At 61.8% G+C, this 111,579-nt stretch carries 115 protein-coding genes (2 of these 115 running past the window's edge); 59 read left to right on the top strand and 56 right to left on the bottom strand.

The annotated features are described in order from the left end of the window. A protein-coding gene (locus AC1Q80_RS05515) for a caspase family protein (protein WP_492359826.1) crosses the window boundary here: on the bottom strand, positions 1-973 show its beginning. 1,247 nt of this gene lie to the left of the window's left edge; 973 of the gene's 2,220 nt are visible here — the first part of the coding sequence; its start codon is at positions 971-973; its stop codon lies off the left edge, out of view. A gap of 317 nt (positions 974-1,290) precedes the next feature. Here AC1Q80_RS05515 and AC1Q80_RS05510 point away from each other — a divergent pair, with 317 nt between their 5' ends. From AC1Q80_RS05510 to AC1Q80_RS05500, 3 genes are all read left to right on the top strand, one after another. Further along, the gene (locus AC1Q80_RS05510) at positions 1,291-1,647 is read left to right on the top strand and encodes a hypothetical protein (RefSeq protein ID WP_173420979.1); all 357 of its coding nucleotides are present in this window, start codon (positions 1,291-1,293) and stop codon (positions 1,645-1,647) included. A gap of 201 nt (positions 1,648-1,848) precedes the next feature. Beyond that, the gene (locus tag AC1Q80_RS05505; RefSeq protein ID WP_176351898.1) at positions 1,849-2,223 is read left to right on the top strand and encodes a PilZ domain-containing protein; all 375 of its coding nucleotides are present in this window, start codon (positions 1,849-1,851) and stop codon (positions 2,221-2,223) included. Positions 2,224-2,459: 236 nt separating this feature from the next. Next, on the top strand, positions 2,460-3,584 hold the full coding sequence (locus AC1Q80_RS05500; RefSeq protein WP_492359825.1) for a pyridoxal phosphate-dependent aminotransferase: 1,125 nt from the start codon (positions 2,460-2,462) through the stop codon (positions 3,582-3,584). Positions 3,585-3,650: 66 nt separating this feature from the next. On the opposite strand, the gene AC1Q80_RS05495 is transcribed toward AC1Q80_RS05500, so the two are convergent. Then, positions 3,651-3,917: a sel1 repeat family protein gene (locus AC1Q80_RS05495; RefSeq protein WP_065787316.1), complete on the bottom strand. Its 267-nt coding sequence runs from the start codon at positions 3,915-3,917 to the stop codon at positions 3,651-3,653. Between the two features lie 594 nt (positions 3,918-4,511). On the opposite strand from AC1Q80_RS05495, the gene AC1Q80_RS05490 reads away from it, so the two are divergent. The 5 genes from AC1Q80_RS05490 (at position 4,512) to AC1Q80_RS05470 (ending at position 7,600) form a co-directional block, all read left to right on the top strand. Then, positions 4,512-4,853, top strand: coding sequence for a DUF2147 domain-containing protein (locus tag AC1Q80_RS05490; RefSeq protein WP_492359824.1), 342 nt, complete (start codon positions 4,512-4,514; stop codon positions 4,851-4,853). 390 nt (positions 4,854-5,243) lie between these two features. Next, entirely contained in the window at positions 5,244-5,417 is a 174-nt protein-coding gene (locus AC1Q80_RS05485) for a hypothetical protein (RefSeq protein WP_115420674.1), read from the top strand. 13 nt (positions 5,418-5,430) lie between these two features. Further along, positions 5,431-5,607 carry a hypothetical protein gene (locus AC1Q80_RS05480; protein ID WP_162174731.1) on the top strand — a complete coding sequence of 59 codons (177 nt, stop codon included), beginning with the start codon at positions 5,431-5,433 and terminating at the stop codon, positions 5,605-5,607. 93 nt (positions 5,608-5,700) lie between these two features. Beyond that, complete coding sequence (locus AC1Q80_RS05475) at positions 5,701-6,021, top strand: YnfA family protein (RefSeq protein WP_492359823.1); 321 nt, start codon at positions 5,701-5,703, stop codon at positions 6,019-6,021. Between the two features lie 76 nt (positions 6,022-6,097). After that, positions 6,098-7,600, top strand: coding sequence for an AMP nucleosidase (locus AC1Q80_RS05470; RefSeq protein WP_173419396.1), 1,503 nt, complete (start codon positions 6,098-6,100; stop codon positions 7,598-7,600). A gap of 204 nt (positions 7,601-7,804) precedes the next feature. Here AC1Q80_RS05470 and AC1Q80_RS05465 read toward each other — a convergent pair whose 3' ends face one another. Together AC1Q80_RS05465 and AC1Q80_RS05460 are read right to left on the bottom strand one after the other, a co-directional pair. Beyond that, entirely contained in the window at positions 7,805-8,716 is a 912-nt protein-coding gene (locus tag AC1Q80_RS05465) for a diacylglycerol/lipid kinase family protein (RefSeq protein ID WP_173419395.1), read from the bottom strand. A 153-nt stretch (positions 8,717-8,869) separates the two neighbouring features. Continuing rightward, a complete protein-coding gene (locus AC1Q80_RS05460) occupies positions 8,870-9,337 on the bottom strand; it encodes an Lrp/AsnC family transcriptional regulator (RefSeq protein WP_053246850.1) in 468 nt (155 codons plus the stop codon). Positions 9,338-9,487: 150 nt separating this feature from the next. Here AC1Q80_RS05460 and AC1Q80_RS05455 point away from each other — a divergent pair, with 150 nt between their 5' ends. Beyond that, positions 9,488-10,399 (top strand): DMT family transporter, encoded by a 912-nt coding sequence (locus AC1Q80_RS05455; protein WP_209787020.1) that lies wholly within the window; start codon positions 9,488-9,490, stop codon positions 10,397-10,399. 70 nt (positions 10,400-10,469) lie between these two features. Here the strand turns inward: AC1Q80_RS05455 and AC1Q80_RS05450 are convergent, their stop codons facing one another. The 3 genes from AC1Q80_RS05450 to AC1Q80_RS05440 form a co-directional block, all read right to left on the bottom strand. Beyond that, positions 10,470-11,357: an ABC transporter permease gene (locus tag AC1Q80_RS05450; RefSeq protein WP_492359822.1), complete on the bottom strand. Its 888-nt coding sequence runs from the start codon at positions 11,355-11,357 to the stop codon at positions 10,470-10,472. A 118-nt stretch (positions 11,358-11,475) separates the two neighbouring features. Continuing rightward, entirely contained in the window at positions 11,476-12,474 is a 999-nt protein-coding gene (locus tag AC1Q80_RS05445; RefSeq protein WP_492359821.1) for an ABC transporter substrate-binding protein, read from the bottom strand. A gap of 263 nt (positions 12,475-12,737) precedes the next feature. Further along, positions 12,738-13,310, bottom strand: a complete 573-nt coding sequence (locus tag AC1Q80_RS05440; protein WP_492359820.1) for a CGNR zinc finger domain-containing protein — start codon at positions 13,308-13,310, stop codon at positions 12,738-12,740. Between the two features lie 95 nt (positions 13,311-13,405). Here AC1Q80_RS05440 and AC1Q80_RS05435 point away from each other — a divergent pair, with 95 nt between their 5' ends. Next, complete coding sequence (locus AC1Q80_RS05435; RefSeq protein WP_492359819.1) at positions 13,406-14,305, top strand: alpha/beta fold hydrolase; 900 nt, start codon at positions 13,406-13,408, stop codon at positions 14,303-14,305. Positions 14,306-14,395: 90 nt separating this feature from the next. On the opposite strand, the gene AC1Q80_RS05430 is transcribed toward AC1Q80_RS05435, so the two are convergent. After that, entirely contained in the window at positions 14,396-16,060 is a 1,665-nt protein-coding gene (locus AC1Q80_RS05430; RefSeq protein WP_492359818.1) for an electron transfer flavoprotein-ubiquinone oxidoreductase, read from the bottom strand. 482 nt (positions 16,061-16,542) lie between these two features. On the opposite strand from AC1Q80_RS05430, the gene AC1Q80_RS05425 reads away from it, so the two are divergent. The 5 genes from AC1Q80_RS05425 to AC1Q80_RS05405 all read left to right on the top strand — a co-directional run bounded on the left by AC1Q80_RS05425 (position 16,543) and on the right by AC1Q80_RS05405 (position 20,818). Beyond that, entirely contained in the window at positions 16,543-17,841 is a 1,299-nt protein-coding gene (locus AC1Q80_RS05425) for an Hsp70 family protein (protein ID WP_173419388.1), read from the top strand. Positions 17,842-17,882: 41 nt separating this feature from the next. Continuing rightward, positions 17,883-18,776 (top strand): uracil-DNA glycosylase, encoded by an 894-nt coding sequence (locus AC1Q80_RS05420; protein ID WP_492359817.1) that lies wholly within the window; start codon positions 17,883-17,885, stop codon positions 18,774-18,776. Positions 18,777-18,918: 142 nt separating this feature from the next. After that, positions 18,919-19,095 (top strand): hypothetical protein, encoded by a 177-nt coding sequence (locus AC1Q80_RS05415; protein WP_112807130.1) that lies wholly within the window; start codon positions 18,919-18,921, stop codon positions 19,093-19,095. A gap of 64 nt (positions 19,096-19,159) precedes the next feature. Further along, positions 19,160-19,315 (top strand): hypothetical protein, encoded by a 156-nt coding sequence (locus tag AC1Q80_RS05410; protein ID WP_173419386.1) that lies wholly within the window; start codon positions 19,160-19,162, stop codon positions 19,313-19,315. Between the two features lie 210 nt (positions 19,316-19,525). Beyond that, on the top strand, positions 19,526-20,818 hold the full coding sequence (locus AC1Q80_RS05405) for an MFS transporter (protein ID WP_209787027.1): 1,293 nt from the start codon (positions 19,526-19,528) through the stop codon (positions 20,816-20,818). Between the two features lie 10 nt (positions 20,819-20,828). Here the strand turns inward: AC1Q80_RS05405 and AC1Q80_RS05400 are convergent, their stop codons facing one another. After that, the gene (locus AC1Q80_RS05400) at positions 20,829-21,767 is read right to left on the bottom strand and encodes a DMT family transporter (protein ID WP_492359816.1); all 939 of its coding nucleotides are present in this window, start codon (positions 21,765-21,767) and stop codon (positions 20,829-20,831) included. A 421-nt stretch (positions 21,768-22,188) separates the two neighbouring features. Here AC1Q80_RS05400 and pepN point away from each other — a divergent pair, with 421 nt between their 5' ends. Beyond that, on the top strand, positions 22,189-24,837 hold the full coding sequence (gene pepN / locus AC1Q80_RS05395; protein WP_492359815.1) for an aminopeptidase N: 2,649 nt from the start codon (positions 22,189-22,191) through the stop codon (positions 24,835-24,837). Positions 24,838-25,021: 184 nt separating this feature from the next. Next, a complete protein-coding gene (locus AC1Q80_RS05390) occupies positions 25,022-27,382 on the top strand; it encodes a PAS domain-containing sensor histidine kinase (RefSeq protein ID WP_173419382.1) in 2,361 nt (786 codons plus the stop codon). On the opposite strand, the gene AC1Q80_RS05385 is transcribed toward AC1Q80_RS05390, so the two are convergent. From AC1Q80_RS05385 to AC1Q80_RS05330, 12 genes are all read right to left on the bottom strand, one after another. Further along, complete coding sequence (locus tag AC1Q80_RS05385) at positions 27,361-30,318, bottom strand: bifunctional [glutamine synthetase] adenylyltransferase/[glutamine synthetase]-adenylyl-L-tyrosine phosphorylase (RefSeq protein WP_492359814.1); 2,958 nt, start codon at positions 30,316-30,318, stop codon at positions 27,361-27,363. The genes AC1Q80_RS05390 and AC1Q80_RS05385 overlap by 22 nt on opposite strands. Before the next feature lie 34 nt (positions 30,319-30,352). Continuing rightward, positions 30,353-31,759 carry a sensor histidine kinase gene (locus AC1Q80_RS05380; RefSeq protein ID WP_492359813.1) on the bottom strand — a complete coding sequence of 469 codons (1,407 nt, stop codon included), beginning with the start codon at positions 31,757-31,759 and terminating at the stop codon, positions 30,353-30,355. Then, on the bottom strand, positions 31,756-32,457 hold the full coding sequence (locus tag AC1Q80_RS05375; RefSeq protein ID WP_173419379.1) for a response regulator transcription factor: 702 nt from the start codon (positions 32,455-32,457) through the stop codon (positions 31,756-31,758). The genes AC1Q80_RS05380 and AC1Q80_RS05375 overlap by 4 nt, the downstream gene beginning before the upstream one ends. Before the next feature lie 134 nt (positions 32,458-32,591). After that, positions 32,592-34,151: a Do family serine endopeptidase gene (locus AC1Q80_RS05370; protein ID WP_173419378.1), complete on the bottom strand. Its 1,560-nt coding sequence runs from the start codon at positions 34,149-34,151 to the stop codon at positions 32,592-32,594. 218 nt (positions 34,152-34,369) lie between these two features. Beyond that, positions 34,370-34,825: a cytochrome c-type biogenesis protein gene (locus tag AC1Q80_RS05365; protein ID WP_492359812.1), complete on the bottom strand. Its 456-nt coding sequence runs from the start codon at positions 34,823-34,825 to the stop codon at positions 34,370-34,372. Continuing rightward, entirely contained in the window at positions 34,822-36,810 is a 1,989-nt protein-coding gene (locus tag AC1Q80_RS05360) for a heme lyase CcmF/NrfE family subunit (protein ID WP_492359811.1), read from the bottom strand. Before AC1Q80_RS05360 ends, AC1Q80_RS05365 begins: the two co-directional genes overlap by 4 nt. Continuing rightward, positions 36,807-37,259, bottom strand: a complete 453-nt coding sequence (gene ccmE / locus AC1Q80_RS05355) for a cytochrome c maturation protein CcmE (protein ID WP_173419375.1) — start codon at positions 37,257-37,259, stop codon at positions 36,807-36,809. The genes AC1Q80_RS05360 and ccmE overlap by 4 nt, the downstream gene beginning before the upstream one ends. Continuing rightward, a complete protein-coding gene (ccmI, locus tag AC1Q80_RS05350; protein WP_492359810.1) occupies positions 37,256-38,404 on the bottom strand; it encodes a c-type cytochrome biogenesis protein CcmI in 1,149 nt (382 codons plus the stop codon). Before ccmI ends, ccmE begins: the two co-directional genes overlap by 4 nt. A gap of 91 nt (positions 38,405-38,495) precedes the next feature. Beyond that, the gene (locus AC1Q80_RS05345; protein WP_173419373.1) at positions 38,496-38,939 is read right to left on the bottom strand and encodes an RT0821/Lpp0805 family surface protein; all 444 of its coding nucleotides are present in this window, start codon (positions 38,937-38,939) and stop codon (positions 38,496-38,498) included. Positions 38,940-39,114: 175 nt separating this feature from the next. Then, positions 39,115-40,500: an ATP-binding protein gene (locus AC1Q80_RS05340; protein WP_173419372.1), complete on the bottom strand. Its 1,386-nt coding sequence runs from the start codon at positions 40,498-40,500 to the stop codon at positions 39,115-39,117. After that, positions 40,490-41,161: a two-component system response regulator FeuP gene (feuP, locus tag AC1Q80_RS05335; protein ID WP_077504027.1), complete on the bottom strand. Its 672-nt coding sequence runs from the start codon at positions 41,159-41,161 to the stop codon at positions 40,490-40,492. Before feuP ends, AC1Q80_RS05340 begins: the two co-directional genes overlap by 11 nt. 42 nt (positions 41,162-41,203) lie before the next feature. Next, positions 41,204-41,458, bottom strand: a complete 255-nt coding sequence (locus tag AC1Q80_RS05330) for a hypothetical protein (protein ID WP_173419371.1) — start codon at positions 41,456-41,458, stop codon at positions 41,204-41,206. Positions 41,459-42,609: 1,151 nt separating this feature from the next. Between AC1Q80_RS05330 and AC1Q80_RS05325 the strand changes: the two genes are divergently transcribed. Both AC1Q80_RS05325 and AC1Q80_RS05320 read left to right on the top strand, forming a co-directional pair. Beyond that, on the top strand, positions 42,610-42,750 hold the full coding sequence (locus AC1Q80_RS05325) for a hypothetical protein (protein ID WP_171986894.1): 141 nt from the start codon (positions 42,610-42,612) through the stop codon (positions 42,748-42,750). 323 nt (positions 42,751-43,073) lie between these two features. Further along, positions 43,074-43,409 carry an MmcQ/YjbR family DNA-binding protein gene (locus AC1Q80_RS05320; RefSeq protein WP_077504029.1) on the top strand — a complete coding sequence of 112 codons (336 nt, stop codon included), beginning with the start codon at positions 43,074-43,076 and terminating at the stop codon, positions 43,407-43,409. Positions 43,410-43,453: 44 nt separating this feature from the next. Here the strand turns inward: AC1Q80_RS05320 and AC1Q80_RS05315 are convergent, their stop codons facing one another. Then, positions 43,454-43,963 carry a GNAT family N-acetyltransferase gene (locus tag AC1Q80_RS05315; protein ID WP_492359809.1) on the bottom strand — a complete coding sequence of 170 codons (510 nt, stop codon included), beginning with the start codon at positions 43,961-43,963 and terminating at the stop codon, positions 43,454-43,456. 108 nt (positions 43,964-44,071) lie between these two features. Then, positions 44,072-44,539 (bottom strand): YcgN family cysteine cluster protein, encoded by a 468-nt coding sequence (locus AC1Q80_RS05310; RefSeq protein WP_173420978.1) that lies wholly within the window; start codon positions 44,537-44,539, stop codon positions 44,072-44,074. 265 nt (positions 44,540-44,804) lie between these two features. Here AC1Q80_RS05310 and AC1Q80_RS05305 point away from each other — a divergent pair, with 265 nt between their 5' ends. The 3 genes from AC1Q80_RS05305 to AC1Q80_RS05295 all read left to right on the top strand — a co-directional run bounded on the left by AC1Q80_RS05305 (position 44,805) and on the right by AC1Q80_RS05295 (position 48,285). Beyond that, positions 44,805-47,009, top strand: a complete 2,205-nt coding sequence (locus AC1Q80_RS05305) for a transglycosylase domain-containing protein (RefSeq protein WP_492359808.1) — start codon at positions 44,805-44,807, stop codon at positions 47,007-47,009. 150 nt (positions 47,010-47,159) lie between these two features. Then, positions 47,160-47,747: a DUF1214 domain-containing protein gene (locus AC1Q80_RS05300; RefSeq protein WP_173419368.1), complete on the top strand. Its 588-nt coding sequence runs from the start codon at positions 47,160-47,162 to the stop codon at positions 47,745-47,747. Next, positions 47,740-48,285, top strand: a complete 546-nt coding sequence (locus tag AC1Q80_RS05295; protein WP_209787041.1) for a DUF1254 domain-containing protein — start codon at positions 47,740-47,742, stop codon at positions 48,283-48,285. Before AC1Q80_RS05300 ends, AC1Q80_RS05295 begins: the two co-directional genes overlap by 8 nt. 226 nt (positions 48,286-48,511) lie before the next feature. Here AC1Q80_RS05295 and AC1Q80_RS05290 read toward each other — a convergent pair whose 3' ends face one another. From AC1Q80_RS05290 to AC1Q80_RS05280, 3 genes are all read right to left on the bottom strand, one after another. Next, positions 48,512-48,685: a hypothetical protein gene (locus AC1Q80_RS05290; RefSeq protein ID WP_171986895.1), complete on the bottom strand. Its 174-nt coding sequence runs from the start codon at positions 48,683-48,685 to the stop codon at positions 48,512-48,514. A gap of 313 nt (positions 48,686-48,998) precedes the next feature. Further along, complete coding sequence (locus tag AC1Q80_RS05285; RefSeq protein WP_173419366.1) at positions 48,999-49,283, bottom strand: hypothetical protein; 285 nt, start codon at positions 49,281-49,283, stop codon at positions 48,999-49,001. A 156-nt stretch (positions 49,284-49,439) separates the two neighbouring features. After that, the gene (locus AC1Q80_RS05280; RefSeq protein ID WP_492359807.1) at positions 49,440-50,183 is read right to left on the bottom strand and encodes an SH3 domain-containing protein; all 744 of its coding nucleotides are present in this window, start codon (positions 50,181-50,183) and stop codon (positions 49,440-49,442) included. Between the two features lie 294 nt (positions 50,184-50,477). On the opposite strand from AC1Q80_RS05280, the gene AC1Q80_RS05275 reads away from it, so the two are divergent. Continuing rightward, complete coding sequence (locus AC1Q80_RS05275; RefSeq protein ID WP_492359869.1) at positions 50,478-51,548, top strand: DUF2336 domain-containing protein; 1,071 nt, start codon at positions 50,478-50,480, stop codon at positions 51,546-51,548. A 79-nt stretch (positions 51,549-51,627) separates the two neighbouring features. On the opposite strand, the gene AC1Q80_RS05270 is transcribed toward AC1Q80_RS05275, so the two are convergent. From AC1Q80_RS05270 to AC1Q80_RS05260, 3 genes are all read right to left on the bottom strand, one after another. Then, positions 51,628-51,987, bottom strand: coding sequence for a DUF1491 family protein (locus AC1Q80_RS05270; RefSeq protein ID WP_492359806.1), 360 nt, complete (start codon positions 51,985-51,987; stop codon positions 51,628-51,630). Positions 51,988-52,145: 158 nt separating this feature from the next. Beyond that, positions 52,146-53,111 carry a peptidoglycan-binding domain-containing protein gene (locus tag AC1Q80_RS05265; RefSeq protein WP_173419363.1) on the bottom strand — a complete coding sequence of 322 codons (966 nt, stop codon included), beginning with the start codon at positions 53,109-53,111 and terminating at the stop codon, positions 52,146-52,148. Continuing rightward, positions 53,083-54,654: a sensor histidine kinase gene (locus tag AC1Q80_RS05260; RefSeq protein ID WP_492359868.1), complete on the bottom strand. Its 1,572-nt coding sequence runs from the start codon at positions 54,652-54,654 to the stop codon at positions 53,083-53,085. The genes AC1Q80_RS05265 and AC1Q80_RS05260 overlap by 29 nt, the downstream gene beginning before the upstream one ends. A gap of 636 nt (positions 54,655-55,290) precedes the next feature. Between AC1Q80_RS05260 and AC1Q80_RS05255 the strand changes: the two genes are divergently transcribed. The 3 genes from AC1Q80_RS05255 to AC1Q80_RS05245 all read left to right on the top strand — a co-directional run bounded on the left by AC1Q80_RS05255 (position 55,291) and on the right by AC1Q80_RS05245 (position 57,310). Further along, entirely contained in the window at positions 55,291-55,746 is a 456-nt protein-coding gene (locus AC1Q80_RS05255) for a DUF5330 domain-containing protein (protein WP_209787047.1), read from the top strand. Positions 55,747-55,959: 213 nt separating this feature from the next. Next, positions 55,960-56,694, top strand: coding sequence for a hypothetical protein (locus AC1Q80_RS05250; RefSeq protein WP_492359805.1), 735 nt, complete (start codon positions 55,960-55,962; stop codon positions 56,692-56,694). A gap of 193 nt (positions 56,695-56,887) precedes the next feature. Continuing rightward, on the top strand, positions 56,888-57,310 hold the full coding sequence (locus tag AC1Q80_RS05245; protein WP_173419360.1) for a SufE family protein: 423 nt from the start codon (positions 56,888-56,890) through the stop codon (positions 57,308-57,310). A 168-nt stretch (positions 57,311-57,478) separates the two neighbouring features. On the opposite strand, the gene AC1Q80_RS05240 is transcribed toward AC1Q80_RS05245, so the two are convergent. From AC1Q80_RS05240 to AC1Q80_RS05205, 8 genes are all read right to left on the bottom strand, one after another. Then, positions 57,479-57,910: a Ros/MucR family transcriptional regulator gene (locus AC1Q80_RS05240; RefSeq protein ID WP_065782210.1), complete on the bottom strand. Its 432-nt coding sequence runs from the start codon at positions 57,908-57,910 to the stop codon at positions 57,479-57,481. A 404-nt stretch (positions 57,911-58,314) separates the two neighbouring features. Then, complete coding sequence (gene mnhG, locus AC1Q80_RS05235) at positions 58,315-58,674, bottom strand: monovalent cation/H(+) antiporter subunit G (RefSeq protein WP_173419359.1); 360 nt, start codon at positions 58,672-58,674, stop codon at positions 58,315-58,317. Next, positions 58,674-59,057, bottom strand: a complete 384-nt coding sequence (locus tag AC1Q80_RS05230; protein ID WP_492359804.1) for a cation:proton antiporter — start codon at positions 59,055-59,057, stop codon at positions 58,674-58,676. Before AC1Q80_RS05230 ends, mnhG begins: the two co-directional genes overlap by 1 nt. Then, complete coding sequence (locus tag AC1Q80_RS05225) at positions 59,054-59,527, bottom strand: Na+/H+ antiporter subunit E (protein ID WP_209788437.1); 474 nt, start codon at positions 59,525-59,527, stop codon at positions 59,054-59,056. The genes AC1Q80_RS05230 and AC1Q80_RS05225 overlap by 4 nt, the downstream gene beginning before the upstream one ends. Then, positions 59,527-61,089 carry a Na+/H+ antiporter subunit D gene (locus AC1Q80_RS05220; RefSeq protein ID WP_492359803.1) on the bottom strand — a complete coding sequence of 521 codons (1,563 nt, stop codon included), beginning with the start codon at positions 61,087-61,089 and terminating at the stop codon, positions 59,527-59,529. Before AC1Q80_RS05220 ends, AC1Q80_RS05225 begins: the two co-directional genes overlap by 1 nt. Before the next feature lie 7 nt (positions 61,090-61,096). Next, a complete protein-coding gene (locus tag AC1Q80_RS05215) occupies positions 61,097-61,474 on the bottom strand; it encodes a Na+/H+ antiporter subunit C (RefSeq protein WP_173419356.1) in 378 nt (125 codons plus the stop codon). Then, on the bottom strand, positions 61,474-61,893 hold the full coding sequence (locus AC1Q80_RS05210) for a Na(+)/H(+) antiporter subunit B (RefSeq protein ID WP_492359802.1): 420 nt from the start codon (positions 61,891-61,893) through the stop codon (positions 61,474-61,476). The genes AC1Q80_RS05215 and AC1Q80_RS05210 overlap by 1 nt, the downstream gene beginning before the upstream one ends. Then, entirely contained in the window at positions 61,890-64,250 is a 2,361-nt protein-coding gene (locus AC1Q80_RS05205) for a putative monovalent cation/H+ antiporter subunit A (RefSeq protein ID WP_492359801.1), read from the bottom strand. The genes AC1Q80_RS05210 and AC1Q80_RS05205 overlap by 4 nt, the downstream gene beginning before the upstream one ends. 527 nt (positions 64,251-64,777) lie before the next feature. On the opposite strand from AC1Q80_RS05205, the gene AC1Q80_RS05200 reads away from it, so the two are divergent. The 3 genes from AC1Q80_RS05200 (at position 64,778) to AC1Q80_RS05190 (ending at position 67,589) form a co-directional block, all read left to right on the top strand. Beyond that, entirely contained in the window at positions 64,778-66,394 is a 1,617-nt protein-coding gene (locus tag AC1Q80_RS05200; protein ID WP_492359800.1) for an EAL domain-containing protein, read from the top strand. A 148-nt stretch (positions 66,395-66,542) separates the two neighbouring features. Beyond that, positions 66,543-66,950 carry a peptide-methionine (R)-S-oxide reductase MsrB gene (gene msrB, locus AC1Q80_RS05195; RefSeq protein ID WP_492359799.1) on the top strand — a complete coding sequence of 136 codons (408 nt, stop codon included), beginning with the start codon at positions 66,543-66,545 and terminating at the stop codon, positions 66,948-66,950. Positions 66,951-67,064: 114 nt separating this feature from the next. Further along, positions 67,065-67,589, top strand: coding sequence for a hypothetical protein (locus AC1Q80_RS05190; RefSeq protein ID WP_173419353.1), 525 nt, complete (start codon positions 67,065-67,067; stop codon positions 67,587-67,589). Positions 67,590-67,707: 118 nt separating this feature from the next. Here AC1Q80_RS05190 and trhA read toward each other — a convergent pair whose 3' ends face one another. Continuing rightward, the gene (gene trhA, locus AC1Q80_RS05185) at positions 67,708-68,370 is read right to left on the bottom strand and encodes a PAQR family membrane homeostasis protein TrhA (RefSeq protein WP_173419352.1); all 663 of its coding nucleotides are present in this window, start codon (positions 68,368-68,370) and stop codon (positions 67,708-67,710) included. A gap of 241 nt (positions 68,371-68,611) precedes the next feature. Here trhA and AC1Q80_RS05180 point away from each other — a divergent pair, with 241 nt between their 5' ends. Beyond that, on the top strand, positions 68,612-69,082 hold the full coding sequence (locus AC1Q80_RS05180) for a GNAT family N-acetyltransferase (RefSeq protein WP_492359798.1): 471 nt from the start codon (positions 68,612-68,614) through the stop codon (positions 69,080-69,082). Positions 69,083-69,199: 117 nt separating this feature from the next. Here AC1Q80_RS05180 and AC1Q80_RS05175 read toward each other — a convergent pair whose 3' ends face one another. Together AC1Q80_RS05175 and AC1Q80_RS05170 are read right to left on the bottom strand one after the other, a co-directional pair. Next, a complete protein-coding gene (locus AC1Q80_RS05175) occupies positions 69,200-69,544 on the bottom strand; it encodes a TraR/DksA family transcriptional regulator (protein WP_209787065.1) in 345 nt (114 codons plus the stop codon). A gap of 65 nt (positions 69,545-69,609) precedes the next feature. Then, positions 69,610-70,032: a universal stress protein gene (locus AC1Q80_RS05170; protein ID WP_173419349.1), complete on the bottom strand. Its 423-nt coding sequence runs from the start codon at positions 70,030-70,032 to the stop codon at positions 69,610-69,612. A gap of 308 nt (positions 70,033-70,340) precedes the next feature. Here AC1Q80_RS05170 and AC1Q80_RS05165 point away from each other — a divergent pair, with 308 nt between their 5' ends. Further along, complete coding sequence (locus tag AC1Q80_RS05165) at positions 70,341-71,228, top strand: VOC family protein (RefSeq protein ID WP_492359797.1); 888 nt, start codon at positions 70,341-70,343, stop codon at positions 71,226-71,228. Positions 71,229-71,274: 46 nt separating this feature from the next. Here AC1Q80_RS05165 and AC1Q80_RS05160 read toward each other — a convergent pair whose 3' ends face one another. Continuing rightward, on the bottom strand, positions 71,275-71,634 hold the full coding sequence (locus tag AC1Q80_RS05160; protein ID WP_209787071.1) for a winged helix-turn-helix transcriptional regulator: 360 nt from the start codon (positions 71,632-71,634) through the stop codon (positions 71,275-71,277). Positions 71,635-71,769: 135 nt separating this feature from the next. Here AC1Q80_RS05160 and AC1Q80_RS05155 point away from each other — a divergent pair, with 135 nt between their 5' ends. Together AC1Q80_RS05155 and AC1Q80_RS05150 are read left to right on the top strand one after the other, a co-directional pair. Beyond that, positions 71,770-72,609, top strand: coding sequence for an SDR family oxidoreductase (locus tag AC1Q80_RS05155; RefSeq protein WP_492359796.1), 840 nt, complete (start codon positions 71,770-71,772; stop codon positions 72,607-72,609). Positions 72,610-72,885: 276 nt separating this feature from the next. Continuing rightward, on the top strand, positions 72,886-75,042 hold the full coding sequence (locus AC1Q80_RS05150; RefSeq protein ID WP_492359795.1) for a right-handed parallel beta-helix repeat-containing protein: 2,157 nt from the start codon (positions 72,886-72,888) through the stop codon (positions 75,040-75,042). A gap of 62 nt (positions 75,043-75,104) precedes the next feature. On the opposite strand, the gene AC1Q80_RS05145 is transcribed toward AC1Q80_RS05150, so the two are convergent. The 3 genes from AC1Q80_RS05145 to AC1Q80_RS05135 all read right to left on the bottom strand — a co-directional run bounded on the left by AC1Q80_RS05145 (position 75,105) and on the right by AC1Q80_RS05135 (position 76,817). After that, complete coding sequence (locus tag AC1Q80_RS05145; RefSeq protein WP_492359794.1) at positions 75,105-75,869, bottom strand: class I SAM-dependent methyltransferase; 765 nt, start codon at positions 75,867-75,869, stop codon at positions 75,105-75,107. A 165-nt stretch (positions 75,870-76,034) separates the two neighbouring features. Continuing rightward, positions 76,035-76,412: an SH3 domain-containing protein gene (locus AC1Q80_RS05140; protein WP_234902861.1), complete on the bottom strand. Its 378-nt coding sequence runs from the start codon at positions 76,410-76,412 to the stop codon at positions 76,035-76,037. A gap of 132 nt (positions 76,413-76,544) precedes the next feature. Further along, a complete protein-coding gene (locus tag AC1Q80_RS05135) occupies positions 76,545-76,817 on the bottom strand; it encodes a DUF2798 domain-containing protein (RefSeq protein WP_173419344.1) in 273 nt (90 codons plus the stop codon). 150 nt (positions 76,818-76,967) lie between these two features. Between AC1Q80_RS05135 and AC1Q80_RS05130 the strand changes: the two genes are divergently transcribed. Further along, positions 76,968-77,888 (top strand): LysR family transcriptional regulator, encoded by a 921-nt coding sequence (locus AC1Q80_RS05130; protein ID WP_209787077.1) that lies wholly within the window; start codon positions 76,968-76,970, stop codon positions 77,886-77,888. A gap of 27 nt (positions 77,889-77,915) precedes the next feature. Here AC1Q80_RS05130 and AC1Q80_RS05125 read toward each other — a convergent pair whose 3' ends face one another. Further along, the gene (locus tag AC1Q80_RS05125; RefSeq protein WP_173419342.1) at positions 77,916-78,317 is read right to left on the bottom strand and encodes a winged helix-turn-helix transcriptional regulator; all 402 of its coding nucleotides are present in this window, start codon (positions 78,315-78,317) and stop codon (positions 77,916-77,918) included. Between the two features lie 134 nt (positions 78,318-78,451). Here AC1Q80_RS05125 and gstA point away from each other — a divergent pair, with 134 nt between their 5' ends. The 5 genes from gstA to AC1Q80_RS05100 all read left to right on the top strand — a co-directional run bounded on the left by gstA (position 78,452) and on the right by AC1Q80_RS05100 (position 82,490). Further along, positions 78,452-79,066 carry a glutathione transferase GstA gene (gene gstA, locus AC1Q80_RS05120; RefSeq protein ID WP_209787079.1) on the top strand — a complete coding sequence of 205 codons (615 nt, stop codon included), beginning with the start codon at positions 78,452-78,454 and terminating at the stop codon, positions 79,064-79,066. Continuing rightward, positions 79,063-79,458, top strand: a complete 396-nt coding sequence (locus tag AC1Q80_RS05115) for a nuclear transport factor 2 family protein (protein WP_173419340.1) — start codon at positions 79,063-79,065, stop codon at positions 79,456-79,458. The genes gstA and AC1Q80_RS05115 overlap by 4 nt, the downstream gene beginning before the upstream one ends. A gap of 10 nt (positions 79,459-79,468) precedes the next feature. Then, on the top strand, positions 79,469-79,681 hold the full coding sequence (locus AC1Q80_RS05110) for a tautomerase family protein (RefSeq protein ID WP_173419339.1): 213 nt from the start codon (positions 79,469-79,471) through the stop codon (positions 79,679-79,681). A 156-nt stretch (positions 79,682-79,837) separates the two neighbouring features. Then, positions 79,838-81,952, top strand: a complete 2,115-nt coding sequence (locus AC1Q80_RS05105) for a S9 family peptidase (protein WP_492359793.1) — start codon at positions 79,838-79,840, stop codon at positions 81,950-81,952. 10 nt (positions 81,953-81,962) lie between these two features. Beyond that, positions 81,963-82,490, top strand: a complete 528-nt coding sequence (locus AC1Q80_RS05100) for a DUF1697 domain-containing protein (RefSeq protein WP_492359792.1) — start codon at positions 81,963-81,965, stop codon at positions 82,488-82,490. A gap of 3 nt (positions 82,491-82,493) precedes the next feature. On the opposite strand, the gene AC1Q80_RS05095 is transcribed toward AC1Q80_RS05100, so the two are convergent. Then, entirely contained in the window at positions 82,494-83,111 is a 618-nt protein-coding gene (locus tag AC1Q80_RS05095) for a TetR/AcrR family transcriptional regulator (protein ID WP_209787085.1), read from the bottom strand. 239 nt (positions 83,112-83,350) lie between these two features. On the opposite strand from AC1Q80_RS05095, the gene AC1Q80_RS05090 reads away from it, so the two are divergent. Beyond that, a complete protein-coding gene (locus AC1Q80_RS05090) occupies positions 83,351-84,307 on the top strand; it encodes a homocysteine S-methyltransferase family protein (protein WP_173419336.1) in 957 nt (318 codons plus the stop codon). Between the two features lie 163 nt (positions 84,308-84,470). Then, positions 84,471-85,976 carry a protein adenylyltransferase SelO gene (locus tag AC1Q80_RS05085; RefSeq protein ID WP_492359791.1) on the top strand — a complete coding sequence of 502 codons (1,506 nt, stop codon included), beginning with the start codon at positions 84,471-84,473 and terminating at the stop codon, positions 85,974-85,976. A gap of 45 nt (positions 85,977-86,021) precedes the next feature. Here AC1Q80_RS05085 and AC1Q80_RS05080 read toward each other — a convergent pair whose 3' ends face one another. Beyond that, positions 86,022-86,654 carry a TetR/AcrR family transcriptional regulator gene (locus AC1Q80_RS05080; RefSeq protein ID WP_492359790.1) on the bottom strand — a complete coding sequence of 211 codons (633 nt, stop codon included), beginning with the start codon at positions 86,652-86,654 and terminating at the stop codon, positions 86,022-86,024. Between the two features lie 109 nt (positions 86,655-86,763). On the opposite strand from AC1Q80_RS05080, the gene AC1Q80_RS05075 reads away from it, so the two are divergent. From AC1Q80_RS05075 to AC1Q80_RS05055, 5 genes are all read left to right on the top strand, one after another. Then, positions 86,764-87,324, top strand: a complete 561-nt coding sequence (locus tag AC1Q80_RS05075) for a GFA family protein (protein ID WP_492359789.1) — start codon at positions 86,764-86,766, stop codon at positions 87,322-87,324. Then, positions 87,308-87,607 (top strand): DUF6958 family protein, encoded by a 300-nt coding sequence (locus tag AC1Q80_RS05070; protein ID WP_209787091.1) that lies wholly within the window; start codon positions 87,308-87,310, stop codon positions 87,605-87,607. The genes AC1Q80_RS05075 and AC1Q80_RS05070 overlap by 17 nt, the downstream gene beginning before the upstream one ends. A gap of 366 nt (positions 87,608-87,973) precedes the next feature. Beyond that, entirely contained in the window at positions 87,974-90,307 is a 2,334-nt protein-coding gene (locus AC1Q80_RS05065; protein WP_492359788.1) for a glucose/quinate/shikimate family membrane-bound PQQ-dependent dehydrogenase, read from the top strand. Between the two features lie 105 nt (positions 90,308-90,412). Further along, positions 90,413-90,877 (top strand): hypothetical protein, encoded by a 465-nt coding sequence (locus tag AC1Q80_RS05060; protein WP_492359787.1) that lies wholly within the window; start codon positions 90,413-90,415, stop codon positions 90,875-90,877. A 93-nt stretch (positions 90,878-90,970) separates the two neighbouring features. Next, positions 90,971-92,671, top strand: coding sequence for an ABC transporter ATP-binding protein (locus tag AC1Q80_RS05055; RefSeq protein ID WP_492359786.1), 1,701 nt, complete (start codon positions 90,971-90,973; stop codon positions 92,669-92,671). Here AC1Q80_RS05055 and bla read toward each other — a convergent pair. After that, a complete protein-coding gene (bla, locus tag AC1Q80_RS05050) occupies positions 92,668-93,558 on the bottom strand; it encodes a class A beta-lactamase (RefSeq protein WP_492359785.1) in 891 nt (296 codons plus the stop codon). The genes AC1Q80_RS05055 and bla overlap by 4 nt on opposite strands. 393 nt (positions 93,559-93,951) lie before the next feature. On the opposite strand from bla, the gene AC1Q80_RS05045 reads away from it, so the two are divergent. From AC1Q80_RS05045 to AC1Q80_RS05030, 4 genes are all read left to right on the top strand, one after another. Continuing rightward, on the top strand, positions 93,952-94,818 hold the full coding sequence (locus AC1Q80_RS05045; RefSeq protein WP_492359784.1) for an alpha/beta fold hydrolase: 867 nt from the start codon (positions 93,952-93,954) through the stop codon (positions 94,816-94,818). Between the two features lie 105 nt (positions 94,819-94,923). Further along, on the top strand, positions 94,924-95,337 hold the full coding sequence (locus tag AC1Q80_RS05040; RefSeq protein ID WP_173419328.1) for a MerR family transcriptional regulator: 414 nt from the start codon (positions 94,924-94,926) through the stop codon (positions 95,335-95,337). A 260-nt stretch (positions 95,338-95,597) separates the two neighbouring features. Then, a complete protein-coding gene (locus AC1Q80_RS05035) occupies positions 95,598-96,101 on the top strand; it encodes a GNAT family N-acetyltransferase (RefSeq protein WP_173419327.1) in 504 nt (167 codons plus the stop codon). Positions 96,102-96,168: 67 nt separating this feature from the next. Next, complete coding sequence (locus AC1Q80_RS05030; RefSeq protein WP_412728329.1) at positions 96,169-96,693, top strand: DJ-1/PfpI family protein; 525 nt, start codon at positions 96,169-96,171, stop codon at positions 96,691-96,693. Between the two features lie 12 nt (positions 96,694-96,705). Here the strand turns inward: AC1Q80_RS05030 and AC1Q80_RS05025 are convergent, their stop codons facing one another. The 4 genes from AC1Q80_RS05025 to AC1Q80_RS05010 form a co-directional block, all read right to left on the bottom strand. Continuing rightward, positions 96,706-97,380, bottom strand: coding sequence for a nitroreductase family protein (locus AC1Q80_RS05025; protein WP_209787100.1), 675 nt, complete (start codon positions 97,378-97,380; stop codon positions 96,706-96,708). Between the two features lie 75 nt (positions 97,381-97,455). Continuing rightward, a complete protein-coding gene (locus AC1Q80_RS05020) occupies positions 97,456-98,370 on the bottom strand; it encodes a c-type cytochrome (protein WP_492359783.1) in 915 nt (304 codons plus the stop codon). 166 nt (positions 98,371-98,536) lie between these two features. Next, on the bottom strand, positions 98,537-98,983 hold the full coding sequence (locus AC1Q80_RS05015) for a c-type cytochrome (RefSeq protein ID WP_173419323.1): 447 nt from the start codon (positions 98,981-98,983) through the stop codon (positions 98,537-98,539). Between the two features lie 212 nt (positions 98,984-99,195). Next, entirely contained in the window at positions 99,196-99,831 is a 636-nt protein-coding gene (locus tag AC1Q80_RS05010) for a LysE family translocator (RefSeq protein ID WP_492359782.1), read from the bottom strand. A 132-nt stretch (positions 99,832-99,963) separates the two neighbouring features. On the opposite strand from AC1Q80_RS05010, the gene AC1Q80_RS05005 reads away from it, so the two are divergent. Next, the gene (locus AC1Q80_RS05005) at positions 99,964-100,659 is read left to right on the top strand and encodes a helix-turn-helix transcriptional regulator (protein ID WP_173419321.1); all 696 of its coding nucleotides are present in this window, start codon (positions 99,964-99,966) and stop codon (positions 100,657-100,659) included. On the opposite strand, the gene AC1Q80_RS05000 is transcribed toward AC1Q80_RS05005, so the two are convergent. Both AC1Q80_RS05000 and AC1Q80_RS04995 read right to left on the bottom strand, forming a co-directional pair. Then, complete coding sequence (locus AC1Q80_RS05000; protein ID WP_492359781.1) at positions 100,625-101,509, bottom strand: metallophosphoesterase; 885 nt, start codon at positions 101,507-101,509, stop codon at positions 100,625-100,627. The two genes, AC1Q80_RS05005 and AC1Q80_RS05000, sit on opposite strands and share 35 nt — an antisense overlap. A 121-nt stretch (positions 101,510-101,630) precedes the next feature. Then, positions 101,631-102,233, bottom strand: coding sequence for a superoxide dismutase (locus AC1Q80_RS04995; RefSeq protein WP_112808371.1), 603 nt, complete (start codon positions 102,231-102,233; stop codon positions 101,631-101,633). 221 nt (positions 102,234-102,454) lie between these two features. Between AC1Q80_RS04995 and AC1Q80_RS04990 the strand changes: the two genes are divergently transcribed. Next, positions 102,455-102,793 (top strand): hypothetical protein, encoded by a 339-nt coding sequence (locus AC1Q80_RS04990; RefSeq protein WP_492359780.1) that lies wholly within the window; start codon positions 102,455-102,457, stop codon positions 102,791-102,793. A 192-nt stretch (positions 102,794-102,985) separates the two neighbouring features. Here AC1Q80_RS04990 and AC1Q80_RS04985 read toward each other — a convergent pair whose 3' ends face one another. After that, entirely contained in the window at positions 102,986-103,867 is an 882-nt protein-coding gene (locus tag AC1Q80_RS04985) for a branched-chain amino acid aminotransferase (RefSeq protein WP_173419317.1), read from the bottom strand. A gap of 159 nt (positions 103,868-104,026) precedes the next feature. On the opposite strand from AC1Q80_RS04985, the gene AC1Q80_RS04980 reads away from it, so the two are divergent. The 4 genes from AC1Q80_RS04980 (at position 104,027) to tam (ending at position 107,368) form a co-directional block, all read left to right on the top strand. Continuing rightward, positions 104,027-105,067 (top strand): zinc-dependent alcohol dehydrogenase family protein, encoded by a 1,041-nt coding sequence (locus tag AC1Q80_RS04980; RefSeq protein WP_492359867.1) that lies wholly within the window; start codon positions 104,027-104,029, stop codon positions 105,065-105,067. A gap of 112 nt (positions 105,068-105,179) precedes the next feature. Continuing rightward, complete coding sequence (locus tag AC1Q80_RS04975; RefSeq protein ID WP_492359779.1) at positions 105,180-105,740, top strand: phosphatase; 561 nt, start codon at positions 105,180-105,182, stop codon at positions 105,738-105,740. Between the two features lie 179 nt (positions 105,741-105,919). After that, on the top strand, positions 105,920-106,582 hold the full coding sequence (locus AC1Q80_RS04970; protein WP_492359778.1) for a haloacid dehalogenase type II: 663 nt from the start codon (positions 105,920-105,922) through the stop codon (positions 106,580-106,582). Positions 106,583-106,594: 12 nt separating this feature from the next. Further along, positions 106,595-107,368: a trans-aconitate 2-methyltransferase gene (tam, locus tag AC1Q80_RS04965; RefSeq protein ID WP_492359777.1), complete on the top strand. Its 774-nt coding sequence runs from the start codon at positions 106,595-106,597 to the stop codon at positions 107,366-107,368. 53 nt (positions 107,369-107,421) lie between these two features. On the opposite strand, the gene AC1Q80_RS04960 is transcribed toward tam, so the two are convergent. Next, positions 107,422-108,315 carry a LysR family transcriptional regulator gene (locus tag AC1Q80_RS04960; protein ID WP_492359776.1) on the bottom strand — a complete coding sequence of 298 codons (894 nt, stop codon included), beginning with the start codon at positions 108,313-108,315 and terminating at the stop codon, positions 107,422-107,424. Between the two features lie 140 nt (positions 108,316-108,455). Here AC1Q80_RS04960 and AC1Q80_RS04955 point away from each other — a divergent pair, with 140 nt between their 5' ends. The 3 genes from AC1Q80_RS04955 to AC1Q80_RS04945 form a co-directional block, all read left to right on the top strand. Further along, complete coding sequence (locus tag AC1Q80_RS04955; protein WP_173419313.1) at positions 108,456-109,637, top strand: MFS transporter; 1,182 nt, start codon at positions 108,456-108,458, stop codon at positions 109,635-109,637. 88 nt (positions 109,638-109,725) lie between these two features. Further along, entirely contained in the window at positions 109,726-110,562 is an 837-nt protein-coding gene (locus AC1Q80_RS04950; protein ID WP_492359775.1) for an aldo/keto reductase, read from the top strand. A 117-nt stretch (positions 110,563-110,679) separates the two neighbouring features. Continuing rightward, positions 110,680-111,579, top strand: partial view of an MFS transporter gene (locus AC1Q80_RS04945; RefSeq protein ID WP_492359774.1) — the 5' portion only. It continues 261 nt past the right edge of the window; only the first 900 of its 1,161 coding nucleotides appear in the window; it begins with the start codon at positions 110,680-110,682; the stop codon falls past the right edge of the window.

The raw sequence follows: 111,579 nt of genomic DNA, 5'->3' as shown, positions 1-111,579 counted from the left end.
CGCTCAAAAGCTTCAGCTTCTTCTCCGCCAGCATCTTGTAGACCGGATCGGATCCATGCTTGGCGAGGAAGGCGGCGATCAGGTCCTTGTCGGCGAGATCGCGGATATTCTGCCAGTCGGCGGCAGCGGCCGACTGGCTGTTCGGCGAGAGCTGCTCGCCGTTGTTGGTGATGCTGATGTTGACTTCCTTTATGTTCAGGAAGATTTGCGCGCCACCGAGCGATCCATAGACAAAGGGCTCCTGGCCGCGGTTGGTGACAGAAACCACCTCGTCGCGCACCTTGCCCAAGGCGATCCGCACATCGACGCCCGGCTCTGTGAGATACTTGGCAAGCGCCGTGGCAAAGGGGCTGTTCTTCCCCTCGCCGTCAAGGGCCACTGTGCCGGCCTTGGACGCAAAGGCGACCAGCAGGTCGGCCGATTCCGGTTCAACCCGCGCGAGACCTCGCGAAACTGCCCGCGTCGAGATCGAGCGCGTCATGCTCTGCTCGAACGGATTGTTGCGACAGGCGTCAAGAATCACCAGCTTGAGCTTGGTCGCGCCCTCAAGCGAACGCTGAACCCGATCGAGCCCGACCGCCTCGTCCTCGATATCCTTGTCCGTCTGCAATTTTACGTCGGTCGGCAGAAGAAAATTCTGGCCGTTCATTTCCATGCCGTGGCCGGAATAGTAGACAATCGCCACATCGGCGCCCGTTGCCAGGTCTTCGAAATCCCGCAGCGCCTTGACCATAGCCTGGCGCCCGACATCGTGGACCGTGGTGACGGAATCGAAACCGGCCTCCTCGAATGAGGCCTTCATCAGCTCGACGTCATTGGCGGGGTTGTTGAGTTGCGAGGTCGCCACATACTTCTCGTTGCCAATCAACAGGGCGACGCGTTTTGCGGCCAGGACATCCGTCGGCGCAAAGGCCAGCACGGCCACGAAAAGAATGACGAATGACCGCCACCGCGGGAGTTGCCCCGTAATCATGCTCTTCCCTCCGGCGCCCCCTCACCTCCTGGCTCTTCGGGAGCAGGAGACAGGAGGCGCACAACCCCATTGCCGGCATTTCGGGACGATGCCACCGCCCCACAGTCATGCCCTGATGAAACTATTACGTATGAGCCAGGGGCTTTCAATGTCCCCGATCGCCATATTTTTTGAGCCTCGTCCTCCGGACTGCGCCGCAAGGTCGAAGCAAGTCGGCAACCTTAACTCAGACGCCGCATCTCTTGCGCCGGGTGATTCCGGGCGGGCGCGATGCGTCTCCTGCGCCAAGGAAAGGCTATGCGTTATCGGAGCTTGCCATGTCGATGAAAATGCATGTCGCGGAAGCGAAGCCAGGGCAGCTGGCAACCACGTATCAACATTACTTCATTGAGCGTCCCTGCCGAATCCTGATCATCGGCCAGCACCTCAAGGCAAAGACCAAATATCAATGCCTGCTGCGTCACATTTCGATCGCCGGCGCCATGCTCGACTTCAATGCCGCGCTGATGGTGCCAAAACACTTCTTCCTCCAGATCGACGGGTTCAAGGAGGAGATCGGCTGCTCTCAGGTCCATCGTAGCGGTGCTGAGCTCGGCGTCCGCTTCAACATGCTGCTCGCCCCGGACTTCGTCAGCCGGCTGATCCGCATGCAATTTTCTAGCGGTGGCTTTTGAGCCCCGCCGGCTTCGCCTCAAGGAAAACGACCGACGTTACATTTTTATCGATCTCCTTCAGGGGATTGCAAACTTCTGCACCGAAACTGCACTCGACTTACCTCGGCATTCACGCGAGGATTAAGCGTGGACAAATGAATTGCCCACGATCGAAGGCCGAATGATCGCATTTCGCGATCCGGCGCAGGCGGAGAATGACAGATGCAGCAGACGATGTATTCCTGCGTGCCCTCGCCGTTCTACGAGCGTCGATACGAACGCTTTTCCATCGGCCATGCCGCCACCCTGACGACGGTACAGCCCGGGCTTGGCAGCGTGTCGGTCCGCACCTGTCGGATGATAGACATCTCGCGTGGCGGCGCGAGCTTTGCCGTGCAGACCACGATCGGATTGCCGCAGCACTATTATCTCCACATCATCGGCACGTCGCTTCGCATCGGCTGCGCCGAGGTCTATCGCAACGGCGAGCGCATCGGCGTGCAGTTCATCAAGCCGATCGAACAGACCCTGCTGCGCGAGATCATCCGGCAGGAATTCTTTACCGGCCAGAACGCCAAAGCACCCAAGCGCCGCTAGGTCTTGCCCTGCTGGCTCTCGCCCGTCGAAGCGCTACAATCCGCGTCGCCATTTTCTCATCAAGGCTGTTCCGCATCACCAAAGCATTCGTTGCAGGGCTGCGTGTCCGCTTAGGCGGGCAAACGTTGCTGCAACACTTTGAATCGCGGCATCGTTTTGCCCTCAAATCGATTCCGATTTAGGGAATTATGCAGTAAGTTCCGCGAACTTTGTTCGAACGGGGCCCTATATCCAGCATGTCCGCCTTTACTCGTTTCACGCCACTCATCCAATCCCTGCCCTCCACCATTCCGTTTGTCGGACCCGAGGCCATCGAGCGCCAGCGCGGACGCGCTATCGCGGCCCGCATCGGTGCAAACGAAAGCGGCTTCGGGCCTGCCGAAAGCGTCGTGCAGGCGATGCGGGAGGCGGCGACCGGAACGTGGAAATATGCGGACCCGGAAAACCATGATCTGAAGCAGGCGCTGGCCACTCGAATTGGTGTCTCGGCCGCCAACATTGCGATCGGCGAAGGCATCGACGGGCTGCTTGGCCAGATCGTGCGGCTTGTGATCGAACCTGGCATGCCGGTCGTCACCTCGTTCGGCGCCTATCCGACGTTCAACTACCACGTCGTCGGGCATGGTGGACGGCTGGTGACGGTGCCCTATGTCGGCGATCGCGAGGATCTAGACGGCTTGCTTGCTGCGGTCAAAAAGGAGAACGCCCCGCTCGTCTACTTCGCCAACCCTGATAACCCGATGGGAAGCTGGTGGGGGGCCGAGCGTATCGTCGAATTCGCCAAGGCGTTGCCGGAAACCACGCTGTTCATTCTGGATGAGGCCTATTGCGAGACTGCGCCGGCGGAAGCCCTGCCGGCGACCGACGCGTTCATCGACATGCCCAATGTCGTGAGAACCCGGACTTTCTCGAAAGCCTATGGGCTTGCGGGCTCGCGGGTCGGTTACGTCATCACCACGCCCGGGACCGCCCAGGCGTTCGACAAGATCCGCAATCATTTCGGGATGAACAGGATCGGCGTCGCAGCAGCAGTCGCGGCACTCGCGGATCAGGATTATCTGGCAACGGTCACGGCGCGGATTGCGGGTTCGCGCGAACGCATCGCTGAGATCGCCAGACACAACGGCATGTCGCCGCTCGTATCGGCCACCAATTTCGTTGCGATCGATTGTGGGCGCGACGCGGTCTATGCGCGCGCGATCGTCGATACGCTGATGAGCGACCACGGCATCTTCATCCGCATGCCCGGCGTCGCTCCGCTCAACCGCTGCATTCGCGTCAGCACCGGCCCGCAAGCGGAGATGGATTTGCTGGAAGCAGCCTTGCCCAACGTTATGGCGAAACTGGCTGGCGGCCAGTAGGTCATATATCCGGCGCCTGCCCGCTCGCGGGCGCCGCTGGACGGGAGCGCGAGCCCCGCCTGTTTCTCAGTGAACCGTCATCCATTCGCGGGCGGCGCGAAGAGCGGCCGCCAGATCGGCCTTGCTCATGGTCATCGAAAGGTCAGCGCGCAAATCGACGGCGCGGTCGCAGCCCTTGATCGCGGCGATATTCAGCCATTTGTGGGCGGCCACCAGATCGACCGGACGACCGCGACCGGTGGCATAGGCCAGCCCCATCTCGCAGAAGACGTCCGCCTGGTTTTCACCACCCATCGCGGTATTCGAAGCAACCTGCATATCAAAGCGTGCCATTGTCTTGTCCCTGTTTTGCCTGGTTGGTTTTCCGAAGCGGCCCGCCCTTTAGAGGCGGACCATGCTACAGATCAGCATTTGTTTTTGGTCCCTGTTCGACCGAGCCTCTTTGCGGGCCTTTCCGAACCGCGCCGTCTTTTGCAGCGTCATCTTCGGTTGATTGGCGGGGTGAATTTCTCCGCTCGTCTTATGGGTCTTACTATGCGGCACCGCCTTCAATACGCGCTTAAAATGCATGATTAATTTGAGACAAACAAAGTTCAAACACTTGGTAAACTTGAGTTTTTGTTAAACATCGAAAGGCCGGAAATTCGGCGCTTTCGCATAAAAATTTACGAAATATTCAACCGCCGATTTCAACCAAATGGTAACCACGAAAAAAGGACCTAAACCGCAGATGCTGTGTTTCCTCGATTTTTCTCCGCCGGAAACCGGCAAAGAAAAAGCATAAACGGGTGCGTTCAAGCCAGTTTACCTTTACGTACGCGTAAGCTATCTTGCCCGCGGCGGTGAGGAGACTGCCTTTCAAACGAGGATATCTGCAGAGATGCCGGCGAAGCGGACCGCGCCGGCGACTTCTATCTGGAGGAATGAATGATACGTACCTTGATCATCACAGCGGCTCTCGCTGTCGGCGTTGCCGGAACGGCTGCTGCCGCCGAACCGATCGTCGGCAACTGGAAGACCGCAACCGGCGCGACGGCCGAAATCGCCCCTTGCGGCGGCGCCTACTGCGTCACGTTGAAGACCGGCAAATTCGTCGGCAAGCGGATCGGCAACCTGACCGGCACGGGCGGCAACTATTCCGGGGAAATCACCGATCCGGAAACCGACAAGACCTATAGCGGTTCCGGTGCGGTCGACGGCAACTCGCTAAAGATGAAGGGATGCGTGCTCAAGGTTCTCTGCAAAACGCAGACCTGGTCGCGCCTCTAGACCGCCGGGCCTTCAGAAGGGCGCACAAAGCACGCTCCGGTACTTGAATTCCAGAGCACCCGATCGGCCTTCGGTGTATCTATTGAAGGGCGGGATACTCCAGGAACGATCCTTCCAAAATGGGTGCCCCTCAGATGCCCTCCGATCATCGACAAGCCCGCCGAGATTTTCGGCGGGTTTTGTTTTTGCAAGGACGGGCCCATCGAGCCGTCAACCCAACACCACCCACTGCCTGATTACCGCGTTTGCCGCGCCCTACCCGCGAGAATGACGGCGACATCAATCGCAAGATGAACGCCAGATGAACGGCGATATCAGCAAGAGTTCAGTTTGGTTGTGCGAAAACCCACTCAATCGATTTGAACCGCCTCCAGACCAACGGACAGAACCATGGACATTCTTGCTCGGCGCCTCACCATTATCAGCCTTCTGATGGTTGTTTTCGCGATGACCCTTGCCGCCGCAGTCAGTGCAGACACCGAACGTCGCCGCACCAACACCTATCTCGGCTCGCTGACCGATTGCACCGCACATACGGCGCAATACTGCCAAGCCAAGCTCTAACGGAGAGACCGACATGCTGGCCGCCCTTTCCACCTCCGCCTTTCTCTCGCTGCGTGTTCTTGCACTTGCCAGCCTGCTGATGGCGCCGGTTGGGGCGCTCGCCTATAGCAAGGCCAACGGCCTCGGCATCGGCAAGCAGGGCGCCGGCCTCGTTCTCTTCGTGACGCTGCAGCGCCAATCCATGAGCTGACCGAAGGCGCCACCAGCGCCTTTTATTTTGCCTTCCTCTCTTGCATCGCCAAACGCCTTCCTGTCCTTTCACGCGTGAAAGGATCCGCCATCCATGCCAGCCTATGCCGTCTATTCGCTTGCTGCCCTTGCCGAGATTGCCGGATGCTTCGCCTTTTGGGCCTGGCTGAAACTCGACAGGCCGATCTGGTGGCTGATCCCGGGCGTGGCGTCGCTGGCGCTGTTTGCCTGGCTGCTGACCTTGATCGACAGCGAGGCGGCCGGCCGCGCCTATGCCGCCTATGGCGGGGTCTATATCGCCGCGTCGCTTCTATGGCTGTGGCTCGCCGAAGGCATCAAGCCCGATCGCTGGGATCTGGCCGGAATGACCGTCGCCCTCGTCGGCAGCGTCATCATTCTCGCCGGACCGCGCTAGAGTTGTTCTGGTCGGTGCGGTTGTGCATGCCGCATCTTGTCGTTTGCTTGTCAGAAGCCGCAGCCTATAATGCGACATGAACAAGCGAATCTCTTCACACTCCGTCCTTTCCGTCTCCACACCCGACCCGTTCGAGCCACAGTTCTTCGAAGATCCGGCGGCCGCGGTCGATTGCCTGGAGGCACTTTACGATCGCAATACCCGGTTCCTCACAGAGGCTTTCGAGGGGCTGGGCAAGAACGGCGTTCCGATGACGCGCTATCGCGCCTGCTACCCGCAGGTCAGCATCGAAACCAGCAGCTTCGGCCATGTCGATTCCCGCCTGTCATACGGATATGTCAGCGCACCGGGCGTTTACACCACGACGATCACGCGACCGAAACTGTTCCGGCACTATCTGAAGGAACAGTTGGGGCACCTGATGCGCAATCACGGCCTCGGCGTCACCGTGTCGGAATCCTCGACCCCGATCCCGCTGCATTTTGCGTTTGGGGAAGGCGCGCACGTCGAAGCATCGGCCGGCGATTCCATCGATATTCCGCTGCGCGACCTGTTCGACGCGCCGGACCTGACGACGACTGACGACGAGATCGCAAACGGCTCCTATGAACCGGGCCCGGGCGAACCCTCGCCGCTGGCACCGTTTACAGCCCAGCGCATCGACTATTCTCTGGCCCGCCTCAGCCACTACACGGCCACGAGCGCGACGCATTTCCAGAACTTCGTGCTGTTCACCAACTACCAGTTCTATATCGACGAGTTCTGCGCCTGGGCACGCCAGCAGATGGCGGAAGGCGGCAATGGCTACACGGCCTTCGTCGAACCCGGCAACATCATAACGCCCGCCGGCGCCGACAAGCCCGAAACGGATTATACGCTCGCCCGCCTGCCGCAGATGCCCGCCTACCATCTGAAGAAGAAGGGCCATGGCGGCATCACCATGGTCAATATCGGCGTCGGCCCGTCCAACGCCAAGACGATCACGGACCATATCGCCGTGCTGCGCCCGCACGTCTGGCTGATGCTCGGGCATTGCGCCGGTCTCAGGAACAGCCAGCGCCTCGGCGATTATGTGCTTGCCCATGCCTACATGCGCGAAGACCATGTGCTGGACGACGACCTGCCGGTCTGGATCCCACTGCCGGCACTTGCCGAGGTTCAGGTGGCGCTGCAGGACGCTGTCGCCGAAGTCACCGGCTACCGCGACTATGATCTCAAGCAGATCATGCGCACCGGCACCGTCGCCACCATCGACAATCGCAACTGGGAACTGCGCGACCAGCGCGGACCGGTCAAGCGCCTGTCGCAGGCGCGCGCCATCGCGCTCGACATGGAATCGGCGACGATCGCGGCCAACGGCTTCCGCTTCCGGGTACCCTATGGCACGCTGCTTTGCGTTTCCGACAAACCGCTGCACGGCGAGCTCAAGCTTCCGGGAATGGCCACGACCTTCTATCGGACGCAGGTCAGCCAACATCTGAAGATCGGTATTCTGGCTCTGCAGAAGCTGGCTTCGATGCCGCCCGAAAAGCTGCATTCCCGCAAGCTCAGAAGCTTTTACGAGACGTCGTTCCAATAATCGGTAACGACCCTTCCGGCTCTCTCCACAGTCGCACCGTGTCCGCGACAGCGGATGCGATGCATGGCAAATGGAAGTTGGCGCCAGCCAATTGGTCCTGCGCCATACGGCAAGGACGACCACGACGACAGCATCGGCTGCCTCAGGCGCGTGGCCGAGCCCCGGAGCGATCGATTGGCCCCGGGGTCACGGACCGCCCCGGGGTTAAGAACCAGGCCTATCGGCACCGACGAGCAATTTCAGTTCGCCCGGATGGATCCTTAGAGCGACGTCCCGCCCCATCGGCAGAAGTTCGCCATCGATCACGCAGTTGATCTTCCGATCAACCTTGGGGAAATGCAGGTCCAGCGCATGGCCGCTCATTTCCGTAATCACGGGATTGTCGCGAAACTTGCCACGCAGCACGTCGAGCGCCAGCTTGGCAACGCCGGGCGGGCTGAGCGGCGGCGCAGTGTAGAAACCGAGGTGGCCGGCCGTCACATCGTCCGCATACATCAGCGTATCGCGCCCGAACGGATTGTTCGACACGGACACCGCCGAGACATGGCGGCTTTCATGATGGCCATCCACGTCGAACTCGATCTCGAAATCCGGCGGATTGAGGATGACCCCGACGGCAGCGCGCGTGCTGGCCGTAATCTTGCCCAGCCGCGATCGAAAGCTGAACGACTCACGGTAGCGCACCATGCGCGCGTGCAGCCCCATCGAAAACTGGTGCACGAAGGCGCGGCCGTCGGCGCTGCCGATGTCGCCATCGATGATGGTGCCCTGCGCCAGAACCTCCGGCGCCTTCCAGATATCGAGCGGCAATTTCAGTGTCCGCGCAAAAAGGTTCATCGTCCCGGCCGGGACAACGCCAAGCGGCATGCCGGTTTTCCAGGCTACACCGGCGGCTGCCGAAATCGTGCCATCGCCGCCACCAGCGACGATCGCGTCGAGATCGTCGCGCCTGCAGGTCTTTTCGAGTGCCTGCTGCATCTCGGCACCCGAGACGGTCGCGATCTCGATCTGGTGGCCGGCGTCGCGAAAGATCGCCTCAACCTTACTGCCATAGGCCGTCATGTCCGTCGTTCGGAAGGTTCCACCGTCCCGATTGAAGATCGCTTTGATTTTCATGAAAGGCTTACTGGCTCCATTGCCGTGACACGAGGGCGGTCACCGCGATGAGATAAGCGCAATCGGCGCCGTTTCCAGTGCCTTACAAAAACTTAACCTGCCGCCTGCGGGAGATGGGAACCCGATTTCGCTATCGCCGACCTGCTTTCAGTCCTACTCCGGCAGCTTCAGCGGGCCGCCCGTCTTGATCGAGCGGATGGCGAAATTGGAGCGAATGTCCGTCACGCCGGGCATCGCCAGCAACGTCTCCGTCAGCAAGGTCTCATAGGCCGACAGGTCCTCGACGACGACTTCGGCCAGGAAATCGGCATTTCCTGAAATCAGGAAGCAGGACACGACCTCGGGAATGGCAAGCAGTGCCTCCTGCTGACGCTGGGCATTCTCGCGGCTGTGCTGGCCGACCTTGATCTCCACGAAAACGGTCAGCCCAAGCCCCACCTCCTTGCGGTCGATGTCAGCCCGATAGCCACGCAGGATGCCAGATTTCTCCAGATTTCGGATGCGCCGCAGGCAAGGAGACGGCGACAGATTGACACGTTCGGCAATCTCCACGTTCGTTGCCCGCGCATCCTCCTGTAGGATCTTGAGAATCGCGAGGTCGAATTTATCCAGATTTGGCATAGCTGACATTCCAATGAGGCCATTTTGGCACATGATTGCGCACCATAGGCTATTCCGAGCATAAATCGCAAGGACATGCCTTGCCCATTGGCAGTAATCTTCTTCCCAGCCCCGATAACGACGGGCATCCAATTCGGGAAGGAAAATCAGATGGTTGCGCTCACACTCGATCGCGGCACCACCGCACCCGTCGCCACCGGCTATGCCGGCGCCTTCATCACCGTGCTGATCTGGGCCGGGTGGATTCTTGCGACACGACACACCGCCGGCACCGCGCTCGGCACGATAGACCTTGGCCTTATCCGCTACGGCATTCCAGCACTGGTCCTCACACCGGTGTGGCTGAAGACCGGGTTGCTACCGGCCAAGCTGCCGGCGCTCCTGCTCATCCTGATGGTCGCGGGCTCCGGCGCGCTGTTCTTCCAGGTCGCAGCCTTTGCCATTCATGCCACACCCGCATCTTCGGTCGGCGTGCTGCTCGGGGGCTCGATGCCGCTGGCAACGGCACTGATCGGCATTACCGTTTTCGGTGAGCGGCCCGACCGCATGCGTATCGCCGGTTTTGCCGCGATCGTCGCCGGCGTCGCCCTCCTGCTTGCCCGCAGCCTTGCCGGCACCACCGGCACCGGCTGGGCCGGCTACGCGCTGCTTCCGGCGGCAGCCACGCTCTGGGCAATCTACACCCACGCCTTCCGGCGCTCCGGCCTCAGCCCGCTCGAAGGCAGCGCACTGATTGCGGTCTGGTCGTTCCTGATCCACCTGCTGCTTGCCGGCATCTTCGGCAGCACGCTTGTCAGCGTTCCATTGAAGGAGATCGCCTTGCAGATCACCAGCCAGGGCCTTCTCTCGGGCCTCGTCGCCATGGTTGCCTATGGTGTCGCGGTCCGCAGCCTCGGCGGAACCCAGGCCGCCGCGTTCACGGCACTGACGCCGGTGTTGGCGATGATCGGCGGTGCCGTCCTTCTCGGCGAAGAGATCGGCCCATTCGAGATCGTTGCCGCGATCATCACGGCAGCCGGCGTCGCGCTCTCGACCGGCATCCTTTCACCGCGCAAGCCGTAAAGGGTCGGAACGAAAAATGGCCCGGAAGCGACAGCTTCCGGGCCATTTTGTTTGTTGGCGCCGTCATTTTTCAGCCGTGAACGATCTCGCGATGCTTCTGAAGCCGGTGGCCGTAGGCCTGGCTGACGCGGTCGAAGATGATGGCGATGCCGACGATGGCCAGGCCATTGAAGATGCCGAGCGTGAAATACTGGTTGGCGATCGCCTTCAGCACCGGCTGCCCAAGCCCCTGAACCCCGATCATCGAAGCGATGACCACCATGGCCAGAGCCATCATGATCGTCTGGTTGATGCCGGCCATGATTGTCGGCAATGCCAGCGGCATCTGCACGTTCTTCAGTTTCTGCCAGCCGGAAGAGCCGAACGCGTCGGCCGCCTCCAGCACATCCTTGTCGACGAGGCGGATGCCGAGGTTGGTCAACCGGATCATCGGCGGGATCGCGTAGATCACAACGGCAATCAGCCCCGGCACCTTTCCGATGCCGAGCAGCATGACCACCGGGATCAGATAGACGAAGCTCGGCATGGTCTGCATCACGTCGAGGATCGGATTGACCACATTCTGGACGCGGTCAGAGCGCGACATGACGATGCCGAGCGGTATGCCGATGGCGATCGACAGCACGGTACAGACGAAGATCATCGAGATCGTCTTCATCGTATCGTCCCACATGTCGAAATAGCCGATGAGCAGCAGTGTGCCGATGCAGCCGGCGACGATCTTCCAGTTCCGGCTGGCAAACCAGGCGAGAGCAGCAATCAGCAGGATGATGATCGGCCAGGGCGTGCGCGTCATGAAGCGCTCCGACTGGATCAGAAAGAACTGTAACGGCTCGAAGAACGCTTCAATGCCGTCGCCATAGGCGCGCGTGAAGGTGCGAAACCCCTCGTCGATCGCCTTTTTCAATGCCCGCAGGCGGTCGTCATCCATATGTGGAAATTGGGTCAACCATTCCATTTCATTCCCCTTCACTCTTCCACGGTGGCGACCTTGTTTTTGTTTTGCGTCCACCAACCATCAACCAAAGGGCGGCGCACGGAACAGTGCGCCGCCCGATTTCATCAGTCGATGGCAATCAAAGCGCGGCCTTGACCTTCTCGGCAATGTCAGGGGAGACCCAGGTGGTCCAGATATCAGGGTTTTCCTGGAGGAAGTGCTTTGCACCTTCCTCGCCGCTTGCCTGGTTGTCGGTCATCCAGGCCATCAGCTTGTTGACGGTGTCGTTGGTCCAGGCGCGCTTGTTCAAGTAGTCCATGGCCGGACCGGCGCGATCGGCAAAGGTCTTGGTTACCAGCGTCTGGACCTTGTCCTTCGGCCAGTCGTTCTTCTTCGGATCCGGGCAATCGGCAACCGTGTTGCAGCGTTTCCATTCCGCAGCATCAGCCTCGACGCCGTGGCCGAGCTTCACCATCTCGTACTTGCCGAGAAGTGCCGTCGGTGCCCAGTAGTAACCGACCCAACCCTGCTTGCGCTCGTAGGCCTTGGCAATCGAGCCATCGAGGCCCGCAGCCGAGCCGGTATCGACCAGCGTGAAGCCGGCCGCCTCGCCGCCATAGGCCTTGTAGAGCTGGGTCGTGACAACCGTGCCGCCCCATCCTTGCGGGCCATTGAAGACGGCGCCCTTGCTGGCGTCTTCCGGATCCGGGAAGAGATCCTTGTGCTTCAACACATCGTCGATCGTCTTGATATCGGGGTTGGCGTCGACGACATATTTCGGCACCCACCAGCCCTGCACCGCGCCATCGGAAAGCGCCACGGCGGCACCGACCAGCTTGCCTTCTTCAAGGCCGCGATTGACAACATCAGGCAGCAGATCCACCCAGCCTTCCGGCGCAATGTCGGGCTGGCCCTTTTCGATCATCGAGGTGATCGTCGGCACGGTATCGCCGACGACAAGCTCGGCGTTGCAGCCATAGCCTTCCGTCAGAATGATCTTGTCGACACTCGCCAGAACCTCGGCGCTCTGCCAGTTCATGTTGGCGATCGTCACGTCGCCGCATTCGGCTGCCGAGGCCGTGCCGGCAAGGCCAAGAAGGCCGGCGGCCAGGCAAGTCGTTGTAAGAAGCTTGTTCATTTCTGTTCCCTCTGCTCTGGCGGTACGTCCCGTCGGACGACTGATCTCACCGCAGTGATCGGCCGCGTGTCAACAGGCTCCGGTCCAACGCAAAAACAACAGGGACCGAATGGCCTGCAGATCCGTCGACGCGCTTGGCACGACAACGACACCTCCAGGCTATAGGGTCTTTCCGGCAAGGACTTTCCCATTTGCGTCAACGATTGCCTTTCCTAATGTTCCCGCCGTTGCCGGCGCATGGGGGAAGGAAAGACCACGTCCGATCAGGGCGACTTGCTGCGCTTGTAGTAGCGCGACACGCGGACCCGGTTTCCGCAGCGGGCGGCCGAGCACCAGCGCCGACGGGCATTGTTGCCGACGAACAGCATGACGCAGTCATCGGCCTCGCATTTGCGGATGAGCCCGGCATCCGGCCCCGCCAGCAACAGGGCGGCATCCTCCGCCAGGAAACCTGCCAGCTGGACGCCTGATGTTCCCGCCCTTTCGCTTTTGACCGCAGGTGCATCCCTCCAATCCAGCCGCCGCGTCACCGGCGCTGCAGCCATAGCCGCATTGAGGCCGGCGACATCGCCTGCCGCCACATCCCGACCTTCCATCAGGCTCCTGACTGCCGAGGCCACGTGGTCGCGCACAGCATGCACCAAAGCCAGTTCTTCAACGGCAAGCCTGCCGGCAACCAAGAGAGAGGCGTCCTGCAACCGACCCGCCTGCTGCTCTACCCACGCGGCAAGCCCATCCGCATCGCCGATAAGGTCAACGGGCCCTTCCCCGGTCAACGGACGCGTGTTGATCAGGTCCAGCGCGAGGGGCTCTCCAACGAAAGGGATCAATTCCATGTCATGCTCATTTATATAATGCATATTTTTGATATTGACACATTAGATTCTCCAGCGCAATTCTAATGCATAAACATTGGAAACAGGAGTGTGACATGAGTGCGATCAGCGTCCCCGCCATTCGGCACCGCTTTGCGGTCGTTGACGGCGTCAAGATCTTCTACCGGGAAAGTGTGCCGGGCGATGCGGATGCGCCGACGCTGCTCCTACTGCACGGGTTTCCCTCATCCTCGCATCAATACCGCCGGCTGATGGACGCGATTGGCGGCCATTATCGCCTGATTGCACCTGATTATCCGGGCTTCGGCCACAGCGACGCGCCCACTTCGACGAACGAAGGAGGCGAGTTTCTCTACAGCTTCGATCGCCTCGCCGACCTGATCGAAGGTTTTGTCGAGGCCCTGTCGCTCAGGCACTTCTTTCTCTACGCCTTCGATTTCGGCGCCCCAGTCGGCTTCCGATTGGCAAGCCGCCGTCCCGAACTGATCGACGGGCTGATCGTCCAGAACGGCAATGCGTACCGGGAGGGTCTTTCAGACACAGCCCGTGACTTCATCGCGCTCGCGCCTGGAGACGAAGGCGCTACAGAACAGGTCCGGCAGTTGCTGACGCTGGAGATGACGCGGGCGCAATATGAAGGCGGCACATCCGACCCGGAACTGGTCGCCCCTGATGGCTGGACGATGGATCAGCATTTCCTTGACCGGCCGGATCGTCGCCAGCCGCAGATCGATCTCGCCTTCGACTACAAGAGCAATCTGACGCGCTATCCGGAATGGCAGCAATGGCTGCGCGACGCGCGTCCGCCTGTTCTCATCACTTGGGGGCGCAACGATCCGTTCTTCACCGAGGCCGGCGCTCGCGCCTTCCTGGCCGACGTTCCGGAAGCCGAGCTTCATCTGTTCGATACGGGCCATTTCGCCCTCGATGAACGCCTGCCCGAGATCGCACCGCTGATCGCCGAGTTCGTCGATCGGATATCGGCGCGCAATTGACATGAAAAAGGCGCCGGGCAAGTGCGCGGCGCCTTCCAGATGCTTGCTGTTCGGAGGTTGAGTTTTGCGCAGTCGCGCGAATACCCATCCTTACATGTTGGGATAGACAGGTCCTTCGCCACCCTGCGGCGGCACCCAGTTGATGTTCTGGTTCGGGTCCTTGATGTCGCAGGTCTTGCAGTGCACGCAGTTCTGCGCGTTGATGACGAAGACCGGCTTGCCGTCCTTCTCCACCCACTCATAGACCCCGGCGGGACAGTAGCGCGTCGACGGCCCGGCAAAGACGTCGAGCTCCGAGGTCTTCTGCAGTTCCGGGTTCTTCACCTGCAGGTGGATCGGCTGGTCTTCCTCATGGTTGGTGTTCGACAGGAACACCGAGGACAGCCGGTCGAAAGTCAGGACGCCGTCGGGCTTGGGATAGTCGATTTTCTGGTGCTGCGCTGCCGGCTCGAGCGCCTGTGCGTCGGTCTTGCCGTGTTTCAGCGTGCCGAAGAACGAGAAGCCGAACAGCTGGTTGGTCCACATGTCGAGACCGCCGAGCGCCACGCCGATCGCCGTGCCGAACTTCGACCACAGCGGCTTGACGTTCCTGACCCGCTTCAGATCCTTGCCGATGTCGGTCTGGCGCCATTCGTTCTCGATCTCGACCGGCTCGTCATTGGCCCTGCCCGACGCGATCGCTTCGGCCAGCTTGTCGGCCGCCAGCATGCCCGAGAGCACCGCATTGTGGCTGCCCTTGATGCGCGGCACGTTGACGAGGCCGGCCGAACAGCCGATCAGCGCGCCGCCGGGGAACGACAGCTTCGGCACCGACTGGTAGCCGCCCTCGGTGATGGCGCGAGCGCCGTACGACAGGCGCTTGCCGCCCTCGAAGGTGCCGCGGATGGCCGGATGGGTCTTGAACCGCTGGAACTCCTCGAACGGGAAGAGATAGGGGTTCTTGTAGTTGAGGTGCACGACGAAACCGACGGCGACCATGTTGTCTTCGAGATGGTAGAGGAACGAGCCGCCACCGGTCTTCATGCCGAGCGGCCAGCCGAACGAGTGCTGCACCAGGCCGGGCTTGTGGTTCTCGGGCTTGACCTGCCAGAGTTCCTTGAGGCCAATGCCGAATTTCGGCACGTCGCGGTCTTTGGAGAGATCGAATTTCGAAATCAGCTGCTTGGCCAGCGAACCGCGCACGCCCTCGCCGATCAGTGTGTACTTACCAAGGAGCGCCATGCCGCGGGCAAAGTTCGGGCCAGGCTCGCCATTCCTCTCGATGCCCATGTCACCGGTGGCAACGCCGATGACGGCGCCTTCGGCGTTATAGAGAACTTCGGTTGCTGCAAAGCCCGGATAGATCTCGACACCGAGCGCTTCGGCGTGACCGGCAAGCCAGCGACAGACATTGCCGAGCGAGACGATGTAGTTGCCGTGATTGTTCATCAGCGGCGGCATGGCGAAGTTCGGCAGGCGGATCGAGCCCGCGGGGCCGAGCAGCAGGAAGTGATCGTCCTTGACTTCAGTCTTGAACGGATGATCCGCCTCGTCGCGCCAACCCGGCAGCAGCCGGTCGATGCCGATGGGATCGACCACGGCGCCCGACAGGATATGCGCGCCGACTTCGGCGCCCTTTTCCAGAACCACCACGGAAAGCTCAGGATTGATCTGCTTCAGCCGGATCGCGGCTGAAAGACCCGCAGGCCCCGCGCCGACGATCACCACGTCGAACTCCATGCTCTCGCGCTCGGGTAGCTCTTGTCGCTCGCTCATTCCGTCTCTCCAGTCCCGCCGGTCTTCTGCCAGCTCAGTTCCCAGGCCATATCATCTCGTCATGGCAAATGCAGTTTGGCTTGTCGAGCCGGGATGCGACAGACGATGCCCGCTTTTGCGCATGAGGTCATGAGTTTAGCACAAATGTCTATATGACGTGAACGTAAACGTAAATATGTCATTTCGCCGCTGTCATTGTGGGCTGCCGGGCTTGCAGCCTTGCTTTTGCCGAATAGCCATGTCACGAGGCCGGTCATTCGACATTCCGGCGGAAGACGCCGGCAATCCCATCCGCAACCGGCATTTCGGCAAGGCGCCCACGGCGCCGGAACGGCATGCCTTTCGCTGCATTCCAGGTGTCGCCGACCTCCCCGGCACAGGCCTTGAAAGCAGCGTGCGGAACAAAGCCGTGTCGCCTTGCGCAGCCCTGGACAGGGCATGGCGCAACGACACCAAAGACACAGGACGTCAGGAGACATCACATGGCCAGAGCACTGGGCTTCGATTTCGGCACCACCAACTCGGTCCTCGCTGTTTCGGCAGGCGACACCACCCATTCGATGAATTTCGACAGCCTGGCGGGCAGCACCGACGCCATGCGCACGGCACTCTCCTTCATGAAGGATCCGAACCTCGGCGCGTCAGCGTTGAAGGTGGAAGCAGGACAGGCGGCCATCCGCTCGTTCATCGACAATCCCGGCGACTGTCGTTTCCTGCAGTCGATCAAGACCTTCGCCGCCAGCCCACTGTTCCAGGGCACGCAGATCTATGCCAAGCGCCACAGCTTCGAAGACCTGATGCGGGTGTTCCTGACCAAGCTGAAGGACTATGCCGGCGACGATTGGATGAGCCAATATAGCCGCATCGTCGTCGGCAGACCCGTCCGTTTCGCCGGTTCCAGCCCCGATCCGGCATTGGCACTCGAGCGCTACAGCGCTGCCCTTTCGGAATTCGGCTTCCCCGAAATCCACTATGTCTACGAGCCGGTGGCGGCGGCATTCTACTTCGCCCAGAACCTCAAGCGCGACGCGACCGTGCTGGTTGCCGACTTCGGCGGCGGCACCACCGACTATTCGCTGATCCGTTTCGAGACCAAGGCGGGGCGCCTGACGGCGACGCCGATCGGTCACTCGGGCGTCGGCATCGCCGGCGATCATTTCGACTTCCGCATCATCGACAATGTGATCTCGCCGCTGATCGGAAAGGGGAGTCTGTTCAAGAGCTTCGACAAGCTGCTTGAAGTCCCGTCGAACTACTATGCGAATTTCGGCCGCTGGAATCAGCTTTCCATCTTCAAGACCTTGAAAGACTTCACGGAACTGAAGAAGCTGGTGCGCCAGAGCCTGGAGCCGGAAAAACTCGAGGCCTTCGTCGACCTGATCGAGCATGACGAGGGTTACCCGCTCTACCAGGCGATCTCCGCAACGAAGATGCGCCTGTCGCAAGAGGAAGAGACGGAGTTCTATTTCTCGCCGCTCGGCGAGATGTCTCGCCGCACCGTGCGCCGCGCCGACTTCGAAGGCTGGATTGCGCCCGAGCTTGCCCGCATCGAGGAAGCGCTCGACGAGGTCCTGACGACAACGGAGACGCCGCCCGCAAGCATCGACAAGGTGTTTCTCACCGGCGGCACCTCCTTCGTGCCGGCGGTGCGCAACCTGTTCGAGCGGCGCTTCGAAAAGGACCGGATCGAAAGTGGCGGCGAATTGCTGTCGATCGCCCACGGTCTGGCGCTGATCGGCGAACACGACGATATCGGCCACTGGACCGCGAATGCGGCATGAAGCCATTGGACCGACTTTTCTGACGTGCTAGGTTGGCGCCCATGATCTCTGCCGACACCCTCTCCCCCGGCCAACTCGCCGCCCTGCTCGCCTTCCATGCGGACGCGGGTGTCGAGTGGTTGATGGAGGAGGAGCCTGTCGATCGCTTCGCCGAGTTCGAGGCGATGAAGGCGGCGCGTTCGGAGCAGCGCCAGCAAGCGGGCGCAAGCCAGCCCGCAGCCCGCTCGGAGGCAGCGCCTGCGACGCGACAGCAGGCAAGCCCGGCCGCCAGTCAGGCCCGTGAAACGCGCGCTCCGGCCCCCGCCGTCAACGCCCCGGCGGTCGCCATCCCCGACGCCCAGGCCGTCAAGGAGGCGCAGTTTGCCGCCGATTCGGCACGCTCGCTTGCCGAGCTGCGCCTCGCCATGGAAGGCTTCGTCGGCTGCAATCTCAGAAACAGTGCCCGCAATCTCGTCTTTGCCGAAGGCGACGCGTCAAATGGCGTCATGATCGTCGGCCCCATGCCCTATGCGGACGACGATCGCGACGGCCAGCCCTTCTCGGGAAGGCTCGGCGACATGCTCAACCGCATGCTTGCCGGAATCGGGCTGTCGCGCGAGAACGTTCTTCTCAGCAACGTCGTGCCGTGGCGCCCGCCGGGCAACCGCGTGCCGACCGCGCGCGAAGCCGACATCTGCCGCCCCTTCATCGAGCGCCAGGTTGCGCTCGCCGAGCCCAAGCACCTGTTGCTGCTCGGCAATTTCACGGCGCGCTTCTTTTTCGGGGGGAGCGACACCATCCACCAGCTGCGTGGCGAATGGCGTGAACTTCAGATGGGCGGACACACGGTCCAGACGCTGGCGACACTGCACCCGCAGGACCTGGTGTCAGCGCCGATCAACAAGCGTTTCGCCTGGCAGGATATGCTTGCGTTCAAGGCCCGTATCAACGGCTGACCGCCGCCTGTCCTTTTCATGAACAAAGTGTGAAGAAAGCCATGCGGTTTGCGCATATCTGTGCGGCGTTCTGATGCATTGCAAAATCCATGCTGCAGCGCAATATATCGGAACGGGAGGAATGGAATAAGGAACAAGAACCATGACTGCCCGCTTTCGCCCGATCCACAGCAGCTTTGAGACGCTCCGTCATACGGGCGCTGCTCTGCGGACGCCGTTCAACCGTTTCGGCACGGCAGCCAACGAGCAGATGACTGCAATCGGCCTTGCCCGGACCACCCGTCCGTCGCAACTTTTCGCCGACTTCATTCAGCGTTGATCGCTACGCGGTGCGCCGAGGCGTGCCGCCCTAATGAGACGACGATAAGACAAGGAACACGATCATGACCAAGCCCATCGCAAGCCTCAGGGTCCTGTTCGATTCGATCGCCGATATCGGCACAGCCGTTCGTGCCTCGCGCGAATACACCGCGCTCAGCACCACCAAGGATGCCCGCCGCGCTCATCGCTCGGCGATCAGCCCGCTGCTGCCGAACTGACAATGCCCGACGACGGACAGTTACCGTCTTTTTGCTATCGGTTGTCGCAATCGACAGCGCCTTGAAAACTGGATACAGCCACACTCGTTTCGAGTTTGAAGCGATCGGTTCATCCGGCATCACCGCCTGACTGCCCTCGCTCCACGTCGCGCCTTCGTTGCCAGCCATCCGGTTGGTCAACTCGGCGCGTATTTGTTTTCAGGAGCGCCGATGCTGGCCAGTCTCGCTTCCGTCCTCAGCCTGATGCTGTCCACCCTGTTGATGATGGTGGCCTTCGGGCTTCAGAGCTATGTCATCCCAGTTCGATCCGTCGCCGAGAACTGGTCGACGCTGACTGTCTCGGTCATCGCCACCGGCTACACGGTCGGCTTCACGCTCTCCTGCATCGTCACGCCGAAATTCGTGCTGCGCGTCGGCCATGTCCGCGTCTTCACGGCACTGATCACCCTGCTTTCGATCGCCATCCTGCTTTGCGGGCTCGTCGTCGACTGGCGCCTGTGGATCGTCTTTCGCGCCATATCCGGCTTTGCCATTTCCGGCAGCTATCTCGTCATCGAAAGCTGGCTCAACGAAAGGGTGACCAACGAGAACCGCGGCATGCTGTTCTCGCTCTACCTCATCACCACGATGGTCGGCACCATCGGCGGGCAATACATGGTGCCGCTCGGAGACCCGACCAACACGTCGCTCTTCATCCTGTGCGGCGTGCTGTTCTCTTTGGCGCTGCTGCCGACGGCGCTCTCCTCCTCTCCCATGCCGGCACCGCCGGCACAGGCGCGGTTCGATATTCCCGGACTGTTTCGCCGCTCTCCCGTGGCCGTGGTCGGCGGCTTTCTCGCCGGCGCACTTTCGGGCGCCTGGCTCAATCTCGGCGGCGTGTTTACCCAGAAGATCGGCCTCTCGACGGCTGAAGGCGCAACCCTGCTTGCCTCGCTCCTGACCGGCAGCGCCATTTCGCAGATCCCGATCGGCCGCGCCTCGGATCGCATCGACCGGCGCATCGTCATGGCCGGCTGCGGTATCGTCGGGGTTATCTCCTGCCTGGTCATGTCTGCCTCCATCGGCAGCAGCCCGACGGTGCTCTATGTGATTGCTGCCTTCGTCGGCTCGGTGCTGTTCCCGATCTATGCGCTCAACGTCGCGCATGCCAACGACCTCGCCAAACCGGACGAGTATGTCGAGATCTCCTCAGGCCTGATGATCACCTACGGCCTTGGCACGATCTCCGGCCCGCTCATGGTCGGGCCCGTGATGGACCGCTTCGGGCCGGCGGCACTGTTCATCGTGCTTGCCGTCTACTTCGCTCTCTATGGAGGTTACGCCGCCTGGCGCATCCTGCGGCGCGGCCAGCACGAAGGCCTCGTCGCCAAGACCGACTTCCAGGCGACCACGGTGCTGCCGACACCGGGACCCGACGTCACAAGCCCGACCGCCCAGCAGGCATCGCAGGAGAGGCTGATCGAGGACGACACGGTGCCGGCCTGGGAGCGCCAGCCAGAGTAGATCCGGGATGTCAGCCCTGGGGCGTGACGTGCTTGCGCGCGCCCTTGCGCTCCAACCCGAGACGATGTTCGCGAAAGATGATGAAGATGCCGGCGCCGACGACGATGGCAGTGCCGATCAGCATCGTGCCCGTCGGAATGTCCTCGAACAGAAAATAGCCGATGATCAGGCCGAGCACGATCGACGTGTATTCGAACGGCGCAATCGTCGACATGTCGGCGTGGCGGTAGCTTTCGGTCAACAGGATCTGCGCCACGCCGCCGCAAAAACCGGCGACCATCAGCAAGAGGAACGCTTCCTGCGAGATGCTTGGCCAGCCGAACGGCAGGGTGGCCAGCGAAAAGACCGAGGCCGAGAGCGAGAAGTAGAGCACGATCGTGTGGGTGCGCTCGGCCTTCACCAGCTTGCGCACCAGCACCATGGCAATCGCGCCGAGGGCTGCCGAAAGCAGCACCGCTGCCGCTCCGAGCGCCTCGGACGACCCCAGACCACCTTCACGAAACAGCGTCAGCCGCGGCCAGGTGATGATCATGACGCCGACCAGGCCGATGGCGACAGCAGACCAGCGGTAGAGGCGGACGGTCTCGCCGAGAAAGATCGCGGCAAAGGCAACGGCGATCAGCGGCATCGCATAGCCGATGGCGATGGCTTCCGGGAGCGGCAAATGCACAAGACCATAAAAGCCGAAGCTCATTGCCAGGATACCGACGAAGCCGCGCGCGATGTGGCCACCCAGGTCTTTCGTCTTGAATGCATCGCGCACTTTGCCGCGAAAGGCGAGATAACCGAGGATCGGCACCATGGCGAATGCGGATCGATAGAAGGTGATCTGGCCAGTGGCGATATCGGTTCCCGCCGCCTTGATCAGGGTCGACATGCAAACGAAAATGACGACCGAAAGGACCTTGAGCAGGATCCCTTTCATCGGGTTTTCGACTTCGGCATCCATGGAAAGCACTTCTCGGGCCTGCGCGGACAAGGACCGCAGCGGCGACAGTTTGGGAGATTTGGGTGAGAAGCTCACCGGAGAACCATGTCACTGTAGCCGTGCTGCCCGCGAAAGTCGGATCAAACTTCTTGATGACTTGTGTTTTTTCTTGATGAATTCGCAGTCGTCGCGCCGGCCGCAAAGATTTCTTTAGCGAGGTCGAAAAAAACCTTTCCGGTTTATTTCTTGTTAGTGCCACTTCGATACACGTCAAAGCGATAAGGGAGCGGGAAGAATACCGGACGCCATGTCTTTTCTGCCGGAAGTGCGGTCGCCGGCATCACAATCGTGTGGCATATCCGGCTTTTCGCCCTTTGGCCTTTTCACCATCACAAGCGCCCTCTACAAATCCACCAGTAGCAAGGCGCGAGCGGGACTGACCATGCGGACAAATACTGGCCAGATCATTCATCTGGAAGACTACCGGCCGACCGACTTCGTTCTTGAAAGAGTGGATCTGACCTTCGAACTAGACCCGAAGGAAACGAAGGTCGAAGCGCGGCTGATCCTGCATCGGCGGGAAGGCGTGGACGCATCGGCGCCCCTGGTTCTCGACGGCGACGAACTCGTCATGACCGGCCTGCTGCTCGACCAGGAAGAGCTTGCAGCCTCGCTCTACGACGTGACCGACGATACGCTGACCATCCGTGGCCTGCCCGAGACCGCCCCGTTCGAAGTCACCATCACCACGTTGCTCTCGCCCGAGACCAACACCAAGCTGATGGGTCTCTACCGCACCAACAGCGTCTATTGCACGCAGTGCGAGGCGGAAGGCTTCCGCCGCATCACCTATTTCCCGGATCGCCCTGATGTTCTCGCCGTCTATACGGTCAACATCATCGCCGACAAGAAGTCCGCGCCGCTGCTGCTTTCCAACGGTAACTATCTCGGCGGCGCCGACATGGGCGATGGCCGGCATTTTGCCGCCTGGTTCGATCCGCATCCAAAGCCCAGCTATCTCTTTGCGCTGGTTGCCGGCGACCTCGGCGTAGTCGAGGACACGTTCACCACCCTGTCTGGCCGCGAGGTCGCGCTGAAGATCTATGTCGAGCACGGCAAGGAGCCGCGCGCATTTTACGCCATGGACGCGCTGAAGCGCTCGATGAAGTGGGACGAAGACGTCTTCGGCCGCGAATACGATCTGGACATCTTCATGATCGTCGCCGTCTCCGACTTCAACATGGGCGCCATGGAGAACAAGGGGCTCAACGTCTTCAACGACAAATACGTGCTGGCCGACCCGGAAACGGCGACCGACGCCGACTACGCCAACATCGAAGCGATCATCGCACACGAATACTTCCACAACTGGACCGGCAACCGCATCACCTGCCGCGACTGGTTCCAGCTCTGCCTCAAGGAAGGCCTGACGGTTTACCGCGACCACGAGTTTTCTGCCGACATGCGTTCGCGCGCCGTCAAGCGCATCGCCGAAGTCCGGCACCTGAAATCGGAACAGTTCCCCGAGGATGCGGGCCCCCTCGCCCACCCGGTCCGGCCGACGAAGTATCGCGAAATCAACAATTTTTACACGACGACCGTCTATGAGAAGGGCTCCGAAGTCACCCGGATGATCGCGACCATTCTCGGTCGCGACCTGTTCAAGAAGGGCATGGATCTCTATTTCGAGCGCCACGACGGCCAGGCTGTGACGATCGAGGATTTCATCGCCTGCTTCGCTGAAGTCAACGGCCGCGATCTCAGCCAGTTCTCGCTCTGGTACCATCAGGCAGGCACACCGCTGGTGACGGCCTCCGGCGCCTATGACGCGGCAAAACAGACCTTCACACTGTCGCTCGAACAGACCGTGCCGGCGACACCTGGGCAAAGTGCCAAGGAGCCGATGCACATTCCGTTGCGCATGGGCCTGCTGCTTGAAAACGGTGCGGAAGCCGACCTTTCGAGCGTGTCGGGCGCCGACATCACCGGCGACGTGCTCCATCTCACCGAGCGTAAGCAATGGGTGGTGTTCTCCGGTATCACCTCGCGCCCGGTTCCATCGTTCAACCGCGGCTTTTCTGCCCCGATCAACCTGCATATCGAGCAGTCCGACGACGATCTGGCGCTGATCGCCCGGCATGAGAGCGATCTGTTCGCCCGTTGGCAGGCGCTCAACGCCATTGCGCTTGCCAATCTGGTATCAGCGACAGCCGACGTTCGTGCTGGCAAATCCGTCACTGTCGAAAGAGCCCTCATCGATGGCCTTATCGGCGCGGCCGCCGACGACACTCTTGAGCCGGCATTCCGGTCGCAGGCGCTGTCGCTGCCAAGTGAAGCCGACATCGCCCGCGAGATCGGCGCCGACAACGATCCAGACGCCATCCATACCGCCCGGCAGCAGGTCCTCAAGGCGATCGCCGTTGCCGGACGCGAGACCTTCCTCCGGCTCGCGGACGAAATGGCGTCGAAGGCTGCCTTCAGCCCGGATGCGGAAAGTGCCGGACGCCGCGCTCTGCGCAACGCCGCCCTCACCTACCTCGTCCATGGCGAAGACAATCCGGCGCGGGCGGCCGAAGCCTTCGCAGCCGCCGACAACATGACCGACCTCAGCCATGCGCTGGCGCTGCTGGCGCACCGGTTCCCGGACGCAGCCGAGACGGCTCAGGCACTGGCAACCTTCCGCAAGCGATTTGCCGACAACGCGCTCGTCATCGACAAGTGGTTCGCCGTTCAGGCGACGATCCCGGGCGCCGGCACGCTCGATCGCATCAAGACCCTGATGACGGAGCCGCTTTTCAACGGTAACAATCCGAACCGCGTGCGGTCGCTGATCGGCAGCTACGCCTTCGCCAATCCGACAGGTTTCAACCGCGCCGATGGCGAGGGGTATCGTTTCCTCGCCAAGCAGATCCTCGACATCGATCCGCGCAATCCGCAACTCGCAGCGCGCATCCTGACCTCGATGCGCTCCTGGCGCTCGCTCGAAGACGTGCGCGCCGGTCACGCCCGCAATGCGTTGAAGGAAATTGTAAGCGCGACCAAGCTTTCAGCCGATGTCAGCGACATCGTCGAGCGCATGCTCAAGGCCTGAAAAACCTGGGAAAAACAGGTGTTATCGAGAGGCCGGGCCGCTTGGGCGACCCGGCCTATTATTTTCCAACGATAAGAAATGGTTAAGAAATCTTTACCCTTTCCTCTGGACAAGGCGAATCGCCCTGTGATTCATTGAGTCAGATTCGGGCGAGCGGCGCGCCGAATCATCAGAGGGTTTCACATTGGGTAAGATGGCGGACGCGCGACCAGCGAGCGCAGCCGACGGGCGGTTGCGACTCAGGTTTCCGGGCTTTGCCGGCCTGGAAAGCGAGTTCATCTCGCAGGCGAAGATTTTCGCCGAGCCGACGTCGCAGCGTCTGGCGAGCGCGGAGCCCATTCTCAAGCGTTCCATCCCGATCCTCATCATCGCATTCCTGATCATCGTCGCGGTTTCGCGCATGTCCGGCATCATGGACGAACACAGCAGGATGGAGGACAGCTCGCGCCAGACCGTCGGGCTCGCAGCCGCCACCGCTGTCGCAGCGTTTCAGGCCGACGGCATGACGCTGTTCGACGAGGGCCGCCGTTGGGACGCTGAGCAGCGCCTGACCCAGTACTTGCCCACCACCATGCTCGATCCGGGCACGTTCCTTTTGACTGTGCGCAAGGATGGCCGGATCTTCGCCAGCACGCCGGATGGCGTGCCGCTGATCGGCCGGACACTTGCCTCGGTGGCACCAGATATCGCCACGCTGCAGTATTACGGCGAACATTCCAGCATCATGAAGACGGCCATCGACGGCATCGACCATATCGTCGCCTTGGCGCAGTTGCCGGAAGCGGCCGGCGTCATCCTGGCAGCAACGCCGGTGACCCAGCTGGAAACGGCGTGGCGCGACGAGGTGTCGCTCAATGTGACGCTGTTTGCCGGCATTTCGGCGATCCTGCTGGTGGTCCTTTATGCATACTACATCCAGGCCAAACGGGCCCGCGACGCCGACTCGGTGTTTGTCGAATCAAACCTGCGGGTAGAGACCGCGCTGTCGCGCGGCCGCTGCGGCCTCTGGGATTTCGACCTTGCCAACCGACGGCTGTTCTGGTCGCGGTCGATGTACGAAATGCTGGGCATGCCCGGCGAAAGCAGCGTGCTGTCCTTCGGCGACGCCGCCCGGCTGATGCATCCCGACGATCGCGGGATCTATGGCGTTGCCCGCACGATCGCCCGCGGCGATGCACGCCAGATCGACCAGGTGTTCCGCATGCGCCATGCGGACGGCCACTATGTCTGGCTGCGCGCCCGCGCCGAGATCATCCGCACCGTTTCCGGCCGCGCCCATCTCATCGGCATCGCCATGGACGTCACCGAACAGCATCGCCTGGCCCAGCGTTACGCGGAAGCTGACCAGCGCCTTGCGGATGCGATCGAATGCACGTCCGAAGCCTTCGTGCTCTGGGACAAGCAGGATCGGCTGGTCATGTGCAACACGCACTACCAGGAAGCCTACAAGCTTCCAGACCACGTGCTGGTGCCGGGCACGGAACGCATCGCCGTTCACGCAGCGGCAGCCCGTCCGGTGGTGGAGCGCCGCATCGCCGATCCGGACCGGAGCAACCACTCGCAAACGACGGAAGTGCAGCTCGCCGACGAGCGCTGGCTGCAGATCAACGAACGGCGCACGCGAGACGGCGGCCTCGTTTCTGTAGGCACCGACATCACGCTTCTGAAGCGGCACCAGGTGCGGCTGCGCGAATCCGAGCGCCGGCTGATGGCGACCATCGGCGATCTCTCGGCCTCGCGCATGACGCTGGAAAGGCAGAAGACGGAGCTTTCGATCGCCAACGCCAACTACCAGGCGGAGAAGGAACGCGCCGAGGCAGCAAACCGCGCCAAGTCGGAATTCCTGGCCAACATGTCCCATGAGCTGAGGACCCCGCTCAACGCCATCCTCGGCTTTTCGGAGATCCTGCAGACCCAGATGTTCGGGCCGCTCGGCTCAGAGAAGTACGATGAGTACTCGCGCGACATCCACGAGAGCGGCAAACACCTCCTGAACGTGATCAACGACATCCTGGACATGTCGAAGATCGAGGCGGGACATATGCGCATCAGTCGCGAGACGATCGATCTGGCACCGCTGATCGAGGAGACGATCCGCTTCACCACGATCCCGGCGCAGCAGAAGAACATCCATGTGGTGCAGCATATCGCTTCGGGCCTGACCGTGGTCGCTGATCGTCGGGCGATGAAGCAGGTGCTGCTCAACCTCCTGTCGAACGCCGTCAAGTTCACCAATGAAGGCGGGCGAATCTCGTTACGCGCCCGCAAAGTCACCGGTGCGGTGACGCTGACGATCGCAGACTCCGGCATCGGCATCCCGCGCGACGCCCTGCAGAAGATCGGCCAGCCCTTCGAGCAGGTGCAAAGCCAGTATGCCAAGAGCAAGGGCGGCTCCGGCCTCGGGCTTGCCATCTCCCGCTCGTTGACGCGCCTTCACGGCGGAACGATGAAGATCCATTCCGCCGAGAACGTCGGCACCATCATTTCTCTGCGCATGCCCGATCGCGAAAGCGACCCGCAGCCCTATCCCGAAACCACAGACTGAAAAATTCGCCTGACGGCCTTCGACAGCCGCTTGATATCGGCCTCCAGCGTCTTCAGGTCGGGATAGTCTCCGGCACGGCAGACGAGGTCGACGAGACCGGCCGGCGCCTCCTTCGGGTCGAACTCTCCCTCGATGCACAGCCGCACGATCTGCGACAGCTCGGTGAAGAGGCCCAGCGCTTCCATCGTGGTATCGACATCGTTCGGATTCATCATCGCACCACCAAGCACCCTCAAGGCATCGGCCGTATGGGCGCCGGCTTCAAGCGGTGGCACGCCCTTGGTGGGTGCAATCAGCGCCAGGTATTGCGCGATGAACTCGATATCGACAAGACCGCCGGGGATCAGCTTGAAATCCCAGATGTCGTTTGGCGGCTTCTCGCTGTCGATCATCTCGCGCATCGAGATCACGTCGGCGCTGACTTTGGCAACATCGCGCTTCTGGCCGAGCACTTCGGCGAAGATGGCGTCGGCTTGCGCCTTCAGGCTGTCGTCACCGCAGATACAGCGCGCCCGCGTCAACGCCAGATGCTCCCAGGTCCAGGCTTCTTCGCGCTGATACTTGGCAAAGGCATTGATGCGGGTGGCGACCGGCCCCTTGTTGCCGGATGGCCGGAGCCGCATGTCGACCTCATAGAGCACACCTTCGGCGGTCGGCGCCGAGAGGGCTGCGATCAGGCGCTGGGTCAGCCGGGTGAAATAGCGCATCGGATCGAGCGGCTTGCCGCCGTCCGATTCCGTGGCAGCGTCGTCATAGTCGTAGAGCAGGATCAGATCGACGTCAGAGCCCGCCGTCAGCTCGTGGCTGCCGAGCTTGCCCATGCCGACGACGACAATGCGCCCACCCGGAAAATCTCCATGGACCGAACGCACCTCTGCCAGCACCGCGTCCACCGCCGCAGCGATGATCAGGTCGGCAAGATCGGTAAAGGCCCGGCCCGCCTGCGCACCAGAGATGGAGCCCGTCAACAGGCGAATGCCGATCAGGAAACGCTGTTCAGCAGCGATGATGCGCAGCCGGTCGAGCACTTCTTCATAGTGACGGGCGCCGGCAACGAAGTTGGCGATGCGCGGCGCCAGATAGCCCCTGGTCGGCAACTCCGCCAGGAGGCCGGGATCGAGCATTCCGTCGAACACATGTGGCCGCGCCGCGATGATCTCGGCCAGCCGCGGCGCAGACGACATGATGTTGACGATCAGCGACAGGAGCCGCGGATTGTTGCCGAGCAGTGAAAACAGCTGGATGCCGGCCGGCAGACCGGAAATGAAGTGATCGAAACGCAAGAGTGCTTCGTCGGCGCGCCGGCTCTCGCCGAAAACGCGCAGGAGCTGTGGCGTCAGTTCCGTCAGACGCTCGCGCGCTTCCACCGACTGCGTCGCGCGGTAGCGGCCGTAATGCCAGGTGCGGATCGTGTGCGAGATGTCGGACGGCCGCTGGAAACCGAGTTTCCTCAGGGTCTCGAGCGTATCGGGGTCGTCGCGCTGGCCGGTGAAGACCAGATTGCCGGTCTCGCTCGAAAGCTTCGCCTCCTGCTCGAAGAGCTGGGCGTAGCGTCGCTCGACGGTACGCAGGACCTTTGACAGGTCCTTTGAAAAGCTGGCCGTGTCCTCGAAACCGAGCATGAAGGCGATGCGCTTCAGCTCCGCCTCTGTCTCCGGTAACACATGGGTCTGTTCGTCGCGCACGATCTGGATCCGGTGTTCGACATCGCGCAGGAACCAGTAGGCCTCGACCAGTTCGTCTGCCGTCGTCTCGTCGATCCAGCCGGCCTTGACCAGCGCGCGCAGCATCGGCTCGGTTGCCTTCAGCCGCAGATCGGGCATGCGCCCGCCGGCGATCAGTTGCTGCGTCTGCACGAAAAACTCGATCTCGCGGATACCACCGCGGCCAAGCTTGATATTGTGTCCCTTGACCGCAATCTCGCCGTGGCCCTTGTGCGCGTGGATCTGCCGCTTGATTGAATGGATGTCGGCGATTGCCGCATAGTCGAGGTACTTGCGGAAAACGAACGGCGTCAGTTCTTTCAAGAATGCATCGCCAGCAGCGATGTCACCGGCAACGGGACGCGCCTTGATGAAGGCGGCGCGCTCCCAGTTCTGCCCCCTGCCCTCGTAATAGAGCATGGCCGCCTCGACGGGGATCGCGAGTGGAGTCGAGCCGGGATCCGGACGCAGCCGCAAGTCCGTGCGAAAGACGTAGCCGTCGCCGGTGCGCTCCTGGAGGATGCGGATGAGGCGTCGCAGCAGCCGGCCGAAGGTCTCTGACGCGTCGTCGCGATCGACGACGATGCCGGACTGCGGATCGTAGAACACCACGAGATCGATGTCGGAGGAATAATTGAGCTCAAAGGCGCCGAGCTTGCCCATGCCGAGAACGACGACGCCGGAACCTTCGCTGGGGGCAGTCACATCCTTGAGTGCAAGCTTTCCCGCCTGGTGGCCGCTCAGCAGCAGATGGTCGATCGTGGCAGAAACCGCAGCACCGGCAAAGTCGCTCAGCCAGCGCGTCGTCTCGCGACCGTCGAAGTGTCGGGAGAGATCAGCCAGCGCCACGGCAAAAGCAAGCTCGCGCTTGGCCTTTCGAAGTCGCGTCATGACCTCGGTGTCGGGGAGCGCCACGCCCGGCTCTGCCGGCGCCCAGGCGTCTCGCGCTCGCCGAACCCTTTCGGCAAGAAATTGCGGCAGCGGTTCGGTCAAGATCTGTTCGAGTATGCCGGGCTGACTGCCACCGGTGTCGCGCAGGAACGGCGACAGGGCAAAGGCAGAGACGACGAAAGCCTTGAACGGCGTTTCGGATGCCAGCAGGCGGCTGATCCAATCATGGCCCTTGGCCATGTCCTTCAGCACCGACAGCGCGGATTTGGCGTCGGCCTGGCTCGCCGGTTTGATCGGCGCCGTCTCCATGCCCCACCAGTGCCCTGCCATCGTATCCTGCATGCCGTTTTCCCCCTGTTCTCCGCAAACCGGTCTATCAGGTCGCGGGCGCCGGGAAAACCATGTGTACCGTCAGACCCTTGCCGTTATCGGCGCCGTCGGGATCGGTTGCGGCAAGATTCAATGCGCCATGGTGCATCTCCATCACGGCTTCCACAAGCGACAGTCCGAGGCCGGTGCCCGGCTTGGAGCGGCTCTCGTCCAGCCGGACAAAACGCTTGACGACTTCCTCGCGCTTTTCCTCGGGAACACCCGGGCCGTGGTCGGCAACCGAAAGAATGACCTTGCCGTCGCGCCTGCCGAGCGAGACCTTGATCAGCGGATCGGCGCCAGCTTCAGCGTACTTGATCGCGTTGTCCAGGAGGTTGCCGAGCGCCTGGCCGACAAGCTCGCGGTTGCCGGAAATGACCGTGCCCAGCGCGACATCCGCTTCGAGCCTCAGGCCGACATCTTCCGCGACCGGCTCATAGAGCTCGACGCAATCCGACACGATCTGCGAAAGGTCGACTTCGCTCATCTCGGCAGCGGCAGAGCCCGCTTCGACACGCGAGATCATCAGGAGCGCATTGAAGGTGCGGATCAACTGATCAGACTCGCCAATGATTTCTTCAAGCGCACCACGCTGACTTGTGCCCTTGCGCGCCAGTGCCGCCTCCGCCCTGTTGCGCAGCCGCGTCAGCGGCGTCTTCAAGTCGTGGGCAATGTTGTCCGAAACCTGGCGCAGGCCTTCGTTCAGCTTCTCTATGCGTCCGAGCATCGCGTTCAACGATTCGGAAAGCCGGTCGAATTCGTCGCCTGAGCCGCTCGTCGGCAGACGCTGCGACAGGTCGCCTGCCATGATCTTGGTGCTCGCCTCCGACATGCGGTCGATGCGCTTCAGCGCATTGCGGCCGATGGCAAACCAGATAATGAGCGCACCAAGGCCCATGATGCCGAGCGCCACCATCAACGCCTGGCGCACGAGGGCACGGAACTTCTGCGGTTCCTGGAGGTCACGGCCGACGAGGATGCGCAGGCCGTTGTCGAGCATCAGCACATGGGCAAGCGCCACGTGGCTGTCCTTGCGGGTCTCGTCGGTATAGCGCTGATAGGCGAACGGCTTCTCCGTCCAGCCTTCGCGATCGAGAAGGCCTGGCTCAAGGCTCGCCACGTTGCCGGCAAGGATTTCGCCGCTCGGCCCGGCGATCACATAGAGATTGGCACCCGGTTGGCGCGCGCGTCGCTCAAGCGAACGCAAGAGACCATTGATCCCGCCTCGGGTATAGACCTGTTCGATCTGGGTTACTTCTGCAGTCACAGCGTCGCGTGTCTGCTGCTGCAACAGACGCTCGGACATGCCGGTGACGTAAAAGACGAGAAACGCGGCGCAGAGCGAAAAAAGAATCAGATAGAGCGCGGACAAACGGACGGCGGTCGTCCGGAACAGGACGCCGAGCTTGCTCATGCGCTGGCGGTCCGATCATCCTTGATCATGTATCCGGCGCCGCGCACGGTTCGAAGCAGCGGCAGATCGAAATCCTTCTCGATCTTCGAGCGCAGCCGCGAAACGTGCACGTCGATGACATTGGTCTGCGGATCGAAGTGATAGTCCCAGACGTTTTCGAGCAGCATGGTTCTGGTCACGACCTGGCCGGCGTTCTTCATCAGATATTCGAGCAGCCGGAACTCGCGCGGCTGCAGCGGGATTTCCTTGCCCTGACGGCGAACCGAGTGCGAAAGGCGGTCGAGCTCGAGATCGCCGACCCGGTAGACCATGTCCTGCTCGGGCGCGCCCTTGCGGCGTCCAAGCACTTCGACGCGGGCAAGAAGCTCGCTGAAGGCGTAAGGTTTCGGCAGGTAGTCGTCGCCGCCGGCGCGCAGGCCCGTCACCCGATCGTCAACCTGACCGAGCGCCGACAGGATGAGCACCGGCGTGTGGATGTCCTTGCGACGCAACTCCGTGATCACCGACAGGCCATCGCGGCGCGGCAACATACGGTCGACCACAAGAACGTCGTAGCTGTTTTCGCTGGCCATGAAGAGACCGCTTTCGCCGTCGCTCGCATGGTCGCAGACAATGCCCGCTTCCCGGAACGCCTTTCCAAGATAGGCAGCTGCCTCGATATCGTCTTCAATGATAAGAATCTTCATACGCGTGACCATAGTCCCGGACCTCTGTCTGTCTCAACCGGTTTCGGAATCCGACGACCGGATTGGCGATCACTTCGCCTCAAACGGCGAGCGCCGCGAAATCGCTCGGATATCGCGGCGCCCCGGTCATTCATTCGCTGCCGCGATCAGCCCTGATCGATGGGAAGCGCCACGAAGCGGCTGCCGCTCTCGGCCTCGATCTGGAAGAGCGCCTTGCTGCGGCCGTCCTTCTTGGCGGTGCTGATCACCTTGAGGATATCGTCCGCCGACTTCACTTCCTGATTGTTGACGGAAACGATCTTCTCGCCCTGCTTCAGGCCACGATCGCTGGCATCCGAGTCCTCGTCTACCGAGGCGATCGTCACGCTCTGACCGTCATCCGACGGAACCACGGTCATGCCGAGGTCGGCCAAGGCCTGCTCGCTCGACGGCTGGGCTTCCTCGGACTGCGTACCGGAATCCTTGGCCGCTTCCTTGTCGTCCTTCGGCAGCGTTCCGATCTCGAGCTTGACGGTCTCGGACTTGCCGTTGCGCCACAGCGCGACATCGACCGTGGTGCCCGGGCGAATGCCGGCGACCTTGCGGGCAAGATCACGCGGATCCTTGATGGTGTCGCCGTTGAGCGCGGTGACGACGTCACCCTTCTTGATGCCGGCCTTTTCGCCAGGCGAGCCGGCCTGCGGTTCGACGACGAGGGCGCCGTTTGCTTCGGAAAGGCCGAGCGATTCGGCAATATCCTTGCTCACCGGCTGAATCTGAACGCCGAGCCAACCACGCGATACCGAACCGTCCTTCATCAGATCGGCAACAACGTCCTTGGCGACCGATGCCGGGATGGCGAAGGCGATGCCGACATTGCCGCCCGAGGGCGAGAAGATCGCGGTGTTGATGCCGACGACTTCACCCGAAAGGTTGAAGGTCGGGCCGCCGGAGTTGCCGCGGTTCACGGCAGCGTCCACCTGCAGGTAGTCGTCATAGGGGCCGGAGCCGATATCGCGGCCACGAGCCGAGATGATGCCCGATGTCACGGTGCCGCCGAGACCGAAGGGGTTGCCGACGGCAACGACCCAGTCGCCGACGCGAACCTTGTTGTCGTCTGCCCAGCTGACATAGGTGAACTTGCGCTTGTCATCGACCTTGAGTACCGCGAGGTCGGTGCGGCTGTCCTTGCCGATCAGCTTGGCGTCAAGCTCGGTGCCGTCGTTGAGGATGACCGTAAACGCCGAGCCATCGGAAACGACGTGGTTGTTGGTGACGAGGTAGCCGTCTTCAGAGATGAAGAAGCCGGAACCCTGAGACGTCGGGCGCAGGCGACCTTCGCCGTGCGGGCCACGACGGCCGGGGCCGCGTTCGGCGCGGTCATCGCCGCGCGGGCCACCGAATTCCTTGAAGAAGCGCTTCAGCGGGTGATCGTCGGGCAGTTCATCCAGACCGCGACCGCCGAAATCGAAGGTGAAACCGTTACCCTCGTCGGAAACGGGGTTGGCACGCGACTGAACGCGGACCGAGACGACGGCCGGGGAAACGGCGTCGACGACATTGGCAAAGCTCGGCACCTGGGGCGCATCGACCTTGACGGCTTCGGCGAAGGATTGGCTGATCGTCGCCGGCAGGCCGGAGGTCAGCATGACAGCCGCAAGACCCGCAACGGTCGAGGCCTTCAACACAGTCTTGAGGGAGGGACGCTGGAATTTGTTCGTAAACATCCGTTTTGCCTTTTCTCTTCCTTGAAGCCGCAGACAAGCAGCTTCGACATCGTGATTTCGAAAATCGCCGCGGGGGTGGCGATCTCGCTACTGGCTGACTGGAGGAACAGCCGATGACGAAAGATGTAACGGATGGGACCTTACTGAGTTCTGTCCGGAGAATGAATATTTGGTAATGTTGGCAAAGGTCACCGAAAGCGCCAGGTTGCCCGTCGGTTCTAGGGCTGAAGCAGCTTCTTCAGCTTTTCCTTCTCGTCGTCGGAAAGCGGCGTGCCGCGCGATTGGCGGCTACGCTTGAGCGCGGCCACCAGCAGCGTCATCGCGCCGATGAACAGAAGCAGGATCGGCATGCCCCACAGGATCATCGTCTTGATTTCAAGCCGGGGTTTGAGCAGCACGAACTCGCCGTAGCGCGAAACGACGTAATCGATCACGGCGTCGTCGCTATCGCCATTTGCCAACCGCTCGCGCACCAGAACCCTGAGGTCCTTGGCAAGCTCGGCGTTGGAATCGTCGATCGATTGGTTCTGGCAGACCATGCAGCGAAGTTCGGCCGAGATCGCCCGCGCGCGCGCTTCAAGCGCCGGATCGGACAGGACCTCATCCGGATTGACCGCGAAAGCCGGGGCGATCGACGCCAGAAACAGAAAGAACGCGAGCAACAATCGGTTCATTCGGCCGCCCCCACCGGGATCGTCTTCGGCCGCTTGGCGCGTGTCGGCGCACCGACGCGCAGGCGGCGATCGCTGAGCGAGACGAAACCACCCGCCATCATGAACAGCGTTCCCCCCCAGATGCAGAGGATCATCGGCTTCCACCAGATGCGCACGACGATGCCGCCTTCGCTGATCTGGTCTCCGAGCGAAACATAGAGCTGGCTGAGGCCAAAGGTGCGGATACCGGCTTCTGTGGTCGGCATGCGCCTCGCCTGATAGAGCCGCTTCGACGACCAGATGTCGGCGACCACGACGCCACCGCGCGTGATGGTGAAATGACCGGATTCCTCGGAGTAGTTTGGACCGCTGCCATTGCGCATGCCATCGAACCGCAAGGTGTAGCCTCCGGCGTCCACCGTCATGCCCGGCTTCATCTCGACGACAGTTTCGGTCTCGAACGCGGTGACGGCGACGATGCCGATCAGCGTGACGCCAAGACCGATGTGCGCAAGTGCCGTGCCGAAGGCCGAGCGCGGAAGGCCGGAGAAACGTCGCCAGGCGACGTTGCCCGTCACCTTGCCGAGCCCCGATCGCAAGGCCAGATCCGTCAGCGAGCCGACGATCAGGTAAACACCGAGAGCAATGCCAAACAGAGCGAGGATAGGCCCGCCGTTCATGGCATAGTAATAGATGCAGCCGACGACGAGACCGATGGCAACGGCCGCAAACAGCCGCTGGGCGACGCCCATCAGATCACCGCGCTTCCACGCCAGCAGCGGCCCGAAGGGTACTGCAAACAGAAGCGGCAGCATCAAAAGCCCGAAGGTCATGTTGAAGAAGGGCGGCCCGACCGAAATCTTGTCGCCGGTCAGCGCCTCGAGCACCAGCGGATAAAGCGTGCCGGTCAAGACGGTCGCAGTCGCCGTCGTCAGGATGAGATTGTTGAAGACAAGGGCGCCTTCCTTCGAGATTGGCGCGAAGATGCCACCGGCTTTCAGCCGGGAAGCACGGAAGGCAAACAACGAAAACGCACCGCCGATGAAGAAGACCAGGATCGCGAGAATGAAGATGCCGCGCGTCGGGTCGGTGGCAAAAGCGTGGACCGAGGTCAGCACGCCGGAGCGCACGAGGAAGGTGCCGAGCAGCGACAGCGAGAAGGTCATGATCGCGAGCAGAACGGTCCAGATCTTCAGCGCCTCGCGCTTCTCCATGACGAGAGCGGAGTGCAGCAGCGCGGTGCCGGCAAGCCACGGCATGAAGGAGGCGTTTTCGACCGGATCCCAGAACCACCAGCCCCCCCAGCCAAGCTCGTAATAGGCCCAATAGGAGCCCATCGAGATGCCAGCCGTAAGGAACGTCCAGGCAGCAAGCGTCCAGGGCCGCACCCAGCGCGCCCAGGCGGCATCGATGCGCCCCTCGATCAGGGCGGCGATGGCGAAGGAGAAGCAGACGGAAAAGCCGACATAGCCGAGGTAAAGCAGGGGCGGATGGATGGCGAGGCCGACGTCCTGCAGGATCGGGTTCAGGTCCTTGCCCTCGCCCGGCGCCGGGATCAGGCGGGCAAAGGGGTTCGACGTCAGGAGAATGAACAGCGTGAACGCCACGGCAATCCAGGCCTGGACTGCGAGCACGTTCGCCTTCAGTGTTTCCGGCAAATTGCGACCAAAGGTGGCGACCAGCGCCGAGAAGAACACCAGGATCAACAGCCAGAGCAGCATCGATCCTTCATGGTTCCCCCACACACCGGAGATCTTGTAGATCAGCGGCTTCAGCGAGTGGGAATTCTCCCAGACGTTACGGACCGAAAAATCCGACGTGACATAGGCGAAGGTCAGCACCGCAAAGGAGAAGGCAACGAGCAAAAAGCAGGCAACCGCCGCGCTCGAGGCAAGTTCCATGAGGGCGCGATCGTTGAGCCTGGCACCCAGTATCGGCAACGCAGCCTGCACGAAGGCCGTCGCGAGCGCCAGAACCAGCGCATAATGTCCAAGTTCGATGATCAACGAACGGTTTCCTTCCCGCTGAGTTCGACACCCTGCGCCTTCAAGCGGTCGGCGACGTCCTTCGGCATATAGGTCTCATCATGCTTGGCAAGCACGGAATCCGCAACGAAGACAGAGTTGCCGGCGACGAAAGTGCCTTCGGTCACCACGCCCTGCCCTTCGCGGAAGAGGTCCGGCAGGATGCCGGTATAGGTCACGGGCACCTGGCCGAGCGTATCGGTGACGGTAAACGTCACCGTCTTTCCGTCGCCACGCTTGACCGAGCCGGCCTCGACCAGGCCGCCGAGGCGAATGCGGGTTCCGGGCGGGACATCGGCCTTGGCGAGGTCGCTCGGTACGTAGAAATAGGCTATCGCCTGGCTGAAGGCGAACATCACCAGAAGGACGGCAAGCGTCAGAAAGCCGACGCCACCGCCGATGATCGCCAATCGCTTCTGTTTGCGCGTCATTGCGTTTCTCCGTCCGTCTTGATCCCGAGTTCACGGGCGAGCGCCAGCAGCTGCTTTCCCTGTTCGCCACCCGCGGGGAAGGTTTTCTGGCTTTCCTTTAGGGCGGCAGCCGCCTGGTCTCTTTGATCAAGCACAACATGGGAACGGATCAGCCGCGCCCAGCCTTCGGCGTTGGCGGGATCCTCCTTGAGGCGGCTTGCCAGGCTTTCAACCATGCCGCGGATCATCTCCTGGCGGTCGCCGGCGCTCATGTCCTGTGCGGCAGCGATATCGTCGGCACTCGGATTTCCGGGCGCTGCGGCGGTAGCATTTCCGGCGGCGCCACCCGAAAGCTCCGCGACATGCTGCCTGACCAACGGCACCCACGGCGCATCCGCCGGAGAACCGGCGATCAGCCGGTTGAAGGCGGCAAGTGCCTCGTCCTTCTTGCCTTCCTGCTTCAGGCCAAGGGCAAGATAATATTCGGAACGCGGGTCGTTCGGGTCGATGGCGAGAGATCTGCGCAGTGCCGACTGCGCTTCGGTGGTCACCAGTCCGTCCGAAAGCGCGATCAGGGCTTCAGCATAACCACCCAGCCGCGCCGGCGTCGGCCCGAGCAGGCGGACAGCGTTATCGTAGGCGGCGACCGCCTCCTCGACGCGACCGTTGCGCATGTAGATCGGCGCCAGAACCTCCCAGCCCGCCCCATCATTCGGATTTTGCGCCAGATGGTTTTCCGCGCGCGCGATCAGAATGTTGATGTCGGAACCGGGATCGGCGAGGCGTGCGGCCAAAGGCTGTGCCGGAACACCCGGGCTGCCGGTGAACAAGTAAAGACAGAGCCCGATCGCGGGAAGACAGAGAAGCACGAAGGCTTGCGCCAGGAAATTGAGACCGCGGCGCGGCGTTGCGACCGGCGCGGCGGCGCGGTCGACCTCGCCGGCCGCAAGCAGCCGGCGGGCAACCTCGGCACGCGCGAGCTCGGCATCGTCGCCATTGATCAGGCCGCTCTCCTGATCGCGCGTCAGCTCATCGAGCTGGTCGCGATAGACTTCGATATCATGACTGTGGGGAGACGATGCGGGCGCTGCCGCCCGCAACAGCGGGAGGATGAGCACGACGGCTACAGCCGCCGTCAGCGTGGCGACGAGGATCCAGAACAACATGCATGCTCAATACTATGGCACCCATGCCATTCCAACTCGAAAACCTGCGATGACAGAGATTTGAGGCGTTTCGCCGCAACCGGAAATCCGGTCAGCTGAGCGGCGTCCAGCTCCCGTCGGAATTCCGGCAGGCGGCACCACGCGCAGTTGTCGGCTGTCCCTTGACGGTTACGGTGTGGCTGTACTGGCGGCAGTTCTGCGAACCGACCTGAAAAGGAGCGGCAGCGACGACCGAGCCGTTGACGCTGCGCCCCTGCCAATTGACCGGCTGGCCGCCCGGAGCGGCTTCCAGCGCGCGGTACTCGGCTTCCAGCGCGCGCTGGCGATCCGACGTTCCGATATCGAGATTGCTGAGCCGGCCGATGATGCCCCCCTGAAGGGCGGCGATGTAGGTTGTCGAAGACACGCTGCGGGTTGCGGTCGTGCCCAGCCCAGCCGCCGCGGTCTGCCCGCCCGACGTGGTGCTGCAACCGGCAAGAGCAACCGCCGACGCGATCACCGCGATCCTGCCGCTGACAACAAACGTTCGTGTCATTTCTGCCTGGTTCCTCATGATCCGCGACATGTACTCTCTACTGCGGGGGGCTCCGACTGTACCGACCATCAAGGTCGAGTGAAGACTTCCCCTTTGATTTTCTTTTGGCATTCCCTGTTGACAGAGGCAACGGCTGGGGCCGTCGACGCGATACTTTCGCGCGCCAGTGTGACACCTAAACCGCAGCCGGCAGCACCAGCTCTGCACGCAGCCCGCCCTCATCCCGACGCGACAGCGTCAGCGTGCCCTGATATTCTCGCACGATTTCACTGACGATCGACAGCCCGAGGCCTGTTCCCGGCTTGCTTTCGTCCAGCCGCTTGCCGCGCTTCAACGCCAACGCGATCTGATCGGGATCAAGACCAGCTCCGTCGTCGTCAACGTCGAGGACGATCCATTGCCGCCCGCTCTCCTTCGCATGCTGTTCGTTTAGAGCCGGACGAACATTGAGCCACACCTCGCCCCTGGCGTGGCGGGCAGCATTTTCAAGCAGATTGCCGACGGTTTCTTCGACATCCTGCAGTTCCATGGCAAGCACTAGGCCTGGTGGATTGATCGACAGATGAACCTCTTTTTCCGGATTGAGCTTGCGCATCACGCGCACCAACCGCTCCAGCGCCGGCTGCGCTTCGGTGCGGGCGAGAACGGATTCGCGCTGCGCGGCGATCCGCGCGCGGCTCAGATAGGATTGAACCTGCATCTGCATCGCATCGACCTGAGTGCGAACCAACTCGCCATGCGACGCCTCGAGCACGCGGGCCTCGTTGAGCAGAACGGCAATCGGCGTCTTCAGGGAGTGTGCGAGGTTGCCGACCTGCATGCGTGCGCGCTCGACGATGCGCCGATTGCTGTCGATCAGCGCATTCACCTCGTTTGCAAGCGGCTGGATTTCGCGCGGAAAGGCACCGTCGAGCCTTTCGCTTTCGCCGGCCCGGATTTTCTCGAGAGAGCGGCGAACCTGGTCGAGCGGCCGGAGGCCGAAGAGAATGGTCAATGCGTTCATGCCGAGCCCGCCCAAACCGAAGATGGAGAGCGCGATCGTCAGATTGCGGGTGAAGCGGTTGATGTCCGCCTCCAGCACATCGCGGTTGCCGGCAACGCGGAAACGGGCGGTGTGGCCCTGAATGTCGAGAACGACCTCGGTCTCGGCCACTTCGACCTCGTTCCCGAAGGGATCCTTGGTGGTGTAGAAGCGGACATAGCCAGTATCGAAGGGCACTTCGTCGACGCTGGCGATCGGCAGCTTCGCATTGCCGAGCGAGGTCGAGATCAGCGGTGGCGTGTCGAACTCGCCGATCGGATCGACGATCCAGTACCATCCGGTCTGCGGCTGGGAAAAGCGCAGATCGCCGAGCTGGGGGCTGCCGGCAAGCACTGTCTTCTCATTGACCGAAATCGAGTTGACGACGTTGAAAAGCTGGGCGCGCAGGAGGTCCTTGAAGCCGCGCTCCGACCCCTGTCGGTAGAGGGCGGAAATGACCACCCCGATCACGACAAGGGCGACGACGGCCCAGACGGTCGAAACCGCCAATACACGGGCCGTAAGAGATCTAATTGCCATTGCCGGGCGCTTGCATGCGGTATCCCAGACCCCGCACCGTCTCGATCAGGTCGTTGCCGATCTTCTTGCGCAGGCGACCGACAAAAACTTCGATCGTGTTGGAATCGCGATCGAAGTCCTGATCGTACATGTGCTCGACCAGTTCCGTCCGCGATACGACCTGGCCCATATGATGCATGAGATAGGACAGCAACCGGAATTCGTGCGACGTCAGCTTCAGTGCCGTCCCGTCAACGGTTGCCTTCGAGCCCTTGGTGTCGAGGCGCACGGGACCGCAGACGATCTCCGAGCTTGCGTGACCTGCCGCCCGGCGGATCAGCGCGCGGATGCGGGCAAGCACTTCCTCGACGTGGAACGGCTTGGCAACATAATCGTCGGCACCGGCGTCGATGCCGGCCACCTTGTCGCTCCAGCGATCGCGCGCCGTCAGGATCAGCACCGGCATGGTCTTGCCGCCGCCGCGCCATTTTTCGAGAACGGTGATGCCGTCCATCTCGGGCAGGCCGATATCGAGGATAACGGCGTCATAGGGCTCGGCTTCGCCGAGATAGTGTCCCTCTTCGCCGTCATAGGCCTGATCGACGACGTAGCCAGCCTCCTTCAGCACTTCGGCGAGCTGCCGGTTCAGGTTGACGTCGTCCTCGACTATCAGAATGCGCATTCGTACCCACTTCCCCTCTTTCGCAGCGTCGTCACGCGCGAATTACATCGGCACCCTTACCGTCACCTTCTTCGGTCGCCCGCCATTGCCTGGCACGAGCACCGTGATCACGCACTGGCCATCAGAGGTCGGTTGCGCCGAAAGCAGTTCGCCGCCGGTTTCCGAAACGACTTGCTGAGCGGCGGCGCTGCAATCGCCCGCCACACGAACGACAAGGTCCGTGGGCATGCGGACCTCAGGCGGAGCAAAGCCCGCAAGGCCTGCGGCAAGCGCGGCTATGATCACTGGTGAAGACATGAACGCACTTTCGACTTGGGAAGCATCATGGCAAAAGCAATAACGGATAGAGGCTGAATGGCAAATGAATGTCGGCCACCCAGCCGGGCGAACAGCTATCCGTGAATGCCGGTATCCACGGCGAACCGACCGCAGATTGCAACGATTCCCTTAAAGGCGAAACCCGGGAGGGATCAATCCATCGCCTGATACCAGCCCTGCGAAACCCTGCCCCGCGCCGTACGGAGGCGACAACCAGACGAACAGGTCGATGTTCGCGCCTCTCCCTATCGATGGTTTTCACCGCCTTTCGACAAAAGGCAATCGATCCGGTCCCGGTTCGGTGAGCCACTCCCCGGCACACAAAAAGGCAGGCGGACGCGGTGGGAGGGATACCGCGTCCGCCCGTCGCGCGGCGGCGGCAAAGCGCGCCTGCGCGATGGCATTGCACAAGTATCTCGGGCGATACTGGAAAAGGTCCAGCTTCGGCGGCAATATTACATCTCGCCTACCCGTCGCGGGCGCAGCACCCCACCAAGAGAATAGCAAAGACGCAGCCTCTGGCGATCAGTCATTTGTTAAGCCCTTTTTGCTATCATCCGACAATTGGTCAAGGACCAGGTGGGCGCAGGCTCCTTCGCCGGGCTTGCGGCAGAACTTGAAGTGAGTCCGAATATCCGAGTCCTTTGAATCCCTTGGCCGCACCTCTTCCCAAGTTGAGTCCGGACCCTGCAGGATTAAGTGAGCGCGGTCAGGCGAAGAATCCACCCCCTCCTCTAAGCCTCTGCTTTGTTTGACGCCGTCGCGCAGGCTGCAGGCGTTTCGGATCGACAGCCTTATCTCACCTCACATTGCCTGTCGCGATTTTCGGAATGCGCTGTGAGGTTTTCGCTCCCATCGTGGTGAACTCGAGCACCACCGCCGTGATCGCAAAACAGCGTTGGCTCGACAAGATCGGTTGGCCGAAGCATCACCCCTTCGACTCACACGGCGCGAAATGGCCCGCCGCTGCCAACCGCCTGAACGCAACTGTGGATCAGCTAAAAATTAATCGATTTAAAGATTTTTAAATCGTTTAAATGACTTAACCTACTGATTTACAAAGCGTTTACGATGTGAAATTGTCCGCCCATCAACTTGTCATGAAATTGCAACAGGCCCGGGAGGATCGGATGCAGACGCTCGTAAACAACCAGCAGGCATCGCAGCAGTCCAAGGTACCGCAGTCGCTGCTGGACCGTTTCGAAAGCGAATGGCGCGAAATGCGCACTGCCAGCCAGACGACACCCAAGCCCGTTCAGCCGGCTGAATAAACGCGCTGGTGGGCGAGCAGCGCTCGTCGATAATGCACCACATCAAGCTTCAAGCCGCCCGCGGTCAACGCCGCGAGCGGCCTTTGTTTGTCATTCGCCGCGGACACAAAGTGCATCTTGCACCCTGGGGCTTTCTCGCGCTCTGTGCGTGATCAGGTTGCATGCAAGTCACGCTCCGAGACAGAAATTGACGGCCACCCGGAGGCAAAATAGCGTCGCGATCTTGTCGCCAGAGAACAATGCAAAACCGCTTCGTTACGCCTGCCGGTGTGGCAATTTTCCGCCTTTTGGCCAATCGGAAAAACCGTGTTACTCTTTTTTCCATGCTGACCGACGAGATTGAAAAACTGGCGCTAAGCCTGCCGGGAACGGAAGAAAATGCCCATTTCGGCACGCGGGACTTCCGCGTGGGCAAGCGCATCTTCATGTCCCTGCCAGAGGCGGGTCGGGCGGTCTTCAAGTTCACGCCTGACCAGCAGCGCATGCTTTTGGAAATGGAGCCTGGCGTCTGTGCCGCAGTACCCGGCGGTTGGGGCGACAAAGGCTGGACTTCGCTCTACTTTGTCGAGGCCGACGAGGATCTCATCCGCCAGTCGATGGAAACCGCCTGGCGCAACGTTGCGCCTAAAAGCCTCGTGAAGAAAAACGGCCGTCATTGACGCAACTGGCGTAGAGACTTCCGGCGCATCGGGCAGAGACCACCTTAGAGAATATGGTCGAACAGCGTGACGGGCTTGTCGTGATACTCCGTCTGCGCAAACAGTTGCATTCCCAGCTTCTCGACGATCCGAATGGACGCCACATTGGCCGGACTGACGATAGCGGTGACACGGCGCCCGGCGTGATGTTCCCGCCCCCAATCGAATGCCGCCTGTGCCGCCTCGCTGGCATAGCCGCGCCCCTGCGCTGCGGGCGCGATCGTCCAGCCGGTTTCCATCGTGCCGGTCAGTGAAGGCGAAATCTCGCGGCGCAATTCCTGGAAGCCCATCTGCCCGACAAAACGACCGGAGCTTTTTTCTTCGATCACGAAATAGCCGAAGCCAAAGAACTGCCAACCGCCCTCCTGGCGCAGGAACCGCGTCCACATCTGCTCGCCGGAAAAGGGACCTGGCGCGACATGCCGAAGGATCTCGGGGTCCAACCACATCTGCTGATAGGGTTCGAAATCCTCCAGCCGTGGTCGGCGGAGAATGAGACGGTCGGTGCTGATCATCGGGGCGCCTGAGAACGATGGAATTCCATCAACCTCTAGCTGCTCTCAGTGGCGCCCGCAATGGCGCGAGCTTGCGATACCGATTCCACCGGAACGACTAACCGTCTGTTAACCTGAGCTTTTCTCTCCGACTTCCAGCGGCCAGGTCACCAGATAATCTTCGTAATCCTCAATGTCGATGCCGTCTTCGGCGACGGTGCGGCCACGCACGGAAATGCCGGCGGCGTGCACCGTCTCGGCATCGCCCGAGAGCAGCGGATGCCACCAATAGAGGTCACGACCTTCCGCCACCAGCCGATAGCCGCAGGTCGGCGGCAACCAGGTAATCTCGCGCACCGCATCCGGTGTCAGCTGGATGCAATCCGGCACCGTCGCCTGACGGTTGGGATAATCCTTACACCGACAGCTCTCGCCGTCGAGCAGCGTACAACGGATCGAGGTCCAAGCGATCTCGGCCGTCTCCCAGTCTTCGAGCTTGTTGAGACAACAGAGCCCGCAGCCGTCGCAGAGGCTTTCCCACTCCGCGTCATTCATGTCGTCAAGGCTCTTCGCCTTCCAGAAAGGCATTTCGCCCATCATCATCACACTTTCGTCAAATCGGTCGCGCTACTGCTCCGCACGTCTTATCAGACGTGCAAAGGTCGCAGTAGCGATTTGAGTTTCTCCCTGCTTTGTCCTTCAGTCGGCGACGATCGAAGGAAACATGCAGAAGAGAAATTTCGCAGAAAATTGCCGGTTTTTTAAGGCCGCCGGCGCGATATGCAAGTAGAGTGAAATTTCGCGCCGCGCAAATATCGCGGGGCGCCGGCATGATGCCAAAAGCCTTCAGGACGTTGCGACCGTGCGGGAACCGAGGAAAGACGATAACCGGCCGAAGAAACGGCACATCTTTCTGAGAATCGATTCCTGGATCGATTCGACAGTCTGGAATGCCGGATTCAAACTCTCGCAATGGTGGGAGGATACGACGATTTTCTTCCGCCGCTTCCGCGTTACCGGCTGGAAGAAAGTGGTCTTCGAGGTGCTTGGCGAAGGCATGACCTGGGGCACGGCCGGCTCGGTGCTGATGCTGGCACTGGCGCTTCCGGCCTTCGAGGAAACCAAGGGCAACTGGCGGGCGCAAAGCGATTTCGCCGTCACGTTCCTCGATCGCTACGGCAACGAAATCGGCCATCGCGGCATCATCCACGAAGATTCCGTCCCGATCGACGAGCTGCCGGATCATCTGATCAAGGCGGTGCTTGCGACGGAAGACCGGCGCTTCTTCGACCATTACGGCATCGACTTTCTCGGGCTTGCCCGTGCCATGACCGAGAACGCGCGTGCCGGTGGCGTCGTCCAGGGCGGCTCGACCCTGACCCAGCAGCTTGCCAAGAACCTGTTCCTGTCGAACGAGCGCACCATCGAGCGCAAGATCAAGGAAGCATTTCTGGCCATCTGGCTCGAATCCAACCTGTCGAAGAAAGAGATCCTGCGGCTCTACCTCGACCGCGCCTATATGGGCGGCGGCACATTTGGCGCGGCGGCAGCGGCGCAGTTCTATTTCGGCAAGGCGATCACCGACGTCAACCTGGCGGAATCCGCGATGCTTGCCGGCCTGTTCAAGGCGCCTGCGCGCTACGCGCCGCACGTCAACCTGCCGGCGGCCCGCGGCCGCGCCAACGAGGTTTTGACAAACCTCGTCCAGGGCGGACTGATGACCGAAGGCCAGGTGATTGCAGCACGTCTCAACCCGGCAACCGTCATCGACCGCGCCCAGGTGAAGGCGCCCGACTTCTTCCTCGACTGGGCCTTCGACGAAGTGCAGCGCATCGCCCGGCCGTTTGCCCAGCATTCGCTGATCGTGCGTACCACCATCGACATGGGGCTGCAGAACGCGGCCGAAGATTCGGTCGAATCCAGCCTGCGCCAATACGGCGAAAGCTTCCATGTGAAGCAGGGCGCGCTGGTCATGGTCGAAAACGGCGGCCCAGTCCGGGCGATGGTTGGCGGCCGCGACTATGGTGAGAGCCAGTTCAACCGCGCGACGCGGGCGCTGCGCCAGCCCGGCTCTTCCTTCAAGGTCTACACCTACGCGGCCGCGATGGAAAAAGGCATGACACCCGAGACCATCGTCGTCGATGCGCCGATCACGTGGCGCGGCTGGTCGCCGCAGAATTACGGCCGCAGCTACGCGGGCCGCATCACCATCCTGACGGCGATCGCCAAGTCGATCAACACGATCCCTGTGCGTCTCGCCAAGGACAAGCTCGGCACTGAACTGATCGTGCAGACCGCCAAGAACATGGGCATCGAGACGCCGCTGCGTACCGACAAGACGATGCCGCTCGGCACCTCCGAAGTGACGGTGCTCGATCAGGCCACCGCCTATGCCGTGTTCCCGGCAGGCGGGCTGCAATCGCGCCGGCACGGCATCAGCCAGATCCTGAACTATGACGGCGACATCCTCTACGACTTTTCCCGCGATGAACCGCCGGCCAAGCGCATCCTGTCCGAACAAGCCAATGCGTCGATGAACTCGATGCTGACACAGATCCCGGTGATCGGCACGGCACGCAAGGCGGCACTCGACAACGGCATCGTCACGGGCGGCAAGACCGGCACCACCCAGGCCTACCGCGATGCCTGGTTCGTCGGCTTCACCGGCGATTACACGACCGCGGTCTGGTTCGGGAACGACGACTATACTTCGACCAACAATATGACCGGCGGGTCGCTGCCGGCCATGACCTTCAAGAGGCTGATGGACTATGCCGAACAGGGGATCGACCACCGCCAGATTCCGGGAATAACCAATCCCGCACCTGCCCCGAGCAAGCAACCACAGGTCGCCAACGCCAAGCCGGATGAAAATGCCCTGCCTCCACTTGTGCGGCCGCGCTCTCTTTCGGCGGATGTCACGCGGTTGCTGCGTTCCGTGGGCGAAACCTTCGAGAAAGCTCCCGCCTTGAAAGCGCCTGAGAAGAATGGCGGCAAGGTGGCTGTCCTCGGCGCCACCGACGGTGGATCTACCCAAGAGGGTCTCCCGAATGCCGCCAGCAACTGAACGCGCTCGAAACCTTGATGTCAGAGACCGGATCGATGCTGGCTGCCAGCTCGGCAGAATGATCGCCGTTGCGTCGCGCGCGCGTATGGGCGAGACATGGGCAGCGCTGCGCCGTGCCGCGACGCATAACCATATTCGATAGAGCCGCCATTGTTCCGAATTCCCCTCCTCGCCGCCCTTGCCCTTGCCATCGCCTTCGGCGGCGGCATCGCGTCGGCCGTCTGGGCGCTGAAGGCGACGGTCGGTTTCGGCGCCATATCGATCGGTCCGTGGGTTGCCTTTCCCGAGGCACAGACCGATAAGGCCGACCCCTATGCCAAGGCGCACCGCGCCCGGGCCGGCGAACTGCTCTACGGCGGCGCCGAAGGGTTGATGTTCATGGCCCAGGTCGATGACAAGGGAGACAAGCTTTCGGCGGCCTGCTCCTACGATGTCACGGGGCTGACGCCGCAAGCACGGTTCTGGACGCTCTATGCTGCGAATGCCGACGGCGTCCCGTTGCGCCCCGGCTCGGATCTGCCTTGGGCCATCAATTCATGGACGGTGCTGCGCGCCGAAGACAGTTCCTTTAGCATCCATGTCTCGCCGAACGCCAAGCCGGACAACTGGGTGGCATTGCGGCATTCAGGCACCTTCCGGCTCATACTGACGCTGCTCGATACACCGACCGCAGGCTCCTCCGGCCTCATCGATCTCGCAATGCCGAAGGTCGTGAAAACGGGATGCGGCGATGCGTAGTGTTCTGTTCGCCTCCATCCTTGGCCTCGTGGGCGCGGCACTGCTGCATATCGTCATCGTGCTGGTGCTGCCGCAGTTTACCGGTCGTGACGCCTATACGCGTGTGCTCGGCCTTCTCGAGATGGACAGCTTCTTTTCCTTGACCAGCACGCCCGGGCCGACGGGTCTCAGCAATGACGACCCTTACCTGCGCACGGCGGTTTGCAGCTTTTCCATCGCCGATGGACCGGCGCGTTTCCTCGCCAGCGGCTCGGTTCCCTTCTGGTCGCTCGCCGTTTTCGACAGCAGCTCCAACGAAGTCTTCAGCATGAACGACCATACCGCCGTCAACGGCAGGCTGGATCTTGTGGTCGCGACGCCGATCCAACTGGTTGAACTGCGCAAGGCGCCGCCGGAAGCCCTGGCGCAATCGATCATGGTGGAGATGAAGGAAGAGGATGGCTACGCGGTGCTGCGCGCCATGGCGCCGCTTGACAGCTTTGAAGACCAGGTGCGGAATTTCCTGGCGGAATCAAGCTGCGAGCCGTTCCGGCGCTGACGCATGTCGCGCGAAAGCAAAAACTTAAATCGCCATAAGTGAACCGGGACGATCACGCGTCGGGCCGTGCAATCTGATCGTCAGAAGATCCGACCTTCAGTCTCGCCGTTTCTATTCAAATGTCGTGAAGAAGATGATCGCGTCCGCACAGACGGAGCGTTGTCAGCACGAACAAAGCCGTGCTTAAGCCGGCCGATGGGGCCGACACATGGCGGTGGCTAGAAGCCTACTGCTTTTTGATCCGACGTCCGTCAGGCGCGGTTGGCTGCGGGTCGCGGCCGTCGAGACGCTCGTAGCGGATGCCGGTAAACAAAAGCACTTTCGCTCCGCCCGATATGGCCGGAGGCCTGCGTGGTGGCATTTGGACCTTGCGGTCCTCAATTCTGATCACGTCTGCCATGCTCGTCTCCATAAAGGCTTGAGACGGATGAACTACCGTACAGATTTCACCCTGCCCTTTCGGGGCCAGCGCATTTTCCCGGGCATAACCCGGACAGGCGCGCTTTTCTCATCTTCTCCTTCTTCCGGTCGCCCGGAGGTTGCGGCTTGCTCGAGTGGTACAGACCAATCATAGACGGTCCGCTTCGATTGAGCCATAGGCTGGTTAACAGATGGTTAACGCCGCATCTGCGCCCCGAACCTAAGGGCAGTATGTCCCCCGGAAAAACAAAACACTGTATCCGGGGTAACAGCTTTGGGCGGACGGGGAACGGCTAGCGCCTGGATAACAGGCCAAAGAGGAACGAAACACCGGCAACGGTCAGAAGCGTCGAAATCGGCTCTTCGCGGACGCGCTCGCGCACCCGCTCCGTCATCAATTCCGCTTCACCCTGCACCACCGCCTTGGCACCAGTACCTATCGCCGAAACGGTCTCGGTCAGTCGGCTGATCTCGGCGCGCAACTCCGCGATCTGCGCCTCCAGCTCGACCCGGGCTGCCGATGTTTCCACTTCACTTTCGATCGTGTCAGCCACCGCCTGCAGTTTCTTTTCTACCATTGCAACGCTCCTTCTCTTGCCCGGCCTCAACGCATCGAAGCAACAATGGTTCCGACGACAAGCCGAAAGCCCGTGCGAAAACGAAAACGGGCGACCCAAGGGCCGCCCGTCTGGAAGCGAGGGCAAAACCGCCCGCCGCTCTTCATTTCACCCACATCATTCTACGCAGGATGGGTCCATCGCCTGGCATCGAATGAGCGGGGCTGGGCGCGCGCCGCCATAACCATCCTCGAAATCTTCCCGGACACGGACGCCGTCGCGATCACGGCGACGCTCCCATTCGCGGCGGTTGTCGCCGCCCGCCTGATCGTCCCAACGTTCGCCATCCCTTCGGTTGCGCTCCCAGTTCTGGCGATCTCGATCCCGTTCGCGCTGCTCGCGCGCCTGGTCGCGCGTCCACTCGCGCTCCTGCCGGACGCGGTCGCGTTCCCAGTCGCGGCGATCACGGTCGCGCTGACGCTCCCAGTCCCGCGGGCGACGGTTGTCGTCGACCCAATCCGGCCCGCGGCGCCAGCGGTCACGGTCTCGATAGAAGTCACGGCTGCGATAGTTGCGATCCCAGTAGCGATCAAACTGGAAGACCACCGTCGGGATACCGAGCGGGCGGTAATATTGCGGTTCGACATAGACCCTGTTGCGGCGATAGTTCGCCTGCACATAGCGCCCCGCTACCCAGCCGCGGCCGCCATAAAAGGAAACGTCGCACCAGGGTAGGTCGGCAAGGCAGCCGTGGATTTCAACGGACTCGCCGGCCGGGATCATCGACACCGCCGGATAGCGCGTGCTTGGACCGGACCGCATATTGACGTTGGCAGTTGCAAATCCCTCTGCAGCCTCGGCGATCGCCGGCGCCAGGAAAAGCGCGCATATGGCCGCCGCGCGCAACACTATTTTCTTCACAGTAAGCTGTCTCCCATCGGAAGGCCCCTCTTCACTAAGCCTTCTTGCGTCGGCGGGCGTCCGGAACCCTTCACCGTCACCGCGATCACTTAAAGCCGCTTGTGGATTTTTTAAGGCTGGAGGCGATCGAACCCACAGCAAGCAGGGCTTTACGGCAGAAACCACACAAAACCGCCCGCGGCTTGCGCGCCGCAAGCCTGAATAAAGCCCCAACCTCCATAGTTAACAGTACGCTAACGCTTTTCTTTTATTTTTAGTGACGTGTGCCGTTCCGGGTCGCCGGCAATGGCAATCATGTTTTGCGTGCAAGGATTTATCGTGACGGATCGCTTTCGTGAGTTGGAAAGGCCACAGACGGGCCGCTTGAAGGACGTCGTCCTGATGGCAACCGTCAGCGGTTTCGAGAGCCTGCGAATTCCGCGCAAGTCCGATATGAAGCAGTTTTCCGAACTGTTCGAACCCCTGTTCCTCGGCTCCAGCAGCGAAGCGCGCCGTCAGGCCGCCGCCGCGCTGTCGCAATGCCCCCATGTTCCCGAACCGGTCGCAGCTTTGATCGGCAGCATGCCGATCTCGATCGCCGCCATTTTCCTGACCCGCTCGCAAGCGCTTTCGGATCGAACGCTGATCGGCATCATCCGCCAGCACAGCGCGGCGCATGCTAGCGCGATTGCGCGCCGCGCCGCCCTGTCCCCGTCCGTCATCGATGCCTTGGTCGAACACCACAACCCCGCGGATCTTTCCGCCCGCCCAGACGTGCAGCAACGACCAGTCACGGCTCCGTCAGCTTCGGCCGAGCCGGATGCCGACGCCGAAGTGGATCGAGCCGCGCGCGAGGAGAGCCTGCGCGCGGAGATAAAGGCGCTTGCGCGTACCGGTGCGCGCGAAGCCGCGTCCACCATCGTCCCGATCAGCGGGCTGCACAGCGCGCTGCTGGTGCGTTTTGCTCGGAGCGGTGAGATCATCCTGTTCTCTCGTGCGCTGGCGACGGCGCTCGATGCCGGCGGCCCTCTGGTCGAGCGCATTCTTCTCGACGTCTCCGGCCAGCAGCTGGCGACGAGCCTGATTGCCCTTTCGCTGCCAAGCGACGATCTCATCTTCGTCCTGCAATCGCTCTATCCGCATCTCGCCGAGCGCATCGGCGGGGCCAGCCGCGCGGAAGCCTTGACCGGCACAATGGACCCGAAGTCAAGTAGAGAGCGGCTTGACGCCTGGCTGCAGTCGGACGCGCGGGAAGACGCGCCCACAGCACGGCACCAGGCCTATCTTGCCGACGACCATGCCAATGATGCCCGTCAGCCCGCCATCCGCAAGGTCGCTCCGGCAATCGGTGGCGCCAGGGCGCAACGTGTGTTCGGCCGCCGATAGTTTTCAGCCGCAGCGAGCTCTGTGCACGACCGAGCGCGTTCCATTCCAAGTGGAGAGGCAAGCGCCTCTCACTGATGTTTCAAGAGAGATTTTTTCCCTCGTCCGGCACGACATCGAACAGATCGGCGCGATCATCCAGTTCGATCTCGACGATCCAGCAATCCGGATCGAAGCGGATTTCGCGAGCAAGCGCATCCTCCACCGCATCGCCGTCACGATCCTTCAGCCGCGTCTCGAACTTGCGGCCGGTATCGGCGTCGTCTTCGAAGAAATTTTGCGGCGCCGGCGCAAACAGCGTCTCGGTCCCCATGCGCGTACGCTGGCGGATGAAGATCGCGCCGGCGTCCTCCGCCCCTTTGCGCAGGACGGCCGCATACCCCCCGAGCGCGAAAGCACGGCGTAGCAAGGCGGAGACGAAGATGTGGGATTTGAGGCGCATGGTGATGCCTGTACACGGGCGGCGGCGGGCTTGCAAACCGGATGCGCCGCGAGGAAGCACCGCGGCCTCCCAAGTCGTTGGCTGGCGCGCCTGCACGACGCATCAAAGACGCCGTGCCATGGGCACCCCGGTTGCCTGACCTTGCCGGAGACGGTGCGTCAGAGCGCGCCGATCTCCTTGAGCTTCTTCAGTACTTTGGGATTGGGCTCGCCGGTCTGCGGCAGGCGGTAGTGCTTTTCGAAATGGCGGATCGCAGCGCGCGTCTGATCTCCGGCAACGCCGTCGACGACAATGTCGGCGTAGGCGAGATTGCTCAACCCCTTCTGGATGTTCAGCACCAGTTCGCTGGAAACCGGGATTTCGGCCCGCGGGATCAGCATCTTGTCCGTCTCGGCCGAACGGATGGCGGCAGCGACCGGGTCAACGTCGGCAACGGCCTGTTTCGGGTCGGCGTAGGGCCGGTTTGCAGGCATGGCGGCTGCCAGCTTCGGGCCCGACGTGGCGCGCAGCGTGTGCAGAAGCTCGGCGCTCGCGATCCCCGTCTGGGGCCGCCCGGCCTGTTTCTCGAACCGCAGGATGGCGGCCGACGTGCGTGGGCCCGGGCGCCCATCCGGCACGCCATCGTAAAGACCGATGCGTCCCAATTCCTTCTGGACGTCCGCGACCAGCGGCGACGCGGATGTGTCCGGCACGGAGGCGACCCGCTCGGGCGTCGGCTTTTCCAACGGCGCTTCGGATGATGATGCTGCAATCACGTCTTCGACGCTCTCCGCGTCTTTGTCGCCCTCGCGCTTGATGACGAAGGTCGTGACATTGCGCGGCTCGATCTCGGCGCCCTTGGCGACGGCGATGCGCTCGGCCGTCTCGGGACTGACGAGCGGCACGCGGGTGCGAAGCAGAGGTGATGGATGTGAGCCGTGCTGATACCACATGGCGTTGGCGGCAACGAACGAGAACACAACGGCAAAGGCAGCCGTACCGCCGGCACTCAAGGGGTGGCGGGCGACCACCCGGCCGGCAAGCGCAACACCTCGGCCGGCGAGCGCCAGCCCACGCATGGCAAGGCCTGGCGCGGGACGCGCCGCCTTCTTGCGTTCAGGCTGTTTTCGCTTGCGCGGCGCCATATCCCCGTTCCTCGTTCGTCCTTTCGAATCGGTCGCCATCGGCAACCGCCTGCGTGTCGTTATCTCTCAGCCGCGGCGGAAATTCGACAGTCACGGCCGAGCGCTGTTCTTCGCGGTTGGCCTCGACGATGCCGGAGCCGTCACAAGGCAGCGTAACGGTAATCACCGTGCCTTCGCGTTCACGGCTACGGATCGTAATCTCGCCACCGTGAAGCGCCACGAGGCCCTTGACCAGCGACAGACCGAGGCCGGTGCCCTCGTAGCGGCGGGTGTAGTCGTTCTGGATCTGGACGAAGGGCTGCCCCAACATCTGCAATTTGTCGGCGGCGATGCCAATACCTGTGTCGCTGACTGTCAGCTTCAGGGAAGGACCGTCAAGCTCGGCGTCGATCGTCACCATGCCACCCTGATCGGTGAACTTGATGGCGTTCCCGACAAGATTGATGAGAACCTGCTGGAAGGCGCGCTGGTCGGCATTGATCTCGCCAACGTTGCGGGTCACGCGGCTTGCCAGCTTGACGCCCTTCTCCTGCGCCTGATGCGACAGCATTGCTTCGCAGGCGGAGACCGCTTCGACCACGCGGAAGGGTTCAGGAACCAGTTCGTAGCGGCCCGCCTCGATCTTGCTCATGTCGAGCATGGTGTTGACGACGGACAGAAGGTGTTCGCCCGACTGGTGGATCAGGCTGACATATTCGCGCTGGCGGTCGTTCTCCAGACGGCCGAAGTATTCGCCGGTCAAGACGTCGGAGAAGCCGAGGATGGCATTGAGCGGCGTACGCAGCTCGTGGCTGACGGCGGCAAGGAAACGGGTCTTGGCATCGTTTGCCGATTCCGCTTCCGCCGTTCTCGCCGCCGCTTCGGCGCGCAGCCGCGCTTCCTGCGAGACATCGCGCGACTGCGCAAGGATCGCCTTCAGACCGCCGTTGCGATCGAGAAGCGGTGCAAGCTCGCAGCACATATGAACGAATTGTTCGCCTTCCGTCGGCTGCGAACGACGCTCGATGCGAATGTTGACGGTCGCCCGCTCGCCGCCCTGGCGCAGAATGTCGATCGCACTCAGGAACGTGATGCGGTCGGAGACATGGATCTGCTCGATGAAGCCGCGGCCAGCCGGGTCGCGCATCAGCGTCAAATGCTCGGCGGCGTCGCGGCCATGCACGGAGAGAACATTGCCACGCAGGTCGTGCACGGTGACGAGACCGGCGAAAAGGTCGTAGGCGGCCGAAAGATCAGGAAGCTCGTGTGTCGCCGCATCGAGATCAAGCGTCTCGGCACCTTGCTTGCCACGCCCACGCGCAATGGCAGCCGCGGCGGCCAGTAGCGAGGCGGACGCCCAGAGTGCTGTGCCGAGCGGCAATGCGGAGGAAACGGGCATTGCGAGCGCGAGTGCAAGCGGGACTGCCGGAAGCGTGGTCAGGGACACTGCAGCGACCGTGCGCAGACGCTTGAGGTCCCGGCGGCCGACGGCGGAGCCGGCCTCGCGGCGAGGCAGCCACAGGGCAGCGGCCTCGTCCACGCGGGACGTCCATCTGCCAACCATGTCACGCAATACGCTCACGCCTTACCCTGCCACATTTGTTGTTCTTGCGAGACTGAGCGTGACCGTTTTCCGCTTCATGCGGGCCGCCATTCGAACTGCCTCGTGACATGTCGGAATCTCGCATCCCCGGCTTAATGAAAGAATAAGCGGGACTGTCCCGGAACGGCGCCAAATGCCTGAAAAATCCCGTTTTGAGGCAATTCGCGTGACCTTCATTTCTTGTGGTTAACGGGGCGTAAGCAACGGATTTCCGTGCATTTTCCGCCTCTCGTTAAGGATTTGGGCAAGGCGCTCCGGTGCCGTTGCCTACGCTTTCAGGCTTTGCCGGCGGACCGCCGCCACGATCCTTAACGGCAAAAGCTAAAATGCGACACAAATGCCAGGCAAATCCTCGAAATCGGGAATTTCATTAAAATTCGAAACAAATGCTGCGGTTTTTTGAAAAGCGGTCTTGTGATTCCCTGCCTAATGTCCGTCTCAACAAAGGGCCGGACGACGAAAGACGGCGGTCCTCATGGAAACGACGGCGGGCGTGAACGGGTATCAGGGGATACAGCGGCGCTCCAGGATGCCGAAGGCGGAAAAACCGGCTAGAAGACCGGCGGGCGCGGCAGCCGAATACAGGATGGGCAGAACATGTGGTTTCTCATCAAGGCGACATTCTGGTTTTCGATGGTACTGGTGCTGCTGCCGTTCCTCGATCCGTCGAGCGCGGAGAAGCTGGAGCACGGACCGAAGGTCGAGCTCGGCGATACTTTCTCTGCCGCCAACGAGGCCTTCCAGTACATCAGCGCCATCTGCATCCAGAAGCCTGACGTCTGCGAGAAAGGTGCTGAAACCTTCGTCGCTCTTGGCCACCGGGCTCGTGAAGGCGCCCGCATCGCCTACGAATTCCTCGACACGCAGTTCGCCGAGACCGATGCGATTAAGCCCGACGCCAAGGTAACGACCGGAACCGTGGGCCAGGTGGCCGAGACCGCCGATCAACTGGCAGCTCCCGTCGAACAGACTGCCGCGGAGGCTGCTCCAGTTTTCAAGCGGACCCCGGTTCCGGAAAAGCGCCTCGATCCCAAGGCATCGCTGACCCAGTAAGCATTTCTTCCGGCAACAGCAGGTCCGTCCGACCGCCGCCGAAACATCCTTTGACACTGCCTGACTTGCCGCCTTCATGCGGCCGCCGCGAGGAACCCATCCCCTCGCGGCGTTTTCTTTTTTCGGGCTGCAACCGAAGGGCGGTCCGGCGACAGGCTCGCACAAGACATGGCTGTTTAGGTCCCCGCACATTCAGCGGAGACTACTGCCCCGATGCAGATATACGGGTTCTTTTCAAATGCCGGCGCGACGCGTGCGACCACAACCGGATCGCCAGCCGCGACCGACGCGGCAGCGCTCGAGCAAAAGAACGGGTCTCCTCTTCTCAATCTCTTGCGCGCGGATGAAGAAACCGCTGCCAGCCGCAAGGCCGTGGCCAAGAAGAAGCTGGACGAGCTGAAGGAACAGCTGCGAATGCTGCGGTTTTGGGCTTCGGACCCGGAAACGCTCGCGCGGCTCGCAAAACAGCTGGCCCAGCAGCTTGGCGCAGCCGCACAGCAATTCGCCGGCGGCGGCTCGACCGGCATGACAGGCGGAGGCGGCGTTGCTACGGCAGGTGCTGCATCCGCGGCAACAGCGGCTGACATGGCGGCGATGCAGGCAAGTACAGCCGAGGCGGCAAATACAGGCGGCGAAGAAGGCAACGATCACGACAAGCCGCAGCCTTCGTCCTTTGCGGAGCGCGCCTATCGCGAATTCAGCTCCGACGGCTCGCAGGACAGCTCCGACGCAAGGACGATCGCGGAGTTCAAGTCGCTCGCCGAGCAACTCAAGCAAGTGCTGAGGAAGGCAGAACAGGATCTGCGCGCCAAAGGTGCGGGCAACGATGCGGATGACGCGAGAAAGGCAAGCAACACCCTCGCCACCTCGATGGCATCCCTCGATGCGGCGGGCACAGCCGGCGCGCCAGCCAGTGCCGTCACAATTCCCACAAGCGTTTCGATCTAGCGCACCAGCTTCGACCGAAATGAGCGCTGACGCATCCGAGTGGCGATTCGCGGTTCTCATCTGTGCTACCATCACCTATATGAACGTCACGCCGATCGCGATGCCGTCAGGGCTGGCGAGGATCGCGCGGTATGGGCATCGCTCTCGAGCGGCGACGGGCGCCGCCTGATGGTGCCGACAATCGGACTGGACCATGACCACGCTTGACCAGATTATCGACGACTTCGCCTTCCTCGACGAATGGGAGGATCGCTACCGCTATGTGATCGAACTCGGCAAAGCTCTGCCCGAGATGCCGGAAGCCAAGCGCACCGGCGAGAACAAGGTGCAAGGCTGCGCCAGCCAGGTCTGGCTCGCCACCCAGGCGACCGGCGACCCGGAAGATCCGGTATTGATCTTCGAAGGCGAATCCGATGCGCACATCGTGCGCGGATTGGTCGCCATCGTGCTGACGATCTATTCCGGCAAGCATGCCTCTGAGATCGCCAGGCTGGATGCGATCGATACGTTCAGCAAGATCGGCCTGATCGAGCACCTGTCGACGCAGCGCGCGAACGGCCTGCGCTCGATGATCCGGCGGATCAAGAATGAAGCCGAGACGCGCCTCGCCGCTTGAGATCACGGCTGCGTGCTATCCTCGGAACCAAGCCTTGTGAATAGCCACACTTTCCCAAACCACAAAAGATAAAGGCCGGGCAAAAGCCCGGCCTTTATATGAACTTACGCTCCGCCCCTCAAACCAAACCAGCGCAGAGCGCGATCACGGCGATGGACGGCGGTTTGCTTACTTGCCGCGACGCTTGCGACGCTGGCCGAGGCCCATTTCCTTGGCGAGGCGCGAACGGGCTTCGGCGTAGGCCGGAGCAACCATCGGGTAGTCGGTCGGCAAGTCCCACTTCTCGCGATATTCTTCCGGCGACAGGCTGTGATGCGTCATCAGGTGGCGCTTCAGAGATTTGAACGTACCGCCACATTCGAGGCAGGTGATCTGGTCGTCCTGAACGGATTTGCGGACCGATACGGCCGGCTTCGGCTTTTCGACGGGAACCACGACCGGCGCCGGCGCCGCCGTGTTGTTGAGAGCCGAATGGACGTCGGCGATCAGCGTGGAGAGCTCGGCGGCCGGAACTACATGGTTGCTGACATAAGCGGAAACGATCTCAGCCGTCAGTTCAACCAGAAGTTCATGGCTCGCGCCAAGCGTTGTTTCAGTCATTTCTTTCTCCTATCGGAATTCAGCACAAGCCCGAAAACATTTCAGGGGGAGGAATACATGCAAATGCCGTCGGGAAGCCTTCGCTGCCTTGGGATAGACCATCAATCGCACGACAAGGACAAATTCTTGCCGCAATATCAAGAGTTGGAATTTTGATCACGAAACCTATTGCCGAGTCGCTGGAACAACCAACCTCTCAAAGCAACAGCCAATATTCACAACTCAAGCTGGAATTTCAGCTCTAAGTATTTTCCACGACGACACTTTACATTTACTCGATTAACACTGATCAGTGAAAATTCCAAACATAAATTTGGCCGCCGCTAGCAACTTTATTTCGAAATTGCTAACGCGGTCGCGGTCTATCGGAATGTTCTGAAATACAAAAACAGAAACGTTGCCGTTCAATGCCGGCGCGGCTCTTCCTTTTGCGGAAGCTGATCTATGACCGACTGCTTCGTCAGCCTGTAACCCGCCTGATGAGCGGCCTTTGCCAATAGATGGGCGGAAATGGGGGCCGTCAGTACGAAGAAGAAACATCCCGCCAACGCCCGAAACAGTATTGCCACATCGAGCGAATGCAGTCCCGCGGCCAAAAGCAGCAGGCCCGAGCCAACTGTCCCGGCCTTGGAGGCCGCGTGCATGCGGGTGTACAGATCGGGGAAACGCACGATGCCAATCGCTGCGAGCAAGGAAAAGACGGCGCCGCCGACAAGCAGTACGGCGACGGAAAGCGTAATGATCGTCTCGAAGGTCGCTTCCATCAGCGTGCCCCCTTGCGTTTGCGCCTGTTACTTTTCGCCCTCGGCGACCGCCCCCCTTTGCCTGCATCTGGCGCAGCCTGCACCAGGCTGCTCTTCTCCGGCGACAGACCGCGTGCCAGAACAAATCGGGCAAAGGCGATGGTTGCAAGGAAGCCGACCAGCCCCAGGGCAATGGCGATATCGATGTAGAGATTGAAGCCGGTGCGGATGGCAACGACCGCGATCAGACCGATGGCGATTGCCACGAGCATATCGAGGCCGAGAACACGATCGGGCAGCGTCGGGCCGCGGATGATGCGCCAGACGGTCACCAGCAGCGCCACGGACAAAAACACAAGCGCGAAGCCGGTGGCGGTCGAAAGTATCTGGTCCGGCAGCGTCATTCGAAAGCCTCCTTGATCCGGCGTTCGAAACCATTGGCAATATCGCGCCTGAGGCCGCCGGGATCCGCACAATCAAGGGCGTGAACATAGAGGGTCTTGCGATCCTCGGAGACGTCGACGGAAAGTGTACCCGGCGTCAGTGTGATGAGGTTGGCCAGCAGTGCTATCTCGAAATCGCTCTTGACGGTCAGCGGGTAGGAGAAGATGCCTGGCTTCAGCCGCATTTTCGGCTGGACGACCATGAATGCGACCTTGGTCGCCGAAACCGCCAGCTCCTTGAAGAACAACGCGGTCAACAGCAGGATCTTCAGCGGTCGGACCGGGTAGGCGACAGGCTGCAATTCGCGCCGGATCAGCCACAGGGACAGTGCGCCGACGGCAAAACCAAGCAACAGGTTCGGCACGCCGAGGCTGCCGCTGATCGCAGCCCAGATCGCGGTGAAGACCAGATTGATCCAGAGGAACTTGATCATCGCGCGGCTCCCGGGAAGACCGAGTTCAGATATCCGGACGGTTCGGATAGGCCGGCGGCGGCACTCTGGATCGTTGCCAGCAGCGGCTCGGGATAAAGGCCGATCGCGAGCGTCAGCAACGTCAGCACGCCCAAAGGCAGGAGAATGGTCGCCGGGATCTGCGCCTTGTCCGTTGCCCCCTGCCCTCCGGCCGTGTCCCGCCAATAGGCAAGCAGGAAGAAGCGGCCGGTCGCGATCGTCGTCAGGAAGCCGGTGACGAGCAGTGTGGCCGCAAGCCACCAGGCGCCAATGTCGAGTGCTGCCTTGACCAGCATGACCTTCGGCCAGAAGCCGGAGAACGGCGGCAGGCCGGATACGGCAAAGGCGAGCATCAGGCTGATGGCGGCAAATCCAGCATGGCGGCGGTAAAGACCTGATAGCGACGATAGCGAGAAGCTGCCGCCAAGCTTCGCTGCGACGCCCGAGGCGAAGTAGAGCGCCGTCATGACAAGCATCGAATGCAGCGCATAGAAGACCGCGCCGCCGATGCCGCCCGGCCCGCCAACGGCAACGCCAGCAAGGATCGAACCGATGCCGGAGATCACGAGATAGCCGAGCATGCGACGGAAATCGGACTGTGCGAGCGCGCCGAACACGCCGACGAGCATCGTCAACGCCCCGATCACCGCGATGACGAAGCTGAGTTCTTCCCGCTCCACCGGCAAGAGCATCACGGTCACGCGGATCAGCGCGTAGATGCCGACCTTGGTCAACAAACCGGCGAAGAGTGCCGACACGACGACGCGCGGCGTGTGATAGGACGCCGGCAGCCAGAAATTGACGGGGAATGCGGCCGCCTTCATCCCGAAGGCCAGCAGGAACAATGCTGTCAGCGTCATCAACGGCGCGGTGCCGCGCAGGCCTTCGGCCTTGCGGGCGATGTCGGCCATGTTGAGCGTTCCGAAGCTTGCATAGAGATAGCCGGTGGTGACCAGGAACAGCGTCGTCGCGACGAGGTTGAGGAAACCATACTTCACCGCGCCATCGATCTGCTCGCGCTCGGAGCCGAGCACGATCAGGCCGAAGGACGAGATCAGCAGCACCTCGAACCAGACGTAGAGATTGAAGATGTCACCGGTCAGAAACGCACCGGAGACGCCGGCCATCAGTAGCATCAGGAAAGGATAGAAACCGTATCGCCGGCCGCTGTCATTGATGTCGGAGAGCGAGTAGACGCCGCCGGCAAGTGCTACGACGGACGCCGTAAGTGCAAATAGTGCGCCGGTGAGATCGACGGTAAAGGCGATACCGAAGGGCGGCAGCCAGCGCCCCATCACCATCGTCACCGGGCCGCTCGCGATCACATGGTGCAAAAGCAACCCGTCGATCACCACCAGGCCCGCAAGCCCCGCAATGGCGATGAACGGATGCAGGCCGATCGGGCGGCGCAGCATGACCAACAACGCACCGATCGCCAGGCACCAGGCAACCGGGAGGATCACCAGCCAGTCGGCTGCCGCAACCGGCTCGAGAACGAGGGCAGCAGAAAGATCGGCGGGGGGTGAAGTCGAAACGGCCATGTGTCGGTCAGTATCCAAGTGGGGGAGCCGGCTCTTCTTCCGGCTCGGCGACGCGCATTTCGTCGGTATTGTCGGTCGAAAGATCCTCGTAGGCGCGCCAGGCCAAAACGAGCAGGAAAGCGAAGAAGGAGAACGAAATGACGATCGCCGTGAGGATGAGAGCCTGTGGCAGCGCGTTGGCCGCCGATCCGGTGAGCGTATCGGCACCCTCCTGAATGACGGGCGGCACGCCGCGCGTCAGCCGGCCGCCGGTAAAGATCAAGAGGTTGACGCCATTGCCGAGGATCGCCACGCCCAACAGGACGCGAATGATGGACTTCGACAGAAGCAGATAGATGGCGACAGTGAAGAAGGTGCCGACCAGCAGCGCAAACCAGGCTTCCATCATTCGCCTCCCCGCTCTTCGAGCGACAGGGCGATCGAGCTGATGGCACCGACGACGACCATATAGACGCCGCAATCAAACAGCGTCACCGTCGATAGCGGCACTTCCACGCTGAGCAAGGAGGGATAGATCCAAAGCCCGGTCATGAAAGGCACGCGGGCCGCGATCGAGATCAATCCGGCGATCGTGGCCGCAAACAGTCCTGCACCGGCGATCGCCATCGGGTGGAAGTAGATCGCGCGACGTACGGTCTCGACGCCGCAGGCGATACCGTAGATCGCTAATGCCGACACGGCAATCAGTCCACCGATGAAGCCGCCGCCCGGCTCGTTGTGCCCGCGCAGCAGCACGAAGATCGAAAACAGAACCATCAGACTGGTCAGAAACGGTGCGACGGCCCGGAAAATCACCGATCTCATGTACGTTCCTCCGCATCCGGGTCATTGTCGGCGATGCGCCGCAACGCGCCGGCCCTGAGGCGAACCAAGGACAGGATGGCGAGACCGGTCACCATGACGACGGCGATTTCGCCGAGCGTGTCCGTGCCGCGGAAGTCGACGATGATGACGTTGACGACATTGGCGCCATGCGCGATCGTTTTCGAATAGAGGTTGAAGAAGTCGGTCAACGAGGCGTCGAAGGGCACGCCGGTCACTTTCAAGAGCATCAGCCCGAAACCGATACCGCAGGCAAGCGCGATCGTAAGATCCGGCACCTTCTGAACGAGCGGCCGATGATCGGAGGGTGCGAGCCTCAGCCGCGTCATCACCAGTGCCAGCACGACGACCGACAGGGTCTCGATCATGAACTGGGTAAAGGCGAGGTCCGGCGCACCATAGAGCAGGAAAATGACGGCAACGGCAAAGCCCTGAATGCCGAGCGAGACAATCGCGGTCAGCCGATCGGAAGCGAGCACGACGGCGAAAAGGCCGATGACGGCAATCGCCATGATCGCCAGCTCGTGCACCGGCACATCGGCGGCGAAGAACGGTGCGCGCGGCAGCTCGCCATAATAAAGCGGCGCGCCCAGCAGCACGGCGGCAACCAGGATGAATGTCACCGTCATATAGACATCGAGCCGGCCGGATTGCAGCCGGCGGGTCAAAGCGACGGAAAAGCGCACAAGCCCGCGCATGAACTGGTCGAAACCACGATCCGGTCCCCAGCCAATGTCACTGAGGATGGTGGCGATGAAGGCGCGTAGGCGGGCAAGGTTGAGATAAAAGATCACCCCGAGAGCAATGGTGACGCAGGACAGGGCCAGCGGCATGCCGATATGGGGAACGATCGAAATCGTGACCTGTCTGCGCTCGCCGGCAATCGCCGTTGCCATCGGTGTCGACACGAGCTCGTGGGTGAGGCCGGACAGCAGGGCAGCTGACAGCCCCTTGGCAGCCAGGAGCGCCGGGCCGAGCCACAGAAGCACCGGCGCCTCATGCGCGGACTTCGGTGTTTCGGTCTTTGCGCCGACGAAGGGCTTGAGCGCAACGGCAAACGCCACGGCAAACATCAGCGCATTGCCGAGGATGGCGAGCGCCGCGAAAACCATCGCGCGCCGGTCCAGGCTGGCCAACGCGTAATAGATCTCTTCCTTGGCGAGGAAGCCGAAAAACGGCGGCAAGCCACCCATCGAAAGTGCCGCGGCGAGTGCGATCACGAATGTCAGCGGCATGGCGGAACGCAAGCCGCCGAGCTTCGTCACGTCGCGGGTCCCGGTTTCATGGTCGATGATGCCGGCAACCATGAACAGCGCGCCCTTGAACAGCGAATGCGCCACCAGATAGAGCGCCGCCGCCTCGATCGCATGCGGAAAGCCGATCCCGGTCAGCATCACGAGCAGACCAAGGGATGCCATGGTCGTATAGGCAAGCATCAACTTCAGATCGGTCTGTCGGCAGGCGAGAACTGCGCCAATGACGAGCGTCGCGCCGCCGAAGAGCGGCAGCAATATCTGCCATTCCGGCGTTCCGCCAAGCACCGGGTTGAGGCGCATCAGCAGGTAGACGCCGGCCTTCACCATTGTCGCGGAGTGCAGGTAGGCCGAGACGGGCGTCGGCGCCTCCATCGCGTTGGGCAGCCAGAAATGGAAGGGGAACTGGGCAGACTTGGTGAAGGCACCACCGAGCACCAGCAGCAGTGCCGCGAGATAGAAGGGGCTCGCGCGCATCTCCGAACCGAAGGACATCAGCAGCGAGAGCTGGGTGACGCCGGTGACATTCCAGATGACCAGCAGGCCCGCGAGCAGAAACAACCCACCTCCCCCGGTAACCACAAGCGCCTGCAGGGCGGCACGCCGGGCGGCCTCCCGCGAATGGTCGAAGCCGATCAGCAGGAAGGAGGTAATCGAGGTCAGCTCCCAGAAAACGAAGAGCATCAGGAAGCTGTCGGACACGACGAGCCCGAGCATCGATCCCATGAACATCAGGATGAAGGAGAAGAACCGACCCTGCTGCGGATGTCCCTTCAGGTAGCCGCCGGAGTAGAGCACGATCAGCGTGCCGATGCCGGCGATCAGCAAGACGAAGGTCAGCGACAGACCATCAACCAGCCAGGAGAAACTGACGTTGAAGGAGGGGATCCATTCATAGCCACCGGTCACGATCTCGCCACGAGAGATTTCAGGCAGAAAGCGCGTGAAGTGCAGGACGATCGCCGCAGGAAAAAGCGCGAGAATCCAGGCAGCGTTGTGTCCGAGCAGGCGGGTCAGCAGCGGCGCGACAAGCGCACCGACAAACGGAAGCGACAAGGCCAGCAATGTCAGGGCGGCAGCATCCATCGTCCGGGCGCGCTCCTTTGCGATTTGATTGTCGGATCAAACGAATACCCGACATAAAAGATGGGTACACGCGCCTCAAGCCTTATTCGGGGAAAATCGACGTTATGCGCTGTTAACTCCAGAAAAGCCGGTAAATCTCCGGTTTTCTTGTGAGATTTGCGGCCATGATCGCGGGCCGAGGCGCAACCGTCCGATATATGGCAACGCATTCACACACTCAGGGTCATCGCTACCGATCAACCGGCGAATGCGATTAACGTGTTGTTGGCAACGTCCAGCTTTATCGGTCGCAAGAGATGCATCGCATCTGGTACTTCGTCGTGATGCAACGGCACCATGTGAGCTTCGATACGAACCCCAGACCTCTGGCGTGCGCATTTGAGAATCGTCAAGTGCGCTATTTTTCAAGGACTAAAGCCATCCTTCGTGCTTCCTGGCGAGCACGTCATGGTCTAGATCGGTCGCCATCGCTGATCGATTGATGCAACGAATTGCACAGCGCTTCTCTTGAGCTCACGAGGTCTGGCTTGGAACGGTCCTACATTGTGGCGATGACCAGTGTGCTCGCGGCGCTGGGTGCCATCCTGCCGATCGCCGCCGCGTTTTATCTCTCCTGGTCGGTCGCCACCAACAGGGAGGAGACCCGTCTCAGTCGTCTCGCAGAGTATGCGCTGGTGCGTGCCGATACGGCGCTCGGCGAAGCGACTTCGGCGCTCAAGTCTGCTGACCAGTTCAGCTTCGCGCCCTGCTCCCAGGCCCATATCGCGGCGATGCGCACCCTCGTCGTCAACACGCGCTCCGTCGAAGACATCGGCTACTTCGAAGGCGACGAGCTCAAATGCACTTCGTGGGGCAAACCGGAGTCGACCATCGGTCGCGGGCCAGTCGACTTCACCACGGCCAGCGGCATCGGCGTGACGGCTCGGGTTCACCCAACGATCAGCAACGGTCGGGCGATGCTGGGATTGCGATATCGATCCTACAGCGTGCTGACCGATCCGGCACGGCTTGTCGACGTGCTCGCTTCCCCTGATACGCGCCTTGCGATCGCCAGTGACACGGGCACCCTCGTCAGCGCATTGAACGCGCCGGACGCCTCGCTGATCAAGCGGCTGGTCGAGCATCCGCAGACCGGCAGCGATGCGGACAATCTCTTTGCCACCGCGAGCGGCTCCGGCTGGATCGCGATAGCAACGTCGTCAAGGGCGTCGCTGCTGAACGATCTCGGCCGCGAACGGCTGCTGCTCCTGCCGCTCGGCGCGATTGTCGCCGCCTTGATGGTTGGCCTCGTCCTCTGGCTGTCGCGACGACGGCTCTCGCCGCTCGGCGAACTCTCAATCGCCGTACATCGCCGTGAATTTATCGTGCATTATCAGCCGCTCATCGAGATGAAGACCGGCATCTGCGTCGGTGCGGAAGCGCTCGTGCGCTGGCGCAGGCCCGACGGCTCGCTGGTCAGGCCTGACACCTTTATCCCGCTTGCGGAGGAAAGCGGCCTGATCCGGGCCATTACTGATCAGGTCATCGACGGGGTCATTGGCGATCTCGGCGCGGTCCTCGTCGCCGACCGTTCGCTGCACATCGCCATCAATCTCTCGGCCGACGACATCAAATCCGGACGTGTCCTGCCCGTCATCCAGGCAGCGCTCGCGAACTCCGGCGTCCTCACCGAGCAGATCTGGCTCGAGGCCACCGAACGCGGCTTCATGGACGTGAAATCCGCTCGAGCAACGATCGAGGAAGCCCGTCGACTTGGCCATTCCGTGGCGATCGACGATTTCGGCACGGGCTATTCCAGCCTGCAATATCTACAGGACCTGCCGCTCGACGCATTGAAGATCGACAAGTCTTTTATCGATACCGTCGGGCTCGTCTCGGCCACGAGCGCCGTCACCCCTCATATCATCGACATCGCCAAATCGCTGAACCTCTACATCGTCGCCGAAGGCATCGAACGACAGGAGCAGGCGGATTATCTGCTCGAACGCGGCGTGCACTACGGCCAGGGCTGGCTTTATTCCAAAGCCTTACCCGCGCAAGAGTTCATCGCGTTCTACAACGAGAGCAAACGCGTTCACGGTACCGGCCCGACTGTAATCCGGCGAGATTTTAACGAGGTGCCGCCGGGCGTCGGAGGTGGTTGAGACCACACCTCGCATCGCATCTGATCGAGCTGAAGTTCCGCTGTCGGACACAGCCCAGACTGATCGCAGCCTGCCGGCACGCGAGCGTGATTTGCGGCGCGCCGCCAGCGATCCTATATACTCGTCGACAATCACAGGGAGATCTTCGATGAGAGACGCAAGGGCGCCGAAAGTGATCAAGACCGATGCGGAGTGGCGCGCGCAGCTGTCGCCCGAACAATACCGCATCACCCGCGAACACGGCACCGAGCGCGCCTTCACCGGTCCCTTCCTTTCCAACAAGAGGGTGGGCACCTATGAATGTGTCTGCTGCGGCCGTGCGCTGTTTCGCTCCGACAGCAAGTTTGATTCCGGTTGCGGCTGGCCGAGCTATTTCGCCGCAATCGACGATGAGGCGATCCGCGAGATCGAGGACCGTTCACATTTCATGGTGCGCACCGAAATCCGCTGTGCGGACTGTGATGCTCATCTCGGTCACGTCTTCCCCGACGGACCGCCGCCCACCGGCCTGCGTTACTGCCTGAACGGCCACGCGATGACGTTTACCGAGGATTGACGCAAACGGAAGGTTGCGGTTTTAGGCTTGCCGCTGTTCCGATAGAAACAGCGCTTCCTGCACGGATGTGCTATTCATAAACAGACCGTCGAAGCAAGTCGGGAGGAGGTCCGCATGCGTCGCATTCTCGCTGCATTCGCGCTTCTGTTCTCGGCTGCGTTCCCGGCCGCTGCGGACGATGACTGGCATGCCTACGCCAATCCGCGTTTCGGCTATATCCTCGACATTCCGCCCGGCTTCGAACCGCAAGGTGAAGCCGACAATGGCGACGGCGTCAGCTTTCATGCCAACGACAACGGCGCCACGCTCGCCGTTTTCGGCAGCGAGCTTGTCGACGGCGATTTCGAGATCGACGTCAACGATCGGATGGCGAGCGAACGGGAAGACCAGTGGCGGATTTCCTACTCGCGCGTCACCGCAGCCTGGGCAAGTTTTTCCGGCGTGCGCGGCGACGAGGTATTTTACACGCGCGCCATTGCGCTCTGCGACGGCAGCGCGGCCTATTTCCGCCTGCAATACCGCAAGAGCCGGCTGACCAGCTTCGATGGTGTCATCTCGCGGATGGCGGAGGCTTTGCGCCCCTCGGAAGGCTGTCAGCAGACGCCGGTGGCGGCAGCACCCGTGGCCGCGCCGAACTGAGCGGTGTCGTTCGTGACCGTTTCCGACCAAAACCGAGACGGTCTATCTCTTTGTTTTTACGCGTTTCCCAACGGAAACCGCGTCTTGCTTTTCCTGGAAATGCTTTCGCCGAGCTGGATCAGGATATCGCCGTGCCTGTCAGACAGTTGATGACGGCCGAATAGTGCACGGCGGCGCCGGTAACGACGAAGGCATGCCAAATGGCGTTCTGGAAACGCAGCTTCTCCCAGACATGGAAGATCACGCCGGCGGAATAGATGATGCCGCCGACGAGGATCAGCACCAGCGTCGTCGACGATAGCGCCGACAGCAGCGGCCCCACCGCAAGGACACCGCTCCAGCCCATGGCGAGATAAAGCAGAATCGCCAGCCGGTCGAACCGACCGGGAAAGAGGCACTTGATCCCCACGCCAAGCGCGGCAATCGCCCAGATGCCAATCAGCATGGCAAACAGAAACGGATCGTCCCAGCCGCGCTGCAGGAAGGGCGTATAGGTCGCGGCGATCAGCACGAAGATCGACGAGTGATCGAAGCGACGCAGAAACCATTTGGTGCGCGAAACCGGGTAGAGATTGTAGAGGAACGATATAGACAGGGTCGCCAGCAGACCGGTGCCATAAATCGCGGCAGCAGCAAGCTGGCCGGCCGAACTCCAGAGCATCGCGTAAAAGATCAGAGCGGTGACGCCAACGAGGGCCGCGGCAAGGCCAACCCCATGCACGATGCCATCGGCGATCAGTTCCGATCGATCATAGTTCCACTTGACGCCGGCGAATTCCACGGACCCCACCTCCGACCTTCCTTCGCCCTCAGGCGGCGGTCGCGTTGCTGATATGCTTTATCCTGCCACAGCCAGACGCCGCGGCAAAGGGCTCGAGGATGACGAAAGCATCAACTTTTGCAACGCATTACAACAGCGGCATGATGTGTTTGCGAAGACGGGCATCCCTTGTCCGCAGCACGGGCCGCAACCACATTGGCAAGCGAGGCGGACAACCGCACGTTCACGGGGAGGACTAGTGATGACGGCTTTACGCACGCCGGAGCCGGACGAGGCCGAAATCCTGACGCAGCTTTGCCTTCGGTCCAAGGCGGTCTGGGGCTACGACGCGGCGTTCATGACTGCTTGTCGGCCCGCCTTGACGGTAGCGGTGGCCGACTGGCAACAATCGGATATCCAGGTCGCCGTCGACGATGGCAAGATCGTGGGCGTCGCCCAGGTGATGTGCCACGGTGACGCTGCCGAACTCGACAAGCTGTTTGTCGATCCCGACGCGTTGCGCGGTGGCATCGGCCGGAGGCTCTTTGGCTGGAGCGTGGAAACCGCCCTGAACAGAGGAGCGAAGGTCATGACGATCGATGCCGATCCCGGCGCCGCCGATTTCTATCGACGCCTGGGCGCGGTCGATGACGGCATGGTCGCCTCGACGGTCGTACCTGGACGGTTCCTGCCGAGATTGAAGCTCGATCTGGCGAACGTCCCGCCGCGCTGACGGCGAGACAACACAGCCCCGGAGCAAGATTGGCAGTTTCAATTGGCTCCCATGCTGTGTTCCCGGGCACAAAGCATGCCAATCGTTCAACAGCCGATCGCTAAACTGGGCGGAAACCTACTTTGCCCCGGCCGAAACCTCGGCCGCGCATTCCTGGCAGAGCGGCGTATGCGGCACCGCATCCAGCCGTTCAGAAGAGATCGGCAAGCCGCAACGCACGCAGGTCCCGAAGCTGCCGGACGCGATGCGGTCGAGGGCCGCGTCGATCCCGCGGATCTCTTCCTGGCCGGCAAGGCCAAGACCTTCCAGCACCTCGTCATTCTCCCGCTCGGTTACCCGATCCGGCACGTCGGCGTTCATCGGCTCATCGAGATCATGCTCGATCTTCACCAACCGGCCATAGAGTTCCCGTTTGCGGCTGGTCAACCGTTCACGAAAGTCGTCAAGCACAAGCTTGTCCATCAGATGACTCCTTGAAGTCGTGGCACTTCACGCGCGCCACGCTCCTGTTCTTGTTTGTTGGCGGCTCACCGGTCGACGAGAACGGCGCATGGGCAATGGCTGACGACCCGGCTCGCCGTCGACCCGATGAAATAATCGATGAGGCCCGGTCGGTGCGAGGCGATGATCACGAGGTCGGCATTCTCTTCCTTGGCGAGCGCATTGATCGTGCCGGCGGCGCCGCCGGTGCGGATCTCGATGCGGCCGTTGATCCCGTGCTTGGCCTTCATCGCTTCCAGCGTCTTCAAGGCATGCTTGCGCGATTCTTCGACCATCTCCAGCGGGAAATCGACGATCATGTAGCCCTGGGCATAGGCGTTCAGATCCTCGACGACATTGAGCAGGATAATCTCGCCCCCTTCATCGATCAGCTTTTCGGCAATGCCGAGCACGGTTTCACCATGCTCCAACTGATCCATGGCAATCGGGACGATGATCTTCTTGTACATACTGCACTCCTTTGCGTTGCCTACCCGGATCGCCGGCGCCGAAACGCGGGGGCAAATCCCTCGACTTCGAGACTGAGCCCAGACGGCTCTTCCGGCATTGATTGAAATCAAATCGAAAGCGCCGCGATCGCATTGCCCTATGCAATTGAGCTAGGGCGATAACGGCCACTGTCAACGCTCATCGAACACAACATCAAGTGACTGGCAGTCTTTCGTGAACGCCCGGTTGGGCCCATATTCAGCCGACAGTTTCAACGAAACTGAGGACCCGGCAAGGCCTCCAGTTTCGGCGCCCAAGGAGGCAAAACATGACGTCCAGCCAGACCACACAGACCATCGATGTTGCTGCGGATCACGCCTTGGCAATGCCTGCGCATGTCGATCATTCGCATCTGGTGGTGCAAGATCTGCCGACGGTGTCGCAATGGTATCAGCGCATCATGGGCCTAAAGCCGCTTGAAACTGCTGCCAGCGGCGAGACGCTGGGTGTGGGCGGCCGGCCGCTGTTGACGCTGACCACAGCCGGCAACACCGCCAAGGCGCCGCGCAATGCGCCCGGTCTTTTCCACACGGCCTTCCTCGTTCCAAACCGCGAGGAACTCGGCCGCTGGCTCGCGCATGCCGCACACAACAATGTCCGTCTGCAAGGCGCTTCCGACCATCTCGTCAGTGAAGCGATCTATCTCGCCGACCCGGAAGGCAACGGCATCGAGGTCTATCGTGACCGGCCGCGGGCCGAGTGGACCTTCAAGCCCGATGGCACGGTCGGCATGGATACGCTGCCGCTCAACCTGCAGGCGCTCTATGACGAGGCGCCGAAGGACGACTGGAACGGCCTTGCCGAGGGCACCGGTATCGGCCACATCCATCTGCAGGTGTCGGATATTCCTGAGGCCGATGCGTTCTTCCGCGACGTGCTGGGGCTTGGGCTGATGGCGCGCTATCCGGGCGCAAGCTTCTTCGGCTCGGGCATGTACCATCACCATGTTGCCGCCAATATCTGGAACTCTCGCGGTGCACCGAAACGTGAGGCCAACATGACCGGCCTCTCCGACTACACGATCCAGTACAAGGATCCGGCAGAGCTCACCGCAGCGCTTGGCAAACTCGACGAGATGGGCATTTCGGTCAACCGAAGCGGCACCGCCTACAGCCTCGTCGATCCCTGGGGTATCGGCCTAAGGCTCGCAGCCTGAGGCCACTTTCCTCCTCCAACGCCGCCACGACGAGGTGCCGCGTCGCTCACACCGCGGCGCGGTCGTATTTCTGCTGGGCTGCCAGCACGGTCTCGATGTTGTCCTCGGCCCAACGGCGTAGCGCGTCGACGGTGGCGCTCAGCGTTCGTCCGAGAGGTGTGATCGCATATTCGACCGTCACGGGCACCGTCGCGAAGACCGCGCGGCTGACCAGCCCATCGCGTTCCAGCTTCTTCAACACCTGCGACAGCACCTTTTGCGAGATGCCATCAATCTCGCGTTTTAGCTGATTGAACCGCACGGGCTTGTCGTCAAGCCGGCCGAGAACCAGCACCGCCCATTTGTCGGCAAGGCGATCCAGCACCATGCGGGTCGGGCAAGTCTGGATATAGGCATCGTATTCCATAGCGCGCGGGCTCCAACTGGCGGTTTCCCGGAGGAAACCATGTCACCGGAAAGTGCCTCCTTTACAGCATTTTTCGGTACTTATATCTAGTTCCCGTTATTAACATGGTTTCTATACGATACCAAGGAGACGGATATGTCAGGCAAGATTCTGGTGCTCGCAGCAAATGGCACAGTCGGACGCAAGGTGATCGACGCGTTGGTCGCAAAGGGAGAAAGCGTCAAGGCCGCGACGCGCAAGGCAACGCCGATCCCCGGCGCCGAAGCGGTCGCGTTCGACTATCAGGACAACGCAAGCTATGGCGGCGCGCTCGACGGGGTCGACCGGATGTTCGTGCTTACTCCGGGCGGCCACCTCGATCCGGTCGGCCTGCTGACGCCGATCATCACCGCAGCCGCAGCGCGCGGCGTCAAAATCGTGCTGATGACGGTCATCGGCGTCGATGCCGACGACAGCATTCCCTACCGGCAGGTCGAACTGCTGGTCGAAAAGACCGGCGCACCGTTCGTGATCCTCAGGCCCAACTGGTTTTCGGACAATTTCCAGACCTATTGGATCGAGGGCATCCGCCACGGTACGATCGCGGTACCGGCTGCGGAAGGCAAGACGAGCTTTATCGATGCCCGTGACATCGCCGAAAGTGCTGCTGCCGCCCTGACCAGCAACGCATTCAACGGCCGTGCCTTCAACCTGACGGGGCCTGAGGCCCTGAACTACGCCGAGGCGGCAGCGATCCTGTCGCGCGTCATCGGCAAGCCCATCGCCTACACACCTATCGACGACGAGACCTTTGTCGGCATCCTGACCGGTGCCGGCGTGCCCGAAAACTATGCGCGCTTCCTGGCCGCAATCTTCCATCCGGTGCGCGAGGGTTGGACGGCGACGCCGACCGGAGACGTCAAGACGCTCACCGGACACGAGCCACGTAGCCTGGAGACCTACGCCCGGGACAATGTCGCAGCGCTTAAGGCCTGACGCCACCAATTGACGAGAACGCAAGCCCTGCCCGTCCGACTGACAGGCAGGGTCTTCCGGCCTCTGGCGCCCCTTTGAAAATGAACGGACGCGGCCCGGGGACGTTTTCCGGGACTACCGCCATGATTGTGGATCTGACGTGCTGCCACAGCCTGCGTCATCACGCCGCTGGAAAGCCATGGGATAATCGATCAATAAACTTGAGTAATACAGTCGTATAATCTAACCGCATCGCCAAGGGCGCGCCAACGCCCCAGTGTATGCGGAGTTAATAATATGAAAAACAATACTATTTTAGCGCTTGCTCTCGCAAGCGGCACGATGCTTTCGTCCTCGGCCCTGGCTGTGGATTTCCGACCACAGGCTGAAATCGAAGGCGGTTTCTTCAGCGGCGGCTCGGCTGCCAGCGGCGGATTCTTCCTGCCTTTCGTGCTCGACTCAGGCAATGCCATTTTCATCGATACACGCGGAACGATAGGAAACGACAAGGTTCGGCAGGGCTCGATCGGCGCGGGTTACCGCTTCCGTGCCAACGACCAGTGGGTCATCGGCGCCTATGGCTACTACGACTATCTGAAGAGCGAGCACGGCAATTCGTTCAACCAGATCTCCTTCGGTCTCGAAGCGCTCAGCGGCGACCTCGAGATGCGCAGCAATCTCTATTTGCCGCTGTCAGGCGCCAAGACGCTGAGCGCCTTCAATGCCGCCTATGTTCGCGACCATGTCCTCGTCTTCCAGGAAGGCAAGGAGCGGGCTCGACGCGGGCTCGATGCCGAAATCGGCGGCCGTCTTCCGGTCTTCGATGAAGGATCCGATGTGCAGTTGAAGGTTTTCGGCGGCACCTACTGGTACGGCGGCAAGAACCTCGGCGACATGTTCGGCGCCAAGCTGCGCGCGGAACTGACCTTCGCCGACCTGCCCGGTCTTTCCGAGGGTTCGACCGTATCGCTCGGCGTTACCGGCACCTATGACAACGAGGACAAGCTCAAGGGCGCCGTGATGGCGCGCCTACGCATCCCGTTCGGCGCGACGGCCAAGGCAAGCGATGCCTTCGATCCGATGGTCCAGCGCGTCGAACGTTCCGCCAAGATCCGCACCCATGCCGGTGCGACCGGCGATGTCGAAGCGGCACAGTTCGTTTACGATGGCACCACGCCTGGGAAAGTGATCAACGTATCCGCTGCAAACGGCAATGCTGCGAGCATCAACCAGCTGCTGGCAGATGCGGGTGCAGGTGCGCTCATTCTTGTCGACGGCAATCTCGGCCTTGAACGGTCGCTCAGCCTTGGCCTCGGGCAGACGCTGCTGGGGGGTGGTGGCACGCTTGCGGTGCGCGGTGCAAACAGCGGCGCGACCGCTAACTTCGTCAACAGGGGCGCGGCGACGACTTTGACCGGTTTCGACCCGGCGCAAGACGTTGTCACGATGGCGTCCCTGAGCACAGTCTCTTCCGTGGCCATTCGTGGGGGTCGTGCGGGGATCGGCAGCACCGGGACTGAAGGTCTCTGGATCGACAATGTTGACATCGCAAAGACCAGCCACGACGGCATTCGCCTGACACGGGTGGTCGGCGCAGAGATTGAAGACACCCGCATTCACGACCTCTACATCTGCGAGAACAACACACAGTGCGAATTTACCGTCTACAAGCCGAATGAAGCGCCTTACGCCGCCATCAGCGCATTGGGAACAAGCAGCCTGACGATCCGCAACACCGATATCGACAAGGTGACCTACGGAATATTCACGGGCAGCGAGATCGACGAAAGCGGTTGGCCGCCAGTGATCGCCAACGAGGCGAGCAGAATCTATCTCGACAATGTCACGATCAGCAATTCGAGGCGCGAAGGACTGCTGATGGTTGCCGCCAACAATGTGCTGATCGAGAACTTCACCATCGACAACTCGAAGCAGGACCGCGACATGGATCTTGTCGTGTTTCAAGGCACATCGGATGTCGAGATCAACAACATGACGCTGAAGGGCGGCATCAACGGCCTGATGATGGTCTCGGCTTCCACGTTGCCGACCACGACCACGGATATCGTCGTCAATGGTCTGAACATCGATGGCACACGGAACGCAGGCATCTTCCTCAACCCCGTTTCCGATATTACCTTCAACGGCGTGAACATCACCAATGCCGGCAGCTACGGCGCGTTTATCTACGGTAGCGACTACGCGTTCCTCGGCGGCCCAGTCAGCGATATCGAGTTCAACGGAATGAAGGTCGACAAGGCAGCCAAGGCCGGGCTCTATTTCATGGGGCCGTCGATCGATGTGAAAGGCGATGTTGTGACAACCAACACGCCGAAGGATTGCATCGCCGACGCCGGATGGACTGCTGGCTCGCTGACACAATCGCCGGGCTCGGTGCTGACCGTCAATGGAAAGCAGCTCGACCAGTCGAATTTCACGACGCGTTGCCGCTGATGGCGGTTGCCACGCCCTCTTCACACTGAGGGCGTGGCTTTTCATCCTGCCTGGGACGCCCGCTACTGCGGCCGGCGGCACTCGAAGGTGACAACCTCGTCACCATCCTTCGGCGCACGACCGAAATCGTAATTGCCCGTGATGACGAGATCGACATATCCGGCAGCGCGCAAGGTCAGCGCCATTTCCTCGATGCCCCACCAGCGCATCGTGAAGAATTCAAGCTCGCTCAACGCCAACCTCCCCTCGCACCAGAGCTCGTAGCGCAGGTGCGACACCGTCGTCTGGGCGATAAGGTCGGCCTTGACCCGCTGGCTGGTCAATGTCAGCAGATCACCGGCCTCGGTCTGCCAGCTGCGGATGTTCGGCTGAGTGTCATCGGCGAAAAGATCGTGCGGATAGATGTCGAAGATCAGGCGGCCACCCGGCCGAAGATGATCGAGGAAACGCTTGAGGATCGCGGTCGCGGTGGCATGGTCGGCGATCAGTTGCAGCGAGCCGGCAGGAATGACGATCGCCTCGAAGCGCTCCTCGTAGGAAAACGCCTCGTAGGTCAGCTGTGATAAAGCCGGTGTCAGCGCGCGTTCGGCACAATGCGCCTGGCAATAGTCGAGCATGTCTTGCGAGGCATCGAAACCTCTAACGTCAAGGCCGGTTTCAAGCAGCGGGATCAGCACACGACCGTTGCCGACGGCCGGTTCCAATATCGGGCCGGAACAGCCTTTCAACCGTTCGCGATAATACTCGACGTCGCCGAAGGATTTTCCAATATATTTGTCTAAATTATAAACATGAGAGGCAAGCTTGCCATAAGTATTGTTCAACATGCATTCGTCCAAACTGCTGAATAAAGCGAAACGCCTATCCTATACAGCAGTTTGATCGAACGCGGTGTCATGCAATTGCAACGTCAATCGCTTTTGTGATGCGGACCGACATCGTGCATCGCATCAACGGCGCAGACATGTTTTTTTTGGGGGGGGCGAGAACGATCAGAAGCGCGCCGGCCGGATGAACTTGCCGTAGACCCAGCCTTCCTGCCAGCGGCCGTTCTGTTGCGGATCGTGCCAGATCTGGCACCAGGTGGCGCGTACCGCATTACTCTGCCGTTGCGCCGACCAGCGGGCAATCCGCTGAAGATCGACGCCGTTCATGCAGCGACCGGTCATCTGCAGTCTGGTTCCATTCGGATAACCAGCGCGAACGGCAGACGACGAGGACGGCCAGGCGCGCGCATTGAGCACGTCGTTCCAGGCGACACCGGAAACCTCCCAGGCAACGAAAGTGCTGGCTGAAGCGACCTCCACCTTGGAGGCAAGTCCGGCGGTCACCACCGCCAGTGAAATCAGGACGCTGCGAAAGCCGATCATCACGAACCCCTCCCAGGAACAATGATCGCAGCATATTGGCACAAGGCTGAATTGTGGCTGAACAGGCGGTTCACTTGAGATGTGGACTTGAATGCAACGGCCGTCCCGGCTCCCCGGGACGGGCCCGAAAACTCAACCGGGCATGCGGCAGACGGCACCGACGAGTTTCAGGACAAAGGGTCGGACGGTCAGCACGCAAAGGAATGCCACCGGCATCGCCAACACATAGGTGCTAAGAACACGGGCGGGGTAGCCGGCGTCGATGCCGGTGTTGACGCCGACGATGACGCAGCACATCAGAAACGCCATGATCGCCGACATGAAGAAAGCAAAGGCAATCGGCACCGCGCGGGGCGGCAGCTTGCGGCTGCGCGCGACCCGCAGCGGGGGTATCGTATCTTCCATGATGAAGATCTCCGTAGCTTGTCCGCAAGGATCATCCGTGCGGTATGGCCGGCACTATACGGATGGTGCCGCGCGCAGGTAGACCATTGCAGCCTTGTTCAGAATTAGGCAAAACCATCGAATTGAAACAACTATTCGATGGATGTCATTATGGATACATTGCGCGGCGTCGAGAGTTTCGTCCGGAGCGTCGAGGAAGGCAGCATCGCCGCGGCGGCGCGCAAGCTCGGCATCACACCGGCCTCTGCGAGCCAGAATATCGCCCGGCTTGAGCGGACGCTCGGAACGCGGTTGCTGAGCCGCACAACACGGCAGTTGGGCCTGACGGAGAGCGGCCGGGTCTATTTCGACCGGGTGCGCAGCGTCGTTCACGATCTCGAACTCGCAGCCGTTGCCGTCGCGTCACTGAATGCGGAGCCGCGGGGATCGCTGAAGATCGCGTCCTCCGTCGCCTTCGGCCGACATGTGGTAGCGCCGCTTGTGCCATCTTTTGCCGAGCGGCATCCGGAAGTCTCGATAGAACTCGTGGTCACCGACCGGGAGATCGATCACATCGGCGAAGGCATCGATATCAGCGTGCGCTTCGGCCTGCAGCTGGAGCCTGGGCTGATTGCGCGCAAGCTTGCCTCGGTGCCGATGGTCATCTGTGCCTCCCCCTCCTACATCAAGCGGCACGGTCGGCCCGAGCGGCCGGAAGACCTGATCCATCATCATTGCCTCGTCTACCGTTACGCCGGGCACGGGCGGATCTTTCGCTGGGGCTTCGTGCGCGACGGCCTGCGCTTCGAGCCCGAGCTGAAGGCAACGATCGTCAGCAACGATATCGACACGCTGGCCGAAATGGCGATCGCCGGTGCCGGCATCACGCGGCTCGGCGCCTTTATCGCGACGGACCTGATCGCGCGCGGCCTGCTTGTGCCGCTGTTCGGCGGCGTACCTTGCGAAGGTGTTGCCAACACCGACCATGAGCCCTTCGACTTCTACGCCTGCTTCGTCGATCGGCAGGCGGAAACACCAAAAGTCCGCGCCTTCATCGAGCATGCGGCACAGTCGCTCAAGGGCCGATGGTAGACTTCACAACTGCGCTATAGGTTGCGGTCAGGCCGGCACCGCATGCTCCGTCTTCAGGGCGGCGGCTTCCTCTGCGAGCTTCGCTTCGCGGCGAAGCTTGAGCTTGTAGCCGACCTCGACGATCGCGTGGATTGCGGGCACGAACTCCTGACCAAGTTCGCTCAGCCGGTACTCGACCGAAGGCGGCGATGTCGGCATGATCCGCCGTTCGATCGCGCCTTTCTCCTCCATGTCCTTCAGGCGCGTGCTCAGCACTTTTGCCGAGATGCCGGGAATGTCGATCTTGAGCTCGCTGAAGCGGCGCGGGCCGCCGCTTAAATACCAGATGATGTTGGGCGCCCAGGCGCCGCCGAGCATGACCATGCATTCGCCAACCGGGCAGGTCGGTGGCAGGGCGGCAGCCCTATTCTTTCGAATTTTCAAGCTCATGGGCAAAATTCTCCAGTTACCCCAGGGAAACCTGAAACGTCGGTAACATAAAGTTATCTCATATACAAAAGTTATCGCATCGGTTTAGGTTCCGCCGTCTTCGACAGAGACCCAATTGCAAAAGGAATTTGGCCATGAAGCTTTATTATGCCCCCGGCGCCTGCTCGCTCTCCCCCCATATCAGCCTGCGCGAAGCCGGCGTCGAGTTCGAGATCGTCAAGGTCGACACTGTCACCCACCTCACCGAAAGCGGCGCCGATTTCAAGGCGATCAACCCCAAGGGCTATGTGCCGGCGCTGGTGATCGAGACCGGCGATGTCGTCACCGAGGGTGCAGCCGTCGTGCAGTATATTGCCGATCGCTTTCCGAAGGCAGGACTGGCACCCGCCAACGGCACGCTGGAACGCACCCGCCTGCAGGAGCAGCTGAACTTCATCGCTTCCGAACTGCACAAGGCGTTCTCGCCGCTGTTCAGCAAGACGGCGAGCGCCGACGCCAAGGAAGCTGCCGCAGCGCAGGTCGGCAAACGGCTCGGCAACGTCGAAGCCCTGCTGTCCGACGGTCGCGCCCATCTGCTCGGCGACACCTTTTCCGTTGCCGACGCCTATCTCTTCACCGTCGTCAACTGGACCAGCGTCACCGGAATTTCGCTTGAGCCCTGGCCCCAGCTGACGGCCTATATGCAACGCGTCGGCCAGCGCCCGGCGGTGCAGGCGGCCATGAAGGCGGAAGGACTGATCGCGGCATGAGCGGCACCCACAACGATCCACGCTTTGCCGCCGTCATCGATGTGCTCGGACGTTATTTCGACGGGCTCTATTTCAGCGACACGGCAATCCTGCGCGAGGTCTTTCACCCGAAAGCCCACTACGCCACGGCGACCGAGGGAGAACTGCTCGAACTCGACATGGACAGGTATTTCCCTATCGTCGACAAGCGCCCCTCGCCGGCAAGCCGCGGCGAACAGCGTGCCGACAGGATCGTCTCGATCGAGTTTGCCGGACCCGTAACGGCTTTTGCCAAGGTGCAATGTGCCATTGGCGAGAAGGCGTTTACCGACTTCCTGTCCTTGATCTTCGTCGACGGGCGTTGGCAGATCATCGCCAAGGTCTTTCATTACGACATTCGACAACCAGCCTGAGGAACCAGCAATGCCCTATGTGAACATCAAGATCACCCGCGAAGGTGCAACCCCGGAACAGAAGGCAGCCCTCATCAAGGGTGTCACCGACCTGCTCGTCACCGTGCTCGACAAGAGCCCGGCCACCACCTTCGTCGTCATCGACGAGGTGGCCTTCGAAGACTGGGGCGTCGGCGGCCTGCCGGTCGATGAATACCGAAAGCAATTGAAAGCAAAAGGCTAGCCGCTCCACGAGCGTCAACCGAAAGACTACCCCGCCTTCTCCCCACTCCCTTCCGGGGAGAAGGCACCGCCAAAACGCAAAAACCTTTCCGCTTGATCGGCGCAGCCGTGCTCTCTATCTCAGTGTCTCCCGCCGCATAAATCCCGGAGACATGCCTTGTCCGTTTTCAAGAACCTGCCCGAAGCTCCCGTCGCCGCGAAAAAGCCGGTGACCGACACGCGCCACGGCATTACCCGCACCGACGACTACGCCTGGCTGCGGGACGACAACTGGCAGGCGATGTTCAAGGATCCCTCGATCCTCAATCCGGAAATCCGGACGCATCTGGAGGCGGAAAACGCTTACATGAATGCGGCGATGGACGACACCAAGGCGCTGCAGAAGACGCTGTTTGCCGAGATGCGCGGCCGCATCAAGGAAGACGACAGCTCGATCCCGGTAAAGGACGGTCCCTTCGCCTATGGCAGCCTCTATGTGACCGGCGGTGAGCAGCCACGCTATTTCCGCATTCCGCGCGACGGCGACAGCAAGAACGAGACGATCCGGCAGGTCCTGCTCGACGGCGACAAGGAAGCGGAAGGCAAGGCCTATTTCCGCCTTGCCGGCCTCGACCACTCGTCCGACCACGGCCGCGGCCTTTGGGGCTACGACGACAAGGGATCGGAATACTTCACGCTGAAGGTGCGTGACCTCTCGACGGGCGAGGATCTTGCCGACGTGATCGAGAACACCGGCGGCGGTGGCGCCTGGGCACCGGACGGTAAGAGCTTCTTCTACACGGTACTCGATGACAACCACCGCCCGTCGAAGATCTTCCACCACGTGATCGGCAGCCCCCAGGCGGACGACCGGCTGGTCTACGAGGAGAAGGACCCGGGCTTCTTCATGTCGGTCGGCGGCTCTCTCCTCGACGACGTCATCTACATCGACATCCATGACCACGAGACCAGCGAGTACCGGCTGCTTTCGACCAAGGACCTGACGGCCGAACCGAAGCTCGTCGCGGAACGCGTGGTCGGGCTCGAATATGAGATGACCGAAGGCGGCGATGTCTTCTACATCCTGACAAACGCCGATGGCGCCAAGGATTTCAAGATCATGGAAGCGCCGGTCGATGCGCCGGGCAAGGAGAACTGGCGAGAGCTCGTACCGCACAAGCCAGGCACGCTGATCCTCAACCACATGGCCTATGCGCGCCATCTCGTCTGGTTGCAGCGCCGGGACGGCTTGCCGGAAATCGTCATCCGCGACCGCAAGACCGGCGAGGAGCACGCGATCGCCTTTGCCGAAGAGGCCTATTCGCTCGGGCTTTCGGGTGCTGCCGAATACGACACCGACGTCATCCGCTTTTCCTACTCGTCGATGACGACGCCGTCGCAGCTCTTCGACTACGACATGGCGACGCGTGAGCGCACGCTCTTGAAGACCCAGGAAGTACCGTCGGGACACAATCCCGACGACTACGTCACCCGCCGTGTCTTCGCGCCCTCCTGGGACGGAACCAAGGTTCCGGTCACGCTGCTTTATCGCAAGGATACCCCGCTCGACGGCTCGGCACCGTGCCTGCTCTATGGCTACGGCGCCTATGGCATCACCATTCCCGCCGGCTTCAACACCAATTGCCTGTCGCTGGCAGACCGTGGCTTCGTCTATGCCATCGCCCATATCCGCGGCGGCAAGGACCGGGGCTTCTCGTGGTACGAGGACGGCAAGATGGCCAAGAAGACCAACACCTTCAAGGACTTCATCGCCGCGGCGGACTATCTGAATCAGGAGAAGTTCACGTCTTACGCAAACATCGTCGCCGAAGGCGGATCGGCCGGCGGCATGCTGATGGGCGCGATCGCCAACATGGCGCCGGAAAAGTTCACCGGCATCATCGCCGCCGTTCCCTTCGTCGACGTGCTCAACACCATGCTCGACGACACGCTGCCGCTGACGCCGCCGGAATGGCCGGAATGGGGCAACCCGATCGACAGCCGCGAGTTCTACGACATCATCGCCGGCTACTCGCCCTACGACAATGTCGAGGCAAAACCCTACCCGGCGATCCTGGCGCTTGGCGGGCTCACCGACCCACGCGTGACCTATTGGGAACCGGCGAAGTGGGTGGCACGCCTGCGCGAAAAGACGACCGGCACCGCGCCGATCCTGATGAAAACCAACATGGACGCCGGCCACGGCGGCGCCTCCGGCCGCTTCCAGCGCCTGGAAGAGATCGCCTTCGAATATGCCTTCGCCATCAAGGTCGCCGGCAAGATGCAAGGCTAAGGAGAGGCCGATGCCTGTTCACGTCGCCCTTCTTCGCGCCATCAATGTCGGTGGGACCGGCAAGCTGGCGATGGCCGATCTCAGGGCGATCTGCGAGGCGCTCGGCTTCAGCGACGTGAAGACCTACATCCAGAGCGGAAACGTGCTGTTCCGCTCTGACTTGCCGGCGCTGGAGGCGGCGGTAAAGCTCGGCGCGGCCCTTGGCGAAAAACTCGGCAAGGCGCCCGGCGTTGTCATCCGGGATGCCCGGCAGTTACGGGCGATAGCCGACGCCTCTCCCTTCCCCGATGCCAAGACCAACCTCCTGCATGTGGTGTTCCTGCCGAATGCAGCACCGGCGGATGCACTCGACAAGCTCGTTGCGCCCGACGGCGAAGAGGTCGTAGTCGCAGGACACGAGATCTACGTGCACTATCCCAATGGTTCCGGCCCGTCGAAGATGAAGCTGCCGGCGCTCAAAACGGGTACGGCGCGCAACCTCAACACCGTTCGCAAGCTCGCCGAACTGGCGCACGCGATGGAAGCTGACGAGGCTTGATGCTCAGGAGGCTGCCGGCTGGAACAGCAGCCGGATGAAGGTGCGGAAGACCAGCAGTTGAGCGGGCAGGTTCTTCGGCTCCTTCAACGCCTTTGACAGGATGATTCCGCCCTCGATCACCGTCGAGACCATGTCGGCAAGCTGGTCGACATCCAGTGGCTCGCGTGGCCGGTAGACCTGCATGATGTCGCGGAACATCGCGCCGAAACGCCTGCGCCACATCAAGGCTGCCTGCCGGTTGATCTCCTGGATATCGCGGTCGAACGCTCGCTCGTGGCTGCAGATTACCGCGACCAGGCAGCCGGGGTGACCGTTCGGAAGATCGGAGAGCAGCTCCGACAGGAGCTTGAGGCCGAGCAGAAACGCCTGAAGCGGATCATCGACAAGCTCGCGCGCCCGGCTGAAGATCTCGTCGTAAATCCGCTCGTCGTTCTCGACGTAGCGTTCGAGCAGCGCCTTCGCCAGCTCGTTCTTGTCGCGAAAATGATAGAAGAAGCCACTCTTGGTGATGCCGGTTTCGGCGATCAGTTCATCGATCGAGGTCGCGCCAAAGCCCTTCGCCAACACCGAGATTTCGGCTGCGTCGAGGATCTTGGCACGGGTTTCCTCACCCTTTCGCATTAGCCGCTTCCCTACCGTCGGTACAGTTTTCGCCAACGAACCCACGACCAGCGAGCAATGCCGCAGCAAAACTCTACCAGCAACATAATGATTTTACTGAGATATTTACGTATATTAGCAATAGTATACCGCAAGTCGCCTAGTTTAGAAGATGATAAAAAGGCAGAAATTTAACCATCCTTGCGGGAATGGGAGCGCTCCGCCGGGATCCAACGAGACCAAAACGGGTGGAGACCGACATGGCCAAATACCGACGCAGCCTGCCGCTCATGAAGGGTGGAACCTTTCTCAGCGACGGCGGCATGGAAACGACGCTCATCTTTCACGAAGGCGTCGCGCTTCCGCACTTTGCCTCCTTCGTTCTGCTGTCGACGTCCGAGGGACGACGGCGGCTGCTGAACTACTACACGCGGTATCTCGACATCGCGCAACACCACGGCACCGGCTTTGTCCTCGACACGGCGACGTGGCGGGCGAGTGCCGACTGGGGCTCCAAGCTTGGCTATGATGCCGGAGCGCTGGCCGAACTGAACCAGGATGCCGTCTATCTGCTGACGGAACTGCGCGCCGAATACGAGCGGCCGCAGGCACCGATCGTGCTCAGCGGCGCGATCGGGCCGCGCGGCGACGGCTACAGGGCAGGCCGGATGAGCCCCGACGAAGCCGAGGACTATCATGCCGCACAGGTCGCTGCCTTTGCCGTCAGCGATGCCGACATGATCTCGGCCTACACGATTACCAATATCGACGAGGCGATCGGCATCGCCCGCTCGGCGCAGAGCCACGGCATGCCCTGCGCCATCTCGTTCACGGTTGAGACAGACGGGCGCCTGCCGAACGGCCGCACGCTCAAACACGCGATCGAGATCGTCGACGCGGCAACCGGCCGGTTTCCGCAATACTACATGATCAACTGCGCCCATCCGGATCATTTCGAGGCCAGCCTCGATACCGACAGCGCCTGGGTGCACAGGATCGGCGGCATCCGCGCCAACGCGTCGGCGAAAAGCCACAGCGAGCTCGACGAAAGTGAGACGCTCGATGCGGGCGATCCTGTTGAACTCGGGCAGCGCTATCGGATGCTGAGCGATCGTTTGCCGCGACTGCGCATCCTCGGTGGCTGCTGCGGCACCGACCATCGCCATATCGCGGCGATTTGCGAGGCCTGCCTTTCGCCGACGGCGCTGAGCGCCTGACACGAAGACGGCACTCGCCCTCCCGGCCCTCCCGCGAAAGACCTCTCGCGGGAGGGCGCCGCCTTGTCAGCCAACCCTCGCGAAATTGAGATGGCTCGTGTAGACTTTGGTCCGAAAGGGCGGTGGCCGGAATGTCCCGGCAGGAGCCGCTGACCGTTGAACCATGAACTACGTGCCGCCTTCGCCGACCGCCGAAACCGACGGTTTCCGTTTCGACAACAGTTTTGCGCGACTGCCGCCGCAGTTCTTCGCCCGTGTCGATCCGACGCCGGTTGCCGAGCCCTGGCTGATCAAGCTCAACCGACCGCTTGCCGAAGAACTCGGCCTCGACGTCGCAACTCTCGAGCGCGACGGCGCCCAGATCTTTTCCGGCAATAGCGTGCCTGCCGGTGCTGCGCCGCTCGCGATGGCCTATGCCGGCCATCAGTTCGGCACCTTCGTGCCGCAGTTGGGCGACGGCCGCGCGATCCTTCTCGGCGAAGTCATCGATCGGAGCGGGCAAAGGCGCGATATCCAGTTGAAGGGACCGGGACAGACCCCTTTCTCGCGCCGCGGCGACGGGCGGGCGGCGCTCGGCCCGGTGCTGCGCGAATACATCGTCAGCGAAGCGATGTTCGCGCTCGGCATCCCGGCGACACGGGCGCTTGCTGCCGTCGTGACCGGCCAACCGGTCTATCGCGAGCAGATCCTGCCCGGTGCCGTTTTCACCCGGGTGGCGGCAAGCCACATCCGGGTCGGCACCTTCCAGTTTTTCGCGGCACGCGGTGACATGGCTTCGGTGCAGGCGCTGGCCGATTACGCGATCGACCGCCACTATCCGGAGATCAAGAACGAAGAACGCCCCTATCTCGCCTTCTTCAAGGCCGTGGTGGCGCGGCAGGCGGCCCTGATTGCCCGCTGGCTGCATGTCGGCTTCATCCACGGTGTGATGAACACCGACAACATGACGATCTCGGGCGAGACCATCGACTTCGGCCCCTGCGCCTTCATGGATGCCTACGATCCGAAGAAGGTGTTTTCCTCGATCGATCAGTTCGGCCGCTACGCCTATGCCAGCCAACCGGCGATCGGCCAGTGGAACCTGACCAGGCTTGCCGAGACGCTGGTGCCGCTGTTCGATCCGGTGGCAGCGACAGCGGTTGACCTCGCCAACGACGCTCTTGGCGAATACGGCGCGATCTTCCAGCGCCACTGGCTCGACGGCATGCGCCACAAGATCGGGATTGTCGGCGAAGAGGAAGGCGACCTTGACCTCGTGCAGGGGCTGCTGAGCGCCATGCATCAGGGTGAAGCCGATTTCACCCTCACCTTCCGCAGGCTTTGCGAGTGTGCTGCCGATCCCAGTGCGGACGTGGCCCTCGCCTCCCTGTTCACCAACCCTGTCGCCGTGACATCCTGGCTCGCCGACTGGCGCAAGCGCCTTGAGCGGGAGCCGGGGGCTGCCGACGACCGCGCGACGGCGATGAGGGCAGTGAACCCGGCCTATATCCCGCGCAACCACCGGATCGAACAGGCGATCGTCGCGGCGACGGAAGACGCCGACTTCTCGCTGTTCGAAGCGCTGGTCGACGTGACGTCAAAACCCTATGAGGACCAGCCCCGTTTTGCAGCCTATGCCGATCCGCCGCAGCCAGAGGAAGAAGTACAGCAGACCTTTTGCGGTACGTGAGGACAAATCGACAGGCGCGCAACGCTTACAGGTCATGGTCCGCGCCTATGGCCTTCGGCCATAGGCAGCGAGGAAAATCCGCACGCTTTCCCTTGCATGGCTGCGAAGAGCATCGGCATCAGGAATGGCCCGATCACCGAGCAGCATGGCGTCGTTGACGGGCTCGCCCATCACCAACCAGTTGAAGAAGGATGCGGCGGCGCGCTGGTCCTCCGCCTCGACGTCGCCGCTCTCGCTGTAGTGGGCAAAGGCTTTCGTGAGCCGGCCGATTGACCGGCCCGGCCCCTTTGCGTGCAACCTCTTGCCGAGCTCCGGAAAGCGTTCGGCCTCGCCGATCACCAGGCGCCGCAACTGCATCAGCCGCGGCGTCATGACGATCGCCAGCTGCTGTTCGGCAAACTCCAGCAGAAAGTCTTCGATCGGGCGCCCATCAACGGGGTCTGCTACCTGCCCTTCCAGTTCATCGCCGGCCTCGCCCGTCATGCCGGTGACGATCTCGAGGAACAGCGCTTCCTTGGTGCCGAAATGGGTGTAGACGGTCTGCTTCGACACACCGGCGATCGCCGCCACCTCGTCCATGTTGGTCGCAAGGAAACCGCGCTGCAGGAAAAGCTCGGTAGCGGCAGCCAGGATGGACTGGCGCTTCCTTGTCGTTCGCGTCTCGACCGGGTTCGTCATTTTCAGTCACAACCTCTCACAGGGGCCTGCGGTCCCGGTTAGCACGACCGCATTGACAAATCAAACTGGACGGTACAGTTTGATTTGAGTTTGAAGACGGAGATTGCGGGTGAGCAGGAGCGAAAACCGGACTTTGAATGCGCGATGCGAGTGCGGGCAGGTGCACATGCGCGCTGTCGGCAGCCCGATCGTGACAGCCGCTTGTTATTGTCAAAGCTGCCGGACGGCAGGTGAAATCTTCGCGGCATTGCCCGGCGCCTCGCCGGTGCTCAACGGCGATGGTTCCACGGATTTCGTTCTCTTCCGCAAGGACCGGATAAACTGCGTTCGTGGCGCCGATCAGCTGCATGAACATCGACTGACACCAACGTCAAAGACCCGACGCGTTGTCGCAACGTGCTGCAACACACCGATGTTCCTCGAGTTTACCAGCGGTCATTGGCTGACGCTTTATCGAAATCGGCTCGACGAAGAGACGCGGCCACCGGTGCAGATGCGGGTGATGACACGGGACCGCCGGCCAGGTGTCGCCATCGCCGACGACCTGCCCAGCTACGCCGGGCATTCCGGAAAGTTCATGCTGAAGCTCATCGGCGCCTGGGCCGCAATGGCGTTCCGGTCACCTGACATCGACTATGTGAAGGGAACGCTTGATGGCCACGGAACGTGAAAAGATCGAGATCCAGAATATCGTTTCGCCCGGACACGTCACCCGTGTCGACAAGGTCAAATACGATGCGATGAAGGACGCGCTGCTCACCGCGCTATCCCGCTCTGACGCGCCCCTCACGGTTGCGGAAGCAAAGCAGATGCTGCTGCCTTTGCTGCCCGACGATCTCTTTCCTGGCGGCGAGAAGGCCGGGTGGTGGCTGAAGGCGGTCCAGCTCGACCTCGAGGCCAAGGGCGTGCTGCGCCGGGAAAACACCAAACCGCTGCGCCTTCGCCTCGCCTAGACAGTCCACACTCGCTGTCTTCGACGGACGTCTCGCCTGCGCGCCAGGCCTTGGCCTGTCATGCGACTGCCGAGGCGGCCGTGCCCGGCAGGCCGAGAAGCATCGCTCAGCTCCCCGGCGCGCAACTTCATTGCGGACACCTTAAATTTTTGCGCTGCGAAATTGCGGCTATTGAAAGGCAAGTCCGGCGCGTTAGGTGCTAGAGGGCGGGCCGTCGCGAGATTGGCCCAAGCCCGATCTGACGGCCGCGGCCTCCCTCGCGACCGCCGACCCCGAAACCGATTTTTCCCGCGTGGCCGTTCATCCGGGCCGCCCCAACGAAAAAGCCGTGCAACGGCGCCGTTCTTCAATTCGGGAGTTCCCACCATGCTTATTCTGACGGCCATCGTCTTCGCCCTGATCGGTATCGCGCTCGGCGGCGGCGGAATCGAACTCCTGATGCTTGGCGGCAGTCCCTATTATCTCATCACCGGTATCGGCTTCCTGCTGACGGCCATTCTTCTCTTCAAGCGCAACGCCGCCGCTATCTGGCTTTATGCCCTGATCATCCTCGGCTCACTCGCCTGGGCCGTCTGGGAAGTCGGGTTCGACTGGTGGCAGCTCGGACCCCGTGGCGGCATTATCGTGCTGCTCGGCCTGTGGCTGATGCTGCCGGCGATCCGTCGCCCGCTCGGCTTCGAGAGCCCGACCGGCGAACGCTATGCCGCCGGCGCGTGGCCGCTGGCGGTCGCCGTCCTCGCCTCGATCGGCATCGCCGGCTATTCGCTGACCCAGGATCCGCACGACATCCGTGGCGATCTGCCACGCGACGTGGTCGCCGCCAATCCGCCGCTCGGCGGCAACGTACCACCAGGCGAATGGCATCAGTACGGGCGCACGCCGTTCGGCCAGCGGTATGCGCCGCTCGATCAGATTACCCCTGACAATGTCGCGAACCTCAAGGTTGCCTGGCAATATCAGACGGGCGACGTCAAACGCCCCGAGGACGTGGGCGAGACCACCTATCAGGTGACGCCGATCAAGGTGAAGGACACGCTTTATGCCTGCACGCCGCACAACTGGGCGATCGCGCTCGACGCTGCGACCGGCGAGGAGAAATGGAAGTATGACAGCAACTCCGGCATGAACCCGGACCGGCAGCACCAGACCTGCCGCGGCGTCACCTATTGGGCCGATCCGGCGGCAACTGCCGGCGGCGTCTGCGCCGAACGGGTCTACCTGCCGACCTCCGATGCGCGGTTGATCGCGCTCGATGCGGCAACGGGCGCCGTCTGCACCAGCTTTGCCGACAACGGCGTGCTGCACCTCGAAAAGGGTATGAAGTACAACCCGGCCGGCTATTACTATTCGACCTCGCCACCGGTCGCCGTCGCCGGCAAGCTGATCATCGGTGGCGCCGTCAACGACAACTATTCCACCCAGGAACAATCCGGTGTCATCCGCGCCTTCGACATCAACACCGGCGCCCTCATCTGGAACTGGGACAGCGGCAACCCTGACGTGACGACGCCGCTGCCTGAGGGGCAGACCTACAGCACCAACTCGCCCAACAGCTGGTCGGTGTCCAGCTACGATGAAGGTCTCGGCCTCGTCTATATCCCGATGGGTAACCAGGTGCCGGACCAGCTCGGCATGGGCCGCAGCGAACATGTGGAGAAGTATTCTTCCTCGATCGTCGCGCTCGACATCAATTCCGGCGCGGTGCGCTGGGTGCGCCAAACCGTGCACCATGATCTCTGGGACATGGACGTGCCGGCACAACCGGCGCTGCTCGACATTACCAAGGACGACGGCACAGTCGTGCCGGCGCTCGTCGGACCGACGAAACAGGGCGATATCTACGTGCTCGATCGCAGGAGCGGCGAGCCGATCATCCCGATCGAGGAAGTCGCAGCTCCCAAGGGCGCGATCCCGGAAGATTTCACCGCGCCGACCCAGCCGGTCTCGGGCCTCACCTTCATGCCGGCACCTCTGCAGGAGCGGAACATGTGGGGCGTGACGATGTTCGACCAGCTCGCCTGCCGCATCTCGTTCCGCTCGCTGAAATACGAGGGGCGCTATACGCCGCCGTCGCTGGAAGGGACACTCGTCTATCCCGGCAATTTCGGCACGTTCAACTGGGGCTCGGTTGCGGTTGATCCGGAACGGCAGGTCATGTTCGGCATGCCGACCTACCTCGCCTTCACCTCGCGCCTCGTTCCGCGCGACCAGATCCCGCCGAAGGGCCAGGACGAAAAAGGATCCGAGCAGGGCCTCAACCGCAACGACGGCGCGCCCTATGGTGTGTTCATGGGGCCGTTCCTCGGCCCGCTTGGTATCCCCTGCCAGGCACCACCGTGGGGTTACGTCGCGGGTGCCGATCTCAGGACGGGCAAGATCGCCTACAAGCACAAGAACGGCACCGTCGAGGACATGACGCCCTTGCCGCTGCCCTTCAAGGTCGGCGTTCCCGGCATCGGCGGACCGATGATCACCAAGGGCGGCGTCGCCTTCCTCGGCGCGGCGGTGGACGATTATCTGCGCGCCTATGACCTGACGACGGGCAAGCAGCTCTGGGAAGCACGTCTTCCGGCCGGCGGCCAGTCGACGCCGATGAGCTATGCGGTCGGCGACAAGCAATATGTGCTGATCGTCGCCGGCGGCCACGGCTCGGTGGGCACCAAGCCTGGAGACTACGTCATCGCCTATACCCTGCCCTAGAGCGCGAGCAGGCACCCCTAATTCTCGCTATTGGGTTGTATTGGCAAGCTCCACACAAGCCACCGGAAGCAGCTTCCCCCGGACATAAGATTCCGGGGGATTCCCATGAAAATCGACAACAGCATCTCGAACTACTACTTCTCGCAGCGCCGCGCCCAATCGGGACCGGCCGCACCACTCGAAGAAAATGGCAGCACCGATGCCCGACCAAGACTGCCGCCGACCATTGCGCCGGCTTCCAGTTCAGCCTCGCTGTCCAACGCCTTCTGGATCAGCGCGACCCGGGAAGAGGAAGTCAAGCCTTCGATCGGAACCGGCGAACAGACGGCCTCAGGCGAATCAGTCGGCGATGAGTTCCTGAAACGCGCCAAGATGAGCTTCGCGGAGCAGATTCGCGCCCAGATCCTTGAGGCGCACGGCATCACCGAAGACGAACTCAAGGCGATGGACCCGAAGCAGCGCGAAGCGATCGAGGACGAAATCCGCAAGGCAGTCGAGCGCGCGATGGGCGTCGACCAGCAGCGCAATGATACCGCATCCGATATCGCCGACGGAAGCCCTGCAGCCTAAAATAAACTTGCCTATAATTTTCAACTTTTCCTTGAATCGACACCCCCGGCACGCGACATATGTCGCCCTGCCGATTCACAGGAGAACAGGGATATGCGTGACGATTGGCGCCTTGCGGGCGAACCGATGGCGGTTATTTTTGCTCGCTACTGGCGGACGGAGTGGCTCTCGATCCTGTTGCTCGTCGCGATCACGGTCCTGACCTCCCTGAGCTTTGTCGCTGGTCCGTATCTCTTCTCCAGACAGATCGACAGGCTGAACGACCCTTCCGTGTCCGTCATCGGCGGTTTCCTGCTCTATGCTCTGGTCATGGCGCTTTCGACGGCGATGCAGAACAGCCTCATGTATCTCGCGGCGAGCCAGGGCCAAGCGCTCGGCTTCATCGTCCGGACCGCCTTTTTCGATCGGCTGCTGACGAAGACCGGGGCTTTCTTCGTCGAGCACAATCCCACGCAGATCCAGCAGGCAGGCACTGGCGGCGAACGCGCGCTCAACAACATCTCGACCACGCTTCTCGGCGGTTTCATTCCTGGAACACTGCAGATTGGCGTGACGCTGGTCATGCTCGGTGCGACGATCAGCAACGAGCTCATCCTGGTGGCGCTGTTTTATGGCTGCATCTTCATCGGCCTGCGCTTTTACACCTCCAAGGTCGCCGCACGCCACATCGAAACTGCGATGAAAGCCTCGCAGGAAAATGCCAAGTTTACCGGCAACGCCATCAACGCGATGGAAACATTGCGGCACTTCCGCAGCGAGCGGTGGATGAACGCCCGTTTCGTCGAAAAGGAGGCAATCTCGCGTGACGGATGGCGCCGTTTCTTCGGCACCGAAGCGCTCGGCGGTGCTGCGTCCGCAGCCGCGTTGGGCCTGCAGCTTGGCGTTACCTTCGTTCTTCTCGTTCCACGTCTCGAGACAGGAGAGCTTTCAACCGGCGACCTCGTTCTTTTCAACATGCTGCTGCTTCAACTGAACTCGCCCTTCGAGATGATCGGACGGGCTGTCAGCACGCTGATGGAATCCAAGGCGCGTTTCGGCCCCTTTGCAGCCATGTGGCATGCGGAAGACGAAACCAATGCCCGCCATTCCAAAAAATTTGCGCCAAACGAGGGGCGCCTGACGTTCGACGGCGTCGGTTTTTCCTACGGCGAGAGCCGTGGTGTCGAAGCGCTGAGCTTCCAGGCGGAACGCGGGCGCATCACTTATCTGGTCGGCCCGACCGGCGCGGGAAAGTCGACGGCGTTCAAGCTGGTCTTGAAATCGATTGATCCCACCAAGGGTCGGATCGACGTGGACGGTCAGGATCTGGCTGACATTTCTCGCGCCGAATGGTTCGCAAAGGTTGGCGTTGTGCCGCAGGACATCGTGATGCTCAACGAAAGCCTTGCCACCAACATTGCGCTCGGCCGACCGCAGGATCATGACCGCCTTGTCGCCGCCGCCCGCAAGGCCGCCATCCTCGATTTCATCGAGGCTTTGCCCGCGGGCTTCGACACGTCAGTCGGCGAACGTGGCCTCAAGCTTTCGGGCGGCGAGCGCCAGCGCATCGCGATTGCCCGCGCACTCTACGACGACCCCGAATTCCTGTTTCTGGACGAAGCCAGTTCGGCGCTCGACGAGGCAACCGAGCGCGATATCATGGCGCATATCCGCGAAGTCTGCGGCCAGGTGACGGTAATCGCCATCACCCACCGCAAGAGCGTCATTGGCGTCGATGACCAGGTCATCCGGCTGAAGAAGTGGCGCACGACGGAGACCGCTGCGGCCAATGCCAACCTGGCGACCGCCGGCTAAACCATCTCCGCGGCCATCCGGCCGACATCGGCAAAGACGGTGTTCAGCTCGGCAAGCGGCGCCGTCGCCTCTGCGATATAGACCGCGACCAGCAACGGCCCCCGGCCCTCCGGCCAGACGATGGCGATGTCGGACGCCGAGCCCGTGGAGTTCGTTCCCGTCTTGTCGCCAACTCTCCAGCCCTTCGGCAGGCCGGCACGGATGCGCTGGTCGCCGGTCGTGTTGGCAACCATCCACTCGATCAGCAGCTTGCGCGACGGCTCGGTGAGTGCCGGCCCGAAAGCGAGAAGCCCAAGCGTTTCCAGCATCGCGGCCGGCGTCGTCGTGTCGCGCGGATCGTCTTTCCTGGCTTCGTTCAAGGTCGGTTCGTTGCGGTCGAGACGCGTGGTCTCGTCGCCGATCGTGCGCAGCCAGCCGGTCAGTGCCTGCGGACCGCCGAAGCTTTCGAGCAAGAGGTTCGCCGCCGCGTTGTCGCTCGTCGTCATCGTTGCGGCACAGAGGTCTGCGATCGTCATGCCCTCGCCGCCGATATGTTTCTCAGTCACCGGCGAATGGGCGATGATGTCCTTCTGCGCAACGACGATGCGGCGATCTAGCTTTTCGGCGCCCTGATCCGCGCGGGCCAGAACGAAGCCGGCGGCCAGCGTCTTGAAGCTCGAGCACATGGCGAAACGCTCATCCTCGCGGCAGCCGAAGGATATGTCGGTTTCCATGTCGAGGACGGAAACGCCGAGCCGGCCGCCGGTGCGCTTTTCGAGTTCGGCGAGCCGGGCATCGACATCATTACCGGCGGCAGCGGCGGCCTTTACGGGCGAGCCGAAGGCGATGGCCGGGTAGATCAGCGCGGAGCCGACGAGCAGTTGGCGACGATTGATGAGTAGCGACACGTGTTTCTCCGTCGTGCGCCGCGCACGCATGCCGACGCTCTAACTGACTGTTGAACAACAAGCATTCGGCCCGACGCTGAGCTGAGTCGAATGCTGCGCAGATCGCTAGGCGCCGATTGTGGCGTCCTTGTGCCACCGTCTTCGAATGCGGCTGACGGTCGGAATGCCTCAAGGTCGGCGCTTGCGGCTCGACCGTACTGGCTGGTATGAAGCCGCTTTAAAACAGGGATACCGATCCGTGCGCCTGATCCGTTAGCGACGCTCACCGGCATGAAAAACCACCGACGCCAAGGTCGCTTTGCGGCTTCATTTGGCGTGGACGCTTTTCTTGAAAGCCGATGAGAACGCCAACTGTTGAACCATCGTTCTCCGGCCCATTGCAGGATCCTATCCATGACGACGACCCATCCATCCCTGCCAAAAACCGGTCGCCTGCGCGCCGGTCCTTTCGAGCTCGGTTATCGCATAGAGGGAGACGGTACGCCGCTGCTGATCGTCGGCAGCACCGTCTACTATCCCCGGACATTCTCACAGCATCTGCGCCGGCGGATGAAGCTCCATTTCATCGATCACCGCGGCTTCGCGCCGGTACACGCGGCCTATTCTCCCGATGATATTGGCCTCGAAACGGTGCTCGACGATATCGAACGCATGCGCCAGCATTTCGGCCTCGATCGCTTCGCCATCCTCGGCCACTCCGGCCATGGCTACATGGCGCTCGAATATGCCAAGCGCCATCCGCAGCGCGTCAGCCATGTGATCATGGTCGGCACCGGGCCGAGCCATTCCGCTGGACACATGGCACTCGCGGATCGACGATGGGAAGAACTCGTAGCACCGGAACGCAAGGCAGTGTTCGAACGCGAGATGGCTGCGCTCGGTGCCGATATCGCCGCGCGCCCCGAGGAGCGGTTCAAGTCGCTGCTGATCCGGCTCGGCGCCAAGAGCTGGCACTCGCCCGACTTCGACTCGGCACCGCTATGGCGTGATGTCACCGTTAACAACCCCGTCTTCGACCATCTCTGGGGCGAGGTGTTTCGCGACATCGATATCCGCAAAGGGCTCGACCGGCTTACCATGCCGGTGCTCCTGGCACTCGGGCAATTCGACTATCTCGTTGCACCGGCCGGGACCTGGGACGCCTATCGCGGGGATTTTGCAGACCTGACGATCCGCATGTTCGAGAAGAGCAGCCATACGCCGCAACTGGAAGAGAGCGATCTCTTCGACGAGACGCTGCTGTCCTTCCTCGCACGTTGAACGGACGACCAAAGGGAGAGGCCTAACCGGCCTTTCCTGCCCCATTGACGGAAATTGCAGAGCGATTATCTAATGCTCCAGAAGCTATAGGTTTGGAGCACGAGCATGTATTCGATCGGCGATCTCTCCCGCCGCACCGGCGTAAAAATCCCAACGATTCGCTACTACGAGCAGATGGGGCTGATCGCGGCGCCGGAACGCTCGGAGGGCAACCAGCGGCGCTACGAGAAGCGCGAACTCGAACGCCTCGCCTTCATCCGCCATGCGCGTGATCTCGGGCTGTCGATTGAATCGATCCGCGATCTGCTGGCATTAAGTCAACACCCGGAGCGCCCCTGCGGCGAAGCCGACCGTATCGCCAAGGAACATCTGGTCACCGTTCGCGAAAAGATTGCGCAACTGCAGAAGCTGGAGCGCGAACTCGAACGCATCGTCGCCTGCAACGGCGACCACACGATCGGCGACTGCTACGTCATCCGTGCGCTTGCCGATCATTCGATGTGCGGGACCGATCACTGAACTTCGGTTCGGGACAGCGGACTAAGGGCGACTTCGAACATCGGCCTCCTGACCTGTCCCCAACCGAGCGCAAGAATCCCCGTTGACAAACGCTCGGAAACGGACAATCTAAGCACATGATCAAGAGCGCACCCATCTGCCGCGTGTATTTTTGGCTGTTCCCATAGGAGCGGCCTGCTGATCATATTCAACAAGGCCGCCATCAGGCGGCTTTTGTTTTTCACGGCACCTGATGGCAAGAGAACCATGAGGAGCCGACAATGCTACAGACCGCCATCCCCTCTCTCCATCCGCTGCCATCGACGCGCCCGCCGATGGTGACGATCCGTTGTGCCAAGCAGCGCGACCTTCCGGAACTGCGCGAAATGATCGCCGAGCTCGCCGCCCATCATGGCGACGCCGCCCCGATCACGCCCGAGCAGCTCGAGCGCGACCTCTTCGGCCGCAGCCCCTGGATCACGGCGCTTGTCGCCGAAGCCGGCAACCGGCTGATCGGCTACGCCATCCTCGTGCCGGTCTACCGGGCAGCGGAAGGCGCGCGCGGCATGGAACTGCATCATCTCTTCGTGCGCTCCGACAATCGCGGCACCGGCATCGGCCGCCACCTCGTCGCCAAGGCCCGTGAGCAGGCGAAGATGGCCGGTTGTGATTACCTGTCGGTCAGCGCCGCCACCGGCAATTTCAAGGCGCATCACTTCTACGAATCCGAACGCTTCGTGCCTCGTCCGGTGACGGGCATGCGCTATATGCAGAAACTTGGCTGAGGACGAGACGATGCGGCTTGCAATCGTGCTGCATGAAGGCTTTGCGGACTGGGAATGCGCGCTGTTGATGGCGACGGCGCGCGCGCACCTTGGGGTCGATATCGAAGTCGCCACCCCTGATGGCGCGCCGGTGATGTCGATGGGCGGCCTCGATGTCTCCGCCCATCTGTCGATCGACGCACTCGACCCCGCGGGCTTCGACGGCCTGGTGATCTGCGGCGGCGCGATCTGGGGTACCGCCGACGCTCCCGATCTCGGCGGGACGATCCGCTCGTTTCACCGGGAGAAGCGGTTGGTTGCGGCAATCTGCGGCGGCGTCGATGCACTGGCTTCGAGCGGAATTCTCGACGCCATTGACCACACTGGTAACAGTGCGGACAGTCTTGCCTCGCTCCGTGGCTATCACGGCCACGGCCGTTATCGCGATCAGCCGCAGGCATGCAGCAGCGACCGCGTCGTCACCGCGGCCGGCACCGCACCCGTCACCTTCGCAGTCGAAATCTTTCGCGCGCTCGGCCTAGGCTCACCCGAACTCGACGGCTATGCGGCACTGCATGGCCACGAGCATGCGGCCGTGACGACAGCCGCCTGAGCGGCCCGGCCATCAAAGCCAAGTCGAAATCTGCTCAAGCGGCTTTTTCACCTTGCCTGCGACCGGCACGGTCGCATCGGGCGCGGGATAACCGACCACCAGGATCAGGAACGGCTTCTCACTCTCCGGCCTACCGCAGATGTCGTTGAGGAAGTTCATCGGTGCCGGCGTGTGGGTCAATGTCGCGAGGCCCGCGTGGTGCAGGGCAGTGATCAGGATACCGGTGGCGATACCGACGCTTTCGTTGACGTAGTAGTTCTTCTTCATGTCGCCCGGATTGGGACCGCCGCGTTTCTGCGAGAAGATGGCAATGAGATAGGGTGCCGTCTCCAAAAACGGCTTTTCCTCATCGGTGCCGAGCGGCGCCAGCGCATCGAGCCATTCCTGCGGCGCCTTCTGCTGGTAAAAGACGCGCTCCTCCTCTTCGGCCGCTTCGCGCACCTTCCTCTTGATGTCAGCGCTTTCGATGACCGTGAAATGCCAGGGCTGGTGGTTCGCGCCGCTTGGGGCGGTGCCTGCCGCCAGCAGGCAGGTCTCGATCACGCCGCGTGGCACCGGCCGTTCGCTGAAGTAGCGCGTGGTGCGACGACGGTTGACGTCCTCGTAGAACTGCGACGCCCGCACCGCCATCTCCTCGGGGCTGCGCTCGATCCATTGGTCGTAGGGCAAGGTCTCATGGGTGCGCATCGTCGATCTCCTCCTCTTTCCGGGAAGAGTTAGAGCGCGCCGGCGGCCCGGAATCAACCAGGTCCTCCCTGCCCTTCAAAGGGCAGGAATGGCCTTGAGGTAGGCGGCGATCGCCTCGCGATCGGCGGCAATCAACTTCGCCATGTTCTTCTGAACTTCGACCATGGAACCGCCAACGGAATCGAATTCCGGCGTGAAGCCGGTTTCGAGATAGGAGGCGATGTCGGAGGCGCTCCAGCCACCGATGCTCTTCGAACCGGGCGTGATATTGGGGATGCGTCCCTCGCCTTCCGGGTTCGGCGCGCCAGCCAGCCACTGTGCCGGCTCCAGACCGCCAAGCGCGTTTCGCGGCGTATGACACTCGCCGCAATGGCCTGGCCCTTCGACCAGATACTGGCCGCGCGCCAGTTTCGGATCGGCGCCATCGATGGCGACGCGCGGCGTGTCGGTGAGGAACAGCAGCTTCCAGCCACCGAGTGCCAGCCGGATGTTAAAGGGGAACGGCAGCTCATGGCCGGGCGCGACATCGCTCGTCTTGGGCAGCGTCTTCATGTAGCCCCAGAGATCATTGATGTCCTTCGGGGTCATCCGCGCATAGGAGGCATAGGGGAACGACGGATAGAGATGCTCGCCATTTCTCCCGACGCCGCGCGTCATCGCATTGCCGAATTCGGCAAGCGTCCATGAGCCAATCCCTGCCGTTTCGTCCGGCGAGATGTTGGGCGCGTGAAAAGTGCCGAACGGGCTCTTCAGCGGCGCGCCACCGGCAAGAACGAGCCTCGCATCGCCCTCACTGCCCGGCTTGGCATGACAGCTGACACAGCCGCCAGCCCAGAAGATCTGCCCGCCATTGGCCAGATCCGGTTCACCCAAACCTTCCCAATGATCCGCAGGCCAGGGCGCCGGCTTCGTCAACCACCAGAAAGCCGCACCGCCGACGAGGCCCAGAAACACGATGCCCGAGACAAGCTTTCTAATTCGTCGGCCCATCAAGCTGCCTTTCAACTGCACACTCTTGAATTCGTGAGCTTCGCTCACACTCCATATAACGCGGCAAGCCGCAACCGTCGTGAGGTTCCAGACGTCACGACAACAGTTCAGCGCGCCGGCGAAAGCCGGCGCGTCATCATCAGTTCTCTGGGAAGACGACCTATTGTCAGTTCTTCTTCACGCGATAGATCTCGTGGCAGCTGCCGCAGTCCTTGCCGAGAATGCCCATGGCAGCGCCGACGCCGGCCTGATCAGCTGGAAGCTGGGCGAGCACGGCGTCCGTGTCAGAACCAAGCTTGGCGGCCTTGGCTTTGAAATCATCCATGTTTTCCCAGATCTTCGGGCTTGCTTCCGTCTCCATGCCGGTTTCGGAGCCAGCGGGGAAATGGTCCGGGAACACCTTGACCGTTTCGGAGATGGTCGTCAGCGACGCCTTGACGATCTCGGCATCATAGGGCTTTTCGCCCTTGGCGATGCCACCGAGCGCACCAGCAGCCTTACCAACCTTCTTCATCAGTTCCTGACGAACCGCCTGCGGTTCGTCAGCCGCAGTCACGGCTGTAACGCCAAGCCCAGCGAGGGAGGCGGCAAGCAAAAGAGCGCGTATCTTCATCGTGATCTCCCGGTCATTCGAATCCGCTTCTGCGGCCTTCGTGTTGAATGCGCCGGCATGATGGCATTTTAGCTATTCGACGGAAGTAACATTTTTTTGATGTCCTTGTCGCATCAGCATAATTCGAAACGGACGAGGCTATTGACAACCATCCCGTCTGATCCCTTCTTATAACATGAATATAATAATCATGTTTATACTTTGCCCTTCAATCATCCAGCTGCCCAGCCCTGCCAGACCGTGAGTGCCGCCACCAATACGAGGATGATGCCGGCCACGCGGCCGATCAAGACGGTGGCACCGGGGCTCCCAACGAGGAAATCACGGCCGCGACCGGCGGCGAGCGCCAGGCCGCCGTAGACGGCAAGCTGGGTCACGGCGATCATCACAGCCATAACGGCGGCCTGCGACCAGACCGGCCCGAATTGGGGTTTGAGAAACTGCGGATAGACCGCAAGCATGAAGAGATAGGCCTTGGGATTCATCAAGCTGGTGAGTGCGCCCTGACGAAAACTCGCCCAGCGCGACAGCCGGCCGATGCCATCGATACCGCCAATGGTGATGGAACTGCGGACAAGGGAATACCCGATCCAGGCGATGTATGCGGCGCCGCCGACCAATAGAACATTGAAGAGCTGCGGCACGAGATGAAGGATGACGCTGACCCCGAGCGCTGCATAGAGTGTGTGCAGCACGCCGCCCGCCATGATGCCTGCGGTCGCCGACAGGCCGGAGGCCCGGCCGCCCGTCAGCGAGTTCGCCAGAACGAAGATCATATCCATGCCCGGCACGATAATGATGCCGAAAAGAAGGGTGAAGAAAAGCCAGAGGTTTTCAGTGTAGCTCATGTCAGTTGTCCGAGGTCCGTTCTATCGTTGCCTGAGCGGATTGCTTATTTTTCAATCCGTTGTCGGATGTTATAACCGCCGGCAACTGACAGGGTCTTGTCAGGAGCGTTTTGAAATGGTGGAGTTTTTTCGATGCGCAAGGCCTCGCGCCTGTTCGAGATCATCCAGATCCTGCGGCTCGCCCGAAAGCCGGTGACGGCGGCCGAAATGGCCGCGACGCTGGAGGTGACGCCGCGCTCGATCTACCGCGATATCGCAGCTCTTCAGGCCATGCGCGTACCGATCGAGGGCGGGCGCGGCATCGGCTATATTCTTCGCCCCGGTTTTGACCTGCCGCCGCTGATGTTCTCGATCGAGGAAACCGAGGCGATCGTGCTCGCGCTGGCGCTGCTGGCGCGCACCGGCGACGAGGAACTGAAGGCGGCCGCCGGCCGCGTCAACCAGAAGATCACCGGAGCTGTGCCGGAACCCCTCAGGCTTGCCTTTCGCAACCAAGCGCTGCATGCCTGGGGAACGGTGGCACCGTCCCCCGCCGGCATCGATCTGGCGCTGGTGCGCCGGGCGATCCGGGATGAGCGCAAGCTTGGCGTCGACTATCGCGACGAACTTGGCCGCGCCACCGAACGCACGATCCGGCCGATCGCGCTGATCTACTACTCGGAAACCGCCAACATCGTCGCCTGGTGCGAACTGCGCCAGGCGATCCGTAATTTCCGCGCCGATCGCGTCGAACATTGCGAAGCGACAGACGATTTCTTTCCCGGCGAAGGCGAACGCCTTCGGGATCTCTGGATCAGCGGCTGGCGGACGCAGCCAGGCGGGGCCTGACGGTGGTCAATGCCAGGGTTCGATCCGTTTCGCGGCCATAGCCGCGGATTTCCAATCGGTCCGCATGGATCTCGACGATCGCATAGGCTGTCGTATCGGGGGTTTCGACCATGCCCTTGATGTTGACGAAATGGGTGCCGTCGACGATGCCGTAGTTGCCGTCGTGGTTGTGGCCGCAGAAATAGGCGGCGACGTTTTCGAAGCGGCAGAAAAGGTCGACGATGCGTTCGCTGTCCCACATGTTGTGGGCATTGGGCGGATAGACGGGATAGTGGCCCATCACGACAACCTGCTCGCCGGCAGCTTCCGCCCCGTGCAACACCTCTTCCAGCCAACCGAACTGCTCATCGCCAAGTGCTGCATTCCAGGGCTGGGCGTTGTCGGCCCCTTGCGCTTTCAACGTGTAGATCCACCTCTCGGCGACGGTAAGACGCGGATCGCCCGGTGGTGGGGCGAAGAGGCTGACCTCATTGCCATCGATCAGCACGAACCGGAAGCCGGCCGCCGCAAATGTCTGATAGGGGCCAGGCATGCCGACCCGGGCGAAGACCTCGTCGAGCCGCTCCGGCTCGACGCGGAAATCATGATTGCCGAGCAGGAAGTGCGTGGGATGACGGAGCTTGTCGTAGAGCGGCAGGATGGCATCGAAGCTCTGCCAGTCGCGATCGATGATATCGCCGAGCGTCACCACGAAAGCGAGATCTTCGGCGTTGAAGGTTTCGATCGCTTCGGCGAGCTTCGTCAGGCTGTTGGCATAATAGCGGCCGAGGATGAGGTTCGGTTCCACGGCGGCGTATTGCGTGTCGGCGATGACGCCGAAGCGGAGGAGAGGCTGTGTGACTGCGTGCATGGCGCCCTTCCCTAGCGCCGTGCGATGACACTTTGGTGACGGCGGCGCCTGCCGCGCGAACCTCGCCGAACGAAAAGACCCGGCGCAAGCGCCGGGTCCCGAAATCGAATGGTGGAGAGGCTTACTTGGAAGCCGCTTCGTACATTTCCAGCACGTAATCCCAGTTGATCAGGCTGTCGACGAACGCTTCGAGGTACTTCGGACGCGCGTTGCGATAGTCGATGTAATAGGAGTGCTCCCAGACGTCGACGCCGAGGATCGGCGAAGCGCCGTGAACGAGCGGGTTTTCGCCATTCGGGGTCTTGGAGATTTCCAGCTTGCCGTTCTTGACCGAGAGCCAGGCCCAGCCCGAACCGAACTGGCCGGTGCCGGCAGCGATGAAATCGGCACGGAACTTGTCGTAGCCGCCGAGGTCCGACTTGATGGCCGCATCGAGCTTGCCCGGCAGGCTGGTGCCGCCGCCGCCCTTCTTCATCCACTTCCAGAAGTGGATGTGGTTGTAGTGCTGGCCAGCATTGTTAAACAGCGGCTGGTTGGTGCCATAGGACTTCTTGACGACTTCCTCGAGCGACAGGTCGGCGAGACCGGCTTCCTCGGCAAGCTTGTTGCCGTTGGTCACGTAAGCGAGGTGATGCTTGTCGTGATGATACTCGAGCGTCTCGCGCGACATGTAGGGCGCCAGCGCATCGTAGTCGTAGGGAAGGTTCGGCAATTCGAAAGCCATGTGGGCATCTCCTCTTGGCATGGGATTTCGTCAGGGAAATCTGTGAGCGGGAACATAGGCACCGGCCTTGACGGAGGCAACCGATGCAATGCCAAATTTTCCTCAACCCACGGAATATACTTTCAAGATCATTTTGAAAGCGGCCAAAGCCCGGGCACATTGGCGCCACGTTTGGCGGGCAGCGTGCGCGCACTGCAACCATTCGAGATTAAGGACTGAACATGCCGCATCGCCCGATCCTGACCCTTGCCCTTGTCGCCGCGACCGGATTTGTCGCGACCGGCGCCCATGCATCCTCCGGCGATGCCTGGGAGGAATTCCGGGCTGACGTTTCGGAAAAGTGCATCGCGGCTGCCCCTTCGCTCGACAAGCCGGTCGTCATCGTCGACCCGTTCGGCTCGGAGAGTTTCGGTCTGGCGCTGGTTTCCGGCAAGCCGAAGGGTGCAGAAAATGCCGTCACCCAGATCTGCGTCTATGACAAGCAGAAGAAGACGGTGGAAATCGGTGGCGAACTGGCAGGCGACACTGTCACGGTGGTGGCACCACCAGCCGACAAATAGCTCTGAGACCTTCGAAGGCCGCAGATCGATGGCGGCACGCGCAGAGCCGGTGTCGATCGAGGGGCCGAGGCGTGCATGACGATGTTGCACAGCCTCGAAACCGCGATCGCGGCACGGGCAACGTGGCCCGCGCCGAGCGTTGGCGGCCGCCTATTCTTGATCGGCCTTTTTTTTGCGAAGGCCGACCAGTCCTCAGCCGTCCTGGCTGGAATGCGCCCAATCCATGTAGAGATCGCGTGCCTTGGCAGCGATCGGGCCCGCCTGCAGGTCGCGATCATCAAGGCGGGTCACCGGCAGGACCTTGGAATAGTTGCCGGAGGTGAAGATCTCGTCGGCGGCTTCGAAATCGGCCATCGACAGCGTCGCCTCGACGACCTCGAAACCGGCCTCGCGCAGCAGCGTCATGACGCGGAAGCGGGTGATCCCGGCAAGGAAGGTGCGGTTGGCGGCCGGCGTGAACACCACACCATCCTTGACCAGGAAGACGTTGGACGAGCCGGTCTCGGCGATGTTGCCGAGCATGTCGCGCACCAGCGCATTGTCGAAGCCGCGCGAGCGGGCCTCAGTCAGGATGCGGGCATTGTTAGGATAGAGGCAACCGGCCTTGGCATCGGTCGGCATGGATTCGAGAGTCGGCCGGCGGAATGGCGAGAGCGTCAGTGACGAGCCGCCATGGCCATTGCCCATCGGCGCCTCGAAAAGGCAAAGCGCAAAGCGTGTCGATTCCGGATCGATGGCGACGACGCCGGCCGCGCCATGCTCGGCCCAGTACATCGGCTTGACGTAGAGCGCCGTCTGGCCGTCGAATTTCTTGGCGCCTTCCCAGGTCAGCGCCTCGATCTCTTCCGACTTCATCGTCGGTTTCAACCCAAGCGCCGTTGCCGAGCGGTTGACGCGCTGGCAATGCAGGTCGAGATCCGGCGCGATGCCGTCGAAGAAACGGGCGCCGTCAAACACGGTCGAACCCAGCCACATGGCGTGGGAGGTCGGGCCGATCAGCGGCGGATTGCCCGACAGCCATTCGCCGTCGACAAAGGTCCAGGTCACTGATCGGGGGGATGTATCGACGGCCATCGGCGTCTCCTTCACGTTTTGTCTTCCGTATCTTCCGCCATAGCTCGAAAAAACAGCATGGGGGTGAATGGGTACATCAAAAAATGTCATGGCGTCCATTCTGGAACGGCCGGAAGCCGCATGCCAGAATACCGGCCGACAGCCAAGGAGCCTGCCCCGATGAAAGCCATGTACTACGACGCCTTCGAGAAGACGCCCGAGATCCGCACGCTTCCCGATCCGACGCCGACCGAGAATGGCGTGGTCGTCAAGGTCGAGGCGACGGGTTTGTGCCGTTCCGACTGGCATGGCTGGATGGGGCACGACGCCGACATTCGCCTGCCGCATGTGCCGGGCCATGAACTCGCCGGCATCGTGACCGCCACGGGGCGCGGCGTCATGCGCTACAAGGTTGGCGACCGGGTGACGGTGCCCTTCGTTTCCGGCTGCGGCCGCTGCGGCGAATGCCGCTCGGGCAACCAGCAGGTCTGCGAGGCGCAGTTCCAACCGGGCTTCACCCACTGGGGCTCCTTTGCCGAATATGTGGCGCTTGACTTCGCCGACCAGAACCTCGTCCACCTGCCGGAAAGCATGGACTTCAAGACCGCCGCAAGTCTCGGCTGCCGGTTTGCCACATCGTTTCGCGCCGTCGCCGACCAGGCGCGCGTCAAGGGCGGCGAGTGGGTGGCGGTTCACGGCTGCGGCGGTGTCGGCCTGTCGGCAATCATGATTGCCGCAGCGCTCGGTGCGCACCCGATTGCGATCGACATCTCCGAAGAAAAACTCGCCTTCGCCAGGAGGCTCGGCGCGGTTGCCACGGTCAACGGCCGCGACACGGAAGATGTTGCAGGTGCGGTGAAGGAAATCACCGGCGGCGGCGCCCATGTCTCGATCGATGCGCTCGGCAATCCCGTCACCTGCTTCAACTCGATCAAGAACCTTAGGCGACGCGGCCGCCATGTGCAGGTCGGCCTGATGCTCGGCGACCATGCGACGCCCGAAATCCCGATGGCGCAGGTGATCGGCCATGAGCTCGAGATCTATGGCAGCCACGGCATGCAGGCCTGGCGCTACGATGCCATGCTGTCGATGATCGCCAGCGGCAAGCTGCAGCCGCAGCAACTGATCGGTCGCGAAATCTCGCTCGAAGAAGCGATCCCTGCCCTCGTCTCGATGGACCGCGCTAGCGATCTCGGCATCAGCGTGATTACCCGGTTCTAGCCGGCGCATCCCAAAGCCTGTTTGCTTTTGGTCACGGATGCGATTTTGCCCTTAAGTCGAAACCGGTTTCAGGGCAAAATCATCGCAGCAAGAATCACGACGAGGTCCTGTCATGGCGCTAGCGGCAGCTGCCACCGGGGAAGAACTCTACAGCCCTGTCCTGCAAGCCAATCCGGCCCATCCGAACGGATGGCCGATCCGGATGATCATCAGTTCACAGACGGAGGCACGGCACAATCGGGCACTCTGGGCGCCGACACACCTGATCTCGATGCGGGCGCCGGCGAGCCGGCTTTTGTCGATGATCGACCTGCCGCCGGAAAGGCATCTCGAGCTTTATTTCGGCGACGCCACCGATCCCGATGCGCCCGATGCCGCGCGGCCGGACGCGATCGACGCGGCCTTCAACTTTGTCGACGGCTTGCCTGAGGATGCGCATCTGCTGGTTCACTGTCTGCGCGGCATCGGTCGCGCGACGGCGCTCAGCCTCGGCATTCTCGCCCGCTACCTGGCCCCCGAAGAGGCAGCTGCGGCGTTGCATGCGCTCCGGCCGGAGGCGAAGCCGAACCGGCATGTGGTCGGTCTTTGCGACACGGCGCTCGGGCTGAAGGGCAAGCTTGCGAAACAGGCCCTGCGGTTCCCCGCGAAAGTCTGGAAACCCGGCAAAGGCTGATGCTGACGGCGCAATGTCGTTGTGCAATGCACAAATCTTTGACATGATCGCGCAAAAGAACTGACTTCGCAGCGTGCCTCCACCGGTACAATGCGGTAAGCCCTTGTTTTCGGATGCGCATTGGCGGGATCAGAAATCCCATTCGCCGCGTAGCCGAAGATGACGGACGGGAGGAAAGCATGTCCCACGCGGCCTATGTGTTCGATGCCTATGGCACGCTTTTCGACGTGCATGCGGCGGTTCGGCGCCATGCCGCCGAGATCGGCCCGGACGGACAGGCCTTTTCCGAACTCTGGCGCGCCAAGCAGCTCGAATATTCCTGGGTGCGTTCGTTGATGGGCGCCTACCAGGACTTCTGGCAGCTGACCGAGCAATCGCTCGACTACGCCTTTTCCCGGTTTCCCTCCGCCGACCGCAAACTGAGGAAGCCGCTGCTCGACGCCTATTGGACGCTCGATTGCTATCCTGAAGTTCCCGCCGTTCTGAAGGGATTGAAGGAGCGCGGAGCGCGGCTTGCAATCCTCTCAAACGGTTCTCCCGATATGCTGGCCGCGGCCGTGCGCAATGCCGCGCTCGAAATCGTCATCGATGACGTGTTCTCGGTCGACACGGTCAAGACCTACAAGGCGGCACCAGCGGCCTACGATCTCGTCACCACCCGCTACCGGCTTTATCCGCATGCGGTTTCCTTCCAGTCGTCCAACCGGTGGGACATTGCAGGTGCGACGAAGTTCGGCTTCCGCACGGTCTGGATCAACCGGGCGGATATGCCCGACGAATACCTTGACCAGGGGCCGGCCCTGATCCTGCCTTCGCTTGAAAGCCTGCAATTCGGTATTTGAGGATCTGTCTCCATGGCTTGGTCGGCGTCGCAGTATCTGAAGTTCGAAGACGAGCGCACACGGCCGGCGCGTGACCTGCTGGCCCAGGTTCCGGACCTGCCGCCGGGGCCGGCCTTCGACCTCGGCTGCGGCCCCGGAAACTCGACCGAGCTCATTCATCAGCGGTATCCGGGCGCCTCCCTTTCCGGGCTCGACAGCGACGAGAACATGCTGCTCGCTGCTGCCAAGCGGCTGCCGGGCCTGACCTTCGAGAAGGCGGATCTCGCCACCTGGGTGCCGCCGAAAGGCGCCTCGCTGTTCTTCGCCAATGCCGTGTTCCAGTGGTTGCCGGGTCACCTCGACATTCTTGAAAGGCTGACCGCTTCGCTTGCGCCCGGCGGCACGCTTGCGGTGCAGATGCCCGACAATATCGACCAACCGACCCATGTGTTGATGGAAGAGACAGCCCGCAGCCCTGAATTCACTGATGCCTTCGAAGGCCGGACGGTCCGCCGCAATCCGCTGCCGGCGCCGTCGGTCTATGTCGAGCGCCTGTCACGACATGCAGCCCATATCGATGTCTGGCACACGATCTATTATCACCGGCTGGCGAACGCCGAGGCGATCGTCGAATGGGTGAAAGGCACGGGCTTGCGCCCCTATCTCGACGCGTTGCCACTGGCGCGGCGCGACGCCTTTACAACCGCCTATACCGACCGGATCCGTGACGCCTACCCGGCCTTGAACGACGGCCGGGTGCTGCTGCGCTTTCCGCGATTTTTCATTGTCGCAGTCAAAGGCGACTAGCCCCGGTTTACCGGAGCTGGCCTGAAGCCCCGCAAGGCGTGGCAGCTCAGGTTTCAGATCCGGTCTGCCAGGAAGTCGATGAAAGCGCGGATGCGGGCGGCGAGATGTTCGTGGCCGGCATAGACGGCGTAGACCGTCTCGATCTCGTCGGGTCGATAATCCTCCAGCAACGCGACCAGGCGGCCCGCCGCCAGATCCGGTTCGGCGTGAAAACGGCCAATGCGGCCGATGCCGACGCCGGCGAGGCAGAGTTGCTGAACGATGGCGCCGCTCGATACCTGCAGGTTTCCAAAGACGGACAGGAGCTCGACCGAGCTCTGCCCCGGGGCACGAAAGGCCCATTCGTCGACGCTGCGGCGGAAATTGAAGCGAATGCAATTGTGATTTTCCAGATCGGCCGGCGTCTGCGGGACACCGTGTCTGGCAAGGTAGGCCGGAGAGGCGATCACCACCGGCCGGCTTTCCATCAGCTTGCGGGCCTTCAGCGAGGAATCACGCAAAGGGCCGGTCCGGATCGCCACATCGGCCCGTTCGCCGACCACGTCGATGAGGCTGTCCGTCAGGGTCAGATCGAGGCGCACCTCCGGGTAGCGCTCGAGAAACTCAGGTGCAAGCGGCAGGATGTAGCGCTCGCCGAAGCCGACCGAGGCGTTGACGCGCAAAAGCCCGCGGGGAGACAGCCTGCCACCGGCCGCCACCAGTTGCTCGGTCTCGGCGATCTCGGTCAGGATGCGCTGGGCGCGCTGCAGGTAGACTTCCCCCTCCGGCGTCAGTTGCAGGGTACGGGTCGAGCGCACCAGCAGGCGCGTGCCCAATCGGTCCTCGATCCGGGTGACCAGCTTGCTGACGGCGGACGGCGATAGCCTCAGCCGCCGGCCTGCGGCGGAGAAGCTGCGCGTTTCGCAGACGGCGACAAAGACCTCCATTTCACCGGCACGGTTGTCCATCAATCACCTTTGAATTCAATTCACAGACGTTTATCCGATTATACGGATTATCGCGCAAGCTCTCCACCCTCATATTCCCCCTCGAACACATCAACGCCAAAACGCCCGGTCCTCCCAGCCGGACGGGAAAAGGTCTTGCCATGCCCATTGCGCTCTTTGCATTGACGATCGCGGCCTATGCGATCGGAACCACCGAATTCGTCATCGTCGGCCTGCTGCCGACGGTTGCCGACGATCTCCACATTACCCTGCCGCTTGCCGGCCTCATCGTCAGCGTCTACGCGCTCGGCGTCACTTTCGGCGCGCCCGTCCTGACGGCGCTGACCGGTCGGATCGAGCGCAAGCCGCTGCTCGTCGGCCTGATGGCGCTGTTCATCGTCGGTAATGCCGCCGCTGCGATGTCGCCAAGCTACGAGCCATTGCTGATTGCCCGCGTCATCTCGGCCTTCGCCCACGGTGTCTTCTTCTCCGTCGGTTCGACCATTGCCGCCGACCTGGTGCCGGAGGATCGCCGCGCCTCGGCCATCGCCATGATGTTCATGGGCCTGACGGTCGCCATCGTCACCGGCGTGCCGCTCGGCACCTGGATCGGCCAGACTTTTGGCTGGCGCGCCACCTTCTGGGCGGTGACCGGACTTGGTGTCATCGCGCTTGCGGCCATCGCGACGCTGCTGCCGAATACGCTGACCAAGGCGCCGCCGGCACGGCTGATCGATCAGGTGCGCGTCCTCGGCTCCGGCCGGCTGCTGATCGTCTTTGCCATGACCGCGCTCGGTTACGGCGGCACCTTCGTCGCCTTCACCTTCCTCGCACCGATCCTGCAGGAAATCACCGGCTTTTCCGCGGGCGCCGTCAGCCTTATCCTGGTGCTCTACGGCGTCGCGATCGCCATCGGCAACATCGCGGGCGGCAAGATCGCCAATCGCGATCCGGTGAAGGCTCTGGTCGGGCTGTTCCTGGCGCAGGCAATCGTCCTGGTGCTTTTCACCTTCACGGCAACGTCGCAGGTACTGACGCTGGTGACGCTGGCGAGCCTCGGCTTCCTGTCGTTCGCGACCGTGCCTGGTCTGCAACTCTATGTGGTGCAGCTTGCCCAGCAGCACCGCCCCGGCGCCGTCGATGTCGCCTCGGCGCTCAACATTGCCGCCTTCAACCTCGGCATCGCCATCGGCGCCTGGCTTGGCGGCGTCATCGTCGCCTCGTCGCTCGGTCTCGGCATGACGCCGATGGTCGGTTCTGTCCTCGTCGTCGGCGCGCTGCTCCTGACGGTTCTGAGCGGTACGCTCGACCGCAAGGCAGAAACCGTCGCTCAGCCGGCTTGACCACGCGGCCATCTGGCCCACCTATATGCTCGCCTCTTTCTCGCCCGGCCGCTGGCCGGGCGTTCTTTAGAAAACAAGGAGTTCCCCCATGCATTCGGTCAATTCCAACGGCGCCAACATTCCCGCGCTCGGGTTCGGCACCTTTCGCATGCCCGGTGCCGACGTGCTGCGCGTGCTGCCGGAAGCGCTGAAGCTCGGCTTCCACCACGTCGATACAGCCCAGATCTACGGCAACGAGGCCGAAGTCGGCGAAGCCATCCACAAATCGGGCGTCGCGCGCGCCGATATCTTCCTCACCACCAAGGTCTGGGTCGACAAATACGCCCATCGTGACTTCCTCGCTTCCGTCGACGAGAGCCTGACCAAGCTGAAGACCGACCACGTCGACCTGCTTCTCCTGCATTGGCCGGGTGGCAGCGACGTACCGATGGCGGAACGCATCGGCGCGCTGAACGAAGTGAAGAAGGCCGGCAAGGTCCGCCATATCGGCATCAGCAACTTCAACACCGCCCAGATGGAAGAGGCCGTGAAGCTCAGCGACGCACCGATCGCTACGAACCAGGTCGAGTATCATCCCTATCTCGACCAGACGAAGGTGCTCGACACAGCCCGCAAGCACGGCATGTCGATCACCGCCTACTACGCCATGGCCAACGGCAAGATCCCCAACGATCCGCTCTTGAAGGAGATCGGCGCGCGCCACGGCAAGACCGCAGCGCAGGTCACCTTGCGCTGGCTGGTGCAACAGAAGGACGTGATCACGCTCTCGAAGACGGCGACGATCGAGCGGCTGAAGGAGAACTTCGACATCTTCGACTTCGCGCTCGGCGATGGCGAAATGGCGGCGATCCACGGTCTCGCCCGTCCGGACGGTCGCATCGTCAGTCCCGACGGCCTGTCGCCGGCCTGGGACAAGGCCGCCTGACAATTGTTTGCCGATCCGCCGCCGGTCGAGTTCCCAACCGGCGGCGGATGATCTATGCAGATCCCCTTGGGGATATCTATGCAGATCTCCCGGGGACGCACTGTCTGGGAGGGGCCGATGACGTCGAAAACCGTTGAGGTGGGCGACATCGCTCCGGACTGGCCGGCGATCATCGCCGTCGTGTTGGGCGTCACCGCCTTTTCTGTCGCTCAAGGGCTCACCTATCCGCTGATCTCGCTGTCGCTCGAAGGCCGCGGCGTCTCTGCCGCCACGATCGGGCTCAATGCCATGGGGTTTGCCGCCGGCCTTGCCGCCGCGACCCTGCTGCTCGGGCGACTGACGAAACTCGCCTCTGCCGACAGGCTGATCATCGCCAGCCTCTGCGGCTGTTCGCTCTGCCTGGCGACGCTTGCATCCACGAGCGCGCTGCCGGTCTGGTTCATTGCCCGCTTCGCGCTCGGCTTCTTCGTCAGCATGGTGTTCATGCTGGGCGAAGCCTGGCTGAATACCGCATGTCCGGATCGACTGCGTGGCCGGGTCTCCGGCCTCTATGGCGCTGGCATGTGCGGTGGCTTTGCCGCCGGGCCGCTGGCGATCCCGCTTCTCGGCACCAGCGGTGGCCTCGGCTTCGCGCTGCTGGCGATCTACATCGCGCTCGTCGCTTTCCTCACCGGCCTTCTGACCATGGGTGCGCGCACGCGGCCGGAGCCGTCGTCGACGCGCGATCTCTTCGCCTTCTTCCGGCATGCGCCGATCCTGATCCTGATGGTGCTGATGTTCGGTTTCGCCGATATCGCGGCGATCTCGGCGATGCCGGTCTATTTCGTCAAGACGGGCCACAGCCAGGCCTTTGCGGCTTTGAGCGTGACCGTGCTTGCCGTACCGACTGCACTGGCGCAGCCCTTCGTTGGTGTCTTGCTCGACAAGCTACCCCGTCGACGCGTCGCGATCTCGGCTGCGGCGCTGGCGGCAACCGGTTACCTCGCCATTCCATGGGTCACGTCGCCGCCGCTGTTG

The sequence above is a fragment of the Ensifer sp. GW823-FHT05D09 genome (assembly GCF_058795755.1).
Note: the sequence above shows the minus strand (reverse complement) of the source record. Positions and strands in the feature narration are given on the sequence as shown.

Bases quoted from the DNA above. Each gene is read 5' to 3' on its own strand.
- AC1Q80_RS05240 (WP_065782210.1), bottom strand. From the start codon at position 57,910: ATGACTGAAACAACGCTTGGCGCGAGCCATGAACTTCTGGTTGAACTG.
- AC1Q80_RS05275 (WP_492359869.1), top strand. From the start codon at position 50,478: ATGTTTTGCGTGCAAGGATTTATCGTGACGGATCGCTTTCGTGAGTTG.
- AC1Q80_RS05040 (WP_173419328.1), top strand. From the start codon at position 94,924: ATGTATTCGATCGGCGATCTCTCCCGCCGCACCGGCGTAAAAATCCCA.
- AC1Q80_RS05265 (WP_173419363.1), bottom strand. From the start codon at position 53,111: ATGGCGCCGCGCAAGCGAAAACAGCCTGAACGCAAGAAGGCGGCGCGT.
- AC1Q80_RS05320 (WP_077504029.1), top strand. From the start codon at position 43,074: ATGCTGACCGACGAGATTGAAAAACTGGCGCTAAGCCTGCCGGGAACG.
- AC1Q80_RS05100 (WP_492359792.1), top strand. From the start codon at position 81,963: ATGCCTGTTCACGTCGCCCTTCTTCGCGCCATCAATGTCGGTGGGACC.
- AC1Q80_RS04985 (WP_173419317.1), bottom strand. From the start codon at position 103,867: ATGGCCGTCGATACATCCCCCCGATCAGTGACCTGGACCTTTGTCGAC.
- AC1Q80_RS05070 (WP_209787091.1), top strand. From the start codon at position 87,308: ATGGCCACGGAACGTGAAAAGATCGAGATCCAGAATATCGTTTCGCCC.
- AC1Q80_RS05380 (WP_492359813.1), bottom strand. From the start codon at position 31,759: ATGAGCAAGCTCGGCGTCCTGTTCCGGACGACCGCCGTCCGTTTGTCC.
- AC1Q80_RS05180 (WP_492359798.1), top strand. From the start codon at position 68,612: ATGACGGCTTTACGCACGCCGGAGCCGGACGAGGCCGAAATCCTGACG.
- gstA (WP_209787079.1), top strand. From the start codon at position 78,452: ATGAAGCTTTATTATGCCCCCGGCGCCTGCTCGCTCTCCCCCCATATC.
- AC1Q80_RS05035 (WP_173419327.1), top strand. From the start codon at position 95,598: ATGCTACAGACCGCCATCCCCTCTCTCCATCCGCTGCCATCGACGCGC.
- AC1Q80_RS05015 (WP_173419323.1), bottom strand. From the start codon at position 98,983: ATGAAGATACGCGCTCTTTTGCTTGCCGCCTCCCTCGCTGGGCTTGGC.
- AC1Q80_RS05470 (WP_173419396.1), top strand. From the start codon at position 6,098: ATGAACAAGCGAATCTCTTCACACTCCGTCCTTTCCGTCTCCACACCC.
- AC1Q80_RS05220 (WP_492359803.1), bottom strand. From the start codon at position 61,089: ATGGCCGTTTCGACTTCACCCCCCGCCGATCTTTCTGCTGCCCTCGTT.
- ccmE (WP_173419375.1), bottom strand. From the start codon at position 37,259: ATGACGCGCAAACAGAAGCGATTGGCGATCATCGGCGGTGGCGTCGGC.
- AC1Q80_RS04970 (WP_492359778.1), top strand. From the start codon at position 105,920: ATGTCCCACGCGGCCTATGTGTTCGATGCCTATGGCACGCTTTTCGAC.
- AC1Q80_RS05480 (WP_162174731.1), top strand. From the start codon at position 5,431: ATGCTGGCCGCCCTTTCCACCTCCGCCTTTCTCTCGCTGCGTGTTCTT.
- AC1Q80_RS05160 (WP_209787071.1), bottom strand. From the start codon at position 71,634: ATGGAATACGATGCCTATATCCAGACTTGCCCGACCCGCATGGTGCTG.
- AC1Q80_RS05005 (WP_173419321.1), top strand. From the start codon at position 99,964: ATGCGCAAGGCCTCGCGCCTGTTCGAGATCATCCAGATCCTGCGGCTC.
- AC1Q80_RS05145 (WP_492359794.1), bottom strand. From the start codon at position 75,869: ATGTTGAACAATACTTATGGCAAGCTTGCCTCTCATGTTTATAATTTA.
- AC1Q80_RS05405 (WP_209787027.1), top strand. From the start codon at position 19,526: ATGCTGGCCAGTCTCGCTTCCGTCCTCAGCCTGATGCTGTCCACCCTG.
- AC1Q80_RS05330 (WP_173419371.1), bottom strand. From the start codon at position 41,458: ATGTCTTCACCAGTGATCATAGCCGCGCTTGCCGCAGGCCTTGCGGGC.
- AC1Q80_RS05375 (WP_173419379.1), bottom strand. From the start codon at position 32,457: ATGGTCACGCGTATGAAGATTCTTATCATTGAAGACGATATCGAGGCA.
- AC1Q80_RS05010 (WP_492359782.1), bottom strand. From the start codon at position 99,831: ATGAGCTACACTGAAAACCTCTGGCTTTTCTTCACCCTTCTTTTCGGC.
- AC1Q80_RS05315 (WP_492359809.1), bottom strand. From the start codon at position 43,963: ATGATCAGCACCGACCGTCTCATTCTCCGCCGACCACGGCTGGAGGAT.
- AC1Q80_RS05500 (WP_492359825.1), top strand. From the start codon at position 2,460: ATGTCCGCCTTTACTCGTTTCACGCCACTCATCCAATCCCTGCCCTCC.
- AC1Q80_RS05490 (WP_492359824.1), top strand. From the start codon at position 4,512: ATGATACGTACCTTGATCATCACAGCGGCTCTCGCTGTCGGCGTTGCC.
- AC1Q80_RS05125 (WP_173419342.1), bottom strand. From the start codon at position 78,317: ATGAGCTTGAAAATTCGAAAGAATAGGGCTGCCGCCCTGCCACCGACC.
- AC1Q80_RS05130 (WP_209787077.1), top strand. From the start codon at position 76,968: ATGGATACATTGCGCGGCGTCGAGAGTTTCGTCCGGAGCGTCGAGGAA.
- AC1Q80_RS05415 (WP_112807130.1), top strand. From the start codon at position 18,919: ATGACTGCCCGCTTTCGCCCGATCCACAGCAGCTTTGAGACGCTCCGT.
- AC1Q80_RS05450 (WP_492359822.1), bottom strand. From the start codon at position 11,357: ATGGAATGGTTGACCCAATTTCCACATATGGATGACGACCGCCTGCGG.
- AC1Q80_RS05425 (WP_173419388.1), top strand. From the start codon at position 16,543: ATGGCCAGAGCACTGGGCTTCGATTTCGGCACCACCAACTCGGTCCTC.
- AC1Q80_RS04990 (WP_492359780.1), top strand. From the start codon at position 102,455: ATGCCGCATCGCCCGATCCTGACCCTTGCCCTTGTCGCCGCGACCGGA.
- AC1Q80_RS05170 (WP_173419349.1), bottom strand. From the start codon at position 70,032: ATGTACAAGAAGATCATCGTCCCGATTGCCATGGATCAGTTGGAGCAT.
- AC1Q80_RS05505 (WP_176351898.1), top strand. From the start codon at position 1,849: ATGCAGCAGACGATGTATTCCTGCGTGCCCTCGCCGTTCTACGAGCGT.
- AC1Q80_RS05245 (WP_173419360.1), top strand. From the start codon at position 56,888: ATGACCACGCTTGACCAGATTATCGACGACTTCGCCTTCCTCGACGAA.
- AC1Q80_RS05230 (WP_492359804.1), bottom strand. From the start codon at position 59,057: ATGACGCTGCCGGACCAGATACTTTCGACCGCCACCGGCTTCGCGCTT.
- AC1Q80_RS05420 (WP_492359817.1), top strand. From the start codon at position 17,883: ATGATCTCTGCCGACACCCTCTCCCCCGGCCAACTCGCCGCCCTGCTC.
- AC1Q80_RS05065 (WP_492359788.1), top strand. From the start codon at position 87,974: ATGCTTATTCTGACGGCCATCGTCTTCGCCCTGATCGGTATCGCGCTC.
- AC1Q80_RS05140 (WP_234902861.1), bottom strand. From the start codon at position 76,412: ATGATCGGCTTTCGCAGCGTCCTGATTTCACTGGCGGTGGTGACCGCC.
- AC1Q80_RS05440 (WP_492359820.1), bottom strand. From the start codon at position 13,310: ATGGAATTGATCCCTTTCGTTGGAGAGCCCCTCGCGCTGGACCTGATC.
- AC1Q80_RS05175 (WP_209787065.1), bottom strand. From the start codon at position 69,544: ATGGACAAGCTTGTGCTTGACGACTTTCGTGAACGGTTGACCAGCCGC.
- AC1Q80_RS05190 (WP_173419353.1), top strand. From the start codon at position 67,065: ATGCGTCGCATTCTCGCTGCATTCGCGCTTCTGTTCTCGGCTGCGTTC.
- AC1Q80_RS05510 (WP_173420979.1), top strand. From the start codon at position 1,291: ATGTCGATGAAAATGCATGTCGCGGAAGCGAAGCCAGGGCAGCTGGCA.
- AC1Q80_RS05365 (WP_492359812.1), bottom strand. From the start codon at position 34,825: ATGAACCGATTGTTGCTCGCGTTCTTTCTGTTTCTGGCGTCGATCGCC.
- AC1Q80_RS04950 (WP_492359775.1), top strand. From the start codon at position 109,726: ATGCATTCGGTCAATTCCAACGGCGCCAACATTCCCGCGCTCGGGTTC.
- AC1Q80_RS05095 (WP_209787085.1), bottom strand. From the start codon at position 83,111: ATGCGAAAGGGTGAGGAAACCCGTGCCAAGATCCTCGACGCAGCCGAA.
- AC1Q80_RS05060 (WP_492359787.1), top strand. From the start codon at position 90,413: ATGAAAATCGACAACAGCATCTCGAACTACTACTTCTCGCAGCGCCGC.
- AC1Q80_RS05045 (WP_492359784.1), top strand. From the start codon at position 93,952: ATGACGACGACCCATCCATCCCTGCCAAAAACCGGTCGCCTGCGCGCC.
- AC1Q80_RS05285 (WP_173419366.1), bottom strand. From the start codon at position 49,283: ATGGTAGAAAAGAAACTGCAGGCGGTGGCTGACACGATCGAAAGTGAA.
- AC1Q80_RS04980 (WP_492359867.1), top strand. From the start codon at position 104,027: ATGAAAGCCATGTACTACGACGCCTTCGAGAAGACGCCCGAGATCCGC.
- AC1Q80_RS05295 (WP_209787041.1), top strand. From the start codon at position 47,740: ATGCGTAGTGTTCTGTTCGCCTCCATCCTTGGCCTCGTGGGCGCGGCA.
- AC1Q80_RS05475 (WP_492359823.1), top strand. From the start codon at position 5,701: ATGCCAGCCTATGCCGTCTATTCGCTTGCTGCCCTTGCCGAGATTGCC.
- AC1Q80_RS05435 (WP_492359819.1), top strand. From the start codon at position 13,406: ATGAGTGCGATCAGCGTCCCCGCCATTCGGCACCGCTTTGCGGTCGTT.
- AC1Q80_RS05260 (WP_492359868.1), bottom strand. From the start codon at position 54,654: ATGGTTGGCAGATGGACGTCCCGCGTGGACGAGGCCGCTGCCCTGTGG.
- AC1Q80_RS05465 (WP_173419395.1), bottom strand. From the start codon at position 8,716: ATGAAAATCAAAGCGATCTTCAATCGGGACGGTGGAACCTTCCGAACG.
- AC1Q80_RS05445 (WP_492359821.1), bottom strand. From the start codon at position 12,474: ATGAACAAGCTTCTTACAACGACTTGCCTGGCCGCCGGCCTTCTTGGC.
- AC1Q80_RS05430 (WP_492359818.1), bottom strand. From the start codon at position 16,060: ATGAGCGAGCGACAAGAGCTACCCGAGCGCGAGAGCATGGAGTTCGAC.
- AC1Q80_RS05310 (WP_173420978.1), bottom strand. From the start codon at position 44,539: ATGGGCGAAATGCCTTTCTGGAAGGCGAAGAGCCTTGACGACATGAAT.
- AC1Q80_RS04955 (WP_173419313.1), top strand. From the start codon at position 108,456: ATGCCCATTGCGCTCTTTGCATTGACGATCGCGGCCTATGCGATCGGA.
- AC1Q80_RS05495 (WP_065787316.1), bottom strand. From the start codon at position 3,917: ATGGCACGCTTTGATATGCAGGTTGCTTCGAATACCGCGATGGGTGGT.
- AC1Q80_RS05215 (WP_173419356.1), bottom strand. From the start codon at position 61,474: ATGGAAGCCTGGTTTGCGCTGCTGGTCGGCACCTTCTTCACTGTCGCC.
- AC1Q80_RS05030 (WP_412728329.1), top strand. From the start codon at position 96,169: ATGGCGACGGCGCGCGCGCACCTTGGGGTCGATATCGAAGTCGCCACC.
- AC1Q80_RS05025 (WP_209787100.1), bottom strand. From the start codon at position 97,380: ATGCGCACCCATGAGACCTTGCCCTACGACCAATGGATCGAGCGCAGC.
- AC1Q80_RS05085 (WP_492359791.1), top strand. From the start codon at position 84,471: ATGAACTACGTGCCGCCTTCGCCGACCGCCGAAACCGACGGTTTCCGT.
- AC1Q80_RS05205 (WP_492359801.1), bottom strand. From the start codon at position 64,250: ATGGATGCTGCCGCCCTGACATTGCTGGCCTTGTCGCTTCCGTTTGTC.
- AC1Q80_RS05460 (WP_053246850.1), bottom strand. From the start codon at position 9,337: ATGCCAAATCTGGATAAATTCGACCTCGCGATTCTCAAGATCCTACAG.
- AC1Q80_RS05290 (WP_171986895.1), bottom strand. From the start codon at position 48,685: ATGGCAGACGTGATCAGAATTGAGGACCGCAAGGTCCAAATGCCACCA.
- AC1Q80_RS05135 (WP_173419344.1), bottom strand. From the start codon at position 76,817: ATGGAAGATACGATACCCCCGCTGCGGGTCGCGCGCAGCCGCAAGCTG.
- AC1Q80_RS05115 (WP_173419340.1), top strand. From the start codon at position 79,063: ATGAGCGGCACCCACAACGATCCACGCTTTGCCGCCGTCATCGATGTG.
- AC1Q80_RS05385 (WP_492359814.1), bottom strand. From the start codon at position 30,318: ATGCAGGATACGATGGCAGGGCACTGGTGGGGCATGGAGACGGCGCCG.
- AC1Q80_RS05370 (WP_173419378.1), bottom strand. From the start codon at position 34,151: ATGTTTACGAACAAATTCCAGCGTCCCTCCCTCAAGACTGTGTTGAAG.
- AC1Q80_RS05270 (WP_492359806.1), bottom strand. From the start codon at position 51,987: ATGCGCCTCAAATCCCACATCTTCGTCTCCGCCTTGCTACGCCGTGCT.
- AC1Q80_RS05410 (WP_173419386.1), top strand. From the start codon at position 19,160: ATGACCAAGCCCATCGCAAGCCTCAGGGTCCTGTTCGATTCGATCGCC.
- msrB (WP_492359799.1), top strand. From the start codon at position 66,543: ATGAGAGACGCAAGGGCGCCGAAAGTGATCAAGACCGATGCGGAGTGG.
- pepN (WP_492359815.1), top strand. From the start codon at position 22,189: ATGCGGACAAATACTGGCCAGATCATTCATCTGGAAGACTACCGGCCG.
- AC1Q80_RS05000 (WP_492359781.1), bottom strand. From the start codon at position 101,509: ATGCACGCAGTCACACAGCCTCTCCTCCGCTTCGGCGTCATCGCCGAC.
- AC1Q80_RS05155 (WP_492359796.1), top strand. From the start codon at position 71,770: ATGTCAGGCAAGATTCTGGTGCTCGCAGCAAATGGCACAGTCGGACGC.
- AC1Q80_RS05485 (WP_115420674.1), top strand. From the start codon at position 5,244: ATGGACATTCTTGCTCGGCGCCTCACCATTATCAGCCTTCTGATGGTT.
- AC1Q80_RS05455 (WP_209787020.1), top strand. From the start codon at position 9,488: ATGGTTGCGCTCACACTCGATCGCGGCACCACCGCACCCGTCGCCACC.
- AC1Q80_RS05345 (WP_173419373.1), bottom strand. From the start codon at position 38,939: ATGACACGAACGTTTGTTGTCAGCGGCAGGATCGCGGTGATCGCGTCG.
- AC1Q80_RS04960 (WP_492359776.1), bottom strand. From the start codon at position 108,315: ATGGACAACCGTGCCGGTGAAATGGAGGTCTTTGTCGCCGTCTGCGAA.
- AC1Q80_RS04995 (WP_112808371.1), bottom strand. From the start codon at position 102,233: ATGGCTTTCGAATTGCCGAACCTTCCCTACGACTACGATGCGCTGGCG.
- feuP (WP_077504027.1), bottom strand. From the start codon at position 41,161: ATGCGCATTCTGATAGTCGAGGACGACGTCAACCTGAACCGGCAGCTC.
- AC1Q80_RS05080 (WP_492359790.1), bottom strand. From the start codon at position 86,654: ATGACGAACCCGGTCGAGACGCGAACGACAAGGAAGCGCCAGTCCATC.
- AC1Q80_RS05165 (WP_492359797.1), top strand. From the start codon at position 70,341: ATGACGTCCAGCCAGACCACACAGACCATCGATGTTGCTGCGGATCAC.
- tam (WP_492359777.1), top strand. From the start codon at position 106,595: ATGGCTTGGTCGGCGTCGCAGTATCTGAAGTTCGAAGACGAGCGCACA.
- AC1Q80_RS05255 (WP_209787047.1), top strand. From the start codon at position 55,291: ATGTGGTTTCTCATCAAGGCGACATTCTGGTTTTCGATGGTACTGGTG.
- AC1Q80_RS05210 (WP_492359802.1), bottom strand. From the start codon at position 61,893: ATGAGATCGGTGATTTTCCGGGCCGTCGCACCGTTTCTGACCAGTCTG.
- AC1Q80_RS05340 (WP_173419372.1), bottom strand. From the start codon at position 40,500: ATGGCAATTAGATCTCTTACGGCCCGTGTATTGGCGGTTTCGACCGTC.
- AC1Q80_RS05250 (WP_492359805.1), top strand. From the start codon at position 55,960: ATGCAGATATACGGGTTCTTTTCAAATGCCGGCGCGACGCGTGCGACC.
- AC1Q80_RS05020 (WP_492359783.1), bottom strand. From the start codon at position 98,370: ATGGGCCGACGAATTAGAAAGCTTGTCTCGGGCATCGTGTTTCTGGGC.
- AC1Q80_RS05150 (WP_492359795.1), top strand. From the start codon at position 72,886: ATGAAAAACAATACTATTTTAGCGCTTGCTCTCGCAAGCGGCACGATG.
- ccmI (WP_492359810.1), bottom strand. From the start codon at position 38,404: ATGTTGTTCTGGATCCTCGTCGCCACGCTGACGGCGGCTGTAGCCGTC.
- AC1Q80_RS05400 (WP_492359816.1), bottom strand. From the start codon at position 21,767: ATGGATGCCGAAGTCGAAAACCCGATGAAAGGGATCCTGCTCAAGGTC.
- AC1Q80_RS04975 (WP_492359779.1), top strand. From the start codon at position 105,180: ATGGCGCTAGCGGCAGCTGCCACCGGGGAAGAACTCTACAGCCCTGTC.
- AC1Q80_RS05325 (WP_171986894.1), top strand. From the start codon at position 42,610: ATGCAGACGCTCGTAAACAACCAGCAGGCATCGCAGCAGTCCAAGGTA.
- AC1Q80_RS05110 (WP_173419339.1), top strand. From the start codon at position 79,469: ATGCCCTATGTGAACATCAAGATCACCCGCGAAGGTGCAACCCCGGAA.
- mnhG (WP_173419359.1), bottom strand. From the start codon at position 58,674: ATGGAAGCGACCTTCGAGACGATCATTACGCTTTCCGTCGCCGTACTG.
- AC1Q80_RS05055 (WP_492359786.1), top strand. From the start codon at position 90,971: ATGCGTGACGATTGGCGCCTTGCGGGCGAACCGATGGCGGTTATTTTT.
- AC1Q80_RS05090 (WP_173419336.1), top strand. From the start codon at position 83,351: ATGGCCAAATACCGACGCAGCCTGCCGCTCATGAAGGGTGGAACCTTT.